The sequence below is a fragment of the Rhodococcus rhodochrous genome, from assembly GCF_014854695.1.
In the GTDB taxonomy this organism is placed as follows: Bacteria; Actinomycetota; Actinomycetes; order Mycobacteriales; family Mycobacteriaceae; genus Rhodococcus.
On sequence record NZ_CP027557.1, the window covers coordinates 4,926,068 to 5,041,410 of the forward strand.

The 115,343-nt window shown below is 66.5% G+C and carries 101 protein-coding genes and 1 pseudogene (1 of these 102 cut by a window edge); 33 read left to right on the plus strand and 69 right to left on the minus strand.

Annotated features, from left to right (window positions below):
* Positions 1-4: 4 nt before the first annotated feature.
* Complete coding sequence (locus C6Y44_RS22480) at positions 5-991, minus strand: GNAT family N-acetyltransferase (RefSeq protein WP_159419101.1); 987 nt, start codon at positions 989-991, stop codon at positions 5-7.
* Positions 992-1,152: 161 nt separating this feature from the next.
* Here C6Y44_RS22480 and C6Y44_RS22485 point away from each other — a divergent pair, with 161 nt between their 5' ends.
* Positions 1,153-2,322 (plus strand): aromatic ring-hydroxylating oxygenase subunit alpha, encoded by a 1,170-nt coding sequence (locus C6Y44_RS22485; protein ID WP_016694557.1) that lies wholly within the window; start codon positions 1,153-1,155, stop codon positions 2,320-2,322.
* Positions 2,323-2,375: 53 nt separating this feature from the next.
* Complete coding sequence (locus C6Y44_RS22490) at positions 2,376-3,527, plus strand: acyl-CoA dehydrogenase family protein (protein WP_159417377.1); 1,152 nt, start codon at positions 2,376-2,378, stop codon at positions 3,525-3,527.
* A gap of 59 nt (positions 3,528-3,586) precedes the next feature.
* Here the strand turns inward: C6Y44_RS22490 and C6Y44_RS22495 are convergent, their stop codons facing one another.
* From C6Y44_RS22495 to C6Y44_RS22550, 13 genes and pseudogenes are all read right to left on the minus strand, one after another.
* On the minus strand, positions 3,587-4,816 hold the full coding sequence (locus tag C6Y44_RS22495; protein ID WP_016694555.1) for a cytochrome P450: 1,230 nt from the start codon (positions 4,814-4,816) through the stop codon (positions 3,587-3,589).
* An 89-nt stretch (positions 4,817-4,905) separates the two neighbouring features.
* A complete protein-coding gene (locus C6Y44_RS22500) occupies positions 4,906-6,129 on the minus strand; it encodes a cytochrome P450 (RefSeq protein ID WP_026061648.1) in 1,224 nt (407 codons plus the stop codon).
* 37 nt (positions 6,130-6,166) lie between these two features.
* On the minus strand, positions 6,167-6,400 hold the full coding sequence (locus C6Y44_RS22505) for a ferredoxin (RefSeq protein WP_016694553.1): 234 nt from the start codon (positions 6,398-6,400) through the stop codon (positions 6,167-6,169).
* Positions 6,401-6,405: 5 nt separating this feature from the next.
* On the minus strand, positions 6,406-7,281 hold the full coding sequence (locus C6Y44_RS22510; RefSeq protein WP_016694552.1) for an SDR family NAD(P)-dependent oxidoreductase: 876 nt from the start codon (positions 7,279-7,281) through the stop codon (positions 6,406-6,408).
* 232 nt (positions 7,282-7,513) lie between these two features.
* Positions 7,514-7,732 (minus strand): DUF1059 domain-containing protein, encoded by a 219-nt coding sequence (locus tag C6Y44_RS28185; protein ID WP_404817777.1) that lies wholly within the window; start codon positions 7,730-7,732, stop codon positions 7,514-7,516.
* A 232-nt stretch (positions 7,733-7,964) separates the two neighbouring features.
* Positions 7,965-10,391 carry a CaiB/BaiF CoA transferase family protein gene (locus C6Y44_RS22515; RefSeq protein ID WP_159417376.1) on the minus strand — a complete coding sequence of 809 codons (2,427 nt, stop codon included), beginning with the start codon at positions 10,389-10,391 and terminating at the stop codon, positions 7,965-7,967.
* Positions 10,392-10,440: 49 nt separating this feature from the next.
* Positions 10,441-11,898, minus strand: coding sequence for an aldehyde dehydrogenase (locus tag C6Y44_RS22520; protein WP_159417375.1), 1,458 nt, complete (start codon positions 11,896-11,898; stop codon positions 10,441-10,443).
* Between the two features lie 18 nt (positions 11,899-11,916).
* Positions 11,917-13,110 (minus strand): thiolase C-terminal domain-containing protein, encoded by a 1,194-nt coding sequence (locus C6Y44_RS22525; RefSeq protein WP_159417374.1) that lies wholly within the window; start codon positions 13,108-13,110, stop codon positions 11,917-11,919.
* Entirely contained in the window at positions 13,107-13,562 is a 456-nt protein-coding gene (locus C6Y44_RS22530) for a Zn-ribbon domain-containing OB-fold protein (RefSeq protein WP_016692452.1), read from the minus strand. Before C6Y44_RS22530 ends, C6Y44_RS22525 begins: the two co-directional genes overlap by 4 nt.
* The gene (locus tag C6Y44_RS22535) at positions 13,559-13,876 is read right to left on the minus strand and encodes a hypothetical protein (RefSeq protein ID WP_016692451.1); all 318 of its coding nucleotides are present in this window, start codon (positions 13,874-13,876) and stop codon (positions 13,559-13,561) included. Before C6Y44_RS22535 ends, C6Y44_RS22530 begins: the two co-directional genes overlap by 4 nt.
* An 84-nt stretch (positions 13,877-13,960) precedes the next feature.
* A pseudogene (locus tag C6Y44_RS22540) lies at positions 13,961-15,442 on the minus strand (acetyl-CoA acetyltransferase).
* The gene (locus C6Y44_RS22545; RefSeq protein WP_159417373.1) at positions 15,439-16,476 is read right to left on the minus strand and encodes an LLM class F420-dependent oxidoreductase; all 1,038 of its coding nucleotides are present in this window, start codon (positions 16,474-16,476) and stop codon (positions 15,439-15,441) included. Before C6Y44_RS22545 ends, C6Y44_RS22540 begins: the two are co-directional and overlap by 4 nt.
* A gap of 40 nt (positions 16,477-16,516) precedes the next feature.
* Positions 16,517-17,332 carry an enoyl-CoA hydratase/isomerase family protein gene (locus tag C6Y44_RS22550; RefSeq protein ID WP_159417372.1) on the minus strand — a complete coding sequence of 272 codons (816 nt, stop codon included), beginning with the start codon at positions 17,330-17,332 and terminating at the stop codon, positions 16,517-16,519.
* Positions 17,333-17,424: 92 nt separating this feature from the next.
* Here C6Y44_RS22550 and C6Y44_RS22555 point away from each other — a divergent pair, with 92 nt between their 5' ends.
* From C6Y44_RS22555 to C6Y44_RS22565, 3 genes are all read left to right on the plus strand, one after another.
* Positions 17,425-18,267 carry a glucose 1-dehydrogenase gene (locus C6Y44_RS22555; protein ID WP_016692447.1) on the plus strand — a complete coding sequence of 281 codons (843 nt, stop codon included), beginning with the start codon at positions 17,425-17,427 and terminating at the stop codon, positions 18,265-18,267.
* Positions 18,268-18,271: 4 nt separating this feature from the next.
* Positions 18,272-20,410, plus strand: coding sequence for a molybdopterin-containing oxidoreductase family protein (locus tag C6Y44_RS22560; RefSeq protein ID WP_016692446.1), 2,139 nt, complete (start codon positions 18,272-18,274; stop codon positions 20,408-20,410).
* Positions 20,411-20,497: 87 nt separating this feature from the next.
* On the plus strand, positions 20,498-21,859 hold the full coding sequence (locus C6Y44_RS22565) for an MFS transporter (RefSeq protein ID WP_159417371.1): 1,362 nt from the start codon (positions 20,498-20,500) through the stop codon (positions 21,857-21,859).
* A 104-nt stretch (positions 21,860-21,963) separates the two neighbouring features.
* Here C6Y44_RS22565 and C6Y44_RS22570 read toward each other — a convergent pair whose 3' ends face one another.
* The 12 genes from C6Y44_RS22570 to C6Y44_RS22625 form a co-directional block, all read right to left on the minus strand.
* Positions 21,964-22,704, minus strand: a complete 741-nt coding sequence (locus C6Y44_RS22570) for an SDR family oxidoreductase (RefSeq protein ID WP_159417370.1) — start codon at positions 22,702-22,704, stop codon at positions 21,964-21,966.
* Positions 22,705-22,712: 8 nt separating this feature from the next.
* On the minus strand, positions 22,713-24,236 hold the full coding sequence (locus tag C6Y44_RS22575; RefSeq protein WP_159417369.1) for a class I adenylate-forming enzyme family protein: 1,524 nt from the start codon (positions 24,234-24,236) through the stop codon (positions 22,713-22,715).
* Positions 24,237-24,327: 91 nt separating this feature from the next.
* Complete coding sequence (locus tag C6Y44_RS22580; protein WP_159417368.1) at positions 24,328-25,962, minus strand: 4Fe-4S binding protein; 1,635 nt, start codon at positions 25,960-25,962, stop codon at positions 24,328-24,330.
* Positions 25,959-27,191, minus strand: a complete 1,233-nt coding sequence (locus C6Y44_RS22585) for a 3-hydroxyacyl-CoA dehydrogenase family protein (protein WP_159417367.1) — start codon at positions 27,189-27,191, stop codon at positions 25,959-25,961. The genes C6Y44_RS22580 and C6Y44_RS22585 overlap by 4 nt, the downstream gene beginning before the upstream one ends.
* Positions 27,188-29,425, minus strand: a complete 2,238-nt coding sequence (locus C6Y44_RS22590) for a molybdopterin-dependent oxidoreductase (RefSeq protein WP_159417366.1) — start codon at positions 29,423-29,425, stop codon at positions 27,188-27,190. The genes C6Y44_RS22585 and C6Y44_RS22590 overlap by 4 nt, the downstream gene beginning before the upstream one ends.
* Complete coding sequence (locus tag C6Y44_RS22595) at positions 29,415-31,535, minus strand: molybdopterin-containing oxidoreductase family protein (RefSeq protein ID WP_192378589.1); 2,121 nt, start codon at positions 31,533-31,535, stop codon at positions 29,415-29,417. The genes C6Y44_RS22590 and C6Y44_RS22595 overlap by 11 nt, the downstream gene beginning before the upstream one ends.
* A gap of 188 nt (positions 31,536-31,723) precedes the next feature.
* Positions 31,724-33,103 (minus strand): MFS transporter, encoded by a 1,380-nt coding sequence (locus C6Y44_RS22600; RefSeq protein ID WP_159417364.1) that lies wholly within the window; start codon positions 33,101-33,103, stop codon positions 31,724-31,726.
* 32 nt (positions 33,104-33,135) lie between these two features.
* A complete protein-coding gene (locus C6Y44_RS22605; RefSeq protein ID WP_026061177.1) occupies positions 33,136-34,698 on the minus strand; it encodes a class I adenylate-forming enzyme family protein in 1,563 nt (520 codons plus the stop codon).
* A gap of 318 nt (positions 34,699-35,016) precedes the next feature.
* Positions 35,017-36,192 (minus strand): CaiB/BaiF CoA transferase family protein, encoded by a 1,176-nt coding sequence (locus C6Y44_RS22610; protein WP_159417363.1) that lies wholly within the window; start codon positions 36,190-36,192, stop codon positions 35,017-35,019.
* On the minus strand, positions 36,189-36,851 hold the full coding sequence (locus C6Y44_RS22615; protein WP_159417362.1) for a PaaI family thioesterase: 663 nt from the start codon (positions 36,849-36,851) through the stop codon (positions 36,189-36,191). Before C6Y44_RS22615 ends, C6Y44_RS22610 begins: the two co-directional genes overlap by 4 nt.
* On the minus strand, positions 36,848-37,630 hold the full coding sequence (locus C6Y44_RS22620; RefSeq protein ID WP_016692434.1) for an enoyl-CoA hydratase/isomerase family protein: 783 nt from the start codon (positions 37,628-37,630) through the stop codon (positions 36,848-36,850). Before C6Y44_RS22620 ends, C6Y44_RS22615 begins: the two co-directional genes overlap by 4 nt.
* Positions 37,627-38,811 carry an aromatic ring-hydroxylating oxygenase subunit alpha gene (locus C6Y44_RS22625; RefSeq protein WP_016692433.1) on the minus strand — a complete coding sequence of 395 codons (1,185 nt, stop codon included), beginning with the start codon at positions 38,809-38,811 and terminating at the stop codon, positions 37,627-37,629. Before C6Y44_RS22625 ends, C6Y44_RS22620 begins: the two co-directional genes overlap by 4 nt.
* Positions 38,812-38,880: 69 nt before the next feature.
* On the opposite strand from C6Y44_RS22625, the gene C6Y44_RS22630 reads away from it, so the two are divergent.
* Both C6Y44_RS22630 and C6Y44_RS22635 read left to right on the plus strand, forming a co-directional pair.
* Positions 38,881-39,489 (plus strand): TetR/AcrR family transcriptional regulator, encoded by a 609-nt coding sequence (locus C6Y44_RS22630; RefSeq protein WP_016692432.1) that lies wholly within the window; start codon positions 38,881-38,883, stop codon positions 39,487-39,489.
* Positions 39,490-39,563: 74 nt separating this feature from the next.
* Entirely contained in the window at positions 39,564-40,364 is an 801-nt protein-coding gene (locus C6Y44_RS22635; protein WP_159417361.1) for a crotonase/enoyl-CoA hydratase family protein, read from the plus strand.
* A gap of 16 nt (positions 40,365-40,380) precedes the next feature.
* Here the strand turns inward: C6Y44_RS22635 and C6Y44_RS22640 are convergent, their stop codons facing one another.
* Positions 40,381-41,655, minus strand: a complete 1,275-nt coding sequence (locus C6Y44_RS22640) for an MFS transporter (RefSeq protein ID WP_159417360.1) — start codon at positions 41,653-41,655, stop codon at positions 40,381-40,383.
* A gap of 40 nt (positions 41,656-41,695) precedes the next feature.
* Positions 41,696-42,700: an aldo/keto reductase gene (locus C6Y44_RS22645; RefSeq protein WP_026061176.1), complete on the minus strand. Its 1,005-nt coding sequence runs from the start codon at positions 42,698-42,700 to the stop codon at positions 41,696-41,698.
* 114 nt (positions 42,701-42,814) lie between these two features.
* Between C6Y44_RS22645 and C6Y44_RS22650 the strand changes: the two genes are divergently transcribed.
* Both C6Y44_RS22650 and ilvD read left to right on the plus strand, forming a co-directional pair.
* Positions 42,815-43,381 (plus strand): TIGR03086 family metal-binding protein, encoded by a 567-nt coding sequence (locus tag C6Y44_RS22650; RefSeq protein ID WP_159417359.1) that lies wholly within the window; start codon positions 42,815-42,817, stop codon positions 43,379-43,381.
* Entirely contained in the window at positions 43,378-45,075 is a 1,698-nt protein-coding gene (gene ilvD, locus C6Y44_RS22655) for a dihydroxy-acid dehydratase (protein WP_159417358.1), read from the plus strand. The genes C6Y44_RS22650 and ilvD overlap by 4 nt, the downstream gene beginning before the upstream one ends.
* 34 nt (positions 45,076-45,109) lie before the next feature.
* Here the strand turns inward: ilvD and C6Y44_RS22660 are convergent, their stop codons facing one another.
* Positions 45,110-45,772, minus strand: coding sequence for a chymotrypsin family serine protease (locus tag C6Y44_RS22660; RefSeq protein WP_172414987.1), 663 nt, complete (start codon positions 45,770-45,772; stop codon positions 45,110-45,112).
* Between the two features lie 48 nt (positions 45,773-45,820).
* Positions 45,821-46,657, minus strand: a complete 837-nt coding sequence (locus C6Y44_RS22665; protein ID WP_174246977.1) for a DUF6319 family protein — start codon at positions 46,655-46,657, stop codon at positions 45,821-45,823.
* Positions 46,658-46,797: 140 nt separating this feature from the next.
* Between C6Y44_RS22665 and C6Y44_RS22670 the strand changes: the two genes are divergently transcribed.
* Positions 46,798-47,898: an adenylate/guanylate cyclase domain-containing protein gene (locus C6Y44_RS22670; RefSeq protein WP_120280575.1), complete on the plus strand. Its 1,101-nt coding sequence runs from the start codon at positions 46,798-46,800 to the stop codon at positions 47,896-47,898.
* On the opposite strand, the gene C6Y44_RS22675 is transcribed toward C6Y44_RS22670, so the two are convergent.
* Complete coding sequence (locus C6Y44_RS22675) at positions 47,895-48,569, minus strand: TetR family transcriptional regulator (RefSeq protein WP_436839529.1); 675 nt, start codon at positions 48,567-48,569, stop codon at positions 47,895-47,897. The genes C6Y44_RS22670 and C6Y44_RS22675 overlap by 4 nt on opposite strands.
* Before the next feature lie 150 nt (positions 48,570-48,719).
* Here C6Y44_RS22675 and C6Y44_RS22680 point away from each other — a divergent pair, with 150 nt between their 5' ends.
* Positions 48,720-50,198 carry an MFS transporter gene (locus C6Y44_RS22680; RefSeq protein WP_159419099.1) on the plus strand — a complete coding sequence of 493 codons (1,479 nt, stop codon included), beginning with the start codon at positions 48,720-48,722 and terminating at the stop codon, positions 50,196-50,198.
* 118 nt (positions 50,199-50,316) lie between these two features.
* Complete coding sequence (locus C6Y44_RS22685) at positions 50,317-51,249, plus strand: AurF N-oxygenase family protein (RefSeq protein WP_120280576.1); 933 nt, start codon at positions 50,317-50,319, stop codon at positions 51,247-51,249.
* Positions 51,250-51,355: 106 nt separating this feature from the next.
* Here the strand turns inward: C6Y44_RS22685 and C6Y44_RS22690 are convergent, their stop codons facing one another.
* Positions 51,356-52,195, minus strand: a complete 840-nt coding sequence (locus C6Y44_RS22690; protein WP_159417356.1) for an IclR family transcriptional regulator — start codon at positions 52,193-52,195, stop codon at positions 51,356-51,358.
* Between the two features lie 377 nt (positions 52,196-52,572).
* On the opposite strand from C6Y44_RS22690, the gene C6Y44_RS22695 reads away from it, so the two are divergent.
* Positions 52,573-53,883, plus strand: coding sequence for a bifunctional o-acetylhomoserine/o-acetylserine sulfhydrylase (locus C6Y44_RS22695; protein WP_085470129.1), 1,311 nt, complete (start codon positions 52,573-52,575; stop codon positions 53,881-53,883).
* Positions 53,884-53,958: 75 nt separating this feature from the next.
* Here the strand turns inward: C6Y44_RS22695 and C6Y44_RS22700 are convergent, their stop codons facing one another.
* The 6 genes from C6Y44_RS22700 to C6Y44_RS22725 all read right to left on the minus strand — a co-directional run bounded on the left by C6Y44_RS22700 (position 53,959) and on the right by C6Y44_RS22725 (position 60,604).
* A complete protein-coding gene (locus C6Y44_RS22700) occupies positions 53,959-54,324 on the minus strand; it encodes a hypothetical protein (RefSeq protein WP_159417355.1) in 366 nt (121 codons plus the stop codon).
* 4 nt (positions 54,325-54,328) lie between these two features.
* The gene (locus C6Y44_RS22705; RefSeq protein ID WP_192378590.1) at positions 54,329-55,393 is read right to left on the minus strand and encodes an IS630 family transposase; all 1,065 of its coding nucleotides are present in this window, start codon (positions 55,391-55,393) and stop codon (positions 54,329-54,331) included.
* Positions 55,365-56,138, minus strand: a complete 774-nt coding sequence (locus tag C6Y44_RS22710) for an ABC transporter ATP-binding protein (RefSeq protein ID WP_225623663.1) — start codon at positions 56,136-56,138, stop codon at positions 55,365-55,367. The genes C6Y44_RS22705 and C6Y44_RS22710 overlap by 29 nt, the downstream gene beginning before the upstream one ends.
* A complete protein-coding gene (locus C6Y44_RS22715) occupies positions 56,135-56,878 on the minus strand; it encodes an ABC transporter ATP-binding protein (RefSeq protein ID WP_016694190.1) in 744 nt (247 codons plus the stop codon). Before C6Y44_RS22715 ends, C6Y44_RS22710 begins: the two co-directional genes overlap by 4 nt.
* Positions 56,871-59,141 carry an ABC transporter permease gene (locus tag C6Y44_RS22720; protein WP_159417354.1) on the minus strand — a complete coding sequence of 757 codons (2,271 nt, stop codon included), beginning with the start codon at positions 59,139-59,141 and terminating at the stop codon, positions 56,871-56,873. Before C6Y44_RS22720 ends, C6Y44_RS22715 begins: the two co-directional genes overlap by 8 nt.
* A gap of 65 nt (positions 59,142-59,206) precedes the next feature.
* A complete protein-coding gene (locus C6Y44_RS22725; protein WP_174247105.1) occupies positions 59,207-60,604 on the minus strand; it encodes an ABC transporter substrate-binding protein in 1,398 nt (465 codons plus the stop codon).
* Positions 60,605-60,881: 277 nt separating this feature from the next.
* Between C6Y44_RS22725 and C6Y44_RS22730 the strand changes: the two genes are divergently transcribed.
* Positions 60,882-62,546, plus strand: coding sequence for a class I adenylate-forming enzyme family protein (locus tag C6Y44_RS22730; protein WP_026061188.1), 1,665 nt, complete (start codon positions 60,882-60,884; stop codon positions 62,544-62,546).
* A gap of 16 nt (positions 62,547-62,562) precedes the next feature.
* On the opposite strand, the gene C6Y44_RS22735 is transcribed toward C6Y44_RS22730, so the two are convergent.
* Complete coding sequence (locus C6Y44_RS22735; protein ID WP_159417352.1) at positions 62,563-63,441, minus strand: amidohydrolase family protein; 879 nt, start codon at positions 63,439-63,441, stop codon at positions 62,563-62,565.
* A 191-nt stretch (positions 63,442-63,632) separates the two neighbouring features.
* On the opposite strand from C6Y44_RS22735, the gene C6Y44_RS22740 reads away from it, so the two are divergent.
* From C6Y44_RS22740 to C6Y44_RS22755, 4 genes are all read left to right on the plus strand, one after another.
* A complete protein-coding gene (locus C6Y44_RS22740; RefSeq protein WP_159417351.1) occupies positions 63,633-64,616 on the plus strand; it encodes an ABC transporter substrate-binding protein in 984 nt (327 codons plus the stop codon).
* A gap of 100 nt (positions 64,617-64,716) precedes the next feature.
* Positions 64,717-65,685, plus strand: a complete 969-nt coding sequence (locus C6Y44_RS22745) for an ABC transporter permease (protein ID WP_159417350.1) — start codon at positions 64,717-64,719, stop codon at positions 65,683-65,685.
* On the plus strand, positions 65,672-66,682 hold the full coding sequence (locus tag C6Y44_RS22750) for an iron chelate uptake ABC transporter family permease subunit (RefSeq protein ID WP_225623664.1): 1,011 nt from the start codon (positions 65,672-65,674) through the stop codon (positions 66,680-66,682). The genes C6Y44_RS22745 and C6Y44_RS22750 overlap by 14 nt, the downstream gene beginning before the upstream one ends.
* Positions 66,679-67,437 carry an iron ABC transporter ATP-binding protein gene (locus C6Y44_RS22755; RefSeq protein ID WP_006551011.1) on the plus strand — a complete coding sequence of 253 codons (759 nt, stop codon included), beginning with the start codon at positions 66,679-66,681 and terminating at the stop codon, positions 67,435-67,437. The genes C6Y44_RS22750 and C6Y44_RS22755 overlap by 4 nt, the downstream gene beginning before the upstream one ends.
* Positions 67,438-67,449: 12 nt before the next feature.
* On the opposite strand, the gene C6Y44_RS22760 is transcribed toward C6Y44_RS22755, so the two are convergent.
* Positions 67,450-67,968: a ribonuclease H family protein gene (locus tag C6Y44_RS22760; protein WP_026061190.1), complete on the minus strand. Its 519-nt coding sequence runs from the start codon at positions 67,966-67,968 to the stop codon at positions 67,450-67,452.
* Positions 67,969-68,104: 136 nt separating this feature from the next.
* On the opposite strand from C6Y44_RS22760, the gene C6Y44_RS22765 reads away from it, so the two are divergent.
* From C6Y44_RS22765 to C6Y44_RS22775, 3 genes are all read left to right on the plus strand, one after another.
* Positions 68,105-69,028 (plus strand): DNA-3-methyladenine glycosylase family protein, encoded by a 924-nt coding sequence (locus C6Y44_RS22765; RefSeq protein ID WP_225623847.1) that lies wholly within the window; start codon positions 68,105-68,107, stop codon positions 69,026-69,028.
* Between the two features lie 43 nt (positions 69,029-69,071).
* Positions 69,072-69,551: a MarR family winged helix-turn-helix transcriptional regulator gene (locus C6Y44_RS22770; protein WP_159417348.1), complete on the plus strand. Its 480-nt coding sequence runs from the start codon at positions 69,072-69,074 to the stop codon at positions 69,549-69,551.
* A 63-nt stretch (positions 69,552-69,614) separates the two neighbouring features.
* The gene (locus C6Y44_RS22775) at positions 69,615-70,124 is read left to right on the plus strand and encodes an acyl-CoA thioesterase (protein ID WP_159417347.1); all 510 of its coding nucleotides are present in this window, start codon (positions 69,615-69,617) and stop codon (positions 70,122-70,124) included.
* A 70-nt stretch (positions 70,125-70,194) separates the two neighbouring features.
* Here C6Y44_RS22775 and C6Y44_RS22780 read toward each other — a convergent pair whose 3' ends face one another.
* Positions 70,195-70,509, minus strand: coding sequence for a hypothetical protein (locus C6Y44_RS22780; protein WP_192378591.1), 315 nt, complete (start codon positions 70,507-70,509; stop codon positions 70,195-70,197).
* A 287-nt stretch (positions 70,510-70,796) separates the two neighbouring features.
* Here C6Y44_RS22780 and C6Y44_RS22785 point away from each other — a divergent pair, with 287 nt between their 5' ends.
* Complete coding sequence (locus C6Y44_RS22785; RefSeq protein ID WP_225623665.1) at positions 70,797-71,522, plus strand: alpha/beta fold hydrolase; 726 nt, start codon at positions 70,797-70,799, stop codon at positions 71,520-71,522.
* Here the strand turns inward: C6Y44_RS22785 and C6Y44_RS22790 are convergent.
* Together C6Y44_RS22790 and C6Y44_RS22795 are read right to left on the minus strand one after the other, a co-directional pair.
* Positions 71,519-72,307, minus strand: coding sequence for an HpcH/HpaI aldolase/citrate lyase family protein (locus C6Y44_RS22790; protein ID WP_159417346.1), 789 nt, complete (start codon positions 72,305-72,307; stop codon positions 71,519-71,521). The genes C6Y44_RS22785 and C6Y44_RS22790 overlap by 4 nt on opposite strands.
* The gene (locus C6Y44_RS22795) at positions 72,307-73,587 is read right to left on the minus strand and encodes a CaiB/BaiF CoA transferase family protein (protein ID WP_159417345.1); all 1,281 of its coding nucleotides are present in this window, start codon (positions 73,585-73,587) and stop codon (positions 72,307-72,309) included. Before C6Y44_RS22795 ends, C6Y44_RS22790 begins: the two co-directional genes overlap by 1 nt.
* A gap of 167 nt (positions 73,588-73,754) precedes the next feature.
* Between C6Y44_RS22795 and C6Y44_RS22800 the strand changes: the two genes are divergently transcribed.
* On the plus strand, positions 73,755-74,672 hold the full coding sequence (locus tag C6Y44_RS22800; protein WP_159417344.1) for a LysR family transcriptional regulator: 918 nt from the start codon (positions 73,755-73,757) through the stop codon (positions 74,670-74,672).
* Between the two features lie 51 nt (positions 74,673-74,723).
* Here the strand turns inward: C6Y44_RS22800 and C6Y44_RS22805 are convergent, their stop codons facing one another.
* Complete coding sequence (locus tag C6Y44_RS22805) at positions 74,724-75,830, minus strand: PrpF domain-containing protein (RefSeq protein WP_174246976.1); 1,107 nt, start codon at positions 75,828-75,830, stop codon at positions 74,724-74,726.
* A 430-nt stretch (positions 75,831-76,260) separates the two neighbouring features.
* Here C6Y44_RS22805 and C6Y44_RS22810 point away from each other — a divergent pair, with 430 nt between their 5' ends.
* The gene (locus tag C6Y44_RS22810; protein ID WP_192378592.1) at positions 76,261-76,461 is read left to right on the plus strand and encodes a hypothetical protein; all 201 of its coding nucleotides are present in this window, start codon (positions 76,261-76,263) and stop codon (positions 76,459-76,461) included.
* Positions 76,462-76,471: 10 nt separating this feature from the next.
* The gene (locus C6Y44_RS22815) at positions 76,472-77,854 is read left to right on the plus strand and encodes an SLC13 family permease (protein WP_159417342.1); all 1,383 of its coding nucleotides are present in this window, start codon (positions 76,472-76,474) and stop codon (positions 77,852-77,854) included.
* Between the two features lie 74 nt (positions 77,855-77,928).
* On the opposite strand, the gene C6Y44_RS22820 is transcribed toward C6Y44_RS22815, so the two are convergent.
* The 14 genes from C6Y44_RS22820 to C6Y44_RS22885 form a co-directional block, all read right to left on the minus strand.
* Entirely contained in the window at positions 77,929-79,080 is a 1,152-nt protein-coding gene (locus C6Y44_RS22820) for an acyl-CoA dehydrogenase family protein (protein WP_159417341.1), read from the minus strand.
* 40 nt (positions 79,081-79,120) lie between these two features.
* Positions 79,121-80,638 carry an acyl-CoA synthetase gene (locus C6Y44_RS22825; RefSeq protein ID WP_159417340.1) on the minus strand — a complete coding sequence of 506 codons (1,518 nt, stop codon included), beginning with the start codon at positions 80,636-80,638 and terminating at the stop codon, positions 79,121-79,123.
* Positions 80,639-80,695: 57 nt separating this feature from the next.
* Positions 80,696-81,511: an enoyl-CoA hydratase gene (locus C6Y44_RS22830; RefSeq protein WP_159417339.1), complete on the minus strand. Its 816-nt coding sequence runs from the start codon at positions 81,509-81,511 to the stop codon at positions 80,696-80,698.
* Between the two features lie 26 nt (positions 81,512-81,537).
* Positions 81,538-82,386, minus strand: coding sequence for an NmrA family NAD(P)-binding protein (locus C6Y44_RS22835; protein ID WP_159417338.1), 849 nt, complete (start codon positions 82,384-82,386; stop codon positions 81,538-81,540).
* Entirely contained in the window at positions 82,386-84,338 is a 1,953-nt protein-coding gene (locus tag C6Y44_RS22840; RefSeq protein WP_159417337.1) for a hydantoinase B/oxoprolinase family protein, read from the minus strand. Before C6Y44_RS22840 ends, C6Y44_RS22835 begins: the two co-directional genes overlap by 1 nt.
* Complete coding sequence (locus C6Y44_RS22845; protein WP_159417336.1) at positions 84,335-86,437, minus strand: hydantoinase/oxoprolinase family protein; 2,103 nt, start codon at positions 86,435-86,437, stop codon at positions 84,335-84,337. The genes C6Y44_RS22840 and C6Y44_RS22845 overlap by 4 nt, the downstream gene beginning before the upstream one ends.
* 195 nt (positions 86,438-86,632) lie before the next feature.
* Positions 86,633-87,313: an SRPBCC family protein gene (locus tag C6Y44_RS22850; RefSeq protein WP_159417335.1), complete on the minus strand. Its 681-nt coding sequence runs from the start codon at positions 87,311-87,313 to the stop codon at positions 86,633-86,635.
* On the minus strand, positions 87,310-89,838 hold the full coding sequence (gene cutA / locus C6Y44_RS22855; protein ID WP_120280622.1) for an aerobic carbon-monoxide dehydrogenase large subunit: 2,529 nt from the start codon (positions 89,836-89,838) through the stop codon (positions 87,310-87,312). The genes C6Y44_RS22850 and cutA overlap by 4 nt, the downstream gene beginning before the upstream one ends.
* Positions 89,835-90,506, minus strand: a complete 672-nt coding sequence (locus tag C6Y44_RS22860; RefSeq protein WP_159417334.1) for a (2Fe-2S)-binding protein — start codon at positions 90,504-90,506, stop codon at positions 89,835-89,837. The genes cutA and C6Y44_RS22860 overlap by 4 nt, the downstream gene beginning before the upstream one ends.
* Positions 90,503-91,417 (minus strand): FAD binding domain-containing protein, encoded by a 915-nt coding sequence (locus tag C6Y44_RS22865; RefSeq protein WP_159417333.1) that lies wholly within the window; start codon positions 91,415-91,417, stop codon positions 90,503-90,505. Before C6Y44_RS22865 ends, C6Y44_RS22860 begins: the two co-directional genes overlap by 4 nt.
* A gap of 87 nt (positions 91,418-91,504) precedes the next feature.
* Entirely contained in the window at positions 91,505-92,953 is a 1,449-nt protein-coding gene (locus tag C6Y44_RS22870; protein WP_159417332.1) for a uracil-xanthine permease family protein, read from the minus strand.
* 177 nt (positions 92,954-93,130) lie between these two features.
* Positions 93,131-94,834, minus strand: coding sequence for a helix-turn-helix domain-containing protein (locus C6Y44_RS22875; protein ID WP_159417331.1), 1,704 nt, complete (start codon positions 94,832-94,834; stop codon positions 93,131-93,133).
* 54 nt (positions 94,835-94,888) lie between these two features.
* Positions 94,889-95,992, minus strand: a complete 1,104-nt coding sequence (locus C6Y44_RS22880) for an XdhC family protein (protein WP_159417330.1) — start codon at positions 95,990-95,992, stop codon at positions 94,889-94,891.
* A gap of 21 nt (positions 95,993-96,013) precedes the next feature.
* Entirely contained in the window at positions 96,014-97,411 is a 1,398-nt protein-coding gene (locus C6Y44_RS22885; protein ID WP_159417329.1) for an amidase, read from the minus strand.
* 141 nt (positions 97,412-97,552) lie between these two features.
* Here C6Y44_RS22885 and C6Y44_RS22890 point away from each other — a divergent pair, with 141 nt between their 5' ends.
* The gene (locus tag C6Y44_RS22890; protein WP_120280627.1) at positions 97,553-98,728 is read left to right on the plus strand and encodes an MFS transporter; all 1,176 of its coding nucleotides are present in this window, start codon (positions 97,553-97,555) and stop codon (positions 98,726-98,728) included.
* Here the strand turns inward: C6Y44_RS22890 and C6Y44_RS22895 are convergent.
* The gene (locus tag C6Y44_RS22895) at positions 98,698-99,690 is read right to left on the minus strand and encodes an alpha/beta fold hydrolase (protein ID WP_159417328.1); all 993 of its coding nucleotides are present in this window, start codon (positions 99,688-99,690) and stop codon (positions 98,698-98,700) included. The genes C6Y44_RS22890 and C6Y44_RS22895 overlap by 31 nt on opposite strands.
* A gap of 88 nt (positions 99,691-99,778) precedes the next feature.
* Positions 99,779-100,750: an LLM class F420-dependent oxidoreductase gene (locus C6Y44_RS22900; RefSeq protein WP_016692502.1), complete on the minus strand. Its 972-nt coding sequence runs from the start codon at positions 100,748-100,750 to the stop codon at positions 99,779-99,781.
* 107 nt (positions 100,751-100,857) lie between these two features.
* On the opposite strand from C6Y44_RS22900, the gene C6Y44_RS22905 reads away from it, so the two are divergent.
* A complete protein-coding gene (locus tag C6Y44_RS22905) occupies positions 100,858-101,586 on the plus strand; it encodes an MOSC domain-containing protein (RefSeq protein ID WP_120280628.1) in 729 nt (242 codons plus the stop codon).
* Positions 101,587-101,591: 5 nt separating this feature from the next.
* Here the strand turns inward: C6Y44_RS22905 and C6Y44_RS22910 are convergent, their stop codons facing one another.
* Entirely contained in the window at positions 101,592-103,025 is a 1,434-nt protein-coding gene (locus tag C6Y44_RS22910) for an acyl-CoA synthetase (RefSeq protein WP_120280629.1), read from the minus strand.
* Between the two features lie 102 nt (positions 103,026-103,127).
* On the opposite strand from C6Y44_RS22910, the gene C6Y44_RS22915 reads away from it, so the two are divergent.
* From C6Y44_RS22915 to C6Y44_RS22925, 3 genes are all read left to right on the plus strand, one after another.
* Positions 103,128-103,901 carry an IclR family transcriptional regulator gene (locus tag C6Y44_RS22915; protein WP_225623666.1) on the plus strand — a complete coding sequence of 258 codons (774 nt, stop codon included), beginning with the start codon at positions 103,128-103,130 and terminating at the stop codon, positions 103,899-103,901.
* 124 nt (positions 103,902-104,025) lie between these two features.
* Positions 104,026-104,700, plus strand: a complete 675-nt coding sequence (locus tag C6Y44_RS22920) for a hypothetical protein (protein WP_159417327.1) — start codon at positions 104,026-104,028, stop codon at positions 104,698-104,700.
* Entirely contained in the window at positions 104,700-104,918 is a 219-nt protein-coding gene (locus tag C6Y44_RS22925) for a helix-turn-helix domain-containing protein (RefSeq protein ID WP_064256486.1), read from the plus strand. The genes C6Y44_RS22920 and C6Y44_RS22925 overlap by 1 nt, the downstream gene beginning before the upstream one ends.
* A 100-nt stretch (positions 104,919-105,018) precedes the next feature.
* Here the strand turns inward: C6Y44_RS22925 and fahA are convergent, their stop codons facing one another.
* From fahA to C6Y44_RS22945, 4 genes are all read right to left on the minus strand, one after another.
* Positions 105,019-106,203 (minus strand): fumarylacetoacetase, encoded by a 1,185-nt coding sequence (gene fahA / locus C6Y44_RS22930; RefSeq protein ID WP_159417326.1) that lies wholly within the window; start codon positions 106,201-106,203, stop codon positions 105,019-105,021.
* On the minus strand, positions 106,200-107,081 hold the full coding sequence (locus C6Y44_RS22935) for a hypothetical protein (RefSeq protein ID WP_159417325.1): 882 nt from the start codon (positions 107,079-107,081) through the stop codon (positions 106,200-106,202). The genes fahA and C6Y44_RS22935 overlap by 4 nt, the downstream gene beginning before the upstream one ends.
* Positions 107,078-108,280, minus strand: a complete 1,203-nt coding sequence (locus C6Y44_RS22940; protein ID WP_159417324.1) for a homogentisate 1,2-dioxygenase — start codon at positions 108,278-108,280, stop codon at positions 107,078-107,080. Before C6Y44_RS22940 ends, C6Y44_RS22935 begins: the two co-directional genes overlap by 4 nt.
* A gap of 116 nt (positions 108,281-108,396) precedes the next feature.
* Positions 108,397-108,924 (minus strand): MarR family winged helix-turn-helix transcriptional regulator, encoded by a 528-nt coding sequence (locus C6Y44_RS22945; protein WP_016692512.1) that lies wholly within the window; start codon positions 108,922-108,924, stop codon positions 108,397-108,399.
* 157 nt (positions 108,925-109,081) lie between these two features.
* On the opposite strand from C6Y44_RS22945, the gene C6Y44_RS22950 reads away from it, so the two are divergent.
* The 3 genes from C6Y44_RS22950 to C6Y44_RS22960 are packed head-to-tail and all read left to right on the plus strand — an operon-like array spanning position 109,082 to position 111,495.
* Positions 109,082-109,732, plus strand: coding sequence for a DedA family protein (locus C6Y44_RS22950; protein ID WP_159417323.1), 651 nt, complete (start codon positions 109,082-109,084; stop codon positions 109,730-109,732).
* A 9-nt stretch (positions 109,733-109,741) separates the two neighbouring features.
* The gene (locus tag C6Y44_RS22955; RefSeq protein WP_159417322.1) at positions 109,742-110,833 is read left to right on the plus strand and encodes a sensor histidine kinase; all 1,092 of its coding nucleotides are present in this window, start codon (positions 109,742-109,744) and stop codon (positions 110,831-110,833) included.
* On the plus strand, positions 110,821-111,495 hold the full coding sequence (locus tag C6Y44_RS22960; protein WP_060652713.1) for a response regulator transcription factor: 675 nt from the start codon (positions 110,821-110,823) through the stop codon (positions 111,493-111,495). Before C6Y44_RS22955 ends, C6Y44_RS22960 begins: the two co-directional genes overlap by 13 nt.
* 13 nt (positions 111,496-111,508) lie before the next feature.
* Here the strand turns inward: C6Y44_RS22960 and C6Y44_RS22965 are convergent, their stop codons facing one another.
* The 4 genes from C6Y44_RS22965 to C6Y44_RS22980 all read right to left on the minus strand — a co-directional run.
* Positions 111,509-111,913, minus strand: coding sequence for a hypothetical protein (locus tag C6Y44_RS22965; protein ID WP_159417321.1), 405 nt, complete (start codon positions 111,911-111,913; stop codon positions 111,509-111,511).
* A gap of 133 nt (positions 111,914-112,046) precedes the next feature.
* Positions 112,047-113,378: an MFS transporter gene (locus C6Y44_RS22970; protein ID WP_159417320.1), complete on the minus strand. Its 1,332-nt coding sequence runs from the start codon at positions 113,376-113,378 to the stop codon at positions 112,047-112,049.
* A 35-nt stretch (positions 113,379-113,413) separates the two neighbouring features.
* Positions 113,414-114,874: an FAD-dependent oxidoreductase gene (locus tag C6Y44_RS22975; protein WP_159417319.1), complete on the minus strand. Its 1,461-nt coding sequence runs from the start codon at positions 114,872-114,874 to the stop codon at positions 113,414-113,416.
* Positions 114,871-115,343, minus strand: the 3' portion of a protein-coding gene (locus C6Y44_RS22980) for an SDR family NAD(P)-dependent oxidoreductase (RefSeq protein WP_159417318.1). The gene runs 325 nt beyond the window's last position; the window shows 473 of its 798 coding nt (coding positions 326-798); the start codon falls outside the window, past its right edge; it ends in the stop codon at positions 114,871-114,873. The genes C6Y44_RS22975 and C6Y44_RS22980 overlap by 4 nt, the downstream gene beginning before the upstream one ends.

The window sequence follows — 115,343 nt, forward strand, 5'->3', positions numbered from 1 at the left end:
CGCCTCAGAAGCTCGGTACGTCCGACCACTCACCGACCTGATAGCACGAATGCTCCTCTTCCTGCTCGAATCCCATCACGCGGCACATCCGGACGGCCCCGGCGTCACTCGGGTCGATGCGAAGGAGCGCGATCTGCGCCTTCGCCTCCCGAAGCGTCGCCAACGCGCCCGTCAGCAGCGCGGTCCCCAACCCCGCCTCCCGGGCCGACGCGGAGAGTACGAGTGCGCGAATCCATGCCGCCTTCAATTCGAGGTGCACGACCAGGGCCGGGTCGTACCACACGAATCCCACCGGTGAGCCCGAGGCGTCGGTCGCCACCAGCACCTCACCACTGCCCAACCGGACCTCGTCCACGAAACGTTCCCGCTGAGCCGGCACGAGCGAGGCCGATCCCAGCACCTGTTCGACGGCCTTCGACACCGCAGGATCGTCGAGCGGGCGCGCATCGGCGATCTCCGTTCCCACGGGCGGCTCGGCCCCGTCCAGCGGGCTCGGGAACGGGCCCGACAGGTGGCGGAAGAGGGTCCACTGCCGGCTCACGGCAGGAATCCCGAACCGGCGCGTGAGCCGCTCGGAGGCCGGGTGGGTGCTGAATGCCCAGCACCGCAGCGCGGTCGCCCCGGTGCCTCCCCAACCGCCTTCCGCAGTCGTCTCCAGTCCCATCTCCTCGACGAGCACCGTCGCGATCCCGCGGGAGCGATACTTCGGATGCACGACGAACTGGACCGTCCCCAAACCCTCGCGATCCACCTCGAGGTGCAGATACGCAACGACCACGAGCGGCGCATCGTCCCGCCCGCTCAGGTCGCGCCGCGCCTTGATCGGCAGATGGAGAACCCGCACGCCGTCGCGATCGACCGCGTCGACATCACCCGTACGAATCTTCGAGAACCCAGCCTCCTCGTCGTACTCCGCGGCGGCTTCGACGAGTGCGAGCACCTCGTCCCGATCGCCGGATTCCAATGTGGAACACCACTGATACGAGATCATTCTTCTGCTCCTAGTCTGCCGACGGCTTCCCGTAAATCTAATGCCCATCGGTATCGCGCCGCAATCGTCGATGCACCCTCGGAATCGACATCCGGGGTTTACACTTAAATCTACTTCAGTTAGATTTAATGCAATCGATCCGAGCCAACCCGGAGGCAGCCATGACAGAGGTCGGAATTCCCCGCGAGGAACGCATTCGCCGCGCCCTCGACCATCTGCGCAACGACACCACCGACGAGTACGAACACGTCACGTGGTTCGAACCGGCCGAGTTCACCGATCCCGAACTCGCCAAGATCGAACGCGACCGCATCTTCGGCCGTGTGCCGTCCATCGCGATCCACGGCTCCGAGATTCCCCGCGCAGGCGACTTCGTCACCCTCCAACTGCCGCGCAACAACGTCATCGTCGTCCGCCAGCGTGACGGAAACGTCAAGACCCTGGTCAACCACTGTCGTCACCGCGGTGCCATGGTCGAGAAGGAAGAGAAGGGCCGCAGCCGTCTCTTCTCCTGCCCGTACCACCGCTGGTCCTACGACACCGACGGCACCCTGCGCACCATCACTCGTGAGAACACCTTCGGCGACGCCGACTGCGCCGAACGCAACCTCGTCCAGCTCCCGACCGAGGAGCGCCACGGATTCGTGTGGATCGTCGACAATGCCGACGCCACGATCGACGTAGCCGACTGGCTCGGTCCCGAGATGGACGAGATCATGGGGTCCTACGGCCTCGACAAGATGGTCACCACGCGGATCAAGCGGTTCGACGAGCCCATCAACTGGAAGCTCATGCAGGATGCCTTCCTCGACGGCTACCACATCCAGTACGCGCACCCGAACACCGCGGCCAAGCACATCCACACCAACGTCATGGCGTTCGAGGACTTCGGCAATCACTGCCGATTCCTCAACCTCCGCAAGACCATCGACCGCTGGATCGAAGAGGATCCGGGCGACCGCAGCCTCGCCGAACACGTGACCGAGAGCCACCTCGTCGGCCCCAACAGCACCTTGCTCAAGCAGCCCGACCACTTCCAGCTGCTCACGTTCCGACCCGACCGGAACGACCCGCAGCGCTGCCACATGGAGATCCGCCTCGTCGCGCCCGTGCTCGAGGAGAGCGGTCTGACCGAGGAGCGCTACAACCGCATCTGGGACAAGAACGTGGAGATCCTGGTGGCGGTCCTGCACAACGAGGACTTCCCCATTCTGCGCAACTCCCAGCAGGCGATGGCCAGCGCGAACGCCGGAAACATGCTCCTGGGTCAGAACGAGGTCGCCAACCAGGTGTTCCGTCGCTCGATCCAGTCGCTCCTCGCCGAGAACTGACCCCTCGACACCGTCAGGCGGGCGCCCACCGGCGCCCGCCCAAGGAGGCTTACATGGAGAGCGATCTCTTCGAACCCGACCACGAACTCTTCCGCACATCGGTCCGCGGCTTCGTCGAGAAGCACGTCGTTCCGAACCTCGAGAAGTGGGACGTCGATCGGCTGATCGACCGCGAAACCTGGCTCGCAGCCGGAAAATTGGGCCTGCTCGGACTGAGCGTCCCGGAAGAGTTCGGGGGGCCCGGCGAATCCGACTACCGCTTCCGAGTCGCAATCCAGGCCGAGATCGCTCGTGTCGGCGCATCCGCGCTCCAGTCGGGGTTCTCCACGAACGACGACATCGTCCTCAACTACCTGCTCCGGCATGCCGACGACGACCAGAAGCGACGTTGGCTTCCGGGGTTCGTCACGGGTGAGACGATCGGGGCGATCGCGATGAGCGAGCCCGCCGCCGGCAGCGACCTGCGGGGTATCACGACCTCTGCTGTGCGCGACGGAAATCACTGGGTGCTCAACGGATCCAAGACCTTCATCACCAGCGGCATCCTCGCGGACCTCGTCATCGTCTTCGCCAGGACGGACCCCGACGCCGGCTCCCGCGGCTTCTCCCTGTTCGTCGTCGAAGATGGAATGCCGGGATTCTCCCGTGGCCGCAAACTCGACAAGGTCGGTCTCCATGCCCAGGACACCGCCGAACTCTTCTTCGAGAACGTCCGGGTCCCCGAGGAGAATCTGCTCGGTGAACTCGGAATGGGCTTCGGCTATCTGATGCAGAGCCTGCCCCTGGAGCGGCTCGGTATCGGCATCGCTGCGCAGATGTCGGCCGAAGCGGTCATGGACTGGACCCTCGACTACGTCAAGGAACGCACCGCATTCGGGAAGCGCATCGGAGAGTTCCAGGGTCTCGGATTCACGCTCGCCGAACTGCAGACCGCGGTGGAAGTTTCCCGCACCTACATCGACCGGTGTGTGCGGGAGTACAACAAGGGCACACTCACCGCAGTGGACGCGTCGAAGGCCAAGTTGTGGGCCACCGAACTCCAGGGGCGGGTGATCGACGCCGGCGTCCAGTTCCACGGAGGCTACGGCTACATGATGGAGTATCCCGTCGCGAAGGCGTTCATCGACGCTCGCATCCAGCGGATCTACGGGGGCACCAACGAGATCATGAAGGAAATCATCCATCGCGACCTGTTGAAGTCCTGATCGTGCGATACGGCGGAGGGGCCCGGGGAACCGGGACCCCTCCGCCGTTCTGCCTTACCTCACGACTCGGGTGTGAAGGTCAGCGGCAGTCGCACACAGCCCCGCACGGAGGTGCCGTGCATAAGCGGAGGATCGTTCTCGACCAGGGCATAATCGGGAATCCGCCGGTGAATTTCTTCCATGGCCGCTGTCAGTTCGATTCGTGCCAGATGCGATCCGAGGCACCGGTGCGGACCGGCACCGAAGGACAGGTGTCTGTTGGGCGCCCGATCGATCACGAACGCATCCGAGTTCTCGAACTCGGCCTCGTCGCGATTCGCGGAGCAGAGCAGCAACAACAATTGATCGTCCGCCTCGATGCGCACTCCACCGATCTCCACGTCCCGCGTCGCCCGCCGTCCCATACTCACCGCGGCTTCGATTCGCAGGATCTCCTCGACGGCGTCCGGGATCAGACCGGGGTCGTCGACGAGCGCCTGTCGTTGTGCCGGATTGTTCGCGAGATGCACCATCGCCCAGCCCAGAGATCCCTGTACGGTGTGCAATCCGGCGATCAGCAGCAGAAAGAACATGCGGCGAAGTTCGTCGTCGTCGAGGAGCCGCTCCACGCCGTCGACGTGGAGCGGTGTGTTCACGATCGTCGCTGTCACGCTGTCGGGGTCCTCACCACCGTTGCGCACACGATTCACGAAATCTCCGAAATACGCGAACACGTTGTTCGCCGCTTCGGCCCTCGCACGTGCCGATTCCTCTTCGCTTGCACCGGGAATACCTTGGAGGGCGATATCGGTCCATTCCGAGAACTGCTCTGCGTCCTCGAGCGGCCAGCCCATCAAGCTCAGGAACACACGGGTGGGTAGGGCATGCGCGAATTCGGCCACGAACTCGGCCTCGCCCTTTCCGGCGAATCCGTCGATGAGTTCGTTGACGATCGCACGGATCTTCGGCTCGAGGTCCTTCATCCGAGCCGGACCGAAAAGCGGTTGGAGGGCTTGGCGGTACTGGGTGTGCTCGGGCGGATCGATCTCGACCGGGATGAACTTGCCCTGTCCTGCGTCGACGAGATTGTTCGGGTAACTGGAGAACGTCTCGGCGTCACGAAGGATTCGGAAGATCTCGTCGTAGCGAGTGACGATCCAGTGGCCACCGTAGTGCGGGGACCAGACGATCGGACCGCGCGCCCGGAGCTCGGCCGCCTTCTCCTGGAAGACGTCGACCGGAAAGGCCAGTGTCGGATCGTAGACGTCGAAATCGACGACCAGATCGGCGGGGATGTTGCTGACTGTCATGGCGAATACCCTTCGAAAGCCGACCGGCGCGCCGAGATTCACCTGACGGTGGCTCGACGCGCCGGTCGGGAACCCGGAGGAAGGTCCGATCAGGAGGTCGGGGTGAACCTGATCGGCAGGCGGATACAGCCACGCACCTGAGTGGCGTGCAGAATCGGCGGGTCGGACTCGACCAGTTCGTAGTCGGGGATCCGTCGGTGCAGTTCTTCCAAGGCGATCGACAACTCGAGCCGGGCGAGATGGGACCCCAGGCACCGGTGCGGTCCGGCACCGAAGGACAGGTGGCGATTGGGGGTGCGCGCAAGATCCAGGGAGTTCGGATCGTCGAACTCTTCGGAATCCCGGTTTGCGGAGCACAGCATCGCGATGATCTGGTCGCCCTCCTTGATCCGGACTCCCCCGAGTTCGACGTCGCGCGTGGCGCGCCGGCCCATGATCACCGCTGCTTCGATGCGAAGGATCTCCTCCACTGCACTCGGCAGTAGTCCCTCGTCCTCGATGAGCGCTGCTCGCTGGTCGGGGCGATTGACCAGATGGATGATCGCCCACGCGAGTGACCCCTGCACCGTGTGCAAACCTGCGATGAGCAGGAGGAAGAACATGCGGGCGAGTTCTTCGTCGGTCAGCAGGCGCTTGCCGTCCGGAAGTTCGATCTCGGTGTGGATGAGCGTCGAGGTGACGTCGTCGCCGGGGTTCGCCCGTCGCTCTCCGATGATCTTGTGGAAGTACCCGAACATCTGCTGTGCGGCCTCGGCCCGCGCGTTCGCCGACTCTTCCTCGCTCGCACCGGGTTTGCCCATCAGCGCGATGTCGGTGGCCTCGGTGAACATCGGTGCGTCCTCGAGCGGCCAGTCCATCAGTGCCAGGAACACTCGCGTCGGCAACTCGTGCGCGAATTCCGAGACGAACTCGGCCTCGCCCTTCCCGGCGAATCCGTCGATGAGTTCGTTGACCACCGAGCGGATGCGTTCCGTGAGCGCCTTCATCCGATTCGGCGAGAAGAGCGGCTGAAGTGCCACGCGGTAGGCGGTGTGTTCCGGCGGATCGAGTTCGAGAGGCAGGAACTTGCCGTCTCCGGCATTGACGAGATTGTTCGGATAGCTCGAGAAGGTCTCCGGGTCACGGAGAACTTCATGGACTTCCTTGTAGCGGGTGACGATCCAGTGGCCGCCGTACGCGGTGGAGTAGACCACCGGTCCCTTCGCCGCCAACTCGGCGACCTTTTCCTGGACGGTGTCCACCGGATGGGTCAGTGAAGGGTCGTAGATGTCGAAGTCGACGACGGGAGCCGAATGCTCCTCGGTGATAGTCATGCCGTACACCCCGTTCGCAGAGGATTGTTTCGAAGGATCAAGCCGATTCGAGGGTCAGCGCGCGCTCGGGGCACACCGCGACGGCCTCCTCGGCCGCCGCGATGTGCTCATCGAGTTCGAGTAGTTCGTGCAGAAGGACCGGGTAACCGGAGTCGTCGCAATCCACCACCTGGGGTGAACGTCCGTAACACAGTCCATGCCCGGCGCACGCCGACCGGTCCACGACGAGGCGGCGGGTGCCGACCCGAGTCGTATTGTCGCGGTCGGTCACGACGGCTATCCCTCGCCGTGAGCCGAGGGGTCGTTGCCGTCCTCGGGGAACATCATCGCGACGCGGGAGAGCGTGCCACCGTCCGTGGTCGGCAAGGTGACGCCGTTGATGTAGGCGGAGTCGTCCGAAACCAGGAAGAGCGCAGCGCGTGCGTTGTCCTTCAGCGACGGCGGGCGATTCAGCTTGAGCGGAATCGGCGACACGCTCGGATCCCACGGTCCGGCGACCTCTTCGTAGGACTGCCCCACGACGGGAGTTCCGGCCGGTGCCAGGAAGTTCGGCGACATACCGTGCGTCGGAGCGATGGCATTGACCCGGATGCCGTACTTGCCCAGATCCAGGCTCAGGCCACGCACCATGCCGTTCACGCCGGCCTTCGTCGCCGAATATGCCGCAATGCTGTGGTACGCGACGAAGGATGCTGCCGACGAGGTTGCCAGGATGACCCCGCCACCATTGGCACGCAGGTGCGGAACGGCCGCCTTCGCTGTGTAGAAGACACCGGAGAGGTTCACCCCGACGACGTCCTGCCAGTCGGCATCGGTCAGGTCCTGGAACTCGACCTGCTCACCGCCGGCGACGGAAGGAACACCGCCTCGGGAGACGATACCCGCGTTGGCCCAGGCGATGTCGAGCTTCCCGAACGCGGAGACCGTTGCCTCGACGGCATCGATCACCTGCTTCTCCACCCGCACGTCCGCAGTGACCGCGATCGCGGTGCCGCCCTGCTTCTCGACCAGTTCGACCGTCCCCTTGGCGCGCTCCGCGTCGATATCGACGACGGCGACCTTGGCGCCCTCGGCCGCGAACAGTTGCGATGCTTCGCGGCCCAGACCGGAGCCGGCACCGGTGATCAGGGCGACTTTGCCTTCGAGTTTCATGGAAGTCTCCTCGGTTCAGAGATCTGAAGTGTGGTGGATGTCGTTTTCCGACAACATTTCTCGCCCCTGCCGGGCGAACAGCCGAATCGCTGGACGTTCCCGCTGCCGTTCAGCGGATGTGACACACACTACATACACGACACTTGATACGTCAATCGTTTTTTGTAAATCGCATAGCGGCGGCGATCCCGGGGATGCAGGTCGACGCCATCCGCCCCGCCCACCGCGAAGATCAGTACGAGATGAAGAGAATCTCGTCGCGCGAGTACTCCATACCAGGGTGCGATTCGCGCAGGTGCTCCTGAGCCCGGATCACGAGATCATCCTCGTCGACACCGGCGACGTGAGCACCACAGGGACAGTTCAATCGGGTCTTCGCTCTCATTGCGTCCAGCCCTTTCCAGGCGATCGAGGGACACCTACGGCGTCGCACGGGAGCGCGACGAGACATCCCCGAGGTGATATCGCCCGAACCGGGTGCGCACCGTGGTACACATCACACCGTAACTAATACACGTAGATTTACGCAAGACTCCGTTACACCGGAAACGCCCCTGGACCGCATCCGGTCCGATACGAGTTCGGCTTCCCGCCAGAGCAATTGCTGTAGCAAGGAAGTCGAATCGGTCCGTAGAGAGACGGAAGGCCCCCGAGGACGAACTCGGGGACCTTCCGGTGAAAGGTCAGACGCGGGCCGTGACCGACGACAGAGCGGGATCGTCCGCGGGCGGTTGCAACACGCCGTCGCTCACCAGAGCGTCGATCTCGGCGCCGTCCAACCCGAGCACGGTCTCGCAGATCTCACGTGTCTGCTGACCCGGTAGCGGTGCCGGTCGCAGCGGCCAATCCGGGATCGTGTCGAACCGTGCGACGCGCGTGGCCGTGGGCAGCGGATTCGGCAGCAACTCGTGTTCGAGTTCGGTATATGCCTCGCGAGCGACGAGCTGCGGGTTCGTGAGCAACTCGGGCAGACGAACCATCGCTCCCGCCGGAACACCCGCGGACTGCAAGGTTTCCATGGCCTCGGTCGGCGAGCGACGTGCAAGCCACTCCGCGAGAATCGCGTCCACCTCGGCGCGGTTCGCCAGACGTGCCGCAACCGAAGCGAATCGAGGGTCGCCGGCAAGATCGGAACGATCGAGCACCTCGCACAGACGCTGCCACTGCGTGTCGTCCTGAACGATGACGGCGCACCACTCGTCGTCTCCGGCGCAGGCGAACACACCGGAGGGCGCTGCGTACGGATCCGAGTTTCCCGGCGCCGAGATCGATCCCGGCTCGAGGTGTTCGGCGACCAGCTGGTTACCGAGTTGGACGATCGCGGTGTCGGCCTGGGCCACCTCGATTGCGGCGCCCTGCCCCGTCCGCAGACGATCGATCAGGACCGCCAGGACGGTGGTGGCCGTGACCTGCCCGGCGATGTGGTCCGGGTACACCGTCGAACCGTCACACAACCCGTCCGAAGTATCGGAGTACCGCCACAGAGCCGACACACCGCACGCGGCGCGGACCAGCGGCCCGTACCCGAGACGCGTGTTCCAGGGACCGACGCTGCCGAACGCGCTGCTCTCCGACACCACGATGCGCGGGTTGATCGCCCTCAGCTCTTCGTACGACAAGCCCATCGAGGCGAGGGTGCCGGGTTTGAAATTCGCCAGGACGACGTCGGCCTGTGCGGCGAGTTTCTTGAACACCGCAATGCCTTCGGCACTGCGGAGATTCAGCCCGAGACTGCGGCGGTTGCGGTGACCCCATGCCACCGATGCCGCGAGAGCGCCTTTTCGTCGCGACTGCCGTAGTCCGTCGGGAAAATCCGAATTCTCGATCTTGATGACGTCGGCACCGTTGTCGGCGAACTGGCGACCGAGTTCGGCACCGAACACCACGACGCCCAGATCGAGAACTCGCAAGCCCTCGAACGGACGCGACCCGATGGCACGCGACGGCGACGGCGGCTGCGGACGCGATCGGTCGGTGGCCGATCCGAACACCGCGTCGTCGTGCTCACCGAGCCGGGGGGCACGGAAGCGGAAACCGGCACGCTCACCGTTGATCTTGGCGTAGCCGGACGGGATCCGGGCCTCGAGCCCCGGCGCGATCTCCGTGTCGACGAAGGTCCCGGACGCTTCGAAATGATCGGTTCGCAGCACCTCCGAGACGGTGTTGAGCCCACCGATCGGGATGCCACGCGCAGCGCCCTCCGCCACGAGCTGGTCGCGGGTGTAGTCGGCGAACAGCGCGTCGATCAGCGGGTTGAGACGATCCGACGCCGCGAAGCGAGCGGGGATGGTGTCGTACTTCGGGTCCGCGAATTCTTCCGGCTCACCCAGCCATTCGAACATCGCCCGCCACTGGCGCCGGGCGAGCAGGCAGATGCGTACCTGACCGTCGGCGCACCGGTAGACCGGATAGAAGTTCGCCGCATCGGGTCGCCCGCGCGGGAAGTCCTCCGAGCGTCCGGCAGCCGCCGAACCCTGCACGCCGAATCCGGGGTCGAAACCGTGCACGATGACCTCGAACGCGGAGATGTCCACGGTCTGCCCCTGCCCGGTGTGCAGGCGGTCGTAGTAGGCGAGCAACGCCGACCACGCGGTGTGAACACCCACCGACTCGTCGACCAGACCGTTCGGCGGCAACAGCGGTGCCTCACCCGGCTCGCCGGAGCGGGACAACACCCCGCTGAGCGCGTACAGCACCTGCTCGGGTGCAGCCCAGTCCCGATACGGCCCGTCCTGACCGAACGGCGTGACCGAGACCGCGACGAGCTCGGGGTTGATCAGGCGCAGGTCGGTCGCGCCGACACCCCGCGACGCCAGATAACCGGGCGGCATGGATTCGATCAGGATGTCGGCCTGCCGCGCGAGCTCGCGCAGACGATCACGGCCCTCGTCGACCTCCAGGTCGGCGGTGACCCCCAGCTTGTTCGCGTTGCGCAGCGCGAACGGGATGCTCACTCCGCCGCGGATCGGCTCCGCCGATCGGGTCGGCGACCCGCCGGGAAGTTCGATGCGCACGACCTCGGCACCGAGATCGGCGAGAAATCGGGTCGCGGTGTCACCGAATCCGTTCGTCAGGTCCAGTACGCGGACATTCTGCAGAGGTAGTGCCATCGTGTACTCCAAACCTTGTGTGCTCGCGATGAGGCCGAGCCGAAACCGATCAGCGGGTTCCGAAGTAGACGGACTTCGTGGCGAAGTACGGAGTCAGTCCCTCCGGGCCGAGTTCCCGGCCCAGACCCGAGGACTTGACGCCTCCGAACGGCGCGTCGAGGTCCAGCGCGTAGTAGTTCACTCCGACGGTTCCGCTGTGGATGCGTGCGGCGAGCTCGAGACCGTGCTGTTCGTCCGTGGTCCATACCGTGCCGCCGAGTCCGTACTCGGAGTCGTTTGCGATCGCGACCGCTTCGTCCTCCCCGTCGTACGGCGTGACGGTGAGCACCGGGCCGAAGATCTCCTCCTGCGCGATACGTGCCGAGTTGTCGACATCGGCGAACACGGTCGGTTCGACGAACCACCCGAGCGCCTGGGAAGCCGGTGTGCCTCCCCCGGTGGTGATCCGGTAGCCGTCGGCACGACCGGATTCGATGTAGCCCAGTACCCGGTCGCGCTGCGCGGCCGACACCAGCGGACCGACATGGGTGTTCTTGTCGAGTGGATCGCCGACGGTCAACGCCCGTACCGTCTCGGTGACCGCCTCGACCACCTCGTCGTAGCGCGAGCGCGGTGCGAGGATGCGGGTGCTCGCGTGGCATGTCTGGCCGTTGTTCACGAGCGACACCTCGAGGAGGTTTTTCGCGAACACGTCGAGGTCGGCCTGTTCGGTGACGAGGGCCGCGGACTTACCGCCGAGTTCCAGGGTCACCGGACGAAGCAAGCGTCCGCACACCTCACCGATCGCGCGACCCGCAGCGGTGGATCCCGTGAATGCGACCTTGTCGACGCCCGGGTGCTCCACGAGATATGCGCTGGTCTCCCGGCCTGCGGGCACAACATTGACGACCCCGGCCGGCAGTCCTGCTTCCAGAGCGGCCTCGGCGAACGCGAACGCGTCGAGGGCGGTCTCGGGTGCGGGCTTGAGCACCACGGTGCATCCCGCGGCCAGTGCGGGCGCCAACTTCATCGCAGCGAGCGGCTGCGGGTAGTTCCACGGCGTGATGGCCGCGACGACACCGACCGGTTCGCGGCGCACGACGGTGCGACCACCGAAAGCGCTCGGGCGCACGTCCTCCGGGGTGGTGTCTCGGATCAGGCCTGCATAGTAGGAGAGCATTGCCGCAGGACCGAAGCCGTTCACTCCGTTCGACAGTGCGATCGGCATGCCGTTCTCACGGCTGACGAGCTGCGCGGTCTCGCGACCACGAGACTTCAGGGCCTTGGCGAAGGCGTCGAGGAGATCGGCGCGTTCGGTGTTCGTCAGCGCCCTCCAGGGGCCGGAAAGTGCACTGCGCGCAGCAGCCACCGCCGCGTCGATGTCCGGCTCCGACGCCAGCGCCGCGGTACCGATCACCTTTTCGGTTGCTGCCTCGACGACGTCCGTCGTGGCACCGGATTGCGGAGCCACCCATCGGCCACCGATGAAGAGCTCGTTACGGTTCAGGTCGTTCGTGTTGTTGTCCATGCCGTGCCTTCCGCGGGTCTACAGGGTGTCTTCGTGCCCGAACAGCACCGAGCTGACCAGTGGTGCCATGGGCCCGCCGATGAACAGCGAGGTCTTTGCGCCGACCACGGGGTTGGTCGAGGTTCCGCGAATCTGCCGAACCGCCTCGACAGCGAGGTTCAGACCGTTGATGAACGAGTCGGCGAGGTTGCCGCCACTGGTGTTGATCGGCAGTTTCCCGCTCGGCGCCGTGAGGTTGTCGACGGTCATGAACGTGCCCGCGGCCTCACCGGGAGGGCAGAGTCCGTGGTCGATCAACGCAGCGACGGCCGGTCCGCTGAAGTTCTCGTAGACCTGGACGACGTCGACGTCGTCCGGCCCGAGACCGGCTGCCGACCAAAGCCTTTCGGCGACTCCTGGTTTGCCGTTGTTGGCCGGACCGAACCCGGCGCTCATGTACTGCTCGTCGAGATCGTTGTCGATCAGCTCGGAGTATCCGCCCGGGGCTCCTTGCGCCCCGGCCAGCAGATAGGCCGGATCGGGACGCAGCGACTTGGCCCGTTCCGCCGAGACGAGCACGAGCGCCACGGCGCCGTCGCTCTCACGCGAGCAGTCGAACAGGTGGAAGGGCTCCGCGATCAGGCGCGAGTTCTCGTACGTCTCCTCGTCGAGGGGTCGTCCGTATCCTTGCGCGGTCGGGTTGTTCTGCGCATGCCGGTACGACGCGAGGACGAGTGACCGCATCGCCGAGCGCGGCACACCGCCGTGTTCGAGCATCCGCTGCGTCCGCATCGCGCAGATCTGTGCGGGTGACCCGATTCCGTGCGCGAGGAAGTGACTGCCGTAGTGGTACTTCGCGTAACCCAGCCGGCCTGTGTCCTCCTGCGACATCGCCCGGTACACCACGACGCATTCGGCCTGTCCGGTGGCGATCGCCACGGCCGCGTTGGTGATGGCGGCTGCGACGCTGCCGCCTCCCCCACCCCACATCATGTTCGACCAGCGCAGTTCGTCGATCAACAGGGCACCGCCGATGATGGCGCCGTCGTTGGGGCCACCCGCATAGGAGACGAAGCCGTCGATCTCACGAGGATCGATGCCCGCATCCGCACAGGCCTCGAGGATCACTTCCAAGGTCATGCGCTTCTCGCTGTGCGGGGCCTCGCCGCGGCGGTAGTGCTGTTCGGCGACTCCGACGACGGCGGCTGCCCCGCGCATGATGTCGGCCCTCATCGGTCTTCTCCTTCGGAAATCGCGCCGGCGCGACGCCAGCGCAGGAGCGGCCAGGCAGAACCGTCGACGCGCTCGAAGCTGCCGACCACACGGTCGCCGATCGCGGGATCGGCTTCGATGTCGTCGTTGAGGATTCCCAGAACCCGGCGGCCACCGGCGTGCGGCAGTTCGACGAGCACGGTCACGTAGGGGAGGTTGTTCGCGTACTCCTCCATGTACGGGTACCAACTGCGATTCCAGCTGTAGACGGTGCCGGCCGGTTCGACGGTCTCCCATCCGATGTCGAAGCTGTGGCAGTGCCCGCAGATCGCCTGCGGGCCCCAGATCCACGTGCGGCAGGATGTGCACCGTTGCAGTCGCAACTCGCCGGCGACGAGGCCGTCCCAGTACTGCTGGTCGAGTCCGTCGGGGGCGGGGCCCCACGGGGCCGACACGGGTTCGGTCGCGGTCATCGCTGTGCCCCCTCTTCGGGCGAGAAGTTCTCCAACCTCGCTGCCAGCCAACGGCCGTCGTGCAGCTCCCAGATGGAACGCAGCCCGATCGAACGGTCGCTCATGTCGTAGACGGTTTCGCCGATCATGAGGTCGCCGTCCGCGCGAACATTCTTGATCGCGTAGCTCTTCGGTGCTTCACGCGGAGTGTCCACGCCTTCGAAGACCTGCGGAAGGTTCTCTCGGACCATGTCGGCGAGTGCCGCCTTCATGTCTCCGCTCGCCACATGACCGACGTGTTGCTCGTACAGGGCACGGAAGTCCTCGACCGTCATTGCATACTCCTCGTTCGCCGGACGCCGCTCGCGCGCCCCATCACTTGCACTTAACCTTATTGCGTTAGATTACTGCCGTCAACGTCACACGAGACGGAACTGACCGTCGGACGTAATTTCGACGCGTTGACCTGCGATGTCGTCGTCCACGAGCCGTGTCAGATCGTCGCCGGCAACAGTCGTGGCGAGCGTGCGTTCTCCGGTCCCAGTGCGGGCGGCGAGGAAGCCGCGCTCCGGTTCACCGTCGCGGTTGTAGACGACCGTCCACGACTCCGCCGTGGCCGGCCCGTCGTACGAAACCAGTGCCGTCGTACGCGGCTCTGAGTCGACCTCGGCCTGCACGTCCATCCGCCGGAAGCCATCGGCCGGAGGCTCGGTGGAGTACACCCCCATCGCATGCTTCGTGAGATAACCGCTGTTCGCGGTGACCAGCCCGAACGAGCCGGGGGTGTCGCGCAGTCGCGTCATCATCGTCGCGATCGAATGCCCGACATAGTTGTTCCACGGGCCACCACCGAAGGTCAGACCACCGGTGACGGTGAGCGGTCGCGCCGGATCGTCGAGCGCGAGCCCGAGTTCGTTCGCCGCGACCTGCACTGCCGACGGAAAACAGGAGTAGACGTCGACATACTCGACCCGGTCGAGTCCGATGCCTGCGAGTTCGAGTGCCCTCGCGCCCGCGATGCGGATCGCCGGCGAGCGGTCGAGCGCGGCCCGTTCGGCGATCGCAAAGGTATCGTGCGACTCGGTGCCGGAATGCGGAAATACCCAGCGTTCCCGCGGAATTCCCAAACGGGTCGCCGTTTCCACCGAGCACATCAGAAGAGCCGAACCCTGATCGACCATGTTGTTCGAGTTCAGCAACTTCGTATAGGGCGTCGAGATCATCCGGTTGTCGGGTGACGGCGTCGCGATCTCCTCGGCCGTGTACTCGCGTTGCACCCACGCGTTCGGATTCTTCGCCGCGACCGCACTGAAGCGCGCCCACAGTCCACCGATGAAGTCCTGGTGCTCCGCGAGCGAACGTCCCGCCGACACACGCAGCGCCTGCTCGAAGAGAGGGTAGACGTACGAAGGGCGGTCGAGGCCGATGCGGCGTTCGCTCTCCGCCGCCATGGGCACATCGGTGACCATGATCTCTGCGGTGGGAACCGACTCGTCCTGAACCGTCCAGTCCGGACGCAACTTCCGAGCCCGCATCTTCGTCCGGGTCCGTCAGGCTTCTGCGCCACCGATGAGCACCACATCGGCCCGACCTGCCGCGATGTCCTCGGCCGCACCGTTGACGAAGACCTGCGGGGTGCTGCCACCGTTGCCGGAATATCCGGTGTGCCGGACGGTTGCGCCGATGCGCTCACCGACGAGGGCACCCGGGTCGCGGTAGCGCCACGACAACAGGCCGACCACACGCACCGAATTGACGAGTTCGAGCAGTTTCGCCGCCCCGGCGTCGTCTGCCGCGACACGGGCTGCCCGCACGATCAGATCGACCGGTTCCACGCCTCCGTCACGCTCGTCGACCTGGCCACACCCGACCAGAATGGGCATTCTCGGGTCCAGGTTCACGATTGCACCGCCTCCAGAATCCGTTCCCTGTTCTCGGGCTTCGGCCATCCACCCAGGATGAGGGTGGTGAGACAGGTGGGCTTCCACTTGGTTTCGATTTCCTCGATGATCTTGTCGGCGGGGCCGACGAGGGCTACGTCCTCGACCATCTCGGTCGGCACGGCCTGCGCTGCGAGGTCGGGCCGTCCACTCAGATAGAGCTCCTGGATCTCGGCGCAGGCGTCACCCCAGCCCATCCGCACGAACACATCGTTGTGGAAGTTGGCGCCCTTCGCGCCCATACCGCCCGCGTACAGCGCGACCGTCGGTTTCAGCCGCGCGGCGGCCTTCTCCACGTCGTCGTTCTCGACCAGCCAGCACACGTTCGCGATCTCGAAATCGTCCTGGGTGCGCCGCGCGCCTTCTCGCGCGAATCCGTCCGCGAGAGCGGCACGGTAGAACTCGTCGCTTTTGGGCGAGAACCACAGCGGGGTCCAGCCGTCGGCGATCTCCGCCGCCAGCGCCACGTTCTTCGGACCCTCGGCTCCCATGTAGATCGGAATGTCGCTGCGGAGCGGGTGGACGATCGACTTGAGCGGCTTCCCCAGACCCGTGCCGCCCTGGACGGGCAGCTGGTAATGCCGTCCCGAATAGGTGACCGGCTCTTCACGAGCCCACACCTTGCGCATGATCTCGATGTACTCGCGCGTTCGTTCGAGAGGTCGCGGATAGGGCTGCCCGTACCAACCCTCGACGACCTGCGGGCCGGACGCCCCGATTCCGAGAATCACGCGTCCCCCGCTCAGATGATCGAGGGTGAGGGCCGCCATCGCCAATGTGGTGGGCGGCCGCGCGGAGATCTGGCATACCGATGTCCCGAGCTTGATGTTCGATGTGCGGGCGCCCCACCAGGCCAGCGGAGTGAGCGCATCGGACCCGTACGTTTCTGCGGTCCAGAAGCTGTCGACTCCGAGTTCTTCTGCCTCGGTGAGGATTCGCTCGACGTGCCGGGGCGGGCCGGAGCCCCAGTAGCCGGCAGCAACTCCTACTTTCATACGAACCTCATCGTTTCCTGCGGTGTCCTCGGGTGGGCGGTCAGTGGTTCCGGAATTCGGGGGGCCGCTTCTCGAGGAACGAGACGACGGCCTCCTTGTGGTCGCGCGTGAGCGAGCTCAGGATCTGGGTGCGGTTCTCGAGATCGATCGCTGCTCGCATACTGGGTGTTTCGAGGTTCGACCACATGACCTCCTTGGTCATCCAGACCCCGAACGGGCTGTTCTGCGCGATCGCCTCGGCGGTGTCCAATGCGGTATCGAGCAGGGTGTCGGCGGGCTCCACGGACGAGACGAGCCCGATGCGTTCGGCCTCGGCTGCGTCGATGGACCGGCCGGTGAGCATGATCTGAGCTGCGCGGGAGAAGCCGATCATCCGGGGCAGCAGCCAACTCATTCCGATGTCGCAGTTGGACAGGCCCCGCCGAATGAATGCGGCGTGGAAGACCGCTTTTTCCGAGGCGATGCGGATATCCGCCATGAGCGCCAGCGACATACCGCCGCCGGCTGCCGCGCCGTCGACCGCCGCGATGATCGGGGCGCGGGTACTACGGAATGCGTCGACCAGCCCGGCGATGTGCTTCTGCACTCTCAAGCCGAGTTGGGCGCGACCTTCCCCTTCTGTCGTCCCTTCGGGTGTTCCGTATCCGCGCAGGTCCAGCCCTGCGCAGAAGGCCCGACCCTCGCCGGTGAGGACGATCGCGCGGGTTGTGGAGTCGTCTCGAACCTCGTCGAGGACCCCGTGCAGTGCCTCGATGAGGTCGACGTTCATCGCGTTGAGCTCGTTCGGGCGGTTGAGCCGGATCAAGAGAATTCCCGGCCGCGGACGTTCGGTCAGGATCGGTGTTTCATCGGCCATGTGACTCTCCCGGATGTGACGGACTCGACACACGCAGGCTAATGACTTTAGATTAAAAGCTCAAGGATCCACCACGACCGAAGGAGTCGACGATGACCGATCTCGAAGGCAAGGTTGCGGTGGTGACAGGAGCCGCCAGCGGTATCGGCGCGGCTACGGCGCGTGTCTTCGCTCAGCGCGGAGCCCACGTCGTCGTCGCGGACATCGACGAGAAACGGGGCCGGAACGTAGCCGCCGAACTCGGCCGGCGAGGCGTCTACCTGCATACCGACGTCCGCGAGGAGTCCGATGTGGCCGCAGCCGTCGCACTTGCCGTAGAGCAGTTCGGGCGACTGGACTGCATGATCAACAATGCGGGCCGCGTGGGCGCCTGGACTTTCCTCGAGGACACATCGCTCGAGGAATGGGAGGACGGCTTTGCGGTACTTTCACGCAGCGCATTTCTCGGAACGAAGCACGCCGCTCGCGTCATGCGCGACCAGGGCTCGGGCAGCATCGTCAACGTGTCGAGCGTTGCCGGTATCCGGACCGGTTTCGGCCCCCACCCCTACAGCGCAGCAAAGGCTGCCGTTCTCCAGCTCACGCGTACCGCGGCGGTGGAGCTCGCCGAGTTCCGCATACGCGTCAACGCGCTGATCCCCGGTGGTGTCGCCACACGGATCGTCGGCCACGGCGCCGGACTCGAGGACGAAGCGCTCGACCGCAGTGTCGACGCCGTTCGACGGAGCCTCACGAAGTTCCAGCCCATTCCGAGGGCCGGGGAACCCGACGACCTCGCCCATGCCGCAGCTTTCCTCGCCTCCGACGATTCCGAATTCGTCACCGGCCAGACGCTCGGAGTGGACGGGGGCCTCGCCCTGGGCAAGAAGTGGCCCTCGAACTACCGGGCGGAAGCACAGGCCGCTTCGACCCGTGTCATGGTCGAGGACAGTTGACCCGATGACCGAGCATCGGGTCCACACGTTCTGCCGTCTCTGCGAACCGGCGTGTGGACTCGTCGCCACGGTCCGGAACGGCGCGGTCGGCAACCTGCAAACCGACCCGGATCATCCGATACACAAGGGATTCTCGTGCCACAAGGGCGTGCATTTCCTCGAGATCCATCGCGACCCGGACCGGCTCGACCGCCCGCTCAGGCGCGTCAACCCGCGGAGCGAGGAGGTCGGTGAATTCGTCGCCGTCGACTGGGACGACGCCGTACGGGACATCGCAGACCGCCTGCGCGATATCCGGCAGCGTCACGGGCGCAATGCACTCGCCGTCTATCAGGGAAACCCCTCCGCGTTCAACGGCACCTACTACGCCAATGCAGCAGCGCTGGCGCGTGGCTTCGACACGAGGATGCGGTTCAGCGCGGGGACCCAGGACACATCCGCCAAGTACGCGGCCAGCGAGGCGATCTACGGAGCGTCGATGGCGCATCCGATCCCCGATCTGCTGCACACCGATTACTTCCTCTGCCTCGGTAGCAATCCTCTCGTCTCGCACATGACCCTGATGCACATCTCGAACCCCATGGCCAAGATCAGGGCGATCAAGAAGCGCGGAGGGAAGACTCTGTTCGTCAATCCCCGGCGCATCGAGTCGTCCGGGCCGGATACGGGCGAGGTGTTGCTCATCAAACCCGATTCCGATTTCTACTTTCTCGCCGCGATCCTCCACGAGATCGTCTTCCGCATCGGATACGACCGCGCCGAAGTCGAGAAACACGCACGGAACATCGACGATCTGGTGGAGTTCGTCGGCAGATATTCCGCCGAACACGTGAGTGCGGCCACCGGGATAGCGGCCGACGACATCAGGCAGGTCGCCGACGACTTCTGCGCTGCACCTACCGCCGGCATCTACATGGCGACCGGAGTCAATCAGGGACGTCAGGGCGCCCTCGCGTACTGGATGCTCAACATGATCAGCCTGTTCTCCGGCAATCTCGGGAGGCGCGGAGGAAACATCTACTCGCGCGGTATGAGCGACGTCGTACAGAACTCGAAGCGCAAACGGGAGGATCCCTTCTTCGAGGGCAGCCTGGGCGAGGTTCGCACCGTCAGCGGCGACCTTCCCGCGGCCAGACTCGCCGAGTACATCGAGAACGAGAAGGATCCGATCCGGGCCCTGATCGTGATCTCCGGCAATCCACTGCTGTCGGTGAGCGGGGAAGAACGTATGCGGGCCGCGATGGCCGGCATGGAGTTGATCGTGACGATCGACCTGTATCGCACGGTGACCGGGGAGATCTCGGACTACGTACTTCCTGCCACGGATTGGCTCGAGCACGAGGATGTCAATTTCCTCAACACCATGGGCGTGGCCATGGAACCGTACGTCCAGTACACCCCGGCCGTCGTACCGCCCAAGGGCGACCGCCGCGACGACTGGTGGATTCTCGCCCGCATCCAGCAGGAAATGGGAGTCCGGACGTTGCTCGACGATCCGGAACCGGCGCCGCTCGCCAACGCGGACGCCGCGATGCGCGAGGCCGGCCTCAGCATCGAACGGTTGAAGCAACTACCGTGCCAGACGGCGGTCCTGCCCGAGGCCGTCCCGTCACACGTCTTCACCATCGCCGTGCAACACGACGACGGCCTGATCGATTGCTGCCCTCCGGTGTTCCGGCGTGCGTACCGCACCGCAGAAGACATCCTGGACGAATTGTCCGGCGAGAGCGCCGATCAACTCAAGTTGATCACGCGTCGCACCCATTACATGCTCAACAGCTGGCTCCACAATTCTTCCGTCCTGAAACAGTCTTTGCATCAGGACAATCCACTGTGGATGCATCCCGACGATGCAACCCGGCGCGATCTGGCCGAGGGCGACGAAGTAAGGGTCTCGAATCGCTACGGTTCCGTGGACGCGACACTGGCATTCGACGAGGGCCTCAAGCCCGGAGTGGTCGCGATGACCCATGGATGGGGTCAGAAGACCGCACGCAGTCTTCGGACGGCAAGTCGACATCCGGGCACGAACGTGAACAGACTTTCCCCGGTGGGCGAGGCCGGGTACGACATCCTCAGCAACCAATCACACCTCACGGGGATCAACGTGGAAGTCACCCGTAGGGCACATCCCTTCACGTAGACAAACCTAACGTCTATAGCTTAATGTGGTGTACCTCACCGAATATCCGGGCATTCGCCCACCTCCTCCCCACACATGAGGTTCAGCATGACCGAACGTACGAACACGGCTGCAAGCCTTCCACCGAATGCTTCCGCCGGACGATCCCCCGCAGAATCACGACGAGCAGGTCGAGCAGCCTTCATCGGAACCCTGCTCGAGTACTACGATTTCAGCCTCTATGCGTCCGCTGCATCAGTGGTTTTCGCAAGCGTGTTCTTCTCGGGCTCGAGCGCCTTCCTCGGAACACTCCAAGCGGTAGCGACCTTCGCCGTCGGCTTCCTCGTCCGCCCGATCGGTGGAGTCATCCTCGGAAGTCTCGGAGATCGCATCGGGCGTAAGAAGATCCTGGTCTTCACGATGCTGCTGATGGGCGGCGCAACCCTCCTGGTCGGACTTCTGCCCAGCTACGCCCAGATCGGCTGGGTCGCACCGCTTCTCCTCGTGCTTCTGCGTGTTCTGCAAGGCATCGGCGCCAGTGGCGAATACGGCGGCGCAGCACTGGTCGCGGTCGAATTCGCCCCCTCCAAGAAGCGCGGCCTGCTCGGCTCGCTGCCCGGCATGGGCGCGGCGCTCGGTGGCGTGCTCGGCTCGCTGTCCCTGCTCCTGGTCTCCGCGGTGATGTCGCAAGAGAGCTTCCTCAGCTGGGGCTGGCGTATCCCGTTCCTGTTCAGCGTCGTCATCCTCGCCTACGGCCTCTGGCTGCGCCGGACGCTGCCGGAAACCCCGGCGTTCGAGAAGGCCCAGAAGACGGAAACACTGACGAAGACGCCGATCCGCGACGTTATCCGGCAGCAGCCGGGCGCCCTGATCGCCGTACTCGTGATGACCATCGGCCAGACCGGTATCGGCTACTTCTACATCGTCTTCATGGGTACCTTCGGCACCAACCAACTCGGCTTCGGAGGCACGGAAGTGCTCGTCGGCCTGATCGCCGCCCAGCTCACCAACGCCGTCCTCATCCCGCTCTTCGGCTCGCTGTCGGACCGTGTCGGACGACAGCCGGTGATCATCTTCGGCTTCCTCTACAGCGCCGTCTTCGCGTGGGCCGGCATGGCCATGCTCTCGGGCATGGATACGCCACCGCTGATGTTCTGGCTGGTCATGGCGATGGGCAACGGTATCGGCGTTGCGGCGATCTTCGGTCCCATGGGCGCATACGTCATCGAACTGTTCCGCACCCAGCACGCCTACACCGGACTCGGCCTGGGCCGTGAGGGTGGAAACGCCATCGGCGCGGCGGTCGTCCCCGTCATTGCCGTGGCGCTGGCGTTCGACGACACCACCGTGTGGCTCAGCCTCCTGATCTGCGTGGTCTCGCTGCTCGGCTTCGCGGGCACCGTTCTGGCCGGCCGCCGAACGGCATCCGACACCGAGGCAACCGAGGCCAAGACACCGGTCTCCGCATAGCACTCGGGATCCACACGCATCGAGACCGGGGTTGTTTGCGAAAGTTCCCTACTTTTCGCAAACAACCCCGGTCTCGTTCGTGCGGAACGCCTTACGAACTGGGATCAGACCCCGACGGGGCCGCCACGCCAGACGCCGATCTCCTCACCGGAGACGTCGGCCGCGTAATCGGAGACGAGGAAGGACACCGTCGACGCGATGGACTCGGGAGGGATCGAAGGCCAGTGCTTGGTCAGCGCCTCGACCCCCGCTTCCCCACCGCTGGAGACGATGTCGGTCGCTACGAATCCCGGCATCACACAGTTGACGGTGATTCCGCGCCGTGCGACCTCGAGTGCCATCGACTTCGTCATGCCGACCAGCCCGGCCTTGGCGGCGGCGTAAGCGCTCATGCCCGGGGCCGGACGGCGACCACCGGAGGGGCTGTTGACGAACACCACCCGACCCCAGCCTGCTTCGTACATTGCGGGTAGGGCGAAGTGCGTGCAGTAGAACGCGCCGTTGAGGTTGACGGCGATGACTTCGTCGAAGTCCGCCGGAGACTGCTTCCTGGCCGCGCCGGCCTTGTTCATACCGGCGTTGTTCACGAGAACCGTCGGCGCCCCGAGCCGGGCGGTGGTGTCGGCTATGAGACGCTCGGCGTCCTCGACGACCGAGACGTCCGCCTGGATCGCAACTGCCTGCCCACCGTCGGCGACGATCTTCGCCGCGACCTCCTCGGCATCGCGGGCACTGCGTGAATAGTTCACTGCGACAGCAAATCCGTCTGCCGCGAGCTGATGCGAGACGGCCGCGCCGATACCTCGGCCGCCTCCCGTAACCACAGCCACCTTGTTCGACGTCATCGTCGGTGTCACCTGACCTTCTCGTAGTTGTCCGGCACATTCGCGAAGGCGTCACGCAGTTGACGCTTCGCGATCTTGCCACTGGGCATGCGGGGCAGCGGCTCGTCCATGAACACGACGTAGCGCGGCACCTTGTAGTCGGCGAGTTGCTCGTTGCAGAAATCCACGATCTCGGATTCCTTCATCTCGGTCGTCGCTCGTACCAGAGCCGCCGGCGTCTCGCCGAACTTGGCGTCGGGCACGCTGATCACCGCGACCTCCTCGACGCCCGGTATCCGGTTGATGACCGTTTCGATTTCGGCCGGGGAGATGTTCAGGCCGCCCGAGATGATCATGTCCTTGAGCCTGTCGACGTAGGTGAGGTACCCGTTCTCGTCGAGCTTGCCGAGGTCGCCCGTGTAGAGCCAGCCGTCGCGGAGCGCCTCCTTCGTCGCAGCTTCGTTGCGCCAGTATCCGGGCATCATGCCGGGTCCGCGCAGCAGGATCTGGCCGGTTTCGTTGGGCGGGAGATTGTTTCCGTCCGGGTCCACGACCCGGATCTTGGTGAAGATGCCGCCGTATCCGCACTTGTCGGGGTGTTCTGCGGCTTCGTCACGCGGCATGGCGGTTGCCGAGCCGCCGATCTCGGTCTGGCCGTAGATCTGCCGCAGAGCCACCCCCTGGGCCTGCCACTTTCGGAGGAGGTCGACGGGGACCCGGGCTCCGCCGACATGAGCGGTGACCATGTGGCTCAGATCGGATTCGGTGAAACCGGGTGCCTTGGCGATCTGCTCGAACAGAATCGGGGGGCCGGTCAGAGTGTTGGCCTTGTCCTCGTTCAGAACACGCAGAGCTTCGACGGGGTCGAATCCGGGCTGGAGGAACAGTGTTCCGCCGTGCAGGACGACCCGCGAGATGCCCCAGATGATCCCTGCCGCGGAGAACAACGGCAGTACGAGCAACGGCCGGAGTCCGTTCGGCTGGATGGGCTCCATGAGGTGCCACTCGTGCATCTCACCGGCGATCGTCGCGTGCGTGAAGATCACGCCCTTGGGGTTGCCGGTGGTGCCGCTCGTGAACACGATGGCGGTGGGATCGCCCATCTCCACGATCGGGGTGGGGAATCGTGTGTGAGCACCTTCCCGGAGCGGACGGACGTCTTTCTCGAACACCGCGATCGCGAAGGTGTTTCGCTCCTGCTGAACTTCTTCGAGGCGGGACAGCAGCGCTTCGTCGCAGACGACGACGGTCGGCTCGCAATCGTCCACGAGGGTGACGAGTTCACGGGCGAGCATGCGCTGGTTGAGACCGACGGCGATGGCCCCGACCTTCATGGCGGCGAGCGCAGCCACGGCCCATTCGAGACTGTTGACGCCGAGGAGGGCGACTCGGTCGCCTCGCGTCACGCCCCGCGACGCGAGGTCGTGGGCCACGCCGTCGGCCCAGGTGGACAGTTCGGCGTAGGTCACGACATCACCGGCGAAGTCGATCGCGGGGAGGTCGGGCTTCGACCTGGCCCAGTAGGTCAGCGCGTCTACAACGGTGCCGCTCATGATGCCTCCATGGATATAGGTGATCGAGTGCGGACCTCCACACCGGTGAGGCGCAGGTCACATCCGCGCTGTTAAATCTAAAGCCTGTTGTTTATCGAGGCAAGCCCGAAATGTCGCCGGCGTCCCGCGCGACCGCCAGCATCGCGTCGATCTCCACCAACTTGTGCCGCGCGCGGCCCTGACGACGCCCCTCGAGTCGTTCGTGCCTGTCGATCCGCTTCCACCCGTCGAAGTCGATCACCTCCGGGCAGCGCGACCTCACGACCTCCGCCAACTCGTCCGCGGTGCCGGCCGGGTCGCGAAGCCGGTTCTGCGCAAAATCCGCGACGATGGTCTCGACGGTCTCCGCGGCGCAGTATCGGTTGGTGCCGATCACGCCGGTCGGCCCCCGTTTGATCCACCCCGCGACATACGCGCCCTGCACGGGACGGCCCTCGGCAGGATCGATCACGCGCCCCTCCACGTTCGGGACCGTGCCGCGTTCGTCGTCGAACGGCAGGCCGGGCACAGGTCTCCCCCGGTAGCCCACCGAACGCAGGACCATCGCCGCGTCGAGATCCTCCGCGGGCCCGTCTCCGGCGAAAGGCGCGATTCTCAGGCCCTCGACTCGGCCGTCCCCGAGAATCTCGACCGGCGAGCCGTGGAAGCGCAGGACGATTCGCCGGTGACCGGGCCGCGGCGGGCGCTGTGCGTACTCGGCCAGCGTCCGTAACTTGATCGGCGCATCGGCGGGAGTCTCGTACCCACCGTGCACGGTCACGTCGACCTCCGGCAGTGAGCCCAGCGCGAGAAGTTCCGGGGTCGTGAAAGCGGCGTGCTCGGGGCCGCGCCGGCCGAGCACGACCACCTCCTCGACGGCACTCTTGCGCAACGCGTTCAGCGCGTGCTCGGCAAGATCTCCGGGTACGAGATGGTCGGGGTCCCGCGCGAGGATGCGTGCCACGTCCAGAGCGACATTGCCGTTGCCGACGACCACCACCCGTCGACCGGACAGGTCGAACGTGCGGTCGGCGAATTCCGGATGCCCGTTATACCAGGCGACGAATTCGCGGGCCGCGACGCTACCTGGCAGATCCTCCCCGGGAATTCCGAGTTTCCGGTCGTCGGATGCTCCGCTCGCGTGGACGACCGCATGGTGGTGAGTGAGCAGTTCCTCGATACCGATGTCCCGTCCGATCTCCACCCCGAAGAACGCCCGGAAACCTTCCCGGCCACCGGTGCGGGAGAACAGGCGGTCGACTGCCTTGGTGGTCTGATGGTCCGGGGCCACCCCGAAGCGGACGAGCCCACCGGCGACCGGCAACCGTTCGAACATCGACACCTCGACGTCCACGTCGCGTCTCTTCAGCAACTCCTCCGCGGCATAGAACGCCGACGGGCCGGAACCGACGATCGCCACCCGCAGGGTCCCGGAGCGTTCGACGACCCGGGTGGGCTCCGGGGCCACCTCGGTGGGGCCGGACACGGACGGATTACCGAGGAAGTACGCCGCGTTCAGATCCCTGTAGATCTCCGTTTCCGGAGTGAGATCGCTGTCGGGAACGATCGCGTCCACCGGGCACACGTCGGCGCAGGCTCCACAGTCGATGCACGTGTCGGGATCGATATAGAGCATCTCGGTGCGCGCGTACTGCGCTTCGTCGGGTGTCGGGTGGATACAGTTCACCGGGCACACGGCGACACACGTGGCGTCGTTGCAGCAGGCCTGAGTGACTACGTACGTCATGAGTTCTCCGATCGATCGCGAAGCGCTGGATCCTGGTTCGGGAGACGGAAGCGGTCGCCGTAGCGGTCGGCGAGTCGGCCCGCGCGATCCGCGAAACTTCGGGCTCCACCCGAATACGAATGCCGGAACGACGCGACCCCACCCGTATGGGCGGGAAACCCGATGCCCAGAACGGATCCGGTGTCTGCGTCGGCGTCGGAGGTGACGACGCCTTCGTCGAGGCACCGGCATGCCTCGACGACCTGAGCGAACAGCAGACGGTCGCGCATGTCGTCGACCGGGATGTCCTTCACCGGTCCGAATGCCTCGCGCAACCCGCTCCACAGCCCGAGCCGTGTGCCGTCGTCGTCGTAGTCGTAGAAACCGCGGCCCGCGGCTCGTCCGCCGCGGTCGTGAGCATCGATCATGTGGTCGCGCACCCTGTCCGCCTCGTGGGCCCGCCACGTGCCGCCGGACGATTCGACGGCGGCACGCTGCTCCCGTTGCACCGAACGGTTGAGGGTCAGCGAGATCTCGTCGAGAAGTTGCAGCGGGGGAACCGGATATCCCGCATCCTTCGCCGCATCTTCGACGAGGCCCGGGTCGATTCCGGCACCGACGGCGATCAGCGCTTCGTCGAGATATCGCTCCATGACGCGGCTCGTGAAGAACCCCCGGCTGTCGCGCACGACGATGGGTGTCTTTCCGAGCAGCCGCGCATACTCCAGAGCGGACGACAAGGTCTTTTCGGATGTGCGCGTACCGACGATCGTCTCCACCAGCCGCATCCGGTCGACCGGCGAGAAGAAGTGCATGCCGACGAACGTCTCCGGGCGCGACAACGTGGACGCGAGGGTCGTGATCGGCAGCGTCGACGTCGTCGATGCGAGCACGGTGCCGGGCTCGGTGACCGCTTCGATCGTCTGCAGAACCTGCTGTTTGACGGCGACGTTCTCGGCCACGGCTTCGACCACCAACGCGGAGGGGCCGAGGTCCGAGAGGCGTTCGGTGATCTCGATGCGATCGAGCAAAGCTCGTGACGAGGCAACGTCGGTGGTTCCCGAGTCGAGTGCACGCGCCTCACGTCGTTCTGCGTAGTGCCGGCCCCGTCGTGCGCCTTGCAGGGTGCGTGCGACGAGCACGACTTCCGCCCCCGCCCGCGCACACGTGTAGGCGATGGCCGACCCCATCATTCCGGCTCCGACCACCCCGACCGTCGTGCCCTTCAAGGTGTCACTGCGCGCGTTCACCGGGGGCCTGCTTCCGCTCGCTCGACATCGACGGGTATGCCGTTGAAGATCGGGGCGCCGGTGAGGGGTTCGACCACCGAATCATCTACCAGTGCATTGACATTGGAACCCGGGGCGGACGCGGCCCTCGTGATTCCCAGCCCGTCCCCCTGGTGGCCCCAGCCGTGTGGCAGGCTCACGACCCCCGGGCGTACTTCCGCGGTGATACGCACTTCGCCGAGAATCGATCCCGTCTTCGACGTGATGCGTACTGTGTCGCCGTCCACCAGGCCACGTTCACGAGCGTCGGCGTCGTTGACGAACAATGCGCACTGTCCGCTGTCCGGTTGGGGCAGCGCGTTGTGGAGCCAGGAGTTCATGCCGCGACGTTGTCGCCGGTTGATCAGCAACAGTTCGGGCACCGGCTGTTCCAGGGCCGCGCGCACGCGGGGGATATCGACGGTCAGCCGGTCCGGCACGAGGTCGATCCGGCCGTTCGGTGTGCGCAGAACCTCCGGGATCCGCGGTTGCATCGGCCCGTAGTCGATACCTTCCGGGTGCCGTTCGAGCAGCTCGAGCGTGAGTCCGTCGGGCACGGCACCGAACCGATCGCCGTAGGGGCCGCTGCGTAACCGGAGATCGAGGAGTCGCTCGGGGCCGGTACGTGCCGATACCGAAGCGGCCACGTGTTCGGGTTCGCACGCAGCCAGTTTCGCTGCCCGGCGGATCGCGGTGGCGGCCACCTCGTCGTCGAGTTCGGAGATGGGGCGTCCCGGTTCGCCACGGACGATCGCGGTGAGCCTGAGCAGGATCTGCCATTCCGGCATCTCCCCGGGGCCGGGTTCGAGCAGCGGCGCCGAATACCGGGCCACGTTGCGGACCTGGAAGTGGGTCAGCGCGAGGTCGTGGTGTCCGCGCGTGGTCAGCGGAGGAGGAGGGAGAACGACGTCGGCGTAGCGGGTGGTCTCGTTGAGGTACCCGTCGATGCAGACCATGAACTCGAGGTCGGCCAGCGCCGTCTCGACGGCACGGCTGTTGGGCACCGACCGGGCCGGATTACCGGAGATGGTGATCAGTGCCCGGACCTGGCCGGGCCCCGGGGTGAGGATCTCCTCGGCGAAGCACACAGCGGGGATCTCCCCCATCGCCTCCGGCATATCGCGTACACGTGAGCGCCAGCGGTCGAACACGAGGGGCGCCTTCGGATTTGCCGGCCACGTGGTGGGTCCACCTGCCGGCGGGGTCGGGAACATCGCCCCACCGGGCCGGTCGAGATTCCCCGTGACGATGTTGAGAACCTCGACCATCCAGTTCGCCACCGAACCGAATTCCTGGGTGCACGAACCCATCCGGGAATGCGCCACCGCCGCCGGAGCGGCGGCGAAATCACGTGCGACCTGCCGGATCAGCCCGGCGTCCAGACCGCACGTGTCGGCCACCGCTTCGGGCGTGAACGGCGCTGCGAGCCGAAGCACGTCCTCCACGCCGTCCACGTGATCGGCCAACCGTCCGAGTGCTGCAAGGTTTTCCTCCGCGATCACGGAGACGAGCGCGAGCAGGAACAGAGCGTCGGTACCCGGACGGATCGGCAGGTGCAGGTCGGCGACCTCGGCGGTGCGGGTTCGCGCCGGGTCCACCACGACCAGCGTGCCGCCACGCTCGCGCAGCGCCTCCAGGCGCTTGCCGATTCCCGGCGCCGTGATGGTACTGCCGTTGGACACGAGCGGGTTGGATCCCAGAATCAGCAGGTACGACGTCCGGTCGATGTCCGGAATCGCCATCCCCAGCCCAGTGCCGTAGAGCAGCGTGTTGACGAAGTTCTTCGGGAGCGTGTCGATGCTCGCCGGTGAGTACACGTTCCGTGTTCCGATGGCCGCGATCAACGGCAGGGTGTACAGGGACGGGTCGAGGTGATGTGCGGCCGGATTCCCGGAATACACTGCGCAACTGGTCGGATCACGCGCGACGATCGGCGGTAGCCGTCTTTCGATCTCCGCGAACGCCTCGTCCCAGGAGGCCGTGCGGAAGCCGTCTCCGTCCCGTATCAGCGGAGTGCGTACGACGTCCGGATCGTTCTCCAGCGCAGCAAGACCCACTCCCTTGGCGCAGCTGTGTCCCGCGCTGAACACGTCGTCGGGATTCGCGCGCACCGATGTCACGGTGCGTCCGTCCAGTTCGAAGAGCAGCCCGCACGTCGCCTCGCAGAGCGGGCAGATGCGTGGTTTCACCGTACGGGCCGAGGTCTCAGTGGGCACCGGCCACCTCCCGCTCGAGTGCTACCGGCACGGCGGTCATCGTCGGCATCACGTTGATGTGCTGCACGTCGTCGTAGCCGGTGAGATCGTTGACATTGCTGCCGTCCAGTCGTGGATCCGCGTCGGAGTCGGAACCGCCCCAGCAGTGGGTCATCGAGACGGTGCCGGGCGCCACGGTGCGATCGGCGTGCACGACCGCCCGTATCTGCCCTCGGCGCGAACGAACGCGCACGATGTCGCCGTGGGCCACGCCGAACCTTTCCAGATCCCGCGGATGGACGTGGGCAGGGTTGTAGCCGTAGCGCGCAAGACCAGGGATGTCTCGTCCGAGCGAGTTCATGAGCTCGCGGGCGCGGCGGACCGTCAGCGCGAGCGGAAATGCGGCGACGGAATTCCTTTCCTGCAGTGCCGCATCGATTTCCGCGGCCACGTCGTCGGGGCACAGAGCGAGACGATGGTGCGCTCCACCCTCGTTCGGTGGTTCGACGATCTTCTCCACCCGTGGCGCACGTACTCCGCGACGTGCCGAGGTCAGCTCGTCGAACGGGATCCGGCCGCGCTCGGCGAACATCTCGAGTAGTTCCTCGGAGGTCGGGGGCACCGCCGGATCCAGGACCCGCCCCGCGAACTTGGGCCGCTGCCCCGATGCGACGGTCAGCCGGTAGAAGAATTCCCAGTCCTCGACGACACCCGGGGGTGGCTCGACCAACCGCGGGGTGTACTGCGCGAACGGCTCGGAGAAGAAGAACTCCATGAGCAGCGTGTGGTCGGGGCGCTCGTACACCATGGTGGGGGCGATGACGTAGTCGGCGAGTCGCGCGGTGTTGGACATTCTCGTGTCGATACACACCAGCAGGTCGAGTTCCCGCAGGGCACGCTCGGCCTTCTCGCGGTCCGGGAGGGCCCGGGCCGGGTTACCCCCCGACACCACGAGCGCCCGGATCCGGTCGGGGCCCGGCTCGAGGATCTCGTCGGCCAGAATTCCGGACGGCAGTTCGCCGTTCATCGTGCCGACTCCGCCGATCCGACTGCGGAAACCCGATTCCCAGCTGCGATAGGGAGGACGAACTTCGGCCTTCAGCGGCACACTCCGTGCGAGCACGTTGCGCTCGGGCACGGTCTCACCTTCTCGAAGGTAACGTCCGCACACGACGTTCAGGCAGGCGACGAGGTGCTCCGCGACGTTCGAGTGCGGTCCCATGCACACGCCGGTTCCGGTCGTCGCCATTCCGCGGGGCCCTTCCGCGAACATCCGCGCCGCGCGGATCACGTCGGCGGCAGGAACACCGGTCGACGCCGCCGTCCGTTCCGGCGTCGCAGGTGCCACCCTCGCCGCGAGTACGTCGAGCTGTTCGACGAATCGGTCGCAGAACTCCCGGTCGTGAAGTCCTTCGGAGAGGATCACATTCAGCATTCCTGCGAACAGGGCGGCGTCGGTTCCGGGCCGGGGACGTAAGTGGAGATCGGCTCGCGCGGCGGTTTCCGTGAGACGCGGGTCGACGACGATCAGTTTCAGTCCGCGTTCCCGGGCACGCCGGATCGTCACGGAGGGATTTCCGGTGATCGCTCCGTCGCCGTCTCCACCGTTGAGGGAGACCATCGGGTTGGTGCCGGCCAGCAACCACACGTCGGCGGTATCGAAGGTTTGCCGTCCGCCGAGGTACTGGCCCATGCGCGCTTGGACGATCCACTTCGCCGACTGGTCGATCGTCATCGTGGAGAAGAGTTTGTGCGATCCGGTGGTGCGGAACCAGGCGCGGGCCATCGGCCCGGTCAGCGCCGCGAAGTTCTGCTGGGTGCCCATGAAGAGTCCGAGAGCGTCGGCGCCGTGTTCGCCGGTGATCGCTGTGAGTTTCTCGGCGATCTCGGTGACGGCGTCGTCGATCGAGATCGGTTCGTAGTCGCCCGAGGGGGTGCGGCGCATGGATGTGGTGAGCCGGTCGGCGCCGTGAAGGAAGTCGCCGCCGCGGCGCCCTTTCGGGCACGTGTAGCCACCCGAGAGCGGGTGCAATCCGTCGCCGGTGATTCCGAGGATCCGATTCTCCTCGACCTCCACGCGCACGCCGCAGGAGGCGGGGCACAGGCGGCAGTAGGACAACTTCACCGGCACTCGTCTTCTCCATCCACTATTCGGCGAAGGGGGCGAACCTGGGGGTGTGACCCGCGACACCGACTGACCCCTAATCTAATAGCAGTAGTTAAAAGTCGCAAGACGAGCCGCGCAGGCTCGGCCGAACGCAGCACAGGGCCGCTTGTCACCGACGACTTCGGCGACGAACAGCCCTGTGCTGCACAAAACTACCGGATCGACGCGCCGACTCGGGAAGAGACCGAACTCGCGTGACCGGAGGCAGCCGATGCGCGACGCTGCCGGATCGCCATAATGCCGAGCGTCACGACAGCCAGTAGCGTCGGCACGATCGTCAGAAGGAAAATGCTCCGTGCACCGAGTCCCGCCGCGATGAGCAGCGCACCGACTGCAGGACCGGCAATCGAACCGATGCGTCCGATACCCATAGCCCAGCCGACACCGGTCGCGCGGACCGAGACGGGGTACACCGTGGCTGCGATCGCGATGATGCCCGCGGAACTGCCCGACATGCCGAATCCTACGAAGAACACCGTTACCAGAAGCAACCACCCGCTGCCCAAAAGCATCGCGACCAGGCCTGTGCACACTGCTCCGAGCGTGTAACCGGCCATCACCACCACGAAACCGTTACCGATCCGGTCGGTGATTCGTCCGAAGGTCAGCGCACCGGTCATCCCGCCGAGATTGAACAGGGAAGCGGCGAGCAAGGCGGTCGAGGCACTCTGCCCACCTTCACCGAACAGCGTCGGCATCCAACTGAGCAGGAAGTAGATGACCAGGAAGTTGATGACGAACACGCCCCACAACAGAACCGTGTCGACGCCGCGGCCCCCTTGGAACAGCGCACCGACGGACGACTTCGACGCGGTGGCCGGTTCCTGCGCGAACCGGGCCGTTGCCGGAACCTTCTCGTCGGGCGCAATCTGCCCCATGATGTCCGCCGCCTTCCCCGTCTGCCCTCGGGCGACGAGGAACTTGACAGATTCCGGCAACCATCGAATCGACACAGCGACGAGAACCAACGGCAACAGACCGCCGAGAAGGAACAGCGACTGCCATCCGAACCTCGGAATGAGAAATGCTGCGCAAAAGCCGCCGACGAATCCGCCGAGAGACATGCCGGCAACTGTCACGGTCACCATCGTGGCCCGGGTACGGGCCGGACTGTATTCACTGACCATCGCAACAAGGTTGGGTGTCACTCCGCCGAGCCCGAGACCTGCGATCACCCGCAGGACGATCAACGCTCCCATCGACGTCACGAATGCAGTGGCCAAGGTGAACACCGAGAAGACGACGGTGCATACGATGATGATCCTGCGGCGGCCGTAACGGTCCGCGAGAGACCCGAAGACCAGGCTGCCCACGACCATTGCGCCGGTACTCAGGGCCAGTGCGAGCCCGAACGACGCCGGTTCGATCCTCCAGTCCTCGGACATCGCAGGGATCACGAATCCGATGAGCTGTGCGTCGACACCGTCGAGGATCGCAAGACCGAGACACAGGGCCAGTACACGCTTCTGAAGAGACGACAGAGCAGATCTATCGATGAGTTCGACGATGTCCACATCACGAATGTTGTTCACGTTGCAGGCCCTCTCGGAGCGGGGAAACCGACTCAGGAAGCGAAGTGCTCGTCGGCAGTCTTCATATCCCGGGGCACCGGGATCGCATCTGCCGGCGGCGCCTGGAACCGCTCACGCAGAACCGTCTTCGCGAGCTTGCCCGAGAACGTCCGGGGCAGGGGTTCGTCCAGCGCGACCGCGTGCATCGGCCGTTTGAACTTGGCGAGATTCTCACTCGCGACCGCGGTGATGTCGTGCACGATCTCGTGCGCGGGCCGGGAACTGTGGAAGACGACCATCGGCACCTCCCCCCAGCGGTCGTCCTCGACTCCGATCACCGCGAGGTCGACCAGGCCGTCGATACCGTGCAGGGCCTTCTCGATCTCGGCGGGATATACGTTCAGCCCACCGGAGATGAGCATGTCCTTGCTGCGGTCGACGACCTTGAGGTACCCGCCCCCGTCCTGCAGACCGAGGTCTCCCGTGCGCAGCCATCCGTCGACGAGGGTCTCGGCCGTAGCCTCGGGCTTGTTCCAGTACTCCCGCATGACGTGCTCGCCGCGTACCAGGATCTCGCCGACCTCGTCGGGCCCGGCGAAGCCGCCGTCGGTCCCGGCAATCCGCAGCTCGGTTCCCGCAAGCGCGAGACCGGCGAAGCCCGGACGGATCCGCGCGTCCTCGTAGTTCAGGGTCGACGCCATGCCCGACGCTTCCGTCAGCCCGTAGGCCTGGGTCATCGGCACCCCCCGGCTGTTGTAGAAGTCGAGGAGATCGAGACTGATGGGCGCGCCGCCCGCACCGGCGAAGGTGAACTGTGCCAGCTTGCGCCTACCGAAGTCGGGTAGCTGCGTCATGCGCTCCCAGATCACGGGGACAGTGGTGGTCGCGGTGATCTGCTCGCGCTCGAAGGTGTCGAGCGCGATCTCCGGGTCGAACTCGCGGAGCAGCACCATCGTCGAACCGGGCAGTACCACGAGCTGCATGAAGATCGAGAGAACGGAACCGGTGTAGACCAGCGGTGCGGAGCACATGACGCGGTCCTTGCCGGAGATACCGTGACCGAGGACCTGAGCGATGCCGGGAGCGAGGGCATTACGGTGGGTGATCAACGCACCCTTCTGCACGCCCGTGGTGCCGGAGGTGTAACAGATGAACGCCGGGTCGGCGGGTGCGACATCGACGGACGGGGCCGCCCCCGGGTCGATCAGCTCCTCGTACCGGCGGTGGTCCGTTCCGCCGATCGCGAAGACCTCGAACTCCGTTTGCGTGGCGCCAACTTCGAGGAGCGGGGCAAGCTCGCTCTCCACCACGACCACCCGCGGGGCGGAGTCGACGAGCATCGGAGCGAGTTCCTTACCGACCAGACGGAAGTTCAGCGGGACGCTGATCGCGCCGAGCTTGAGGGTGGCAAGAATGACGTGCGCCAGTTCGGGTCGATTGAGCATCATGACGCCGACGCGATCGCCCTTGCGCACACCTCGTGCCGCGAGCCCTCGCGCCAATGCATCTGTGATCGCATCGACTTCGGTCCATGTCTGCGAGGTGTCGCCGAAGACGATCGCTTGCTGAGCGGGGCGGGTCTTGCCCCAGTACCGAACCAGATCGGGCAGATTCATCGTGATCTCCTCGTGCCGGCCGTGGCGGCGCACCCAGCTCTCACTCACGACCACGGAAAAGGCGCGGCCCGCTCCGGACCTGTCCGCCTGCCGAGGCGCCCGATCCGACGGAACGCCCCGTATTGCTGTACGACCACCGCGGGTGCGTCACACCCCACAAGGTGTGTGATCCCCACCACCGCAGGTGCCTTGAATCTAACATTCATAGGTAAATGGCACAACTGCATTTTCGGAACAATCCGGTCGTGCGACGACGGAAACCCCTCCCGGCGGTCGGTGCGCAGGGAGAGGCCGTCGAACGTTCGAAGTTGTTACAGTTCATATGTTTTCGAGGAAACTCTCGGTGTCGGAGCCGAGAACGGGCGGCAGATCCGGCGCGAACTTCTCGCCGTCCACACGCACCGGGCTCGCTACGAATTCGAGTTCACCGACACCCGGATATTCGACCCGGTAGGTGCCGGCACGCGCGAGGAAATGCGGGTCCGAGAGAAGGTCGGCGACCGAGTTGACGGGGCCGCCGGCGATATCGTGCTCGAGGAACAACGATACCCATTCGTCGCGGGTCCGTTGTAGGAAGATCTCCCGCAGTTCCCGGTACACGCGATCGGCGCGTGCGGAGGCTTCCGGGTCGGTGCTCGTGAGGTCGATATCCAGCAGGTCCGCTCGGTCGACCGCGACACAGAAGTTGCGCCAGAACTTCTCGACGTGCGCACCGAACAGCATCGCTTCGCCGTCCTTCGTCCGGTACGCCTCGAGACGAGGCCAATCCGGCAGGCGACCGTCCGGCAACCACGTCGGACGCGGAAGGGATCGGTCCTTGTTGAGTTCGGCATCGACGAGGTCGGGCATCCACGCAGCGGCGATGTCGATTCCGGCCACTTCCAGCCGGCAGCCCTGGCCGGTGCGACCCGCACGGTGTACTGCCGAAAGCAATCCCATTGCACCGTACGCACCGAGGGCATACATCGCGATCGGTGGAGTCGTGCCGCCCGCGATGCCGTCGACCGGCGGGTCCACGGGTGTGCGGACCTCACGCAGGCCTGCAAAGGCATCGAAGGTCGGCCCCCCGGTCCCGAGTGTGCTGTACGGACCTTCCGAACCCATTCCCGAAACGGTGCAGAAGACGATCCTGGGGTTGACCTCCCGCAGCTGCTCGTATCCCACTCCGAGCCAGTCCAGGTATCCCCCGCGCATCCCTTCGATCACTGCATCGCAGGTACGAGCGAGTTCGAGGAAGGCCCGCTTGCCCTCCTCCGTTCGCAGATCGAGTTCGACACTCTTCTTTCCGCGATTCCACCGCAGGTGCATGAACGAGGGTCCGTTCTCGTCACCGACGGCCCGGCTCCCGCCGATCCGCACCGGGTCGCCGAGCGGACCCGCCTCGATCTTGACGACCTCCGCGCCGAGATCCGCGAGATGCCCGCCCACCGACGACGGTGCCAGCTGTGCGACTTCGAGGACACGCAGCCCTTCCAGCAACGAGTAACCACTCATACCGTTCCTCTTTCGGAAATATTCAGCGTCTGTTCGGGTTTGAGCTCCACCCACAATCCGTCCGCGTCCGCGACAAGCACGTCTTCGTGATACATCCATCCGCGCATGAATCGCTTGCGGCCCTCCTGACGCTCGAACTCCGCTTCGACCCGCAGTTCGACGTGTAGGGGCGCCGGGGCACGAAAATTCACGTTCAGATAGGCCGTGCGGGCCCATAGCCGACCCGCGTCGTTCGCCAGACGAGCCATGATCTCGTCGAAGATCAACGGTGTGACGCCGCCGTTCATCGCATATCGCCCCGAGTAGAAACGCCCGACCGTGACCCGTCCGCGAGCGGCGGTCTCCGTCACCTCGTCGATGTGCAGGGGCGGAGCCAAGGCTTGACCCCGTCCCGCCAGATCCCACCGATGACCCGGGATCTGCTCGTCCTCCCCCACTTCGAGGAACTGCAATTCCTTTGCTACAGAACGCAACTGCTGCGTGATACGGGCGGCGGACACAGTATCCGGACGAGACCTGGTGAACGCTTCCTGGACCGACCGCAGCGCATCGACCAGTTCGGCGAACTCGTCGTCGGCCTCCGCTGTCGGATCGAACGGATCGTTCCAGTCCGGCTTCCAGATGTCGATCGAGGTACTCGAATGCGATGAACCGCTCATGATCTCTCTTTTCGCTCGGCCCCGGGCAGGTTCGAAAAGAACCCCGCGAACGTGTCGCCGATGGACCGGGGGCGCAGCGCAGTGCGCGCTACGGTATTCTCCCGATCGTATCGACTACGCAGATCGCTTCCCTGCCCTGCGAGCAGCAGCGTCTTGATCTCACGGATCGCCTCGGGTGACTGCGCCGCGATCTGTCTCGCTGCCACCATCGCTTCGTCGAGCACGCGGCCACTGTCCGCATAACGAGTGAGCAATCCGATGCGGTACGCCTCGTCGCCCGCAACGGCACGCGAGGTCATGAGTAGGTCGCGTGTCTGGCCGGCGCCGATCACCGTGTCGAGGATCCACGTCAGGTTTGCGCCCCCGTACTTCGCCGCAGTCACGGTGAAGGACGTCGACGGTCCTCCGACACGAAGGTCCGAACACGCGGCGAGAAGTGTTCCCGCACCGTACGACGCACCCTGGACGGCCGCGAGCGTGGGCTTCGGGAAGCGAAGATAACGCCACAACAACTCCTCGCGTTCGAGCATCGCTTCGAGCTGCTCTTCGGACGACATCCCACGGAGTTCGTCCAGGTCGTAGCCCGACGAGAAGGCCCGATCACCGGCACCGGTGATCACCACCGCCCGCACGTCGTCGTCGCGCGCCGCTTCGTCGAGGCGCTCGTCGAGGCGGCGCTGCAACGGCAACGAGATCGCGTTGAGCGTCGCCGGCCGGTCGAAAGTCAGGAGCAGAACACCCGGCTCGGGGGACGACTCGTGCAATTCCGCTGCGGTCATGTCGACGTGCCAACCTTCTTCCGCCGTTCCTCGGCGATCGCGGCGGCATCCCGGGTGATCATCCTGTGGAAGAGCTGTCCCGGCAGTTCGTTACGGCCGTAGACGAGTTCGTCCACCTTTCCGTGGGCGACGTTGTCGGTGATCGTCTTCGTGACGAACCAATCCTCCTCGTGGAGTGTCTCCATGAGCAGTTCCCAGTTCTTCTCGAGGACCCGTACTTCGCGCGGAGTGGTGGGCTCTGCGGGAGACAGCAGCCGGATGGTGCAGTACGAGACGTTGGGGTCGTCGACGTCGGGAACGATCGTCCAGACCTCGAAGTGGTTCGGCTCGGTCACCAGCATGGTGCCGGGGTAGATCGTGTAGTTCGCGAGGGAATAGTCGCGCACGTCGAAGGAATCCGGGTCGGCGTCGCGAACCTCGGTGATCGACTTGCGCGCCACAACGAGTCGCCACGAGCGGTCGACGACGTCGAGAGCGGTGATGTTGCCCTCCAGGAAGTTGCAGACCGTCTTGGTGTGCAACTGGCACAGATGGTACGAGTCCTGGACACCGTCGACGGCGATCTTCCAGTTCATGTCGAGCTTCCAGGTTTCCTTGCGGACCTGGTAGGAGGTGCCCATGCCGGTATCGGTGACCTCGGCATCGTGTTTCTCCCCGAGCGTCTCGGCGATGTCGAGCTCAGCTCCGACGGTCGGTACGACCCAGACGAGCCCGTGGCGAACCTCGCAGGGGAATTCGACGAGTCCGTACCGGGAACGGTCGAGACCGTCGAAGCCGTCCGCATGCGGCATCCCGCGTAACGCACCGTCGCGCCCGTAGGCCCAATTGTGGTAGGGGCAGCTGAAGATTCGCTTGCAGCCGGACTCCTCGAACTCGACCTTCGCTCCGCGATGGCGGCACACGTTCGAGAATGCCTTCACACTGCCGTCGGGCTGCCTGACCACGAGCAACGGCGTGCCGATCAGCTCGGTCGTGATGAAGTCGCCGGCGTTCTTCACCTCGTCGACGTGCGCGACGATGTGCGGGAAGCGGCGGACGGCCTCGCGTTCGAGATCCGCCAGCTCGGGATCGTTGAACACCGAAAACGGCACTCGGAGAATCTCGTCCGCGTAGTCGGTGGTGTTGTTGTCGACGTGCGCGATGAGTCGACGAGTGAGTTCGATCTTGTCTTCACGCTGCATGCCATCAATATGGCACATGAGACATTTAGAGTCTAGTGTCGCATGACGCCCGCACAGTAAGGTGCTGACGTGGCAACGAACAGGGACACCGAGACCAGCGACGCGAGTACAGCGATCCTCGAAGCAGCCGAGTCCTGCTTCGAGCAGTTCGGCATCGCGAAGACCACGATGGCCGACGTCGCCCGCGTTGCCGGCATGTCGCGAGCGACGGTCTACCGGTACTTCTCCGATCGGAATTCCTTGATCATGGAATCGATCGTTCGCCGCGCCCGGATCGGCATGGCCCCCTCCCGCGAGAAGATCCGCTCGTATCCGACCTTCGGCGAACGCATCGTCGAAGGCATCTGCCGAAACGTCCGGCGCGGCCTGCGAGACCCGATGATCCACCGGCTGGTGTCCCCGGCGGAGGCCACCCTGGCCACCAGTCTGCTCTCCACATCCGGGCGCGCGGTCGAACTCACCCGCGAACTGTGGGAACCGATCCTGCTCGAAGCTCAGGAATCCGGCGAGATGCGAGCCGATGTCGACCTGACACTTCTGTGCGAGTGGATTTCGGAATTGGAGATGAACTACATCAGTTCGATCGGCGCCGGCGTGGGCTCGCTCGAGCAGTTGCGGGCAAAACTGGAGACGTTCTTCGTCCCGTCACTCCTCCCCGCACCCGCGGTTATCGATTGACCGGCCGTCAACACCATGATAGGCCTTTAGCGATCGATAAGTAGCTGCTGCCCGCAGCCATCCGAAAGGCCCCCATGTCCGATCAGACCACCCCATCCGAACCCGCGGCCCTGTACGAGAAGCGCGGCAACGTCGCACTCATCACCCTCAACCGCCCGCGCGCCCTCAACGCCGTGAACGGTGCATTGGCCACCGCAGTCGGCAACCACCTGGAAGCAGCCAACAACGACGACGATGTGCGAGTCGTCGTGATCACCGGAGCCGGTCGCGCCTTCTGCGCCGGTGCCGACCTCAAGGCCCTTGCAGCGGGCGAGGATACGTCGGCCGAAGGCCACCCCGAATGGGGCTTCGCCGGATACGTGCAGCACTGGAGCGCCAAGCCCACCATCGCGGCGGTCAACGGGTTCGCCCTCGGTGGCGGAACCGAACTCGTCCTTGCAAGCGATCTCGCCGTCGTCGACGAGGAGGCGAAGTTGGGCCTGCCCGAAGTCAGGCGCGGACTGTTCGCGGCCGCCGGCGGTGTGATCCGGATGCAGCAGCAGATCCCCCGCAAGGTCGCTCTCGAACTCGCACTGACCGGTGAACCCATCACCGCCGCGCAGGGCAAGGAGCTGGGCCTGGTGAACCGGGTTGCCCCTGTCGGCACCGCTTTGGAGGTCGCACTCGAACTGGCCGAGATCATTGCAACGAATGCCCCTGTGGCCGTCCGCGAATCGAAGGCGATGATCCACCGGACCGCCAACAGTCCCGACTGGGGAGACGCAGCGTGGGACGCCAACCGCAACGCGTTGAAGGTCGTGTTCACGAGCGAGGACGCGATGGAAGGACCGCGCGCATTCGCCGAGAAACGTCAGCCGGTCTGGAAGGGTCGCTGACGACCTCGGCCGAGGGTCAGCGCTTGCCGCGACCGAGCCGATCGATCACGACGGCCCGCAGCGAACGCGCTTCGATGCCGGCCTCGCGGCGGGCGCGCCCTCGGGTCACGAGCACCCCGATGAGCGCGATCACCCAGATCGGGTACTGCGCGAACCACGCGACGCGGAAGGCGTCGAAGGTGTAGCCGCCGAGCCGGTCGAGCACGATGCCCATCGTCTGCACGACCAGCAGTGTCGCGAGAAAGCCGCCGATGTTGACGATGCCGTTGGCCGTGCCGAGGGCGGTCCCGGGATTGAAGGTACGGGCATAGTCGAAGCCGATCATCGATCCCGGGCCGCCCACCGAGATGACGACGACGAGCACGACGAGCAGCCATACCGGTGCGGGTCCGGGGAGGGCGAGCACCGCCGACCACGTCACCGCGCTGGCCAGGATGATCATGAGCACGAGCCACGAGCGTCTGGTCGGGAAGCGTCCCGACAGCACGCCGAGTATCGGCCCGGCGGAGATGGCGGTGACCACCGAGACGGTCAGCATCGAACCGGCCGCTGCGGGTGACAGTCCCTGCGCGGAGACCAGATACGGCACGCCCCACATGAGCGCGAAGGTCGTCACCGAGAACTGCGTGCCCATGTGGGTGAAGAAGCCGAGTTTGGTGCCGGGGCGCCGCCATACCGTGCCGAGCCCGCCGATCACCTCGCGCAGCCCCGACGCGGTGGCCTCCCGCGCCTCACCGGGCGGGGTGTCGCGCACGATCGCGAACACCAGCACGCATGCGAACAGGCCGAGCGCCGCAGCACTGCCGTAGGCGGCCGTCCATCCGGTGCCGGTGAGCAGCAGGACGAACGGCACCGCCGACAGCACCTGACCGAGCTGGCCGAAGATGCCCGTCAGCTGCGAGACGACGGGCACCCGGCGCGGCGCGAACCACACCGGCACGAGCCGCAGCACCGAGATGAACGTCAGGGCGTCACCGACCCCGACCAGCACTCGGGCCAGATACGCGACCGGTAGCGACTCCGTGACGGCGAGGATTGCCTGACCGACGGCGAGGATCACGGCGCCGGTCGCGATCATCCGTCGCGAGCCGAATCTGTCGAGCAGCACACCGGCCGGGATCTGCATCCCCGCGTAGACGATGAGCTGCAGGACGACGAAGCCGGACAGCACCGACGGCGAGATCTCGAAGCGTTCGGTGGCGGCGAGTCCGGAGACACCGAACGCCGTCCGATGGAGGACGGCGACGATGTAGGCGAAGACTCCGATACCCCAGACCAGCCATGCCCTCATGTCACAAGGACGATACGCGCCGGTCTGTTAACGGTGCTAATTACTCACGTCCGAGCGACACCCACGTCGGGTCGGCCGCACGCGGACCGGCGACCTTGTCGGCGAGCCGATCCAGCCGCGCGACCTGCTCGTCGGTGAGCGTCACGTCGAGTGCACCGGCGTTCTCGGTCACGCGACTCGCGTAGCGGGTGCCGGGGATCGACACCGACGGCAACCCGAACTCGCGACCCTTCGCATCCAGCCATGCCAGGGCGATCTGCGCGATCGTCGCGTCCGTTTCCTTCGCGACTGCCCGCACTTCCTCGCGCACCGCGAGGTTGGTCGGCAGGGCGTCGGCGTCGAAGCGCGGAAAGCGCTTGCGCAGGTCGTTCTCGGCGACCTGATCGGGCTCGAAGGCATCGGTGAGCAGTCCGCGGCTCACCGGCGAGTACGGCACGAAGCCGATGCCGAGTTCGGCGGCGGTGGGCACCACGTGCCGTTCGACGTCGCGCGAGACGATGCTCCACTCCGACTGGATCGCCGCGATCGGATGGACCGCGTGCGCGCGACGCAGCTCGTCGCCGGTGGCCTCCGACAAACCGATGTGCCGCACCTTGCCGGCCTGCACGAGTTCGGCGAGGGCACCGACCGTCTCCTCGACCGGCACCTCCGGATCGACACGGTGCAGGTAGTACAGGTCGACATGGTCGACGCCGAGACGCCCGAGCGATTCGTCGATGGCCTGCTTCGCGTACTCGGGGCGGCCGTTGATGCGACGGTTGGCGGTGCCCTTACCGCCGACCGCACCGACGAGACCGAACTTCGTCGCCAGCTGCACTTCGTCCCGCCGCTCGGCGAGCAGCGTGCCGACCACCTTCTCGCTGGTGCCGTCGCCGTAGACGTTGGCGGTATCGATGAAGGTGATGCCCAGATCCACGGCGTGGTGCAGGGTCGCGAGCGCCTCGTCGAGATTCACTTCGCCGTAGACGGGGGCGACGGACATCGCGCCGTAACCCTGGGCGCTGACGACGAGACCGGGCGCGAGCTGGACGGTGGGGACAGGCATGTACTTCTCCTCGACGACGACACGGTGCGACTCCCGATCGTCCCGCATCCCGCGCATGATCGCAGGAGTTGAAATCGCCGTGATCCGAGCAGCCCGCGCCCTAGGCTGAGATCCATGGCGACCGACTGGCTCTCCCTGCAACGAACCGCACGTCGCGAGTTCGACGACCGTGTCGCGCAGATCCGCGACTGGCACGCACCCACCCCGGACACCGAGTGGGACGTCACCGACCTGGTGTGGCACATGGTCGACGAACAGCGCTGGATCCAGCCGCTGCTCTCCGGCCGTTCCCTCGACGACGCGAAGGCCGCACTCGAACCGATCGGGGACGATCTCGCCGCCGAATGGGCACGCTTCGCCGATCAGGCGACCGCCGCCTGGGCGATGGCGTCACCGGCTCAGGAGGTCCACCTGTCCTACGGCACCGTCCCGTGTCTCGACTACATGAAGCAGCAGATCGCGGACATCACCGTGCACACCTGGGATCTCGCCCGGGCCATCGGTGCCGACGAGACTCTCGACGCCGAACTCGTCGACGCCGTGCTCGCCGACGTCGAACCGCAGAAGGACATGCTCGCCTCGAGCGGTCTGTTCGCCGATCCCGTCGCGGTTCCCGACGACGCGTCCCCCCAGGACCGACTCATCGCCCTCACCGGCCGCGACCCCAGGAAGACGTCATGACGGACCGACCCGATATCAAGCCCCGCAGCCGCGACGTCACCGACGGCATGGAGAAGGCCGCCTCGCGCGGCATGCTCCGCGCGGTGGGTATGGGCGACGACGACTGGGGCAAGCCGCAGATCGGCGTGGCATCGTCGTGGAACGAGATCACGCCCTGCAACCTCCCGCTCGAACGCCTCGCGCGGTCGGTGAAGGAGGGCGTACACGCCGCGGGCGGTTATCCGCTCGAGTTCGGCACCATCTCCGTGTCCGACGGGATCTCGATGGGACACGAGGGCATGCACTTCTCGCTGGTGTCGCGGGAGGTCATCGCCGACAGCGTCGAGACGGTGATGCAGGCCGAGCGACTCGACGGCTCCGTGCTGCTCGCGGGGTGCGACAAGTCCCTGCCCGGGATGCTCATGGCCGCGGCCCGCCTCGATCTCGCCGCCGTCTTCCTGTATGCCGGGTCGATCCTGCCGGGCATCGCGAAACTGTCCGACGGCACCGAACGCGACGTGACGATCATCGACGCCTTCGAGGCGGTCGGTGCGTGCGCGCGCGGCCTGATGTCCGAGACCGACCTCGACGCGATCGAACGCGCCATCTGCCCCGGCGAGGGTGCCTGCGGCGGCATGTACACCGCCAACACGATGGCCGCCTCGGCCGAAGCGCTCGGCATGTCGCTGCCGGGGAGCGCGTCACCACCCGCGACGGATCGTCGCCGCGACGGTTTCGCGCGGCGCAGCGGGCAGGCGGTGGTCGAAATGCTGAAGCGCGGCATCACCGCGTCCGACATCCTCACCAAGGAAGCATTCGAGAACGCCATCTCGGTGGTCATGGCCTTCGGTGGGTCCACGAACGCCGTGCTCCACCTGCTCGCGATCGCGCACGAGGCGCAGGTGGATCTGAGCCTCGACGACTTCGTCCGGGTGGGCGCGCGGGTGCCGCACCTCGCCGACGTCAAACCGTTCGGCCGGCACGTGATGAAGGACGTCGACCACATCGGCGGCGTCCCGGTCATCATGAAGGCACTGCTCGACGCGGGTCTGCTGCACGGCGACTGCCTCACCGTCACGGGGAAGACCGTCGCGGAGAACCTCTCCGGCATCGCTCCTCCGGACCCCGACGGCAAGGTGCTGCGCGCCCTGAGCGACCCCATCCATCCCACCGGCGGCATCACGATCCTCCGCGGCAGCCTCGCTCCCGGTGGAGCGGTCGTGAAGTCCGCGGGCTTCGACGAGTCGGTCTTCGAGGGAACGGCGCGGGTCTTCGAACGCGAACGGGCCGCGATGGATGCGCTCGAGGACGGCACCATCACCGCCGGCGACGTGGTGGTCATCCGCTACGAGGGTCCCAAGGGCGGTCCGGGCATGCGCGAGATGCTCGCGATCACGGGCGCGATCAAGGGCGCCGGTCTCGGCAAGGACGTCCTGCTGCTCACCGACGGACGGTTCTCCGGTGGCACCACCGGGTTGTGTGTCGGGCACGTCGCCCCGGAGGCCGTCGACGGCGGTCCCATCGCGTTCGTCCGCGACGGCGACCGCATCCGTCTCGACGTCTCGAACGGCCTGCTCGACGTGCTGGTCGACGAGAAGGACATGGAAACGCGGCGACAGGGCTGGGAGCCACTGGCGCCGCGCTACACCCGAGGTGTACTGGCGAAGTACACGAAGCTGGTCGGTTCCGCATCGAACGGTGCGGTGTGCGGATGAGGGTCGGGTGAACCCTCGCGCTCCGGGGGTGCTGCTAGATCGGACGGAAACCTGCGCCCGGCCCGCCCCGACCGTTGATGTCGGCCATGATCACGTCGATGTTCGTTCCGACCTCGGGACCGACGCACGGCGCGAGCAGGTAGGCGTTGACCATCGCGACGAGCGTCGTGCCCACCACGAGCGGTGCGCCCGAGTCGCCTTCGATGACGCACACCTGGGTCCACGTCTCCTGCGAGCCGAACACGTCGCCCCAGACGATGCCGCAGGTGTTGCCCGTGGTGCGACCTTCCTTGCAGGCGATGTTCGGGAAGCCCGCGGGGGCGCCGAGGCCCGTGATCGTCACGTCGCCGACGCGGTTGACGGGAACCACCTTGCCCCGGTCGAACTCGATGACGGCGTAGTCGAGCCGCTCGTTGGTCGACACGATGCGACCCACCGAACCGGCAGCGAGGTCGTATTCGGCCTTCACCGTCATGCCCGGAGAGCCGCAGTGCGCGGCGGTGAGACCCACCAGGCGACCGGCGGCGTCGTTGCCGATCGTGGTGAGTGTGCAGTCGAAGATGTCCTGCCCGTTGTCTCCGAGCGTGATTCCCGAACCGCCGCCGAGGGTGACCGGAGGCGCCGCGACAGCCACCCCGGAACCTGCTCCGACCAGCGCGACAGCGCTCGCGATTGCAACAACCAGTTTTCTGAACATGGGGGCCCTCCTGCGCTGCGCCGTCCGGCAGCCGTCGGGCTGAGCGTACTAGAGGTTTCCGCCGGATTTCCGGGTTGCGCCCAAGCTTTCCAGAGCTTGACGGGCCTCCTCGAGTTCGCGGCTGAGCTGCGCGACCCGTTCCTCGGCCGCGCGACGCGCCTCCTCGATCACCGACTGGACGGCCTCGGTGGCCGTGGGGTCACCGAGTTCCTTCACCGCCCGTTCGACGGCGTCGGGGGCGACCGGCGCTGGCTTGCCGACCTTGCGGGTGCCGTGCGCGACCCCCACCGTCCACTCGTTCTCCGGGTCGATCGTGACGGTGATCGTGATCGACGGCGCCTTCTTCGCCTTGCGGGCGGGGGCCTTCGGCTTCGCCGGTGCCGGCGGCCGGGAGGCGGGAGCGTCGGACGAAGCGGAGGTCGTCTGGGTCACGGGCTTCTTCTCCTGGGCGCGGGGAACCGCAGCGGCCGCTGGGCTCTCGGACTTCGGGGTAGCAGGCTTCGGGGTAGCAGGCTTGGATGCGGTAGCCCGCGGGGTCGCGGGTTGCACAGGTGCAGCCTTCGCAGGTGCAGCCTTCGCCGGAGCGGGCTTCGCACTACCGGACGTGCGCGCGGCCTTCGCCGGTGCGCGCTTGGTTCCGGCCGGCTCCCGGGTGGCGCGCAGTTCGTCGGTCTCGAACGGCAACTCGTCGTCGACGCCCTTCGGCCGCACCATCACGGTGCTGCCGCTGATCGACACCACCCGCGCCGACGTCCCCGGGTCGATGCCGAGACTCGGGATGCCCTCGACGAGGTAGACGGTCGCGCGGCGCCCCTCGGCGAGAGCAGCACCGAGCTCTCCGAGTTGTTCCTCCGTCAGGTGGTCCGCGCGTCTGCGGGGCGACATGCGACGTCCTTTCTCGGTTCGCCGACGGGTCGGCAGGGCTTCGATGACGGTCACTGTCGCACATCCGTACGACACGCCTGCACACCTGTTCGACATGGCCTGCCGCGCACACGGGCCCCGCGCACGGTAAGGATGGATGCGTGACCCCGTCCGATCCGGCACCCGCATCAGGAACCGACGTGCTGTCCGTGATCCAGTCACAGCTGGAGAACGCGCTGCTCGGTGGTCCTCTTCGCTACACCCTGAACGAGGTGGCGGAGTTGTGCGGGCTCGCACCTGCGCGCGTGCGACGGCTGTGGCAGGCGCTCGGTCTGACCGTCGATCCCGATCCCGACGTCGTGATGTTCACCGACGGCGACGTCGAGGCCCTGCGCGCGACGGCCGCCATCATCGCGAGCGGCGCGGTCGACGAACGCCTCGAGGTGCCCGCGGCCCGGTCGATCGGGCAGTCGATGTCACGGCTGACCGAATGGCAGCTGAATCTGCTCAACACCCACGTCTTCACGCAACTGGCCTCCGCCTACGAGGAAGCGGAGACTCCCCCGCAGGAAGAGGAGATCCGCGCGCTGGTCGACCACATCGTCGATCGCACGACCGAGCTCGCGGTGAGCCTGCAGAGCCACATGTGGCGTCGGCACCTGGTGGCCACGACCGCCCGGGCCGCCGCGCGCCCGCAGGATTCCGGGGAGCTGCACGAGCTGGTCGTCGGCTTCGCCGACATGGTCGGCTACACCCGGCTGACCCGGCAGATCGACGCGGCCGCGCTGAGCGAGCTGCTCGACTACTTCGAATCGGAGGTCTCCGACGTCATTGCCCGGCACAACGGCTGGGTGATCAAGACCGTCGGCGACGAGGTGATGTTCGCGGCCGAACGTCCGGTCGACGCCGCGCGCATCGCCCTCGAACTGCAGGATTCGTTCGGGTCCCAGAAGGACTATCCGGACCTGCGGATCGGACTGGCGTGGGGTCAGGCGTTGCCGCGCTTCGGCGACCTGTTCGGTTCGGTCGTCAACATCGCGGCCCGCCTCACCGGTGCGGCGCGGCCGGGCACGATCCTCGTCGACGAGAATCTCGCCGACGCGCTCACCGACTGCGAAGAGTTCCGCTTCCAGACCGTGCGCACGCTGCGGCTGCGGGACTTCCAGCATTCGCGGCTGTACGTCCTGCGTCGCCCGCGGGAGGAGAAGAACAAGACCGCCGTGGGCGCGGACGGTCTGGGCGACGAGGACATGGGGCTCTAAAGGTCCGTCCGGCGGGCCCTGCGCGCGGCGATGAAGTCGTCGACGATGTGCTCGCACGCGCGCCGGTCGATGGGCGCGAGCGTCGCGAGGCGGTTGAAGACGATCGGCCCGAGCAACTGGACCAGAGCCAGGTCGTAGTCGAAGTCGCCGAGTTCGCGGCGGGCCTCGGAGGTGGCGAGCACACGGTCGAACGACGACCGGTAGCGGTCGACGAGGATCTCGCGCAGCGACTGCAGTTCGGGCCGCTCGCTGCGACCCGGTTCCTTCGTGAGTTCGCCGAGGCCCGGGCCGAGTCCCATCCAGCACATCGCCGTCAACGGGATGGGCGCCTCCTCGATGATGCGTGCCTGGGCGGCGAGCAGTTCGACGAGGCGGCTGCGGAGATCGCCGTCCTCCGGGACCGGCGGCGCCGGTGGGAGGAGCCGCGCGAAGGCCGCGGCGACCAGCTCGGTTCCATTCGCGAAGTGCCGATAGAGGGTGGCCCGCGCGACGCCGGCAGAGGCGGTGACCGCATCGATCGTCACGGCGTCGGCACCGCCGGTCGCGAGGAGGGTGGTGGCGGCGTCGAGCAGTCGGGCGCGCGAACGCACGCGGCGCGGATCCTCGTCGCGCGGTGAGGCGGGCCGGGTCTCGACGTCGCGGCGGGGTTCTGCTTCGGGTTCGACGCTCACGCTTCCAGTTGTAGTCGCTGAGAGCGAAGCATGTGTGAGACCGGTGGTTCAGTTACGATACCGACAGTCTCGTTTCTGGTCCCGGCATTCCCCTCCCTCCGGAAGGCTCCCGTGTCAGACAGCACCGCGACCACCACCGCACCTCCTCGCATGACGCGAGCCCAGATCCGGCTGCTCGCCGTCGCGTGCTCGGCCGTCGCCGTGGTCATCGCGGCGATGGCCTCGCTCAACACGGCCCTGCCCGACATCGCGGTCGACACCGGCGCGACGCAGTCCCAGCTGACGTGGATCGTCGACGGCTACACCCTCGCACTGGCGGCACTGCTCCTCCCGGCCGGCGCGCTGGGCGATCGGCTCGGTCGCCGCGGCGTCATGATCGTCGGCCTGATCGTCTTCGCCGCCGGTTCGCTGTTGCCGCTGGTCGCCGATGCACCGTTGTGGATCATCGGGGCGCGCGCAGTTGCAGGTGTCGGCGCAGCGTTGGTCATGCCGTCGACGTTGTCGCTGATCACTGCAGGTTTCGCCGAGGCTCATCGGGCACGTGTCATCGGCATCTGGGCCGGTGTGGCCGGATCGGGTGCCGTGCTCGGCATGATTCTGTCGGGACTGGTGCTCGAATACGCGTCGTGGCGGGTGATCTTCGCGGGTTCCGCCGCCATCGCGATCCTGCTGGTCGCCCTGTCGTTCACCATCGACTCGTCGCGCTCGACGCAGCCGTTGCCGTTCGACTTCGGGGGCGGCACCCTCGTCGTCCTCGCCGTGGGCCTGTTCGTCCTCGGGGTGATGGAAGGTCCGCATCGTGGATGGACGGACGCGCTGACGCTCGGATCGATGATCGCGGGCCTCGCGGCGGCAGTCGGATTCGTCCTTGTCGAACTCCGGTCGAAGGCGCCGCTCCTGGACGTGCGGTTGTTCCGCCAGCGGGCGTTCGGTGTGGGCGCGGCCGGGTTGTCGTTCCAGTATCTCGCGGGTTTCGGTCTGTTCTTCCTCATCGTGCAGTACCTGCAGCTCGTGCTGGGCTACTCGCCGCTGCGGGCCTCCCTGGCACTGACGCCGATCTTCCTCGTCGTCATGGGCCTGTCGCTCGCCGTGCCCGCGCTGCTGACGCGGGTGGGCATCCGCATCCTGCTCAGCGCCGGCTTGGCGCTGATCGGCGTCGCACTGATCCTCATGGGCCTGCTCGACGCCGACTCCACCTACGTCGAGGTGGCGTTCGCGCTGAGCATCGCGGGTGTCGGCGTCGGTATCTGTACGGCTCCCGCGACCCACGCGATCGTCACCAACACTCCCGAGGACCAGTTGGGCGTGGCGTCGGCGGTCAACGACGCGACCCGCGAGATCGGTGCGGCGATCGGTGTCGCGATCACGGGCAGCGTCCTGGCCGCGGCCTACGGGCACGGCATCGATCCGGTGGCGCCGATGATCCCCGAACCGGCCCGGTCCGCCGTACAGGATTCGCTCGCCGCCGCGATACAGGTCGCCGAGCAGGCGGGTCCACAAGGCGAGCAACTCGCCGAACTCGCACAGAACGCCTTCCTCGATGGCTTGCAGCAGGCATCGTGGGCAGTCGCCGCGATCCTGCTGGTCGGAGCGGTGATTTCCGTCTTCTGGGCACCCCGGCGCTCGTAGCCCGCCCCTCTCTTTTCTTTCTCGATGCCCGCGACGCAGGTCGCGGGCATTGTGCTGTGCGCGTGATCACGCTAACCTGGATAACAGTTACCAGTCGTCACACTAAAAAGGTGGAGACATGACCGCATCGCTCACCCGCGAGACCAGCAAGGGCTTCATCCCCGGCGTCGCACTGTCCGATCGCGAAGAAACCGCCGGACGACTGCTCGCCTCGTCCGCACGCAAGTCGTACGACCCGGTCGTCGAGGTGGACTGGGAAGCCCCCGTCCCCGACGACAAGTTCGGTATGACCCCCGAATGGAGCACGCTCTACGGCACCGCGCTGTGGGACGAGCTCACCGACGAACAGCGCATCGAGCTGACCAAGCACGAGGCCGCGAGCGTTTCGAGCGTCGGCCTGTGGTTCGAGATCCTGCTCATGCAGATGCTTCTGCGCGACGTCTACGACCGCGACAAGCATTCGCGTCACGTCCAGTTCGCCCTCACCGAGGTCGCCGACGAGTGCCGCCACTCGGTGATGTTCGCGCGCGCCGGCGAACGGCTGAACATGCCGGGCTACGGTCCGGCCCGCTACATCCACCAGCTCGGTCGCCTGTGGGGCCATTTCTTCAAGGGCGCCAACGCCTATGCATCGGTCATGGCTGCCGAGGAGATCCTCGACATGATGCAGCGCGACTTCATGCGCGACGAGCGGGTCCAGCCTGTCACCCGCGCGGTGTCGAAGATCCACGTCCTCGAGGAGGCGCGCCACATCCGCTTCGCCCGCGAGGAGGTCGCACGCCGACTCGCCGGTGCGAGCCGCGCACGACTGGCGATAGAGCGCTTCAACACCGCGCTCGTGGTCTTCTTCGTCGTCAAGAGCATGATCCACCCCGACGTCTACGCCAATGCAGGCCTCGACCGCGAGCGCGCTCTGCGAGAGGCGAAGGGCAACAAGCACTATCACGATCGCGTGCGCAAGTCCGGCGCGAAGCTGATGACCTTCCTCGACAACGTCGGCCTCATCGGCGGACCGTCGAAGATCCTCTACAAGAAGGTCCACCTGCTCTGACACGGCCTACGGGCCCATAACGAACTGTGCGCAGTTCTCGTCGATCTCCCCGAAGGGATCCGAACGAGAACTGCGCACAGCCGTTCGTGGCGAAAACCGAAGGGCGTCAGCCCACCTTCTCGGCGGCCTGCAGGCTGTCGTCGCGCTCCTGCTCGGGGAACAGCGTGCGCGTGATCTTCCGAGCGGTATCGGCGACGATCGGCGCCACCCACTCCAGGCGGGTCGAACGGGCGTCCGCTGCCAGCGACAGGGCGGCAACCGGGCCGTCGACGCCGCGGAGCGCGACACCCACGCATCCGATGCCCCGCGCGGCCTCCTCACGTTCGAATGCGACGCCACGACGCTTGCGGATGCGGTTGAGCTCCTGGTGCAGTGCGACGTGATCGCGGATGGTGCGCTCGGTGCACGGCACGAGCGCCTTGCCGTACAGCGCGTCGATGCGTTCGGGTTCGAGCCACGCGAGGATGGACTTGCCGGCCGCGGTGGCGTAGGCGGGGAACCGCCCGCCTACCCGCGAGGGCACGCTCGACGCGAGCTGCCCACCGACCTTGTCGAGGTAGAGCACCTCGTTGCCCTCGAGGACTGTCAGGTGGACGACGGCACCGGTCTGCATCGCCAGGTCGTGGAGATGCGGCGCAGCGGCCTCCCGGATACGGCGGTGACCGGTGTCGCTGCCACCGAGGCCGAGGGCACGCGGGCCGAGGCAGTAACCGAAGGATGCGTGCTCGATCCAGTCGCGACGCACGAGGTGGTCGAGGATGCGGTGCACGGTCGAACGGGGCAACCCTGAGCGACAGGTGACCTCTTCGAGAGTGAGGGCGCCGCGGCTGTCGAAGGCCTCCAGGATGAGAGTCATCCGATCGACCATCGATGGTGGAAGTTCTCGCTTCGACGAGGTTCCGACGGGCTCGAGCGCGGAGTCGACGGCGGTCAACTGCACCTCCATAAGTCCTGGCCACGACCCTGCGCGCCTCACGAAACTGGAATCTGTTCCAGAACGTTAGCAGTAACAGCGGTCACACCGGAAGGGGTACACACAGACTGTAGGTACTCAGGAGTCAGTTTCCCGGGGAGAGTGAATCCCTATGAGTCTGGTCGGAATCGTGCGGACAGGTTATTGTCGGGACCGTGAGCAAGACGTACGAGCGCGCGAGCCGGTCGCCGCACCGTCGTGCCCACATTTCGTGTATCCGCGGGTGCCGGGCCCGCTGACCGCCGCACCCATTCCTGCCCCCTCCACACCGTCGTACGGTGATGTCGTGTGTGGGGCCCGAAGGTCAGCACGTCGACGATCAGAACACATCCCGAATCCGGAGCAGAGCCATGAGCGACACCCCTGAAGCAACCGATCCCAGCGCAAACTGGAGCTTCGAGACCAAGCAGATCCACGTGGGCCAGCCCGCCGGCGGCGACACGAAGGCCCGGGCACTGCCCATCTACCAGACCACCAGCTACACCTTCGACAGCACCGATCACGCCGCGGCGCTGTTCGGTCTCGCCGAGCCGGGCAACATCTACACCCGCATCATGAACCCGACGCAGGACGCGGTCGAGCAGCGCATCGCCGCCCTCGAAGGTGGCGTCGCCGCCCTCCTGCTCGCGTCCGGACAGGCCGCCGAGACCTTCGCGATCCTCAACCTGGCGCAGGCCGGCGACCACATCGTGTCGAGCCCGTATCTCTACGGCGGCACGTACAACCTGTTCCACTACACACTGCCCAAGCTCGGCATCGAGGTCACCTTCGTCCAGGATCCCGACGACCTCGACCAGTGGCGCGAGGCCGTCCGCGACAACACCCGCGCGTTCTTCGGCGAGACGATCGCCAACCCGAAGAACCACATCCTCGACCTGCCCGGCATCTCGGGTGTCGCCCACGAGAACGGGCTGCCGCTGATCGTCGACAACACGGTCGCCACCCCCTACCTGCTCCGCCCGCTCGAGCACGGTGCCGACATCGTCGTGCACTCGGCCACCAAGTACCTCGGCGGCCACGGCACGGCCATCGCCGGTGTCATCGTCGACGGCGGCACGTTCGACTGGACGCAGGGTCGCCACGCCGGTTTCACGACCCCCGACCCGAGCTACCACGGTGTCGTCTTCGCCGACCTCGGAGCTCCGGCCTACGCACTCAAGGCACGCGTGCAGCTGCTGCGCGACATGGGCGCAGCGGTCTCCCCGTTCAACGCCTTCCTCATCTCGCAGGGTCTCGAGACTCTGAGTCTGCGCATCGAGCGGCACGTGGAGAACGCACAGAAGGTCGCCGAGTTCCTCGAGGGACGCCCGGAGGTCACCTCCGTCGCCTACGCCGGCCTGAAGTCCTCGCCGTGGTACGACCGCGCCCAGCAGCTCACCCCGCGCGGCGCCGGTGCGATCGTGGTGTTCGAGCTCTCCGGCGGCATCGACGCCGGCAAGCGCTTCGTCAACGCGCTGACCCTGCACAGCCACGTCGCGAACATCGGCGACGTCCGTTCGCTGGTCATCCACCCCGCGTCGACGACCCACTCGCAGCTCACCGGCGAGGAGCAGATCGCCGCGGGTGTCACCCCGGGTCTCGTGCGACTCGCCGTGGGCATCGAGAACATCGACGACATCCTCGCCGACATCACCACCGGCCTCGAGGCTGCGGGCAGCTGACCCCTGAGGATTCGAAAGACGCGACGGCCCATCCCCTTTCAGGATGGGCCGTCGCCGCGTTCGGCGTATGTGCGATCAGTCGTTGCGTGCGAGCGCCTGCGCGATCCGCTCGGCCTGCGTGCTGCTCTCGAGCAACTGCCTGACCAGCCACAGACGCAGGACACGAGTGACCGCGGCGGCGAGATAGACCGCCACACCGATCAGAGTGACAGCCACGAAGCCAAGAGCGAGCAACTGGTAGGACAGCAGGTCACGGGTATCGGAGAGGGTCAGCGACGCAATGTAGACGACGAAGACCGCGACGGCGCCGATCACCATCAGGGCCAGGCCGACGATGCGGGCCTTTCCTCCCGAATCCGGACGGGGGACGTCGAGACCCAGCGCTGCAACGTCCTTCTTGAACTGTTCACGTCGCTCGTCGGCGAGTGCGGTCATGGTCATCCTCCTAGTGGTCCGTGGTTGAAGTGTCTTGCCGATCAGCCTTGGCCAGGATCTGGTCGGCTGTCTTGGTCCACACGAACGGAGCGCATCGGGTGTTCCAGCCAGTGATGAACGCACGGATCTTGGCGTTCAGTTCCTTGACACTGCCGAAGGTGCCGCGATGAATAGCTTGCCGTTCGATGATGCCGAACCACACCTCGACCAGGTTCATCCACGACGCGGAGGTCGGGGTGAAATGCACATGGAATCGAGGATGTTCGGCCAGCCAGGCTCGGATTTCGGCCTTCTTGTGGGTGGCGTAGTTGTCCATCACCAAATGCAGATCTTGTTCCGGATATGCCCGGTCGAGATGCCGAAGAAAGGTGAGGAACTCTTGATGACGATGCCGGGGTCGACACAGTCCGGTGACCTTGCCGGTAGCGATGTCGAGAGCTGCGAACAACGTCGACGTGCCGTGCCGAACGTAGTCGTGGGTGCGTTTCTCGACCGAACCGATCCGCATCGGCAGCATCGGCGCGGTCCGGTCCAGCGCCTGGATCTGCGACTTCTCATCCACACACAACACAATCGCGTTCTCCGGCGGGGCGAGATACAAACCGACGACGTCGGTGACCTTGGCGACCAGTTCCGGGTCGGTAGAGAACTTGAATGTTTCACTGCGCCAAGGCTTGACACCGTACTCACGCCACGCCGCGGCCACCGTGGTGTTGTCGATACCGAGATGCTTCCCGAGCAATCGACTGCTCCAATGCGTGACCCCGTACTTCTTCGGCGGCGGCGCGAGCGTCGCGGCGACGACCTTCGCGTGATCAACACTGCGGGGCCGACCCGAGCGGTGCACGTCGACCAGGCCAGCGATCCCCGCCTGCTCGTACCGACTGCGCCACAGAGTCACCGTCGGCCGCGACACCCCGACCGTGTGCGCGATCTGCGTGTTGGACTCGCCGTCGGCCGCAAGCAGCATCATCCGTGCTCGCCGTGCCACGTCCGCACGGACGGCCTTGGAGCGGACCAACGCAGCCAGCTCGTCTCGATCCCCGTCATGCAACACCAAAGGAGCAACTCGCATGCCGCAGTATCTCAAACCTGACCGCAAAACTACTTTTCCCACGCCGCACTAGATAGGTGGTGGAAAGTTCTTCTTCGATCTCGGCCGGATCGCCGGTGCGCACCACCCGGCCCTGCAACATCAGCGCGGCACTGGTGGCGATCGGGAGCACCGCTCGCGCGAACTGTTCGGCTACGAGAATCGACACGCCCTCGGCGGCGAGTTCGCCGACGATCTCGTAGATCTGGGAGACGATGCGCGGTGCCAGGCCCATCGACAGTTCGTCGAGCAACAGCACCGTGGGATGGGTACCGAGCGCCCGCGACAGCGCAAGCATCTGCTGTTCGCCGCCGGACATCGAACCGGCCAGCTGCGATCGACGCTCACCGAGAACGGGGAATCGCGTGTACGCCACCTCTTCGAGGTCGGCGAGAGGAACACCGGTGCCGGTTCCGATCCACAGGTTCTCGCGGACGGTGAGGTTGGGGAAGATGCCGCGCCCCTCGGGAATCGAGCACACCCCCAGACGTGCGAGTTCCGCTGCGGACACACCGTTGACGACCCGGCCGGCCAGCCGGAACTCACCCGACGAGACCGGATGGATCCCCGAGCACACGCGCAGGGTCGTCGTCTTACCTCCGCCGTTGGGCCCGAGCAGGGCGACCACCGCGCCCGGTTCGAGTACGAGGTCCACGCTGTGCAGCACCTCGATCGCGCCGTATCCGGCCCGGACACCCGATAGTTCGAGCAACGGTTCGACGCTCATACCGCTTCCTCCTCGGTGCCGATGTAGGCGTTGATCACTGCCGGATCGTTCTTGATCTCGTCCGGAACACCACTTGCCAGCACCGCTCCGTAGTCGAGCACGTGGATCCGCGAACAGATCTTCATCACCAGCGGGATGTCGTGCTCGACGAGGCATATCGCGAGGCCGTCCTTCGCCAGGTCACCGAGCAGCGTGGCGAAGGCCTCGGTCTCCTGCTCGGTCTGCCCGGACGCGGGCTCGTCGAGCAGCAGCACGCGCGGAGACGTCATCAACGCGCGGGCGACCTCCACGACGCGGGCACGTCCGGTGGGTACGTCCGAGACGTCGGTGCTCGCGATATCGGCCAGGCCGGTCAGTTCGAGGAGCCGGTCGACTTCTTCGTCCACGTCGATCTTGTTGCGTCCGTTGGCATTGTGGATGTCTCCGGCCACTCGGAGGTTGTCGCGCACGGACAGCGACACGAACAACTCGAGACGCTGGAACGTGCGCGCCATACCCATGCGGGCCCGCTTGTAGGGCGGTAGCGACGTGATGTCACGACCATCGAGGAAGACCTTGCCTGCCGTCGGCCGTTGCAGGCCGGTGATCGTGTTGAACAGGGTCGTCTTCCCGGCCCCGTTGGGTCCGATCAGGCCCGTCACCGTTCCCGGTTCGATTCCGAGACTCACGTCCTTGACCGCGACGTGTCCGCCGAATCGGACTGTGATTCCGCGTGTTTCCAGAATGGGTGCCTCAGCCATGAGGAATCAGTTCCTTCTCCGATCCGGCGGCACGTGCGGCCAGAAGTTCGTCGATTCCGAGTTCACGGTCGATCTCGTCCCGTGCTTGCTCGTTGTAGGGCTCGTCGATTCCGACCCGCTCGGGAACCAGCGGCGCGCGACGTTGTGCTTCCTCCGCGCCGAGCACCGCCTCGGGCATCAGCCACTGCCCCATGACCGGGAGCATGAACACCGTCGCGATGGTGATCGATGCGAACCACCAGTTGTCGAGCACGCCGACGAGCGCGAGCAGGTACGACACGAGGACCACCGCGGCTCCCCCGACCAGCACGGGCTTCGCGTTCTTCAGGTGACGGTAGCCCTCCACCATCTGGTGGACGGTCCCGCTCGGGTTGGCCGCGACGCCGATACCGATGAGCGCGGGGCTCACTGCGGCGACGTGACCGAGGAAGGTCCACATTCCGGCCAGTTCCGGCTGTCCCGCAGCGAGGTCGGAGAACGAAACCATGATGACGGCGAAGCCGATACCCGACATCAGACCACCGAACAGCGCACCGGAGACGTAACCGATACCGGCCACGACGGTGAGCATCAGCAGCGACAGGCTCACCATGATCGAGAAGCTCTCGTTCGACACCGAGCCCATCGCACTCGACATGAACAGCCCGCCCAGGCCGGCGATGCCCGCCGACAGGGTGAAGACCCCGAGCTTGAGCCGCACCAGGCTCTGGCCGAGCATCGACGCCGCTGCGGGACTGTCCTTCATCGCGGCGAGCCGGCGCCCGTAGCCGCTGTTGCGCAGGGCGATGATGCCCACGCCGAGAACAGCGAAGATCACCGTCACCGTCATGAGGAAGGTCGTCTCGTTCCGCAGGTCCAGCGGCCCGATCTTCAACGGCGGGATCGCGATGTTGCCGTCGGTGAACAGCGAGAATCTGATACCGAACAGTTCGTGCTGGGTGGTGTCGCGCAGCACCATGTTCGACAGGAACACACCGAACGCCATCGTGGCCAGGGCGAGATAGAGGCCGCGCAACCGCAGGGCCGGCAGCGCGATGAGTCCACCGATCACGGCCGTGACGGCGACACCGAGCGCCACGCCCCACAGGTTCAGGTGGGCGGCCAGTCCGCTCCCGGAGATACCGAAGTGGAAGGCCACGATCGTCGTGATGGCACCGAAAGATACCGGCGCGAGGTTCATCTCGCCCGCGTATCCGGTCAGCAGGGTCAGCGACAACGCGATGATCGCGAAGGTCATGCCGATCGTGAGGGTCGTGACCGCCGAAGTCACCATGAGCAGGCGGATGGCATAGACGATGACGACGAGCGCGACCGCCCAGGCGATCGCCTTGCGCACCGACGGCACGTGGTAGCGCTCCCGGGTACGGGTGACGGCACCGCGCAACCGATCCTGCGGTAGTACGACGAGAACCACGAACAGCGCGATCATCGGCAGGGACACCCGCAGATTCGACGTCCACGTCCACGCGGTCGGGAAGTAGGCGAGCACGTATGTGGCTGCCAGGCCGAGGAACAGGGCACCGGCGAAGGTACGCGGAATGCTGCGCAGCCGGCCGAACATCGCCGCCGCGAACGCGTCGATGACGAGCAGGGTCAGCATGTTCGCTTCGAGGGTGCCACCGTTGATCGGTGTCACGAGGACACCTGCCAGCACCGCGAGGGTCGAACCCATCATCCAGGACAGCGCGGCGAGCCGGTCGGGGTCGTGCCCGTTCAGGCGCAGCAGATCGGGGTCGTCGACCACACCTCGCATCGCCACTCCGACGCGGGTGCGCACGAACATGATTCGCAATCCCGCGGCGATGAGCACTGCGGCGGCGAGACAGATCAATTCGTGGTAGCGGATGGTGACGCCGAAGAGGTCGATTCTCGCCTGGTCGCCGAAGAACATCGTCATGGTGCGTGCGGTCTCGGGATGCCAGAACCAGTGCGACACCGAGACCATGCCGAGCAGGATCGACACGGTGACGACGATCTTGGTGACCTCGGCGGTGTCACGCATCCCGCGCATGATCACGACGTAGAGCAGCAGGCCCGTCATCGGGCCGAGGACGCCGAGGACGAGAAGCAACGCGACGGGTGTGGGCAGCCCCCAGCCGTAGCGCAGTTGCCAGTAGGCGAACGCCCCGAGCATCGCCTGTGCACCGTGCGCGAAGTTGAAGATGCCGGACGTGTTGTAGGTGAGAACGAGGCCCGATGCAGCGATCGCGTAAACCGATCCGAGCACCAACCCCACGATCGTGAAGGTCAGAAAGGTGTCCATGCGAGTACCTCTGGTCGGGGTGCCGGCGAGTGCGTGTCACGCCTCGCCGGCACCGGGCCCTCGGATCAGACGGTCGGTCTGATGATGTTCGGGTTCAGGTATTTCGTCGCGATGCGGTCGGGTCCGAGTTCGGTGCCCCACGTGCTCGGATCGGTTGCGACGCGGTAGCGGTCGTCGCACTCGAAGGTGCCGGCCTGCGCGGGAAACGCCTGGGTGTATTCGGCGCCGGTGAGCTTCACGACGAGCCCGCAGGTCGCCGGCATGTTGTTCCCGGGATCTGTGACGGCGTGCAGTCCGCCTCCGTCCCACTCGTTGATTCGGGACAGTTCATCGATGACGCACTGACGGGACAGGTCCGATCCGCAGGCGTCCGCAGCGGTCGCCCACAGTAGGAACGAAGAGGTGGCCTGCATGCCGAGCAGCGCGGTCTTGCCGCCCTGCTCGGTGACGAGCTCGACGTACTTCTTCACGGCCGGTACGGCATCGGCGTTCTCGATCATCTGGAAGGTCATGCCGGCGTGGAGGTTGTCGAGCAGACCGCTTTCCCCGTTCCATGCCTGGGCGGCGTTGCCGTACCACGTGGCCTCACCGAGCAGGATCGGGTCGATGCCGGCCTGGTCGAGTGCCTTCACGAAGTTGAATTCGGCCGGCACCGGAGAGCGAGAAGTCCACAGGCCCTTGACGCCGCACTGCTTGAACTTCTCGGCGAAGGGCGCGTAGCTCGACTCGCCCTCGTAGTTGAGCGTGACACCGCAGTTCTTCAGGGTGAAGCCGGCGGCCTCGGCGATGGACCGGATCTTGGTGCTCGCCGAGATGATCGTGGGCATCGTGCTGTCGATGACGTCGAACTCGCCGACCAGGTCCGGGTACATCTCGGCGATCTGGAACCACTGGGAGCCGTTCGCGTAGTCGACCGGGAACGGGACGCCCTGGTAGGTCATCGGGCCGTTGGCCGCGTCGGGGGACACGGTGAAGGCGGGGACAGCGGCGAGATTGCACGCGACCCGGGTCTGCTCGGAGGTCTGGTCCATGGCGAAGCCGTGACCGACCATCATGAACTCGCTCGCACACGCGTTCTGCATCACGGCGTTGGCCTGCGTCATCGCAGCGTCGTAGTGGGTACCGACGATGGTGCGGCCGTTGATGCCACCCTGGGCGTTGCACCAGTCGATCATCGCGGAGACGGCGTCACCGATCTCCTTGTTGAGTCCGGGACTCTTCGAGTAGCCCCGGTCGTCGCCGTATCCGATGCGGATCTCGGTATCCGAGACCCCCTGGTCGGTGCTTCCTGCCGCATCACCCGGCCCGCACGGAGATGCGAGGGTTCCGAACGATTCCTCGGCCGTGGGAGCCGCCGCAGCTGCGGCGGCTGCCGCCGGAGCGAGGGCGCCCGCCGACGGGTCGGCGCCACGGTCCGACGCACAAGCGGACGTCGCCACTACGACGGCGAACAGACCCGCCATCGATTTCGAGGCAGCACTGAGTTTCACGACGATGGACTCCTTGGTCTCGGTCTGGGCCGAAGCGCAATTCCGGGGCGCCGGACGGTAGGCCGGGTGTCGCGAAGGTAGCCACCCCGCAGAGTGAGACCTGGACCACTCTCACTCACCGGGACAAATCTGTGACAGTGGACACAGCGCCTAGGATTCGATGCACCAGGTCACCCGAAACAGTTCTTCGATCCCCCTGTTTACGCCCTGCTGCGCGACGAAACCGTGCGGGACCGAGAAAGGCGAATCCTTGACAGCACAAGCAGATCTGCAGCAGATGTTGCAGCAGGTCGTTTCCCAGCTCACCGGCCCCGGTGGCCGATTCGAAATCGTCGAAGAGGACGTGCGCGGCAACCGGATGCAGGTCATGCGCAACCGCGACCGCCGCATCGGCGACCTCGTCGCCGCGTCCCGGAAATGGGGCGACCGCGACTACCTCGTGACTGCCGATCGCCGCCTCTCGTTCAGCGCGCACGCCGATGCCGTGGCCGCCCTGGCGACCGTCCTGCGCGACGAGCACGGCGTGAAGAAGGGCGACCGCGTCGCGCTTCTCGCGGCCAATTCCCCCGAATGGATCATCACCTTCTGGGCCGCTCAGTGTCTGGGCGCAATCGCAGTGGGCCTCAACTCCTGGTGGACGCCGCCCGAAATCGCCTACGGCGTGAACCTGGTTCGGCCCAAGGTGATCGTCGCCGACGCCAAGCGCGCCGAGTTGCTGGCGAGAGCAGAGGTCTCCGGGTTCGATCTGCTCACCACCGAGCAGGACGTGCCTCGGATCGTGGCCGCCGCGTCCGGCGCCGAACTGCCGTCGGCCGACGTGGAGGAGGACGATCCCGCGGTCATCCTGTTCACGAGCGGTACCAGTGGGCGTCCCAAGGGGGCACTGCACTCCCACCGCAACGTGCTCGCCGTCGTCGACTATCACCGATACTCCGACGCGCTGGTTGCCGCGATGCAGCAGCGCCCCTATGACGACTCGGTGCCCAGCGACAACCGGTACCTCCTGACCTCACCGTTGTTCCACATCGCGAGCCTGCACAACCTTGCGGTGCCGCGACTCGCAACGGGAAGCGCCGCTGTCATGACGGAAGGCGGGTTCGACGTCGACAAGGTCTTCACGCTCATCGAGCGCGAGAGGGTGACCAACTGGGGTGCGGTGCCGACGATGGCTTCGCGCATGCTCGAGCACGAGAACACCGACAGGTACGACCTCGGCTCGCTCACTGCGTTCGCGCTGGCTTCTGCTCCGTCCTCCCCCGCGTTCAAGCAACGCCTGCAGGCGAAGTTCCCCTTCGCGCGACAGGCTCTGGTGGACAGCTACGGTCTGACCGAGTGCAGCACCGCGATCGCCATGGCGACGGCCCCGGAAATCGAGGCTTTCCCCGGAACCCTCGGCTCCCCCATCATCACGGTGAGCATGGAGATCCGCGATCCGTTCGGCGAACGGGTGCCCGACGGCACCGAGGGCGAGATCTGCGTCCGCAGTCCCTACGTAATGCTCGGCTACTGGGAGGATCCGGCCGCAACGGACGCGGCCATCACCCCGGAGGGATGGTTGCGTACCGGCGACTACGGCACGATCGAGAACGGACGCCTGCGGCTCACGGGCCGGCGGTCCGATCTCATCCTGCGCGGTGGCGAGAACGTCTATCCCACGGAGATCGAACAGCGCCTCGACGAGCACCCCGACGTCGTCGAGAGCGCCGTGATCGGCGTGGACCACGAGGATCTGGGACAGGAGGTCGCCGCCGTCGTCGTGCTGCGACCCGGCAGCACGATCACCGAGGACGAGTTGCGAGCCTTCTGCGCCGAGCGACTGGCCTACTACAAGGTCCCCACCGTCTGGCGGATCACGCAGGATCTGCTCCCCCGCAACGCGACCGGCAAGATCATCCGACGCTCGATCACCGCCTGATCGGCGAGCACACCGGTCACTCGCCGAGCCCGAACAGCGAGGCGGCGTTGTCGCGGCACACCGCGCGGATCCACTCGCTGTCGGGCGCGACGCGTTCGAGCACCTCGAGCTGGTGGAGATAGCCGTACGGGATGTTCGGAAAATCCGTGCCGAGCAGGATCTTCCGGCGCAGCGTGTCGAGGCGCGGCAACTGATCCTTCGGGAAGGGTGTGTCCTCCTCGACGAAATCGGTGAACGCCATCGTCGTGTCGAGATGCACCCGCTCGTAGTGCTCCGCGAGGTCGAGGAACTCGCGGTACTCGGGCAGACCCATGTGCGCGACGATCACCGTCAGCTGCGGGTACCGGCGCATGAGCTCCCGCATCGGGGCGGGACCGGTGTACGTGCCGGGCGCCGGGCCCGATCCGCAGTGCACGACGATGGGCACGCCCGAGTCCTCGAGCAGGCCCCACACGTCGTCGAGGAGCGGGTCGAGCGGCGAGTAGTCGCCGACCTGGATGTGGGATTTGAACACGCGCGCGCCCGCCTCGATCGCCGACGCGACGTACTCCTTCGCGTCGGCCTCCGGGTAGAAGGTGGCGGTGTGGAGGCAGTCGGGGGTCCGGGCCGCGAAGTCGGCCGCCCACGAGTTGAGCCACGCCGCCATCTCCGGCTTGTGCGGGTACAGCATGGCGGTGAACCGGTGCACCCCGAAGTCGCGGAGGCGCGCGACGCGTTCCTCCTCGTCGTGCCGGTAGGTGATCGGCCACGGCCGGCCGACGAGCGGACCCGCGGAGTCGAAGTACGCCCAGACCTTGTCCATGACGCTGCGAGGCATGAAGTGCGTGTGGACGTCGATCAGGTGATCGAGGCCGTGGGTGCTCCGGAACCGTGCGACCGACTCGACTTCGTTCATGCCGCGACCCTATCCGGCGACCCTCGGCAGGGGTGACGTGAGTAGTTGATATTCGCTCCGGGAGATCGTTGTCACATACCCCCAGCAGGACAAAGGTTTGCCTTACCAATACTATATGAAACTTGAATTACCGATCCGCGAGCGTCTTGGCACATGTCAGCACGCCGTCCGACCCTTCCTCGGAGTCACCCGTGAAACTGAATCTCAAGCGCCTGCTCCTCGCACCGGCCCTCGCCGGGGCGCTCGTCCTGACCGCCTGCGGTGACAGCGGTACCGACAGCGCCGACGCCGAGAACGGCGCGACCGTCACCATCGAGACCAACAACGGTGAGATGGAAGTTCCGGCGGACCCCGAGCGTGTGGTGGCCCTCGACAACAAGTCGTTCGAGATGCTGCGCGATTGGGGCATCACGCCCGTCGCCCTGCCGAAGACCCTCCTCCCCAACACGGGCTTCGAGGAGTGGCGTGAGGACGACTCCATCCTCGATGTCGGCACGCACCGCGAGCCGAAGCTCGAACTGGTCAGCGAGGCCGAGCCGGATCTGATCATCGGCGGTTCGCGCTTCACCGAGTTCACCGGAGAACTGTCGAAGATCGCGCCGGTCGTCGACGTCTCCGCGCTGGACGATTCCGAGGGCGGCTACATCCAGGGACTGAAGGATCAGACCCTCGCGCTCGGGCAGATCTTCGAGAAGGAAGCCGAGGCCGAGGCGATCGTTGCCGAGCTCGAGGCTGCAACCGAGGCTGCCCAGGACGCCACGAACGGTGAGAGCGTCTTTCTCGCGGTCGTCGCGGGCGGCAAGATCGACAACGGTGCAGGCCGTATCGGCCGCCTCCTCGAGGGCGCGAACCTGAAGGACGTCTTCGCCGGCGACGCCGGTGATGTCCACGGCGATTCCGGTCTCGCTCCCGAGACCATCGCGCAGGCGAACCCCGACTGGATGATCGTCCTGGACCGCGACTCCGCCACCGCCGTGCCGGGCGAGGAAGCCCCGCAGCCGGCCGCCGCGGTGATCGACGCGCAGGAGGCGTTCGCCAACACCACCTTCGCCACGAAGGACCAGATCATCTACCTGGACGGTGACTTCTACAAGCGTGAGGGCATCGAGTCCTACACCGAAGCGTTCCAGCAGATCGCCGACGCGTTCGAAGCTGCGAACCAGTCGGCACAGTAAGTCCCTGTTGTTCGACGCTCCACAGCAGCCTGCCCCGACCCGGATCACGGGCCGGGGCAGGCTGCGTGTGTGAGCGCACCTTCTCCGGATCCGAGCCCCCATGACGAAGAACAAAGTGCTGCTGCCGGTGATCTCGGTGGTCGTTCTGGCACTGACCGTGGCGTCCCTGATGGTCGGCGGCTACGACATCACCCTCGAGTCGCTGATCCACGACCCTGCGGCCCGCGAGATGTTCTTCATCTCCCGCGTGCCGCGAACCCTCGCCCTGATCTTCGCGGCCGTCGCGATGAGCATCTCGGGCGTGATCATGCAATTGATCACCCAGAACAAGTTCGTCGAACCGACCACCGCGGGCACCGCACAGTGGGCCGGTCTCGGCCTGCTGGCCACATTGATCGTCGTTCCCGACGCGTCGCCGATGGTCAAGATGGTGATCTCGGTGATCTTCGCGTTCGCGGGAACGATGGTCTTCATCGTCGTCCTGCGCCGGATCGCGCTGAAGTCATCGATCATCGTGCCGCTCGTCGGCATCATGCTCGGTGCCGTGGTCGGCTCGATCACCACTTTCCTCGCCGGCAACTTCGACCTGCTGCAGTCGATGTCGGCGTGGCGTTCGGGTGGCTTCAGCAGTGTGGTGCGCGGCTTCTACGAACCGCTGTGGGCGGTGCTCGCCGTCGCCGTCCTCGCCTATCTCCTCGCCGACCGGTTCACCATCGCCGGTCTCGGTAAGGACCTCGCCACCAACGTGGGGTTGAAGTACGAGCAGGTCGTCTTCCTCGGCGTCATGCTCGTCGCGATCGCCACCGGCGTCACCACCGTGGTGGTGGGCTTCATCCCGTTCCTCGGCCTGATCGTCCCGAATCTCGTGTCGATGATGCTCGGCGACGACATGCACAAGAACCTGCCCTGGGTCGCCGTCATCGGCGCCGGACTACTTCTCGCGTGCGACCTCGTCGGCCGCACGATCGTCGCCCCCATGGAGATTCCCGCGTCCGTCGTCCTCGGCGTCGTCGGCGCGGTCGTCTTCATCACTCTCGTTCTGAGGCAGCGTCGTCATGTCAGTGCTTGATTCCGTACGCGCCCGGGCCGTCCCGGCCGGCAAGGGTGAGCGCCGTCGCCTGTCGCCGGGAGTGCGTCTGGCCATCGTCGCCGTGATCGCCGCCGTAGCGGTCGCCTGCTATCTGTTCCTGTTCATCCGCGGCTCGTTCGACTTCACCTTCCCGCGCCGGCTCACCGTCCTGGGAGCCATGCTGGTCGCGGCGTTCGCGCACGGCATGGGGACCGTCGTGTTCCACACGGTCACCGACAACCGCATCCTCACGCCGTCCATCATCGGGTTCGATTCCCTGTACACGCTGATGCAGACGCTGACGGTCTTCTTCTTCGGAGCCACCGCGATCGCGACATCCGAAGGCATCCCGAAGCTCGTCCTCCAGACCGCGCTCATGGTGGCGCTGGCGACCCTGCTCTACCGCTGGTTGTTCTCCGGTCGTTTCGGCAGCCTGTTCCTGATGCTGCTCGTCGGCGTCGTGCTCGGAATGGCGTTCGACAGTCTCTCGACGTTCATCCAGAGAGTGCTCTCCCCCACCGAGTACGACATGCTCTCGGTCGAGCTGATGGGCCGCCTGTCGTCCGTACCCGGCGACTATCTGCCCCTCGCGTTCGGCATCTGCATCGTCGTCGGGGTGATCCTGTGGCGCCGTCGCCACCGTCTCGATGCGCTACTGCTCGGCCGTGACACCGCGACCAACATCGGTGTCGCCTACAAGCGCGAGTTGACGCTGATGCTCGTCCTCATCGCGCTGCTCGTGGCGTTCGCGACCGCACTCGCCGGACCTATGACCTTCTTCGGCTTCCTCGTCGCCACCCTCGCCTATCAGATCGCCGGTTCGTACAAGCACCAGTACGTCATGCCCATGGCGTTCCTGCTCGGCGTGATCACCCTCGCCTTCGGCCAGTTCTTCATGCAGCACATCTTCTACGCGGGCGGATTCCTGACTGTGATCATCGAATTCGTCGGCGGCATCCTGTTCCTGTTCATGCTCCTGAGAAAGGGAACGCTGTGATCGAGTTCCACGACGTCTCGATGTCGTACCAGGACAAGCGGGTCCTCGGACCCGTCTCCGGCACGATCCGCGAGGGCGGCATCACCTCCCTGATCGGACCGAACGGTGCCGGCAAGTCGACGCTCATGACGATCATCGGCCGACTGCTGCAACCCACCGGCGGCACCGTCACCGTCGGCGGACTCGACGTTCGGTCCACGAAGACACAGGAACTGGCCAAGCACCTGTCGATCCTGCGGCAGGAGAACCACATCACCGCACGCCTGACGGTCCGCGAACTGGTCGGCTTCGGTCGATTCCCGCACTGTCAGGGCAGACTCACCGCGGAAGACGTGCGGCACGTCGACGAGGCGATGGAATTCCTCAACCTCACCGACCTCGCAGACCGCTTCCTCGATCAGCTCTCCGGCGGCCAGCGGCAGCGCACCTTCGTGGCGATGGTGCTGGCACAGGACACCAAGTACGTGCTGCTCGACGAGCCGCTCAACAACCTCGACATGAAGCACGCCGTGCTGATGATGCGTCAACTGCGGCGGGCGGCGGACGAACTGGGCAAGACGATCGTGCTCGTCATCCACGACGTGAACATCGCCGCCGCGTACTCCGATCACATCATCGCGTTGCGCGACGGCCTGATCGTCACCAGCGGAACGTCCGACGAGATCATGCGGGACGAGATCCTCACCGACGTGTTCGATACCCCCGTGACCGTCCACGCGATCAACGGGCAACCTACCGCGGTCTACGCGCGCTGAGCGGAACTCCGCTCAGAACAAGGTCAATTCGGCGTCGTCGGCGCGCTTCGGCGGCTTGTGCGCGACCACAGGCGTACTGGGCACCTCGATCGGTCCGGGCTTCGCCGCGATCTCGCGGGCGGCCTGGCCGGCGAGCGTGTCGGCCATCTCGTTGAAGTGGTTGCCGACGTGGCCGCGCACCCAGCGGAACCGCACCGGCCCGGTGCGGTCGGTGAGCTCGCGGTCGATGGCGCGCACGAGTTCGAGGTTCTTCACCGGCGCGCCGGTGGCCGTCTTCCAGCCCTTGCGCTTCCATCCGGGCAGCCACTCGGAGGCGCACTTGATCGCGTACTGCGAATCGGATTCGATGATCATCGGCTCGGCGCCGGGATGCGCCCGCAGTGCCTCGAGCACCGCCCGGAGCTCAGCGATCTGGTTCGTGCCCGAACGCTCACCGCCCGACGCGCTGGGCCCCTCGTGATTGACCCACGCCCACCCGATGGCGCCACCGGGATTGCGAAGGCAGGATCCGTCGGTGCTCACGATGATCATGCGCCCGACCATAGCCGCACCCTCCGACACCACGAAAGTCGGCTCCAGCGCACGGAGTCGCGAAAGTCGGCTCCAGCGCACAGAGTACGGTAGAGCGGTGACCGTGTCCGACGAGCGAGGCCGTCGCATCGCGAGCGTGGCGGACGAAGCACCCCTCGACATCCGCGGGCGCGTGCCGTGGCCCGTCGACGTGGTGCGCACCCTGCGCCCGCTGCAGCGCGGGCCGTGGGATCCGTGCCACCGCGTCGTCGCAGGCGCCGTCTGGCGCACCTCCCGGATGGACACCGGTGCCGTGACGTATCGGCTCACCCAGGACGGTCCGCACGGCGCGCGGTGCCTGGCGTGGGGTCCGGGTGCATCCGAGCTGGTCGAGCGGCTGCCGGCTCTGCTCGGCGCCGACGACGACCCGTCCGGCTTTCTTCCCGAGCATCCCCTGCTCGTCGAGGCGCATCGACGCATGCCCGCCCTGCGCATCACCCGCACCGGCCGGGTGCTCGAATCCCTGGTGCCGGCCGTCCTCGAACAGCGGGTGCACGGGGTGGCGGCGTTCGCGTCCTGGCGTCGTCTCGTCACGTGGTTCGGCGATCCGGCACCCGGTCCGGCCCCGGAGGGCATGCGCGTGCCGCCGTCCGCAGCGACCTGGCGGACCGTACCGTCCTGGGAGTTCCATCGAGCGAACGTCGACCCCGGCCGGGCACGCACCGTGGTGCGGTGCGCGCAGGTCGCCGACTCGCTCGAACGGCTCGTCCACGAACCACCCGCCGACGCCCGACGGAAACTACGGGTCGTTCCGGGAGTGGGCGTGTGGACGGCCGCGGAGGTCGCCCAGCGCGCGTTCGGCGACACCGATGCGCTCTCCGTCGGCGACTACCACCTCGCGAAGGTGGTCGGATGGGCACTGCTCGGCCGCCCCCTCGACGATCCCGGCATGATCGAGTATCTCGAACCCGTACGCCCGCAGCGTTATCGGGCAGTGCGACTGATCGTGGAGTCCGGTGGGTACGCGCGGGTTCCGAAGCGCGGGCCTCGCACCCCGATCACCGACCATCGTCGGCGGTGACGGGGTCTCGATCCGGCGCGCCCGTCCTCGTAGACTCGGTCACATGTCCGCCACCCACGACGCGGCCGGCCCCGGTCGGCTCGGACACCTCCCGAGTTATCTGATGACCCAGGCGGCGCGACACGTGCATCGCGTCGTGTTCGACCGCCTCGATTCCGCCGATGCCCGAGGCCACCACTACCGGATCCTGGCCGCCCTCGAGGAATACGGACCGTCCAGTCAGATCGACCTCGCCCGTCGCTGCGGGCTCGATCGCAGCGACGTCGCCTCCTCCGTCGACGCACTCGTCGACCGGCGTTTCGTCGAGCGAGCACCCGACCCGACCGATCGGCGACGCAACATCATCACCCTCCCCCAGCGCGGGCGCCGGCGACTGTTCGATCTCGACCGGATGCTCACCGCGGCGCAGGACGAGGCGTTCGCTCCCCTCGACGCGGCCGAACGAGCACAGCTCACTGCCATGCTGACGAGGATTGTCGAGTATCACACCAGGCCTGCGCCGATGTCCGCGCAGCAGCCGTAGGCTTGTAGAGGTGCATCCGGCGGAGATCCCGCCGCGAGCACGATCTACGAAAGGACCTTCGGCGTGCAGGCCAAACCTTGCCGAGAATCACGAGTCGTCAAGACCAGCAGGGTGTTTCCCAACGACGTCAACGACCACAACACGTTGTTCGGCGGGAAGTTGATGAGCGACATCGACATGACCGCGTCGATCTCGGCGACCCGTCACAGTCGGGCCTCGGTTGTGACGGCGTCGACCGACTCCGTGGCCTTCCTCGAGCCCGTCCGCCCGTCCGATTCGGTGTGCCTCGAATCGTTCGTGACCTGGACCGGATGCAGCTCCATGGAGGTCTTCGTCAAGGTCACCGCCGAGGATCTGCGCAGCGGTGAGCGACGCATCGCCGCGACCGCCTTCCTCACCTTCGTCGCGGTCGACGACGGTGGTCGACCCATGCAGGTCCCGCCGGTGCTGCCCGAGTCCGACGAGGAGCGCAAGCTCAACGAGTCCGGTGACGAGCGGGCGGAACACCGCCGCATGCACCGCGCGCAGAGCCAGGAGATGGCGAAGTACCTCACCACGAGTCGCCCGTGGTGAAGTAGGTCCGCACGCACCCGCCGTCGAGTCGTGATCAACCGGCAGTGCGCGAAAAGCGCTCTGCAGGACATCATTCGGATTGACTGCTGCCGAAGGACGGCGATTGCTGTACGGGTACGGCGGGTGTCTCAGCGGGAACTGTGATGACTGTGGCTCCCTGCTCGATCGCGAAGGACGTGAGCGGGAACAGCGCGAGGATTTCTTCGATACCGGGATAGTCCGAGGCCCACATCGCGGTGGAATCGGCGTTGCCGCACGATGCCAACGCGACGTACGAGCCCGCGGGTACGTCCGCAATGACCTGCGTGCTGGTTCCCGGCGCTACCGGCCCCTGCTCGTAGAGGGACTGTCCAGCTCCGACGACCTCCCAGACCGGAGGCAGCACCCCTCCGCTGCTCCTGCTATTCCTGGGATCACTACAGCCGCAGGGACAACAACGGTGGTGATCACTGCAACACGGGCGCGATGTCGCATCGGATGTCCTTACTGTCGCCAGATAACGGAAGTCATGTGATCTTGACGCACCCCCGGTTTCTGCGGGCGGATTTCACCGAAAGCGATCCCCGCTGAAGAAGTTCTATTCGACGAATACGTCTGCCGGATGCGTGAAATGTCGGCGAGCGATGCGGAGTTGTGGAAATATCTCGACCACTCGACGCGAAGGGGGATCGCGTGTTCGACATCGAGCTTTCGGCAGGAACGATCGAGTACGAGGACACCGGCAGCGACGGACCGGTTCTCGTGTTCATCCACGGTCTACTGATGGACGGAACCGGGTGGCGGCACGTCGTCGAACAACTCCGCGGCACCTACCGCTGCATCCTGCCGACCTGGCCTCTCGGCTCGCACCGCATACCGATGCGTCCGGAGGCAGACCTCACCCTCGTCGGCATGGGACATCTCATCGGCGAGTTCCTCGACGCCCTCGGCCTGCGTGACGTCACGTTGATCCAGAACGATTGGGGCGGCGCCCAGGTCTTCCTCGCCGTGTCGAATCCCGAACGGGTCTCGCGACTGGTGCTCACCGCGTGCGAGGCATTCGACAACTACCCGCCCGGCCCGGTGAAACTGCTCCTGCCACTGGTCAAGATTCCCGGCGGGGTGCGCCTGCTCATGGCGGTGCTCGCCACGAAATTCGGGCGACGAGGACCCGGCACCTGGGGATGGATGAGCAAACGTCCGGTACCCGGACCTGTCATGGATGCCTGGTTCCGCCCGGCCACCGTCGACCGGAACATCCGGCGTGATCTGGCAAAGTACGCACTCTCGGCTCCGCCCAAGCAACAACTGCTCGAGATTGCTGCGAAGGCGGCGCAGTTCTCCGGACCGGTGCTGGTCGTATGGGCCACCGAGGATCGCATGATGCCCCGCGATCACGGACGAAGTCCATCGGGCTAGCGACACATACGCAGGATCCCTCTCGCTCGTTCGGCGACAGGAAGATCGACGAACTCGCCTCCCGGCAACCTCACCGCAGCACCACCGGACTCATCGAATGCATCAAGCACCATTCTCGCCCATTCGATTTCATGATGGCGAGGGGCGAAGGCGGCGTGAATTGCTGTCAATTGCGTGGGGTGTACCGCCGATTTCCCGAAGAATCCGAGTTCTCGACTCCTGCCGGCTTCGCGAGTGAGGCCGTCGATATTGTCGATGTGGGGGTAGACGCTATCGATGGGCGGGGCGATACCAGCGGCTCGGGCGGCTACGACGAGGTGCGACCGTACATACTGCAACGGAATGTCCCCGGATCCGGTTCCGAGATCCTTTCGCAGGTCGATGCCTCCGAGCGCAAGGTGTGTGACGGCGGGATGATCGGCGATCGCGAAGGCGTTGACGACTCCTCGGGCGCTTTCGATGGCACAGATCAGCGGCTTTTCCGGCGCCCGGGTCGCCACCCAGTCGATCTCGTCTGTCGACTCGACTTTGGGTATGCGGATGCCGTACGCGACCTCGGCGACGGCTTCGAGGTCGGCGATCGCGAGATCCGTTCCGGCGGGATTGATGCGCACCCACGCCGCGTGATGAGGGAGGGCAGCGGCGACCTGTTTGCGCGCCAGTGCTTTTGCGGTAGGAGGGACGGCATCTTCGAGATCGAGGATGACGGCATCTGCACCGGCGCGGAACACCTTCTGCAGGAGCTTCTCATTGTGGCCGGGAGCGAACAGATAACTGCGGTCCATCAGATGACCCCTTTCTCGGTCAGGGCGGCCAGTCGGTCGGGAGTGAGACCGAGGGCCGCTCGGTAGAACTGCTCGTTGTCCTGGCCGAGACGCCGGCCGGTGAACCTGATCCGGCCGGGCGTCCCGAGCATGCGCAGCATGAGGTTCTGCATCTTGATGGGACCGAGGTCTTCGTCCTCGACAGTGGTGATGGACTCACGGGTGATCACGTGTGGGTCGTTCATCAGTTGAGCGACATCGTAGATGGGTGCGATAGCGGCGCCGACGCGCTCGAATTCGGCTACAACTTCCTCGAACGGGCGCGCAGCAATCCATTTCGCGACTGCGTCGTCGAGAAGATCTCCGTGGCGGCTGCGTTCACCGGCGGAGGTGAACCAGGCTTCCTCCACGATGTCGGCGCGTCCCACCAGGCGCATGACTCGTTCTGCCACCGAGGTCGCGCTGGCAGAGATCGCGACCCATCGGTTGTCCAGGGTGAGGTACGTGTTGCGGGGCGCGTTGTTGGGAGATCTGTTGCCGTTGCGGCCGGCAATGGTTCCCAGTTGGTCGTAGGCGGTGGGACCGGGTCCGAGGATCCCGAGTAGAGGCTCGAGAAGCGAGAGGTCGATGACCTGTCCTTTTCCCTCAGCGCCCTGTGCGCGTCGATGCCACAGGGCCGTGACCACGCCGAACGCGCCGGAGAGGCCCGCAACGCCGTCGGCGAGCCCGAACGGCGGCAGTGTCGGGGGGCCGTCCTCCGGTCCGGTCTGGTGGGCGAATCCACTCATCGCTTCGGCGAGGGTACCGAACGCGCGACGTTCGGAATACGGACCGCACTGTCCGAAGCCTGTGACTCGCAGCATGATCAAACTCGGGTTGATCGTGTGCAGGCGTTCGGGACCCAAACCCCACTTCTCGAGAACACCGGGACGGAAGTTCTCCACCAGAACGTCTGCGTCGACTACGAGGTCACGAAAGATCTCTTGTCCCTCGCTCGTGCCGAGATTCAACGTGAGGCAGGTCTTGTTGCGTGAGATGACCTTCCACCACAAGCCGTGCCCGTTCTTCTGGGCGCCGTGGGTGCGGGCCGGATCACCCGTGGGGTGTTCGATCTTGATGACTTCCGCGCCGTAGTCGCCGAGGAGCATGGCAGCGATCGGAGCGGCATAGACGGTGCTGATGTCGAGTACCCGGATACCGTCCAACGGACCACGCGACGGGTTCGGCGCAGGGTCGGGTTCGGCAGGAGGGAGACTCGGAGGAAGCTCGTCCGGTTCACGAGCAGCTGGATCAATGTTCATGGGTTGTCCTCGACATCGGGTCCGTGCAGGAAGGAACTGCGGCAGGAGTGCCAGGCGGATTGCGACGGAAGCAGTGGATGTTGTCCTCAATCTGTCACCGTCGAGATTGAAGTACAATCTCAATCATCTGGATGCCCCTTCAATTTCTCTAAAGGATGTGTTGCGGCGTGCTCGATGCGGCCAGGATGTTCACGTTGTGCGAGGTCGCCCGGCGCGGTTCCATCACCGCTGCAGCAACAGCTCTGGGATACACCACATCTGCGGTATCGCAACAGATCGCGAAACTGGAGAAGGAGGCCGGGCAACCGCTACTCGAGCGACACGCACGGGGCATCGCACTCACCGATGCCGGACGGTCCGTGGTCAAGCACGCCGAGCGGATCCTGGTCGAACTCGAAGCAGCGGACGCCGAACTTGCAGAGATCCGAGGGTTGCGAGCGGGAAGGTTGGCCATCGGAACATTTCCGACGGCCGGATCGTCTCTGCTCCCTCTTGTGGTCAAGGAGTTCAAGACCCAGCACCCCGGTATCGACCTGCGGGTGCTGAGTGGCAGGTTCACGCAATTGGTCGAGGCTTTACGGCGACGTGAGATCGAACTGTCCCTGCTGTGGGACTACGAATGGAACCGGATCGACGATCCGCTGCTGACCTACCACCATCTGATGAACGACCCGACCGTACTGCTCGTGTCGGAGAAGCACCGGCTCGCCGACCGTGAGTCGATCCGGATCACCGAATTGAAGGACGAGTCATGGGTGGTTCGTGCCGATGACCATCCGGTGGCGCACACCCTGGAGCGATTGTGTCGGGAAGGGGGGTTCGCGCCGCGGACGAGTTTCTTCGCGCACGACTACGGGGAGGTGCAGGCAATGGTGGGAGTGGAATTGGGCGTCGCCATCGCGCCGCGACTCGCCGTACTCAATCCACATCCCGATGTTCGTTCCATTCCGCTCACCACCAGGTCCCCGCAGCGTCGAATCCTGTTGGCGCACTTGACGGAGCGTCGGCTCAGTCCGGTGGCACAGGAAGCGATCACGCTGTGCACGGCAGCGGCGCGGCGCCTCGAACAGGAGATGGGTGTGTAGGGACGATCGTGCAACGGAAGGACCAACTGTCCAGATGCCCGGACGAGTCGGTCAGCGGACGGATCCGCTCAGCGCAGCGACAGGCAAGGTAACGAACAGTTCCGCGGCGGCAATCCGCCGGGCAGCCCGGTGCAGTGAGACCGCCTCGACTCGTCCATCGGCGGATCGGATGATGTCGACGTCCACAACGCCCGCTGCGGTGCCCAACCGCAGGGATCCCGGCCGTCGAGCCCGGGCGTTGTCGGCAACCACGCCACCGTCGACGGTTGCAGCGGCAGCCACTGCGACGGCCGAAGTCAGCCCGATGGCCGGATGCGGGGCCATCATGGAGACCATCCGAACCGAGATGTCGTAGTCCTCGGCAGCGACGTATTCCCCGGTGCCGGTGCAATAGTCCTGCGGGGGACCGACGACACCGACTTTCGGGATCGCATGCGAAACAGGCTCATCGGTCGTGCACAACCCCATTCGCAGCGCCGACTCACGTCGTAATGCGACGAGAAGGGGCAGATGATCGCCGACCGTCGCGTTCTGCTCGGCCCCCGCGAGGCCCAGGTCTGCGGCGGCGAACAACGCGGCCGGTGCGCCGGCATCGACCATGGTGGCTCGATACCGTTGCCCGCCGAGAACGATCGTGTCGAGCGCTGAGCCGGTCGGCAGGAGAGGCGTGGTAGCAAGATCGGTGAACGTCAACGCCACCGGCACCCCGAGCGCACTGGTTCCCGGCACGGAGGCATTTCCCTCCGCTGGGACCTTCCCGCCGGGTGTCACGATCTCCGCAGTCAGAACGGCCCCGGTGTTCCGATTCCGCATCCGAACCGTAGTCCGTGCAGCGTCGACTGCAACGAGTCCGGTCTGCAGCGCGTACAACCCGATCGCGGTAGCGCAGTTGCCGCAGTTGCTTCCCCACTCGACTCTTCGGTCACCGATTGCGACCTGCGCGAACAGATACTCGATATCGATGCCGGGTTCGCTGGAGCGACGGACGATCGCGGCCTTCGAAGTGGTCGAGCTTCCGCCACCGACGCCGTCGAGCTGACGGGGATCGCCGGACCCGAACGCGGAAGTGAGGATGGGATCGAGTCCACCCGCCTGTTCGATGAGGGGGTCTACGTCGACCGCATCGAAGAGCCAGCACTTGCTGGTTCCTCCTCGCATCCAGGTACCGCGGAGTGTGAACACCGTCGGGCCGCCTTTCGCTCGTTCCGAAATGGGAAACACCCGCTGAAGGCGCTGATCGAGCAGGCGAGCAACCCTTCAGTGGAGTCATCTCCAACACTCCGCCGCTCACAGGTGGAGCACAATTACGAATAAATCGAGATGCATTAAGCAGCACTTAAATCTGGGCCCCGACAATCGCAAACCGAAAAGTCGGTAGCGAAATCGAATTCTCGTCGAAAAGCCAGCAGGAGAGCGCCGGTAGCGATCTTGGAATGCCCTTTCCGGTGTCCCAGCGCTCGAACTGCCGGAGTGACATCCGCCAACCCAGGTATAAGAAAAACTTAAGGCAGGTCGTATTTTTCGACATTGTTCTGAAGATCACACCGACCTAGCGTGTGATGGGTCACGATCGATGAGAGGAAGTGATATGACAACGACCCGCCTACTCGTGTACGAGGACATGTCCGGCTCCGGAGGTCGGGTCGGTGAAGTGACTACCGAACCGGTCGACTCCCGCACACCGCTCTCCACCCCCGCCTCCTCAATCCCTGGCCGCAGCACCGCCACCCATTGCGCGCAGCCGGAACCGCCGACGAGCCGGCAGGCGATCCTGCCGCACCGCAAGTGAAAGAACGGCCATGACCTCTATCGAGATACTTCCCCTGATCGCCTTGGTCGCGATGTTCGTGATCGCTTCGATCTTCCCCATCAACATCGGCATCCTCGGTTTCATCGGGGCGTTCCTCGTCGGTGCCTTCGCTCTCGGGTACGACGACAAGGAAATCCTGGCCGCATTCCCGAGTTCGATCGTCCTGACGATCATCGGTGTCACCTACTTCTTCGGCATGGCCAAGAGGAACGGCACCATCGACCTCCTGGTCAATGCCTGCATTCGGGCAGTCGGGGGCCGCACGGCCATCGTGCCGTGGGTATTCTTCTTCTCCGCTTCGGTGCTGACCGCGCTGGGCACCTTCAGCCCCGCAGCCGTCGCCCTGATCTCCCCCGCCTCCATGTCGTTCGCCGCCCGGACTCGAATGAGTCCGCTGGTAATGGGCATCATGACGATCAACGGCGCACACGCCGGCGCGTTCTCCCCGATATCGGTCTCCGGAGTCCTCGTCACCGACATCGTCGAATCCAGCGGCCTGCACATCGCCCCCTGGACGCTCTTCTTCTCCAGCTACGGCATCAACGTCCTGCTCTCGGTACTCACCGTGGTCGGATACTCCGTCCTCGCCCGTGTCCGCGGTCTCGAGTACACCGCCACCGGAACCGACGACAGCAGTGGTCCTACTCTCCGTCGGGCCGACAGCATCAGTGCAGGACCGGATGTGGCACCTGCAGGTGGTTCGGGGACTCGCGCCGGGACCCAGCTGCTCACGCGTGAAGTAGCACCGGCTGTCGCGCCGGTCACCGCACCGATCACCATGGTCCAGAAACTCACGCTCGGGTTGATCGCGACGGTCCTGATCCTCGTGCTGGTCTTCCATCTCCCGATCAGCTTCGTTGCTATTGCGGCAGGAGCGATCCTGGCGTTCACCGATCTGTCGAAGCAGAACGAAGCGATTGCCGGTATCAGCTGGACCACCGTCCTGCTCGTAGCCGGAATGATCACCTACATCTCGATTCTCGAGGAAATGGGCACCATCGACCACCTCGCCGAAATGGCGATCACCCTCGGTGCCCCGCTGTTGGTCGCGGCCGTCCTCTGCTACGTCATCGGCGTCACCTCTGCGTTCGCCTCGTCCACCGCGCTGCTGGCCGCGGTGATCCCTCTCGCGCTGCCCCTACTGCAGATGGGTGCACTGCCCGTAGTAGGAGTGGTCGCAGCCCTGGCCATCTCGGCCACGGTCGTGGATGTGTCCCCGTTCTCGACGAACGGCGCACTCGTCCTTGCGAACTCCCAGAAGATCGACCGCTCCAAGTTCTACCGCCAGCTGCTGATCAACGCCGGCATCGTGGTCGCCGTAGCACCCCTCCTGTGCTGGATCATCCTGGTGCTGGTCCCCACTCTCGTATAGGCACCGAATCCGCGACCGGCCGTCACCCGTTTGGGTGACGGCCGGTCGACATGTCCCACTCCGGAGACGACCAGTCACAGCGCTCGCGCGATGATCTGCTTCATGACCTCGTTGGCACCGGCGTAGATCCGCTGGACGCGGGCATCCTCGTACATCCGCGCGATGAGGTATTCGCGCATGTAGCCGTAGCCGCCGTGCAGCTGCACGCACCGGTCGATGACCTCGCACTGCTTGTCGGTCAGCCAGTACTTGACCATCGCAGCGTCGGACGGGTCGAGTTGGCCCTTCAGGTGCTGCTCGATGCAGTGGTCGAGGAAGATGCGGCAGGTGCGGGCGATGGTCTGGCACTCGGCGAGTTCGAAAGCCGTGTTCTGGAACTCGAACAGGCTGTGCCCGAAGGCCTGTCGCGCCTTGGTGTAGCGAACAGTCTCCTCGACGGCACGGTCCATCGCGCCGGCGGCCTGCGCACCGATGATCAGTCGCTCCTGCACGAGCTGCGCCATGAGCTGACCGAAGCCGAGGCCTTCGGATTCGCCGAGCAGGTTCGTCACGGGCACACGCACGTCGACGAACGACAGTTCGGATGTGTCGGCGGCGTGCTGACCGACCTTGTCGAGGACGCGTCCCACCGAGAAGCCCGGGGTGTCACGGAGATCCACGATGAGCAGCGACACGCCCTTGGCGCCGGCCTTCGGGTCGGTCTTGACGGCGAGGACGATGACGTCGGCCGAGGAACCGTTGGTGATGAAGGTCTTCGAGCCGTTGACGACGTAGTGGTCGCCGTCGCGCACCGCGGTGGTCTTGATCGCTTTGAGATCCGAGCCCGCGCCGGGTTCGGTCATGCCGATGGCGCCGAGGATCTCGCCGGTGGCCATGCCCGGCAGCCACGCCTTCTTCTGCTCCTCGTTGCCGTACTCGAGGATGTAGTGCGCGACGATGCCGCTGTGCACGGAGTTGCCGAACGCGAGATCGCCGGAATAGCCCTGCGCGTCGAACACCGCGAGGTCGTGCGCGAAGGTGCCACCGCCCCCGCCGTACTCCTCGGGGATCGAGCAGCACAGCAGACCGAGCTTGCCGGCCTCGAGCCACACCTCACGATCGATACGACGCTGCGAATCCCACTTCTCGGCCTTGCCCATGACCTCGCGATCGAAGAACTCGCGCGCGAGATCGTAGACGGCAGAGACCTCGTCGTCGTACCAGGAGGCGACGTGCTTCTTCGGCATCGGGTTCGGATTCCTTTTCGCAGTGTTCGGTTCGGAGTGGTCAGGATCCGCGCAGTTCGCGCTTGAGGAGCTTGCCGCTCTGGTTACGCGGCAGGACATCGACGAAGCGAACGGCCTTGGGCACCTTGAACGGCGCAAGGCGCTGCTTGACGTGGTCGATCAAGGTGGGCTCGTCGAGTTCGTGACCGTCCTTGAGGACGACCACCGCGGTCACCGCTTCGATCCACTTCTCGTCCGGAGTGCCGATCACCGCGACCTCGGCGACGGCGGGGTGCGTGTAGATCGCGTCCTCGACCTCACGCGAGGCGACGAGGATGCCGCCGGTGTTGATGACGTCCTTGATGCGGTCGACGACGGTGATGAAGCCTTCGGCGTCGCGGGTGACGAGGTCGCCGGAGTGGAACCAGCCGTCGCGGAAGGCCTCCTCGGTCGCGGTGGGGTTCTCCCAGTAGCCGAGGCACAGTTGCGGTGAGCGGTACAGGATCTCGCCGGGTTCGCCGTCGGGGACGTCGTTGCCGTCGGCGTCGACGACGCGGGTCTCGACGAACAGTACCGCCCGGCCACACGAGGCGGGACGCGCGTCGTGCTCCTCGGGACGGAGGACGGTGGCGAGCGGACCGATCTCGGACTGCCCGAAGCAGTTGTAGAAGCCGAGCTCGGGGTAGCGTCCGCGGAGTCGCTCGAGGACGGTGACCGGCATGATCGACGCCCCGTACTGCGCCTTGCGCAGCGACGACAGGTCGCGCGTGTCGAGGTCGGGGTGGTTGGTCAGCGGCACCCACACGGTCGGGGCGAGGAACAGCGATCCGATGCGCTCCTCCTCCACCAGCCGGAGGATCTCGGCGACGTCGGGTGCCGGCAGCAGCCGCACGGTCGCGCCGACCGCGAAGTACGGGATGAGGAAGACGTGCATCGCGGCGGAGTGATAGAGCGGCATGCACACGAGCGGGTCGTCACCGGCCGACAGGTCGAGCGCCTCGATCGACGACATGTATTCGAAGGTGAGCGCCCGGTGGGTCATCATGGCGCCCTTGGGTTTCGACGTCGTGCCCGAGGTGTAGAGGAGCTGGACGAGGTCGGTGTCGGCCACCGCGACGTCGAGCGTCGGCACGTCGCCGGTCTGCGCAACCGCCACCAGGGAGTCGTCGGCGTCGCGGAGCGGGACGACGGTCTCGGCCGGCACGTCGGCCAGGACGGCGTCGAGGTTGTCCCGCAGCGCCGGGTCGACGAGCACGGCCTTCGCCCCCGACTGGCCGAGCAGGTACGACAATTCCTCACCACGCAGCGCGTAGTTGATCGGCACGTGCACCAGCCCGGCGCGGGCAGCGGCGAGATATCCGATCGCGTAACCGTCGGAGTTGGTGCCGTAGGCGGCCACGCGGTCGCCCTGGGACAGGCCCAACGAGAGCAGATGCGCGGCGGCGCGGGTGACGGCGTCGTCGAGTTCCCGGTAGGTGAACTGCCGGTCGCCGAAGCGGAGCGCGACGCGGACGGGATAGCGCGCGGCGGTGCGGTGGAGGATGCCGTCGACGGTGCTCTGACGCGGATCGGGGGTCATGCAGCGAACTTTATAGGACGTCCAATCAACTAGTCCAGACTTAGCGATCGCTCGGGATCAGCGGCCCTTCCAGACCGGTGCGCGCTTCTCGAGGAAGGCCGTCATCCCCTCCTGCGCGTCGTCGATCATCGCGTTCGACGCCATCGTCTCCGCCATCGCGGCATAGGCCGTCTCCTGCGGCAGATCGATCTGCCGGTAGAACGCCTCCTTGCCGATCCGCATCGTCGCGGGGGACGACGTGGCGATCTTCAGGGCGAGCTCGGTGGTCGCGGTCTCGAGCGTCTCCGGTTCGACGACGTAGTTCACCAGCCCCCAGTCGGCGGCGGTCTGCGCGTCGATGGTGTCGCCGGTCAGCAGCATCTGCAGCGCCCGCTTGCGTCCGATCGCGCGGCTGACCGCGACCATCGGCGTCGAGCAGAACAACCCGATTCGCACACCCGGAGTGCCGAAGCGGGCGTCCGCAGCGGCGACGGCCAGATCGCACGACGCGACGAGCTGGCATCCCGCCGCGAGCGCCGTGCCCTGCACCGATGCGATCACCGGTTGAGGGATCGACTGCACCGTCCGCATCATCTCGTTGCACGTCTCGAAGATCGCGCGTTCCTCGTCGAGCGTGCGTCCGATCATCTGCCGCAGGTCGTGCCCGGCCGAGAACACCGGGCCTTCCGCGCGGACCACGATCACCTTCGAGTCGGCCGCGAGCGCCGTCAGACCGGCGATGACCTCGCGCATCGTCTCTACCGACAGCGGGTTGCGCTGCTTCGGACGGTCGAGGGTGAGTACCCCGATACCGCTGGCCTCGTCGACAGCGATGAGCACGGGCGGGGGCAGGGTGTCGACGGCGTCGGGGCCGTCCGCAGAGCGATCCGTCACGTTCCCTTTCCTACACCACCCGCGAGTTACCGGCGCGGCATCGACGAGACGAGATCCGCGACGCGGGCAGGCTCCCGACCGAGCAGCGCCGCCGTGACGGCACTCCCTGCGACGAAGCCGTGATCGTCGTAGAAGTCGAACATCGCCGCCAGACGCTCCCGGGTATCCGCGGGCAGGTCGCGGCCGTGGCGCCCCATCCACACCGGGGCGGACACCTGCTCGATCTTCACCGACCGCCCGGCGACCGCACACAGCTGACGCACACTCACCGCGTCCGGTCCCCCGAGCTCGTAGGTGGCGCCGTGGTGGACGTCCGCACCCTCGACGAGGACACGTGCCGCTACCGCCGCGACGTCCGACAGAGCGACGAACGAGAACGGCGCGTCGGGGTCGTAGGGGACGTCGAGTGCGTCGACCGATCCGTCGAGCACGGACGCGAAGTTCTCCGTGTACGCGCAGGGCTGCAGAACGGTCCACCGCATCCCGGAAGCATGCAGGATGTCCTCGCAGCGTGCCTTGTCGAGGTGATGCGGCATCGCCGGCGTGTACGGCCAAGCCACGGAGTGGTAGACGACGTGATCCACCCCGGCCTCGGCCACCGCCCCGAGGAACCGCTCGAACAGTGCCGGTTCGTCGGGGTGCATGTTCGGGGCGATGAAGTAGACGCCACGGCAGCCCGACAGCGCGTCGACGAGCCCGGCACCCGTCTCGAGGTCGACAGCACGATCCCCCGCCCGTCGAGCGGTGTGTACCACTCGGCGGACGGGGGTCGTGTCTGCTGTGTCCAGCGCCGCGACGACAGCCGTTCCGGTCTTCCCCGCGGCACCGATCACTGCGAGATCGGTGCCGCGGGAGAGATGGGCCGTCGTCGACATCAGTTGCCGATGAAGTCGTACTCGGCGAACTCGGCGCCACCTGACAGGCGGGCGTAACCGGGACCGCGGTCGAAGAAGGGCTCCTCCTCGCCGCGCTCGGCGCGCATCTGCGCACGCAGTGCCTCGGTGGCCTCGACGTCGGCGGCGGGCTCGTCGGCCGAGGTGTCCTTCAGGATCACGCCGTAGTCGTCGCGGGCGCCCTCGACGGACACCTTGCGCCACAGCACGTCCCGGACCACCTCGTCGATCGGACGATCGAGCGGGTCGCCCCAGCCACCGCCGCCGGTGGTGCGGATGCGCACGACCTCGCCGGCCTTGATCGGCTCGGCATCGGTGAGAGCGTCGAACTCGCGCTCGTTCGGGCCGCCGGGATCGAGGGTGACCGAGAACGGCTTGCCGGCCTTGCCACCCTTGACGCCCCAGCACGCGAGGATCGAACGGTCTGCGATGGACATGAAGTTCGCGTCCTTGAGCATGCGGATGTGCTTCTCGTAGCCGAGACCACCGCGGTAGCGACCGGCTCCACCGGAATCGATTGCCAGACCCAGCTTCTCGACGATGAACGGGAAACGACTCTCGGTGAACTCGGTGGGCAGGTTCCGCGAGTCGGGCACCACGTGGATGGTGTCCTCACCGTCGGCGTAGTGCCGGCCGCCGGAGCCGCCGCCGAGCACCTCACGCATGAGGTACGAGTGGCCGTCGAAATCCTCACCGTACACACCGGTGTAGCGGATGGTCTCCTGGTCGGCGGGCATGTTGCCGTCGACCGCCTTGGCGACCACACCGGAGAGCACACCGAGCAGACGCAGGATCACGAACGTGCGAGCGTTGGTGGGAGCGGGGAAGATCGGAGTGATGAGCGTGCCCGGCTCCGGGAACTTCATCTCGATCAGCGGCACGACGCCCTCGTTGACGTCCAGCTCCGCCATGCGGTCCGGGGTGTCGGCCAGGTTGCGGAGGATCGGCGCCAGCCACTTGATGAGGAAGTTGCCGTCGGCGTAGTCACCGCAGTGGTTGATCGGGCCCTTCGCCTGCGGACCGGTGCCGTTGAAGTCCAGGATCAGACGCTCACCGCCCTCGTCCTCCGGGGAGGTCTTGGTGAGCGTGATGCGCTGCACGTGCAGCATGGGCTCGTCCACACCGTCGTGCTCGGCGTAGTCCTCCCAGGTGTACGTGCCCACCGGAATCTTGCTGAGGATCTCGCGGCGGTACGTCTCCGTGGTCGCGTCGAGGATCGCGTCGAAGCAGGCCTCGACGGTCTCGACGCCGTAGCGCTCGAACAGCTCCGACAACCGGCGCGCACCCATGAGGCACGCCGAGCACTCGGCGTCGAGGTCGGCGGCGAGCGAGTCGGGCATGCGGGAGTTGCGGGTCATGATCCGCAGCGCCGCCTCGTTCGGAACGCCCTGGTCCCACAGCTTGATCGGCGGGACCATCAGTCCCTCCTCGTACACCGTGGTCGCACCCGAGGGCATGGAACCGGGGCAGCAACCGCCGATGTCGTCGTGGTGGCCGAAGGCCTGCACGAACGCGACCACCGAGGGCTCGGTGTCGCCGGGGCGGGTCGCGAAGACCGGGACGGTGACGCACAGGTCGGGGAGGTGTCCGATGCCGCCTTCGGAGAGGTAGACGTCGTTGTGGAAGAAGACGTCCCCGGGCTTCATCGTCTCGAGCGGGAAGTCCCGTGCCACCGGATGCACGAGCGCCGAGTACGACCGACCGGTGAGCTTGCGCAGGTTGCGGTCGTGGATGCCGGCGCGGAAGTCGTGGGCGTCGCGGATCATCGGCGAGCGCGAGGTCCGGGAGATGGAGGTCTCCACCTCCATCTCGACGCTGGCGAGGTAACCGGCGACGATCTCGACGAGCACCGGATCGGGAGCGGTGCCCGAAGCGTCGGTCAGCCGGAAGGGCTTGCGCGTCGTGGCCGCGGCGGGTTCGAGAGTCGCAGTCATCGGGTGGCTCCGTTCGAGTCGGATGTCTTGGTGAGGCGGATGTTGCCGAAAGAGTCGATGCGAGCGCGGAATCCGGGGTGGACCGGGATGGTCGAGCTGAATTCCTCGATCACGGCGGGACCTTCGAGTTCGTCGCCGGCGCCGAGGCGGGCGCGGTCGTACACGCGGGTGGTGACCCACTCGTCGAAGTACGCCTCGCGGGTGCCGGTGAGGGCGGCGTCCGCACCCGTGCCCGGGGCGATCTCGGCGAGTTCCGGTCGCTTGATGGGTCCGATGCCGCTGACGCGGAGGTTGACCCATTCCACGTGCTGGTGGGGATCGTTGCGGAAGTCGTAGCCGTAGAGCTCGCGGTGGGCCTGGTGGAAGCGTTCGGCCGCCTCGTCCATCAGTTCCTGGGTGATGGGGCCGTCGCCGACCGGCACGCGCACCTCGAATGCCTGGCCGAAGTAGCGCAGGTCCGCCGAGCGGGCGTACTGCCGCTGGTCGGGACCGAATCCCTCGTCCTCCAGGGCACGTTCGGCCTCGGCCGCGAGGGCGTCGAGTCCGGCCTGCAGCTCCTCGATCTCCAGCCGATCGTGGCGGCTGACGTGCGTCTGCACGTAGTCGTTGCGGACGTCGACGGTGAGCAGCCCGAAGGCCGAGACGTTGCCCGGGTTCAGCGGCACGAGGACGTCCTTGAGACCGAGGATGTCGACGAGGCGGCAGGCCAACAGCGAACCGGAGCCGCCGAAGGTCACCAGGGTGAAGTCGCGGACGTCGAGACCGCGCTTGACGGTGATCTGGCGCAGCGCGTTGGCCTGGTTCCAGGCCGACACCTCGAGGATGCCCGTGGCGCACGCCTCGAACTCGAGGCCGAGACGGTGTGCGAGTTCCTCGACGCCCTTGCGGGCGAGTTCGGTGTCGAGCGGGATCTCACCACCGAGCAGGTGGGGAGGGATGCGGCCGAGCAGGACGTGGGCGTCGGTGATGGTCGGCTCGTTGCCGCCCTTGCCGTAGCACAGGGGCCCGGGATCGGCGCCCGTCGATTGCGGGCCGACGCGCAGGGTGCCCTCGGGGGTCATCCAGGCGATGGAGCCGCCACCGGCGCCGACGGTCACCACGTCGATCATCGGGATCTTCGACGGGTAGACACCCACGCGACCTTCCGTGGTGAGGGCCGGCTCGCCGCCGACGACCACGGTGACGTCCGTGGAAGTACCACCACCGTCGCAGGTCAGCACCTGGTCGACACCCGCGACACCTGCGATCAGGGCCGCACCCAGGGCACCGGCCGCGGGTCCGGAGAGCACGGTGGTGATCGGCTGGTGCACGACCTCCTTGGCCGAGAGCACGCCGCCGTTGGACTTCATCACGTAGAACGGGATGTCGCGCTGCTCGCCCTCGGCGGAGGAGAACTCGCGCAGACGGTTCGCGATGTTGCTGACGTAGTTGCGGATGTTGGGCTTGACCGCGGCGTCGACGAGGGTCGTGATGGACCGCTCGTACTCGCGGTACTCGCGCAGCACCTCGCTGGAGATGCTCACGGTCGCCTCCGGGTACTCCTCCATGAGGATGTCGCGGACGCGGCGCTCGTGTTCGGGGTTGGCGTAGGAGTGCATGAGGCACACGCCGACGGTGAGGATCTCGCGGTCCTTGAAGAAGCGGGCGGCGGCGCGGACGTCGTCCTCGTTCAGGGGACGGATCTCGCTGCCGTCGTAGGCGAGACGGCCCCGGATGGTGCGGACGCGGTCGGCCGGCACGATGCGGTCGGGCTTGACCCAGAAGTAGGAGTTGCCGTAGCCGTCGGGGACCGACTGGCGGGCGATCTCGAGGACGTGTTCGTAGCCCTCGGTGGTGATGAATCCGAGGGTGCCGACCTTGCCTTCGAGGAGCTTGTTCGTCGCGACGGTGGTGCCGTGGCTGACGGCGTCGATCGCGTCGCCGGTCTCGCCGAGCTGCGCGAGGACCTTCTCGATGCCGGCGAGGAAACCGATGGCCGGATCCTGCGGTGTCGACGGGGTCTTCGTGGTGACGATGGCGCCGGACTCGTCGTCCACCGCGACCACGTCCGTGAATGTTCCGCCGGTATCGATGCCGACCCGAATCTTCCTGGATCCCATGTTTCCTCCTGGGTTCGTCTCGCCGGTGTCCCACCTGACGTCTGATGACATTCCACCCCCTGAGCGGCGGTGTTTCTTTGTCACATCTCGCCGAACTCGTCGCCTGGAGTTCGGAGTTCGGGCACCTGCCACCTGCAGACGACGGCACCCCCGGGCCGTGATGGCCCGGGGGTGCCGTGGAGATTCGACGAAAGGTCAGCGTCGGGCGAGGATCGCTCCCAGGGCGACGCCCGCCAGCGCGATACCGGCGCCCACTCCTGCCGACAGCAGAACCGTTGCTGCCGAGGGCGTTCCGGCCGGTTCCGGTGCAGCTGCTGCGGCGGCAGCCACGGGCAGCGCGGTGGTCCTCACGCCCGCACCCTCGGCGACCTCGGCCACCTCGGCTCCGTTCACGCCCGCGACGGCTGCGGCTTCGGGCGCACTCGGTGCCACCGGCAGACCGTTGGCGATCACACCGTCGATGCCGTTGAAGAACACGCCGGCCATCTTCTTCGCAACACCGGTGATCATCCGCTGCCCGACGCCCCCGACCATGCCGCCGACGACCGCGTCCGCGTCGTAGGTGAGCACGGTGCCACCGTCACGTTCTTCGAGACGCACCGCCACGTCCGCCTTGACCGTTCCCGGAGCACCGGAGCCCGACGCCGTCATGACGAACGATTCGGGACGATTCTGCTGCGACAGCACCACTTCCCCGTCGTAGGTGCCCTTGATGGAGGCCACCCCGGCGGTGATGGACAGCTTGTAGTGGTTGTCGCTGATCTGCTCGAGCGACTGCACGCCCGGGATCGTCGCCGCGAGAACACGGCCGTCCTGCAGGCTGTCGTACACCACGTCGGGGGGTGCCTGCAGTTGCGCGGTACCGGCGATTCTCATTCGTTCTCCTTGTTTCGGGACGCCGCGTGGGTCAGACGCAGCTCGAACAACTCCGAGGGGGAAATCGGCATGCTGGTGATCGGGATGCCCTCCGCGTCCTCGACGGCCGCGGCGATCACCGCCGAGGTGGGGATGACACCGGCCTCGCCGGCGCCCTTCATTCCGAGAGGATTGAGCGTGGACGGGGTGACGGTGTGGTCCATCTCGAGGGAGTCGGGCATCTCCGTCACGAAAGGCATGAGGAAGTCCATGTACGACGCGTTGAGCATCTGCCCGTGCTCGTCGTAGACGATCTTCTCGTAGAGCGCGCCGCCGATGCCCTGCGCGACCGCGCCTTGCACCTGGCCCTCGACGATGCGCGGATTGATGACGTTGCCGCAGTCGTGCACCACCGCGTACCGAAGCACCCGGATCTCGGCGGTGACAGGATCGGTCTCGACGATCGCCGCGTGGATTCCCGATGCGAACGTCGACGTGGGCGGCGAATAGTAGCCGGTCGCCTCGAGGCCGGGCTGCTCACCCTCGAGGACGGGCGGCACCGACATGTCGGTCTCGGCGTTCGCAAATCCCGTTGCGCGGCGGGACGCATCGTCGAAGGCGTAGCGGAGCGGGTTCGACAGCACGGCCACGACACCGAGCGGGATCGAGGTTCCCTCGGCGCCGGGTTCGGTGCCCACCACGCACACGTGCCCCTCGCGCAGTTCGAGATCGGCGACGTCGGCGTGGAGATGGTCCGCGGCGATCTTCTTCGCCTTCTCCGCCACCATCTGCGCGGCGACATGGAAGGCGGAACCGGACATCACGGCACCGCGCGAGGCGAACGTGCCGACCGCGTAACCGAATCGACGGGTGTCGCCGGTGACGATCTCGACGTCGGAGACCGGCACACCGAGATCGTCCGCGACGATCTGCGCGAAGGAGGTCTGGTGCCCCTGGCCCTGAGTCGTCAGGCCTGTGGCGGCCTTGACCTTGCCCGAGGTCTCGATGAGCACGTGTGCGCCCTCGTACGGGCCCGGTCCCGTGCCCTCGACGTACGCTCCCACACCGATGCCGACGCGACGGCCCTCGGCGCGGGCGCGTTCCTTGTACTCCGCGAACTCGTCCCAGCCGATGAGCTTCCTGAGCTTGTCCATCCCGGCCTGGTAGTCACCGCTGTCGTAGATGAGCGGGCGACCGTCCTGGAAGATCAGATGGAAGTCGTAGGGCATCTCCTCGGGGCGGATGAAGTTGGTCTCGCGGACCTCGAGGACATCCTTGCCGAGATGCTTGGCGATGGCGTCCATCGCCCGTTCCATCGCGAACACGCCCTGGGGCCGTCCCGCGCCGCGATAGGGCGTGACGATGACCGTGTTGGTGTACAGCGAGTAGGCGTCCACCCGGAAGGCGCGCGGCTTGTAGGGGCCGAGCACCTGCGTGGAGGTGTTGAGCAGCACGATGATTCCGTACGGCAGGTACGCGCCGTTGTCGTGCCAGATCGAGAAGTCGAAGGCCAGCAACCGGCCGTCGTCGTCGAACCCGACGGTGACCTCGTGGATCTGCCCGCGCTCGTGGGCGCTGGAGACGAAATGTTCGCGCCGGTCCTCGACCCACTTGACCTCGTTGGAGATCCCGGCCTGCCCCAGCTTGCGCGCGGCCCAGGTGACCATGACCTCCTCGGGCCACGGGTGGACGATCTTCACACCGAAACCGCCGCCGACGTCGGGGGCGATGCAGTGGACCTTGTTGTGCGCCATGCCCAATCGCGCTGCGATCGCGGCACGGGCAGAGGTCGAGGTCTGGGTGGACGTCCAGAAGGTCAACGCCTTCTCGTCGTCGTCCCAGCGGGCGTAGACGCCCTTGCCCTCCATCGGCATCGACGCCGAACGTTCGATCTCGAGGTCGAGGGTCAGCGTGTGCGGTGCCGCGGCGAGTTCCGCCTCGATGTCGCCGAAACCGTGCTGGAGATGCGCCGCGACGTTGTCGGGCACATCCGGGTGGACGACGTGCTCGGCGTTGCGTGCGGTGTCGACACCGACCACCGCCGGAAGGGCCTCGTAGGTGATGTCGATCAGCGCGCAGGCGTCCTCGGCGATGTACCGGTTGTCGGCGACGACCATCACGATCGCCTCACCGACATGGTTCACCTCGTCCTTCGCGAGCGGATATCCGTTGCGCGGAGCGGTGATCGCGGGGTGCGGGATGAGCAGCGGGAGGTTCTCGGCCATCTCGGGCGAGTCGGCCTCGAGATCGTCGTAGGTGTAGATGGCGTGCACGCCCGGCAGTTCGAGCGCCGCGTCGACGGCGATGTCGAGGATGCGAGCGTGGGCGTGCGGCGACCGCACGAAGGCCGCAGCGAGAGCGCCGTGCCCGAGATCGTCGAGATAGCGACCGTTGCCGCTGACGAGCCGGTTGTCCTCGACGCGTGGGATGGGCTTGCCGAACGACTTGCCCGACTCGGTGGCACCGCCGATGTCGGCGGGAGCGAGGTCGGTCGTCGTGCTCGTCGAGGTGGAGTTGGAGACGGGCGAATCGGAGACACTGGTCATGCTCGTCCTGCCTTTCCTCCGACCGGAGCGGTGGTGCCGCGAACCTTGGCGTCGAGCGAGGCACGGGCCGCCTCGCTGTCGGGGCCGAGCGGTGAGCCTCCGGACCGTTCACGTTTGATCTCGGCGGCGCGCAACACGGCCGCCCGGATGTTCTGATAGCCCGTGCACCGGCACAGATTGCCCGCGATCGCCTCGGTCGCCTCCTCGTGGGTGGGCGACGGGTTCTCCTCGAGGAAGGCGGCGATCGTGGTGACGAATCCCGGTGTGCAGAAACCGCATTGCAGACCGTGACAGTCGACGAACGCCTCCTGTACGGGATGCAGGGTGCCGTCCGGTTCGACGAGCCCTTCGACCGTCGTCACCGATCGGCCCTCGAGGCTCGCGGCGAGCACGAGGCACGACCGCACCGGCTTGCCGTCGAGCAGCACCGTGCACGCGCCGCACACACCGTGCTCGCATCCCACGTGGGTGCCGGTCTGGCGGAGGTGATGACGGATCGCGTCCGATGCCAGCGTGCGCGAGGGCAGCACGACCGTCTGCGTCACGCCGTTGAGGGCGAAGGTCACGGCGACGTGGTGCTCGCCGGTCTCCGCCTGCATCTCGTCGACCTGTTCGGCGACGGTCCGCCGCGAGGCGTCGCGACCACCCTTGTGGATCGAACTCGTCATCGACTTCCTCCCGTGTGCATCGGTACCCGTGTGTCGTCACGGATCGCGTCCTGCGCGGCCGCGAAGCCGACACGGCCGGTCAGTGCCGCCACCAGCTGCGACCGGTAGCGGTCGGTGGCGTGGATGTCCGCCTCCGTCTCGACGGTCTCGCGTGCCTTCTCCGCGACCTGCTGCCAGAGCGGGTCGCGCTCGTCGTGCGCCGAGGCGCCGCGCAGGATGTCGGTGTAGTCGACGACCTGCCCGAGCTCTCCTGCGGAGACGTAGGTCATCCGGGCGGACGTCACCGCGCCGTCCTCGACCTCCACCTGCGCGACCACGCCGACGAGGGCGTAGTCGCCGTGGCGTCGTGCGATCTCGTCGATGGCGGTGCCGGTGCCCGGACGCGCCGCCGGCACCGTCACGCTGGTCGCGATCTCGTCGGCTTCGAGGGTCGATTCGAGCGGGCCGGCGAACAGCTCCGAGGCGGAGATCTGCCGGACTCCGCGCACCGAGCGGACGGTGAGCGTTCCGCCGAGCAGCGACAGCACGGCCGGCATCTCCGCGGACGGATCGGCGTGGACGATCGATCCGACGGTCGTTCCGCGATTACGGATGGTCGGGTGTGCGACCAGGCGGAGCGCGCGGCCCAGCAGGGGCTGGACCTGCGCGACCGTCGGATCGGATTCGAGCGCTGCGTGGGTGGTGAGCGCGTCGAAGGTGACGCCGAGTTCCGGCGAAGCGGAGATCGCATCGAGGCGCGGAATGGAGCCGATGTCGACGAGGTGAGCCGGTGCCGCCAGGCGCATCGACAGCAGCGGAATCAGTGACTGGCCGCCGGCGAGCACTTTGCCCTCGTGCGCGACCCCAGCGAGGATCTCGCAGGCTTCATCGATCGACCGCGGTCGGTGATAGGTGAGTGGCGACGGTTTCATTGAACAGATCCTGCCCGCATAGTGCGATCGACGTTTCGTGGAGAAGTGACAAAGCTCACCGGTCGACAATGTCAGATGTAATAGAGGTCACGCGAACTCCTTCACCCTTCCCGCGCCGCTCTCGCCGTCGGGATCGGGCTCCGTCCGGACCGGTTCTCCCTGTTCGGATGGGGTATCGGGGTCTTCGGGTGCGATGTCCTCGGGAGCGATGACCCGGCAGAGGTGATAGAGACCGATCACGACGATGGTGCCCAGCGCGATACCGCTCAGCGAGAACGTATCGGTGAACTCGAGGCTGGTGTCGCCGATCGCGATGATCAGGCCGGCCGCGACGGGCATGAGGTTGCGCGGGTCGCCGAAGTCGACACCGTTCTCCTTCCAGATCTTGGCGCCGAGCAGGCCGATGATGCCGTAGAGGACCACGGTGATACCGCCGAGGACGCCGCCCGGGGTCGCGGAGATGACCGCGCCGAACTTCGGGGAGAAGCCGAGGAGCATGGCGATGACGCCGGCTGCCGCGTAGGCCGCCGTCGAGTACACGCGGGTCGCGGCCATGACGCCGATGTTCTCCGCGTAGGTCGTCGTCGGGGAACCGCCGACACCGGTGGCGAGGGCCGTGGCGAGACCGTCACCGGCCAGTGCGCGTCCCATCATGGGGTCGAGGTCGGTCTTGGTGATCTCGGCGACCGCCTTGACGTGTCCGGCGTTCTCGGCGATCAGGGCGATGACGCCGGGCAGGACGAGCACGATGAAGGTGAGGCTGAACGACGGGGCGTGGATGCCGACGACACCGGCGGCTTCGTCCGTGAACGGCGGCAGACCGAACCACGGAGCGGACGCAACGCCTTCCCAGTTCACGCGGAAGTGTTCGGTGACGGCGTCGGCGCCGGCGTCGTAGGAGGTGATCGGTCCGCTGATGCGGTCGAGAACCCAGGACAGTGCGTAGCCGAACAGCAGTGCCAGGAAGATGGCGACGCGACCGAGGAATCCGCGCAGCACGACGCTACCCACGATCAGCGCGATCATCACCGTCAGTGCGACCCATTGGTCCTGTGGCCAGTAGGTGCCGGCCACGACCGGCGCCAGGTTGAAGCCGATGAGCATGACCACCGCGCCGGTGACGACCGGCGGCAGGATCTTGAAGACCAGCGAGCCGCCGAGGAAGTGGATCACCACACCGATCGCGGCGAGCACGAGCCCGGAGACCATGATCGCGCCGGTGACCTCCGACGGCGAGCCGCCCTGGGCGTAGATCGCGGCGATGCCGCCGACGAAGGCCGCGGAGGTTCCCAGATAGCTGGGGATCCGGCCCTTCACGACGGCGAGGAAGAAGAGGGTGCAGAAGCCCGAGAGCATCACTGCGAGTTGCGGGTTGAGACCCATGATGATCGGGAAGACGAACGTGGCGCCGAACATCGACACCACGTGCTGGCCGCCCAGACCGATCGTGCGGCCCCAACTCAGGCGCTCCATCGGCGCCACGACCTGACCCGGTTCTATGTTCTTGCCGTCTCCGTGCACTGTCCAGATGGGCATATCGGACCTTTCAGCAGAGTGTGGGTGCCGATAGAGTTCACGTGGATTGTTACGCCTGTGTTGCCGATCACACGTGTACTTCGGTAGCCGCAAACGCTAACGGAGCAGCTCCGGCCCGGCGTGGGAGGAATCTGCCATGAGCGACCCTCCGAAATTGGCAAGATCGGTGGTTGATCGTCAGGAATCGATTCCGCGCATCGCGATGATCTTGAGCGCGAGCGAAAGGTCCAACCGCAGTTCGGGCTGTTCAGTGAAGGGACCGAGGATCTTTTCCAGTTTCGCCACACGATAGCGCAGAGTGTTGTAATGAAAATGTAACTGGCGCGCGGCTTCTGCGATGTTGATGTTGGTGGCGAGGAGCACCTCGAGGGTACGGCACATGTCCTGCGCCTCGGCCGTGCCGTCGGTCAGTTCCTTGAGCGTCTCGCGCGCGAACGACTCGAGTTCCTCGGTGTCCTCGACGAGGCTCAGCAACCGGTACACACCCAGATCGTCGAAATGGGTCACCGCCCACGGACCGGAGATCTTGCGTCCCACTTCGAGTGCCGTGCGCGCCTGCGCGTAGAGCGCCGGCAGGTCGTCGGTGGACGACGACGCACGCGAAACCCCCACACCGAACGGCCGACGCCCTCCCCCGCCGGCTCCGCGCACCAGGGCGACGAGTTCGTGCACGAGGGTCATCGTGTCGCTGCCCTCACCCATGAGTACGACGGTCTCGGTCGCCAGAGCTGTGACGGACGCTCCGGAATCGCGCCCGGCCAGCGCACCCGCGAACGCGCGGGCCTGCCGTTCCACGACGGGCAGTCGCGCCGGTGCCGCCGAGGAATCGTCGTCCACGCGATCGGGTTCGACGGCGACCACCACCACCGGGCGGTCGAGATTCCAGCCGAACATCTGCGCGTGCACGATCACCTGTTCGGGTTCACCGGCGCGGCCGCGCAACAGGTCCCGGACGAAGTTGGCCCGGTGCTTCTCCTCGACCGCGGACACCGCGAGCTCACGACTGACGACGAGCGCACACACCGTCGCCGCCTGCTCCACGAGATACAGATCCGGGGCGGAGAGATCACGTGCAGGACAGAAGAATACGAGCCGACCGTGGTCGATGCCGTTGGCGGAGATCGCGGCGATCGCCACGTACTCGTCGCCGAAGCGGTGCAGACCGAGACCGCCCTCGATCGAATCGGTGCGCACCCGGCCAGTCGGGTCGACGGCCGCCGTCGAGGACAGCCACGCGAAGTCGGATTCCCTCCCGGCCCGGTAGGTCTGGCGTCCGTCCGGGGTGGTGATGAGGACCGCCCCGCCGAGCCGGCGCGAGATGCCTTCGGCGAGCGCCCTGTGCCCACCGCCCGCCATGACGATCTCGAGGAGGCCGCGACGGAGGTGATCCGCCTCGAAGACCGCTTCCACCTGAGCGACGGCCATGTCGCGGAGACCCCGCGCGAGCCGATGATCCGCGACGACCTCCTCCGGCGTCGTCAGCACCGGGAGGGGAACGTCGTCCGTGAGGCCCTGTGGCAGGGGATGTCCGGTGTCGAGCCGGACCACGAGTGCCGAGACCTCGCTCCGGTCCAGCCGCGCCAGGAAGTCGGTGATCGGCACGGCGAGTCGCGCGAGCACGGTGGTGGAGGTGACGAGCAGCAGCCCCGGACGCAGCCAGGGACCGATCTCGGGGAGCATCATCACCGCGACCCCGGTGACAGGTCGCGCCGTGGAGACGTCACCGGCAAGCACCGTCGGTGCGACGAGGAGACCCGAGGAGACGACGTCTGCGAGCGGGCACGGTTCGAATACGACCGCTGCGCTGTCCTCCGGATCGGCTGCGCTGCGTCCCGGTTCGGATGCGCTGGGCCCCGGTTTCTCAGCCTTGCGCACCGTCACAGCACTACCCGTCCACCTGCCAGTCGTTCACCCCCGCATGGGAGACACGTGACATTAGAGGGCTGCCGCAACACCGTCAATCGCAGGCGGACAATCCGCAGGTCGGGCAGCGCGTCCCGCCGGCACCCGGTGGATGGGTCCGCGCAGTGTCGCAAGGCTGCGCCCGGTGGCACCGCGCGTGCTCACGAGGATCTCGGCAAGGATCGACACGGCCGTCTCCTCCGGGGTACGCGCCCCGAGGTCGAGTCCGATCGGCGAGTGCAGTCGTCCCAGTTCGTCGGCCGACAGACCGGCCTCGCGCAACAGGGCGACGCGGCGCTCGTGCGTGGAGCGACTGCCCATCGCCCCGATGTATCCGGCCTCGCAGCGGAGGGCGCGTTCGAGCAGCGGGATGTCGAACTTCTCGTCGTGGGTGAGGACCGCGACGACCGTGGTGGGGTCGATCGGCGCCGACTCGAGGAAGATGTGCGGCCACGCCACCACGATCTCGTCGGCGTCGGGGAACCGGGCGGGCGTCGCGAAGACGGGCCGGGCGTCGATCACCGTCACGCGATAACCGGCGAACTTCCCCAGCGTGCACAGGGCGGACGCGAAGTCGATGGCGCCGAAGACGTACATCCGCGGTCGCGGCGCGAAGATCTCCACGATCTGCCCGCACACCTCGTCGACGTAGACCTCCGAATCGCCGTAGGACAGGCGCAGGCGCACCTCGGCTTCGGGATCGGTGCCGTCGTCCCCGTCGAGGGTGACCACACGATGGCCGGCGGACTCGCGGTCGGTGACGACGGCGACCGGCTCTCCCGCCCCGATCCGCCGTGCCACCTCGGTGAACTCGGGATAGGTTGCGGCATCCACCCGCTGCACGAACACCTCGATGGTGCCGCCGCAGGTGAGGCCCACGCCGAAGGCGTCGTCGTCGGTGACGCGGAAGACCTCGGTCCGTGCGCGCCCGTCGGCGAGCACGTCACCCGCGATGTCGTACAGGGCGCCTTCGATGCACCCTCCCGAGACACTGCCCACCACTTCACCCGACTGCGAGACGGCCATCGCGGCGCCGGGTTCGCGCGGCGACGACTTCCACGTGCGAACGACGGTCGCGAGCGCGAAGGTCTCACCGTCGTCGAACCATCGCGACAGCTCGTCGAGAATGTCCCGCACAGCGGCCTCCTTACCGGTGTGTCACAGACGCGCGGCGACGGCCAGCGCGACGTGGTCGTGGAAGGGGCGCGCGACGATCTGCACGCCGATGGGCATGCCGTCGCTCGTCCGCCCGACAGGGACGACGACGGACGGGAAGCCGGTGACGCTGATCGTGCGGCAGCTCGCCAGCGCCTCCTGCCAGGTGAGCAGCCGGTCGCCGACAGCGAAACGATCGTCGCCGAGCGGAGGCGCCCCGATGGACGCGACCGGCAGCACCAGCACGTCGCCCATCTCGGCGAGCAGACGATGGATCAGCGCGGTGCGCCACGCCCAGAGGCCTTCCACCTCCCGGTGCTCGGCGCGACCGACCGTGGACAGCAGGTCGCGGATGACGGCGCCGAACCGGTCGGGACTCGCCAGCGCGTCGATGTCGGTGTGGGTCTGGGTGGCCCGCAATCGCCCGAACAGCTCGTTCCCCTCGACCAGCGCCGACCCGCAGTACGGATGCGCACCGAGGCGCCGCGCGCTCTCCCGGACGACGTCCACGATCTCGTCGACGACGGGGACGGTGCCGTCCCCGTCCGCCCAGGTGATCGTCAGAGCGTCGACGTCGACGGTCGCCGGATCGGTCCACGCGACGTGCGGTTCGGAGATCACGCGCAGGGCGAGGACGAGGTCGTCGAGGTTCCGCGCCATGGGTCCGACGGTCTGCAGCGCGCCGTGCACCGTCGTGGGATTGGCCCGCACGTGATCGCCGACGAGCACCCCCGGGTACTGACCGTCCGCGGACACCCGGCCGACGGTGGGGCGGATGGAGCACAGGCCGGTGCAGTGTGCGGGCCAGCGCACGGACCCGCCGAAGTCGGTGCCCAGCCCGAGGACGCTCATGCCCGACGCGATGGACGCGGCTTCGCCGCCGCTGGATCCGCCGGGTGAGCGCGGCGACTCGAGGCTGCCGAGTGGGTTCACGGCCGGTCCGAACATCTCGCTGTCGGTGAGCCCGGAGGTTCCGAATTCGGGTGTGTTGGTCTTGCCGACGAGGATCGCGCCGGCCGCCTTCATCGCGGCGACGGCCGGTGCGTCGACGACGGGGACGTTGTCGGCCAGCGCCCTCGAGGCGGCCGTCGTGCGCACGCCGGCGGTGGCGATGAGGTCCTTGACGGTGAACGGCACCCCGGCGAGCGGTCCGGCCACCTCGCCGCGGTCGAGGCGCTGGTCGAGAGCGTCGGCCTCGGCGAGGGCACTCTCCGCCGCGACGGTGACGATCGCGTTGAGGCGCGTGTTCTGCTCGGCGATCAGTGCGAGGTGGTCCTCGACGACCCGGCGGGCGGTGACCTCGCGATTGCGGACCACGGCGGCGATCGACCGCGCATCGGCGCCGGTCCACGTGCCGGTGCGCTCGGTGTCGAGCGTCGGGGATCGACCGTCTACCGCCACTGGCCCTCCTTGGTCTGCGTTCGACGAGAACGCTATGGCCGGCTCCGGTCCCCTCCTACGTCCACACTCCACAGGAAGCCGGTCGCCGCGGTGTGAAGAGTTGATACTTTCCCGCCGGAACTGGCCTGAGAGGATCGGGGAATGATTCCGTCCTGGGCTCGTCTCGCGTTCGCCGTGTTCGCGGTGAGCTGGGGCGCCAATCAGTTCGCCCCGATGCAGCTCGTCTACCGCGACCACCTGGGACTCGGCAGCGACTCGTTCACCGCCATGCTCGGCTCCTACATCCTCGGGTTGATTCCCGCCCTGCTCTACTTCGGGCGCGTGGCCGACCGGATCGGGCGTCGTCCGGTGATCCGGGCGATGATCCCGGTGAGCATCGTGTCGTCGATCGTCCTGCTTCTCGGCGCCGACATCCCCGCGCTGCTGTATCTCGGCCGGGTCCTCGCCGGATTGGCATCCGGGATGGCGTTCGGAGCCGGCACCGCGTGGATGAAGGAACTGAGTGAGGGTCCGGGTGTGGGAGCGCGCCGGGCCGCCGTCTCACTGTCGGCGGGATTCGGCAGCGGTGCCCTGTTCGCCGGTCTCATCGCGCAGTGGCTCCCCACTCCCGACCGCCTGCCCTATCTCGTGCACATCGCTCTGATGGTGGTCGCGGTGGTGCTGGTGTGGGCCGTCCCCGACGCGCACCGGCCCCGCACCGTGCAGGGCTCGTGGCGCCTGTCCACCCTGTCGTCCCCGCGTTTCCGGTGGGGTGTCGTGCCGTGGGCTCCGTGGGTCTTCGGATGCGCGACCGTCTCGTTCGCGACGATGCCGCCGATCGTCTCGGATCGGGTGGACAGCGTGGCCGTCGCGTTCACCGGTGTGGTCGCCGCCCTGACCCTGCTCACCGGTGCGTTGATCCAGCCCGTGGCCCGACGCATCACCCGGCACGGTGAGGATCGCGGCGTGTGGACCGGGGTGGGCCTGGGGGTGCTCGGCTTCGTGACCGCCGGCGTCGCGGTGCTCGGCGACGGCCCGGTATCGGTGCTCGCCGTCCTCGTCACCGCCGTCCTCCTCGGCGGGGGGTACGGCATGCTGCTCGTCTCCGGTCTCGTCACCGTCGAGCACATCGCTCCGCCGGACGAGCTGGCACAGACCGTCGCCGTCTTCTACTGCCTGATCTATCTGGGCTTCGCGGTGCCCTTCGTCATCTCGCTCGCCGCACCTCACATCGGGTTCGTCGCATGCTTTGCGGTCGCCGTGGCGCTGCTCGTGCTCGCGCTCGTCCCCCGGAAACTGCTCGCCGATCAGGAAGCGACCCTCGTCGGCTCACGCTGAGCGAGGCCGACGGGGTCCAGGCCGACGGGTTCCAGGCCGACAGGTTCCAGGCCGACAGGTTCCAGGGCGCGGACCTGCCCGAGCAGATCCGACAGCGCGCGAGCGACCTCCTCGGGACGGTCGGCGAGAACCCGGTGACCGGCACCGACGAACCGCACGAGGTTCGCGTGCGGCAGTCGCGCCGCCATCGCCTCCGACAACGACAAGGGCACGAAGACGTCCTCCGTGCCCGCCGCGACGACCACCGGCACTCTCGCGAGCACATCGAGGGCGGCGGACTCGTCGAGCACCGCGAAGTCGGCCAGCAGCCGCGACCAGGTGACGACCGACGTCTCGTTCGACAGCGCCGACCCGACCACCCGCAACCACGATTCCTCCGTGCGCCTGCGGGCGGCGACCGTGCACACGCGGCCTCCGGCGCGCTTCGACAGTTCCATCACGCGAGGTACGCGCGACACCGCCCGGTGCACGATGGAGGCGGCGGGATGGCGTAGATAGCGTCCGATACCGCCGTCCGCGAGTCCCGATGCGGCGGTGGCGATCAGACCCGCACCCACGATGCGGCCGCCGACTGCATCGGGGTGACGGCGGGCGTAGGACAGCGCGACCATGCCGCCCATCGAATATCCCACCAGCACCACCGGTCCGTCCGGCGCGAGGGTCCGGAGCACCGCATCGAGATCGTCCGACATCCCGGAGACCGTGCACGCGGTGGCGTCGCCGGTCCCGGAACGACCGTGTCCTCGCTGGTCGTAGCGGACGATGCGCAGACCCGGCATGTCCACCGATTCGCAGACGGCATCCCAGCTCGCGGCGTCCTGGCAGTGCCCGTGCAGGCACACGAGGGTCAGATCCGCATCCCGTGGTCCGGTCATCGTGGCGGCCAACGGCACTCCGTCGTCGGCGACGACGGTCACACGAGTGATCGTGTTCGGGTCCGGACTCGATGTCGGCTCGGCCATCTCGCCTCCTGCACAGCGCATCTGCAGGAGTTGTCGCGTCACCCTCGGGTGCCGTTAACCGCCGACATCGAATCGTGACGTCCGGTCGTCAGCGCGGAGCGAGCGCCCGGATCATCGGCGCGGGATCGCCCGAGGGCACCAGGGCGATGGCCGGGGTGGTCACGCCCGCCTCGACGTAGCGCTCCACGTGCTCGCGGCATGCCTCGGGTTCGCCGTGGATCACGAGGGCGTCCACCACGTGGTCCGGGATCGCTTCGAGGGCGGCCTTGCGGTCGCCTTCCGCCCATGCCTTCCACATGCCGGCGAAATCGTCCGAACGGCCGAGGAATTCGTGGAAGGCCCGGTAGACGGGGACGTTCATGTAGGCGGCGATCATGCGTCGGCCGATGGCGCGGGCGGTCTCGGTGTCGAAGCCGGGGAGCACGAAGATCCGCGCGACGATCTCCTTGTTCTCGCCGCCCTCGTGGACGTAGGGCGCCACGGTGCGGACGTCGTCGGCGGACAGCCAGTTGATGATGGCCCCGTCGGCCTCACGTCCGGCCAGACGCAGCATGCCCGGCCGTAGCGCCGCCAGCAGCACCGGCGGCGTCGGGTCGGGTACGACGCCGGCCCGGAAGCCGTCGACCGCGAAGGTGTCGTACTTCTCGGAGACCTTCTCCCCCGACAGGGCCGCACGCAGGAACCGCAGGGTGTCGCGGGCGCGCTTGAACGGTTCTTCGAAGGGGATGCCGTTCCACTTCTCCACGATGACGTCGGAGGAGGTGCCCACCCCGAGCACGAAGCGGCCGGGTGCGGCCGCGGCGAGACTCGCGGCGGACATGGCCAGCGTCGCGGGACCGCGGGTGTAGACGGGGACGATCGCGGTACCCAGGCGCAGGCTGGGAGCCCACACGCTCGCCAGGGTGAGCGGGGTGAACGCATCGGCGGCGCCGGCCTCGGACGACCACACGTCCGTGTATCCGAGGTCTGGGAGCTCCTCGATGATGCGTCGCTGGTCGGGCAGGGGGATGCCGTCGAGCGGGACGGTCAGGCCCCATCGTCGTGTCGTGTTCTCCGTCATGACCGTCACCCTAGCCACACTGTGGTTCAGGTCATACCCGGGCGTGTTTCGGACCGACGGATCGGGCCCGCCCCGCGGCCGCTCCGGTCCCCGTATGCTCGCGAGTCGTGCGTATCGATCAGTTGTGGCGTTATCCGGTGAAGTCGTTCGGGGGCGAACGGATCGACGCCGCAGCGATCGAAGCGGACGGCCTGCGCGGTGATCACCTGTGGGCGCTGGTCGACGCCGAATCCGGAAACATCGCGAGTGCGAAACGTTTCCGCCGCTACGGGCTGCTGCTGACCTGCTCGGCGCGACTTCTGAGCGACGACGACCCCCGCGATCCGGCGGCACTCGAACTGACGCTGGCCGACGGCACGGTGGTGCGCGGCGACGATCCCGAGGTCGACGACCTGCTGTCGAAGCTGGTCGGTCACGACGTGCGGCTCGAACCGCGCGACCGCACCTACGACGAGGCGCCGCTGCATCTCGTCTCCCGATCCGCGGTGGAGGCGCTCGGCACCGGCGACCCCACCGATGTGGCGTTGCGCCGGTTCCGGCCGCAGCTGGTCGTCGACACTCCGGACACGACCGGTTTCGTGGAGGACGAATGGATCGGCCGACGGGTGTCGGTGGGCTCGGTGGTCCTCGAACCGCACAAGCGCACCGCGCGGTGCGTCATGGTGACGCTCCCCCATCAGGAGGTTCCCGCGCGGCGCGACATGCTGCGTGAGGTGACGCACGCGCATCAGGTGCCCAATGTGCCGGAGGGCAAGCCGATGCCGTGCATCGGTGTCTACGCGACCGTCCTGACTCCCGGCGACATCACCGTCGGCGACGAAGTCGGGATCGGGTAAACCGGTCACTTCCCGGCGAGGTAATCCTCGACGAGGATCTTCTTCTGCACCTTGCCCATGGCGTTGCGCGGAAGAGCGTCGACGGTACGGATCTCGCGGGGACGCTTGTGGATCGAGAGGGTCTGCGCAACGAAGTCCGAGAGCTCGCTCGGATCACGGAGATCCCCGACGACGTAGGCCACGATCCGCTGTCCGAGATCGTCGTCCGGCACACCCACCACCGCGGCCTCCTGCACGCCCGGATGGTTCAGCAGCGCATGCTCCACCTCGCCGGCGCCGATCCGGTAGCCGCCGGACTTGATCATGTCGACCGATTCGCGGCCGACGATGCGGTGGAAGCCCTGGTCGTCGATCACGGCGATGTCGCCGGTCCTGAACCAGCCGTCCTCGGTCATCGACTCCGCGGTCTTCTCGGGATTGTTCAGGTAGCCGTCGAACAGCGTCGCACCGGAAACCTCCAGCCGGCCGAGGGTTTCGCCGTCGTGCGCCACGAGGTTGCCGGCCTGGTCACGCAGGCGCGTGGAGACCCCGGCGATCGGCAGACCCACCCAGCCGGGCCGGCGCTCACCGTCGTGGCGGGTGCTGATCGTGATGATCGTTTCGCTCATCCCGTACCGCTCGATCGGCGCGGAGCCGGTGAGGGCGAGCATGCGCTCGAAGACAGGCACGGGCAGGGGTGCACTGCCCGACACCAGGAGTCGCGCGGACGACAGTGCGCGAGCGGACGATTCATCGGCGACGACCCGCGACCACACGGTGGGAACACCGAAGTACAGCGAACCACCGGCTGCCGCATAGGCTTCGGGCTTGGGTCGCACGGTGTGCACGAGTGGCGAGCCCTGCCGGAGCGCGCCGACGACACCGAGGATGAGTCCGTGGACGTGGAACAGCGGAAGTCCGTGGACGAGTGTGTCGTCGGACGTCCAGTTCCACGCCTCGGCGAGACCGTCGAGACCGGCCGCCACGGCGGACCGCGAGAGCACGACTCCCTTGGGGGCACCGGTGGTTCCCGAGGTGTACATGATCATCGCAGCGCTACCCGGATCGGCCTCGGCGTGCGAGGACGACGAACGCGCGCTCGCGTCGACCGGGATCGCAGGCAGGATGACGTCGTCGGGGGCAGTGCCGAGCCATACCTGCGCACCCGAGTCCTTCAGGATGTGCGCGCGCTCGGCCGGGCCGGAATCCGGCGGCACGGGCACCGCGGCCACACCGGCCATGAGGCATCCGGTCGTGGCGATCACCGTCTCGATGCTCGCGGTGGCGTCGATGGCGACCCGTGAGGAACCGGCGACCTCGTCGGCCACCGCGGCGGCGGCCGCGATCAGTTCGGATCGGGTGAGCGAGACGTCTCCGACGCGGACGGCGTTGCGGTCGTCGCCACCTGCTCCGGACTCGGTGAGCGAGGTCAGCAACGGCACGGGCGTGGTGGTGGTCATCGGTGGGTCCCTTCTCGACGTCCTGCCGGACGGTGTCGCGCAGCGTTTGGTCCACATTGCGGACCGCCGTGCTACGATGCGGTCCGGCTCAACCTATAACCCGTGACGCCTGCCGTCAACGACGCGCGAAAGGTTCCGATGAACAGCGTTCTCACCGCACTCCGCGTGTTCGAGGAGGTCGCGACCACGCAACCGGTCGGGCTCTCGGAGTTGAGCAAGCGCCTCGACGTCCCCAAGAGCACCGTGCAGCGGTGCCTCAGGACCCTCGCCGAAGCCGGCTGGCTGCGGCCCTCGACGGCGAACGCCGGGCAGTGGGTCATCACCGGCCGCGCGTTCAGCCTGGGCAGTGCGATGTCGTCCGGCGACGACCTGCGCGAGGTCGCACTGCCCGAACTGAACCGCCTGCAGGCGGAGACGGGTGAGACGATCCATCTCGCCGTGCCGGACGGGAACGAACTGGTCCTGATCGAGCGGCTCGACAGCGCCCATCAACTCCGCGCCTTCCTGGCGCTCGGTACGCGCCTGCCCCTGCACGCCGCGTCCACCGGCAAGGCCTATCTCGCGTCGCTGCCCGACGCGCGGATCGAGGACTTCCTCGCCACCGAGCTTCCCTCGCTGACCGAGCACACCGTCACCGACCCGGCGGCGCTGCGCGAGGAGATCGCCGAGATCCGCGCCCGCGGGTACGCCGTGACCGAACAGGGTCTGCACGACGGCATCGCCGCCGTCGCCGTCGCGCTGCGTGGGCGCGGTGGCGCCGTGCGCGGTTGCTTCAGCATCTCGGGCCCGGCCTCGCGACTGACGCCCGACCTCTTCCCCGACTACGGCGCGAAGGCACTGGCAGCGCGGGACGCGATCGAGCGTCGCCTGCCCTGATCCGCTCCGACCAGGACCGGCGGGAGCCCGTCGCCTCTGGACATATCGTTTGTCGATATGTATAACGATTATCGATGGTATCGACAATCGATAACCCCGCCGTCCTGCGAGTTCGGAGACGACCATGAATTCCACCCACGACACCGACCGCCCCCAGGGCCCGGGCGCCGAACCCGACACGCTCTCCCCCACCGAGACGTCGAAGAAGGACCGCACCGATCTGTGGGCGTCCCTCACGGTCTTCGCGCTGACCTCGTTGATCGTGCTCTTCACCTACGTCCGCGACCTCGTGCGCTCGCTCGGCGACGGCATCGTGACCGCGCGGGTCACGTTCGACGACGCGGCAGCGGCGCCGGTGCTGTCCAGCCCGACCGACGTCGACCTGCAGACCGCCTCGACAACGGTGATCGACGTTCCGACCGATGCCCTCTCGCCCGTCAGTGTCGGCTTCCTCCGCGCCGGAGAGGCGTTGCAGACCCTCGGCTATCTCGCAGCCCTGGCCCTGCTGAGCGGGATCGTCGTGCGATTCGCTCGGGGCCGGTTGTTCGACCGGGGTGTCATCCGGCTCGTGTGGATCACCTCGATCGTGGCGATCGCGACCATCTTCGTCCCCACGATCCCCCGCACCCTGGGTACCAACATGCTGATCCGGGACGTGGACATGAACGAGGTCCTCTCGAACGCGCCCCTCGGGCCGGAGTTCTGGTACGCCTACGTCTTCTGCATGGTGATCTCGGCCGTGGGTGTGGTGCTGCGGATCGGGAACCGCATGGCGCGCGACAACGAAGGACTCGTCTGATGCCTCCGGAAACCGAGCATGCCGTCCGGTGTCATCTCGACGAGCTGCTGGCCGATCGGGGCATGACCCTCACCGAATTGGCCGACAAGGTCGGCGTCAGCGTGGTGAACCTGTCTGTACTCAAGAACGGACGCGCCCGCGCGATCCGCTTCTCGACCCTCACCGCCCTGTGCCGTGTACTGGATTGCTCTGTGGGCGACATTCTTTCGGTCGACTGACCGACCCCGGAAAACGGCGATGCCCGGAACCTCGTGGGTTCCGGACATCGCCGATCGGTCCGGCCGGTGGCGCTCCGGCTGACGCACGGACCTGCTTCCTCTATTCCCCGATCGCGGGAAGAATGCGGGTGCGGACCTCACCGAAGCCGATGCGGGTCCCGTTCGGGCCGGGCGCGGTGGCCGTGATGGCGATCTCGTCGCCGTCCTCGATGAAAGTGCGGGTCTCGTCGCCGACCTGTACGGGTTCTGCTCCGCCCCAGGTGAGTTCGATGAAGGCACCGCGCTGGTCCTTCTCCGGGCCCGAGATGGTGCCGGAGCCGAACAGATCACCGGTGCGGGTCGCGGCGCCATTGACGGAGGTGTGGGCGAGCATCTGCGCCGGCGACCAGTACATCTGCGCGTACGGCGGGCGCGACACGACGTGCCCGTTCCACTCGACCTCGAGATCGATGTCCAGGCCCCACTTCTCGGTGCCCTTCAGGTACGGCAGTGGTTCCGGGTCCTGCACCGGGGTGTCGATGCGGGCCGCCTCGAGCGCGGCGAGCGGAACGACCCACGGCGAGATCGACGTCGCGAAGGACTTGCCGAGGTTCGGGCCCAGCGGCACGTACTCCCATGCCTGGATGTCGCGGGCCGACCAGTCGTTGAGGATGACGGCACCGAAGCAGTGGTCGGCGAACTCGTCGGGGGTGATCTGCGAACCCATCGGGGAGCCGACACCGACGATGAAGCCCATCTCGGCCTCGATGTCGAGGCGGATCGACGGACCGAAGACCGGCGCAGGATCGTTGGGGCCCTTGCGCTGCCCGCACGGCCGCACGATGTCGACGCCCGAGGTCACGACGGTGCTCGACCGGCCGTGGTAGCCGACGGGCAGGTGCTTCCAGTTCGGCATCAGCGGGTCGGGGTTCTGCGGGCGGAACAACCGGCCGAGGTTCGACGCGTGGTTCTCCGACGCATAGAAGTCGACGTAGTCGGCCACCTCGATCGGCAGGTGCATCGTCACGTCGGTGACGGCGAAGACGGCCTCGTCGGCGACATCACCGGCGACGAGTTCCTTGATCGCAGCGCGGACTTCGTCCCACCGGGCGCGGCCCTGGGCCATGAACGCGTTGAGTGACGGCTCGGCGAAGACGACGTCGTCCTCGAAGACACGGCTCAGGTCGAGGACCGAATCTCCGACGCGGACACCGACGCGGGGTTCGCTGTCGGCCGTGGAGAAGATGCCGTACGGCAGGTTGTCGAGACCGAAGAGCGAACCCTCCGGAATGGCGATGGTGGTCATGCGTTCGTTCCTTCGGTGATCGGGGAAACGGTCGAGGGCACCAGACCGAGGCCGAGCAGATCCTCGAGCGGTTCGGCGATGCTGCAGGTGCCGTACGACAGGAAACGGCGCCGGACCTCTGCGGCCCGGTCGTCGGAGAGGGCGCCGAGGCGGGCGGAGAGCACTGCCCCGTCGCGTTCGGCGAGCACGGAGGCGACCTCGTCGGTGTCGGCTCCGGACAGCACCGCGTCCACTGCGGCCAGCAGGTTCACGAACCCGTGCTGCTCGAAGCCCGTCTTCGGGTCGGTGTTGCGCACCGCGTGGTGCAGACCGGCGGTCGCTTTGAACGGCACACCCGTGGTGACGACCGTGCCGACAGCTGCGGCGAGTTCGGCTTCGTCGGGATACGCCTCCGCGACGACGCCACCGGTGCGGAACTTGGCCGCGTAGGGCGTGCCGACCATACGGGCGAGGATCTCGGCGCGACGCTCGTCGCGCGGAACCTCCACGAAGACATCGACATCCGGGCGGCCCACGGAGATCTCGGCGAGTGCCGCGAACAGTTCGTCGACGGATTGTTCTGCGGGGACCGCGATCTCGAGCGCCACCACGGACACCGAGTCCATCGCGTCGACCTGCTCGAGTGCAGGTCGGACGGCGGCGGTGCCGGTCGGTGCGGTCAGGCTCAGGGCCAGCTCGCCGGGATACGGGTGCTGCGTGAGGTGATCCGCGAGTTCACCGAGGCGACCGGCCGGGAAGACGAACGCTCCGACGAGGGGTGCGTGCGCGGACGAGCGGTGTCCGGCGTGGGCGGGGACGGCGACGGGCAGCGGGGCGTTGCCCGGAGGGAACAGCGCCGCGTCGTCGCACAGTCCGGTCAGGAGAGGTCCGAAAGTCATTTCGTCGCTCCTGCATTGCGGTTCCAGCTGCCGGCGTAGGCGGCGTCCTCGCACGCGAGCGCACCCTCACCGAGTTCGAGGGGGCGGAAGGTATCGACCATGACGGCGAGTTCGTCGAAGAACTCCACACCGATGCTGCGCTCGTAGGCACCCGGCTGCGGGCCGTGCGCGTGACCACCGGGGTGCACCGAGATCGAACCCTGGCCGATACCCGATCCCTTACGGGCCTCGTAGTCGCCACCGCAGTAGAACATGACCTCGTCGGAGTCGACATTCGAGTGGTAGTACGGCACCGGCACGGCCAGCGGGTGGTAGTCCACCTTGCGGGGCACGAAGTTGCAGATGACGAAGTTGTTGCCCTCGAACGCCTGGTGCGCCGGCGGCGGCTGGTGGACACGGCCGGTGATCGGCTCGTAGTCGTGGATCGAGAAGGTGTAGGGGTACAGGCAGCCGTCCCAGCCGACCACGTCGAAGGGGTGGTGCGGCATCAGGTAGCGGGTGCCGACGACGCCGTGCGAGGTGCGGTGCTTGACGAGCACCTCGACGTTCTCCTCCTCGACCTGCATCAGTTCGGTCGGGCCGTGCAGGTCGCGCTCGCAGAACGGCGCGTGCTCGAGGAACTGCCCGAACTTCGACAGGTAACGCTTCGGCGGGACGATGTGACTGTTGGCCTCGATGGTGTAGGCGCGCAGCGGTGCGTCGCCCTTGGGCACCCAGCGGTGGGTGGTGGCCATCGGCAGCAGCACGTAGTCGCCGGCCTTTGCCGCGAGCGAGCCGAAGACCGTCTCGACGGTGGCCTCACCGGACTCGACGTAGACCATCTCGTCGCCGACGACGTTGCGGTACAGCGGCGAGGGCTTGGACGACACGACGTACGAGATACGGACGTCGGCGTTGCCCAGGACCAGGCGACGACCGGTCACGACGTCCGTCTCGGCCCAGATCGTCTCGGGGAACAGATCGTGCAGCTTCAGGTGCCGCGGCTTGAGCGGGTGATTCGGCGTGGTGGTCTGATCGGGCAGCTTCCACTCGGTGGCGTCGACGATCGCCGAGGGGATGTACCGGTGGTAGAGCAGCGCCGAGTCGGACGAGAAGCCCTCCTCGCCCATGAGCTCTTCGTAGTAGAGGTTGCCGTTCTCGTCACGGTGCTGGGTGTGACGCTTCGGCGGGATGACGCCGAGCTGTCGGTAGAACGCCATGATCTGACTCCTCGCGGATCTCGGGCGTGCGAGGGAAGGTCGCTCGCCTGGAAGTAGTAAATACGTTAACTAAACGAAGGGCGTGAGCGCAACCACAGAGAGGTCACGAGGCTGCGTCAGTTGCGTCCGCGCACGTCGAACTGGCTGCGGTTGGTGATCAGCTTGTTCAGGAGCATCACGAGAATCTGCTGCTCGGTGGGGGTGAGCACCTCCACCCAGGCCTCCTCGCGCTCGTTCTGCGCGCGGAAGCTGTCGCGGATCTCCTTCTCCCCCGCTTCGGTGAGCGACAGCTGCACCGAACGCGCGTCGTGGCTGACCGGCGTCTTCTCCAAGATTCCCGCTTCGACCAGCGGTTTCGCGAGGTTCGACACCGCGGCGCGGCTCATTCCGGTGAGCCGCGCGGCAACGTTCGGCTCGATCGGACCCGCGAGCCAGATGACGAACATGAGCCGATAGGCCGACCACGACCGACCGCGCGGACGGTGAACGGCGGCTTCGAGGTCGTAGGTGACGATGTCCGAGGCCCGGTTGAGCGTGAGCAGGACTTCGGTCGCGCTGCGGTGATGTTCGCCGAACTTGCTGTTCAGACGCTCCTGCGCGAGTTCGACGAAGGACCAGTAGTCGAGGTCGCGGGGTCCGGACATGCGGTCACAGTACCGCAGATCCGGGATAATTCATCCATTTACTATCCGGTGGATCACCCGGAGATCGGCGGGACTGCGGGAAACCGCACCCCGAATGCCGTGAAGTCGGCGGAAAACCGCAGCGAACTGCGCGTTCGTTGTTCCTAGCGTTCCGGGCATGAACTTCGCACAGACCCTCCCGCAGTCACCCACCGATGAACTCGACGGCCTCGCAGGCCTCTCGTTGCAGCTGATGGAGATGCTCGGAGCACCCGGCGCCGGTCTCGCGGTCGCCGCGGAGAACCTCTTCCCGCCGATCCCGAGCGAGGTAATCCTTCCCCTCGCCGGCTTCGCGGCCTCCCGCGGGGAGATCTCCCTCGTCTCGGCCGTCGTGTGGACCACCCTCGGCTCCCTCGTCGGCGCACTGCTGCTCTACCTCGCCGGGCGCGCCTTCGGCCGTCGGCGGATGTATGCCGTGGTCGAGCGACTCCCACTGGTGAACACCTCCGATCTGCGGCGCGGCGAAGAATGGTTCACCCGGCACGGTGAGAAGTCGGTGCTCCTCGGCCGGATGGTGCCGCTCGTGCGGAGCGTGATCTCGGTCCCCGCAGGGGTGGAGGCCATGCCCGTCGGCCGCTTCGTCGTCCTGACCGCCCTCGGTAGCGCCCTGTGGAACTCGATCTTCGTACTTGCCGGATACCTCCTCGGTGAGAACTGGGGAGTCGTCGAACCGTATGCCGATGTGCTGCAGAAACTCGTGATCGTCGCGGTGGTCGCAGCAGTGGCGGTGTTCGTCGTCCGCCGTGTCCGATCGATTCGCACCCGTTAGGGTCGGTCCGTGATCGATCACCTTCGGCGCTCACTCGGGACCTCGGTCCGCGCCGTCGTCGGGCTCCTGCTCGGGATCGTCACCGCGGTGATCGGTGCGGCGGCATCGACCCGCCGTACCACCGACGGACCGGGTCGCGCGGCCGAACGCGACCGCACTCGTCTCGTGCGATGGTTCGACGCCGAGGCGGTCCGTGATCTCCCGGATCGCGAGCCGACCGGATACTTCCTCGTCCGACTGGCCTACGGTCCGCTCGTCGGCCTCGTCGTCCTGCTCGTCCTGCTCATTGCGACCGGCTACGGGGGCTGGGCAGTCGTCCTGCTGGCCGGCGGTCGCATCTCCGTCGCCGACGGTCTCGTCTCACTCCTCGTCGCCGCCGTGATGATCTATCTCTCCGTCCGGATGGCGATGATCGTGGGCCAATGGGACGTCCGCACAGCCCTGCGGCTGCTCGGCGACGATGCCACGCAGCATCGCCTCCGCGACCTGCAGCGCACCCGCGCCGACGTCGTCACCGCCATCGACGACGAACGCCGGCGGATCGAACGCGCCCTGCACGACGACGTCCAGCAGCGGGCCGTCGCGCTCGCACTCGACGTCGGTCGCGCGCGTCGCACCGCCGAACGCGGCGGCGGAAATCTCGTCGCCGACCTCGACAACGCCGTCGCCCAGGCACAGGCATTGCTCACCGAACTGCGCGACGTGGCGTGGCGGATCTACCCGGCCGCGCTCGACGAACACGGACTCGCCGCGGCACTGGAAGGGTTGTCCGCGCACACCTTCCTCCCCGTCGACCTGGATCAGTCGATCGATCCGGAACCACCGCACGATGTCGCGGCAGCCGCGTACTACGTTGCCGCGGAAGGGGTCACGAACGCGACGAAGCACTCCGGCGCCGACAGCGTGTCGGTGACCGTCGCGGCGGACGATCGCGTCGTCACGGTCACGGTCGTCGACGACGGATGCGGCGGGGCCGAGATGACGGGCTCCGGGCTGACGGGTCTCGCGCGTCGCGTCGCCGCGCTGGACGGGCAGTTCTCCGTACACAGCCCCCGCGGAGGGCCGACCGTCGTGGAAGCGAGGATCCCGTGCGCATCGTAATAGCCGAGGACTCGACGCTTCTTCGCGAGGGCCTGTCGCGGTTGCTCGCGGACGAAGGCCACGAGGTGGTTGCCGGTGTGGGCAACGCCGTCGAGTTGCACCACGTCGTCGAGCGCGAGGTGCCCGACCTCGTGTTGCTCGACGTGCGTATGCCCCCGACCTACTCGACGGAGGGCATCGACGCGGCGCGGCGCATCAAGGAGGAGCACCCGCAGGTCGCTGTGCTCGTGCTGTCGCAGTACGTCGAGCACCGGAACGCGACCGGCCTGCTCACGAACGGCTGGGGTGGCGTGGGCTATCTGCTCAAGGATCGCGTGTCGGACGTGGGGGCGTTCCTCACCGATCTGGAACGTGTGGCCGCGGGCGGGACGGCCTTCGATCCCGAGGTGGTGCGGCAACTGTTCGCGAACACCCGCCGCACCGACCCCATCGCCGCCCTCACCGAACGCGAGCGCGAGGTGCTCGAGGCCCTCGCGCAGGGTTTGACGAACACCGGCATCGCCGATCGTCTGACCATGTCGGTCAGCGCCGTCGAGAAGCACGTCAATTCGATCTTCGTGAAGCTCGATCTGCCGCGCGAGGCCGACCGTAGTCGGCGGGTACGGGCGGTGCTCCTCTATCTCGAGAGCACGGGCGCGCCGAGCTCGCGGGACGACCGCTGACGCCCCGTGCGGATCAGAAGAGCGGATACACGAAGTGCCCGACGCCTCCGCCGGGTGCACTCGACCCCGTCACGTTGGGCAGGTTCGCGGGCAGACGCTGAAGCTTGTGTGGACGGCCTTCGAGGTCGGCCTGCCAGCAATCGGTCGTCACGCCGTGGAAGCCCTGGCACACGATGCGGGTGTTCGTGCCGAAGGGCGAGGTGAGCCGCGGCTCGTTCACCAGCGGGTTCCAGTAGGCGAGTTCGTCCGGCGTGAGCCAGTTGGCGGGGTCCACATCCGACACGGAGATCGGGCTGTTCGGTTGCTGGACCGGCCACTCGTCCTGCGCCGCCGCGATGCCGGCGCCGCTGAGGACGATCCCTCCTGTCACTGCGGCGACCGCTCCGGCTCGCAGTACCCGTCGAAATCCGTTCGCCATCGTTCCCCTCCACCCCGTGTCTCGAGGACCCGTGCCTCCCGGACATCGAAACACGGACCACGCGGTCCGGATATGGGAATGCCGGAATTGTCGGCCCCCGACGGGTTCCGACAATTCCGGCTGCACCACAGGACTAGTCGGTGCGGAGTTCGATGCCCTTCGTCTCCTCGATGAAGAAGACCGCACCGAGGGTGAGCAGCGCACAGAACACGAAGTACCCCGCCGGTGCCAGCGAGTTCCCGGTGATGTCGATCAGCCACGTCGCGATGAACGGTGCGGTGCCACCGAGGCACATGTTCGTCACGTTGTTCCCGAGAGCGATACCGCTGTATCGCACGGACGCCTTGAGCATCTCGACATAGGTGACGAAGGAGGCACCGTTGACCACCGACACGCAGATGAACAGCACGGACTGGCCGACGACGGCCTGCCAGACGGTGCCGCCGGACATCAGCATGAACATCGGAACACCGACGATCGCGGATGCAGCACTACCGGCGAACAGCACCGGCTTGCGCCCGTACTTGTCGGCGAGATAACCGGCGATGGGCAGCGTGATCACACCGAGTACGAGAGCGAGGCAGGTCGACAGGAACGCGACGGAGGACGACAGCCCACCCGTGGTCTGGAGGTAGGTCGCGGCATACACGGAGGCGATGTAGTAGCCACCGATGATGAGCGCACCGAGCAGGATGATCTTGACGACGCTTCCGCCCGACGTCTTCAGCAGCTCCGCGATGGGCAGCTTCTTCGTCTCACCCTTTTCCTCGAGTTCCTCGAACTGCGGGGTGTCCTCGAGATGGTTACGGATCCAGATGCCGACGACACCGATGACCACGCTGAGCAGGAACGGGATGCGCCATGCCCATTCGAGGATCTGCTCCTCCGAGAAGGTGGACGTGATGCCGAGCGCAACGAGAGACGCCACCAACGACCCCAGGTAGGTACCCGAGTTGACCATGGACGTCTGCGTCGCGCGCCAGCGTGCCGGTGCGGATTCGGAGACGAATGCGTTTGCGCCGCCGAGTTCACCGCCGGCCGCGAAGCCCTGCAGGCAGCGGGCGAGCACGAGCAGAACCGTCGCCCACACGCCCAGAGTGGCGTAGGTGGGCATCAGTCCCATGGCCGCGGTCGCCACGACCATGAGCAGGATCGTCCACGACAGTGCGTTCTTCCGGCCGTACTTGTCACCGATGTGCCCGAAGAAGATGCCGCCGGGCACCCGGAGGAAGAACGCCACGGCAAAGGCCGCAAACGTTCCCAGCAGAGCAGCTGTCTCGTCTTCGGAGACGAAAAACAGGGTGGCGACCATCGTCGCCATGTAGCCGTAGATACCGAAGTCGTAGTACTCGACAATGGTGCCCACGACGGCAGCACGAATGACCTTCGTCGTCGACTGCTTCGGCTGCGGAGTGCCGACCTGGGGTGGACTCACTGCGGGGGATACCGCGTCCGATCCGAGCATGTTCGTGTCCTTTTCGAATGTGAGTGGAGGAGGCGCTACCCGCCGGCAACGCCGAGTGCGGTGCGTGGAGCGGCGCCGGATGCAGCCGACCGGGCCGCGTTGAGGCCTGCGATGCGGCCCATGGTCAATGCGTTGGCGACGGCGTTGCCGCCGCCCACATAGCGGAGGCCGAGAATGCCGGCGCCTGCTTCTCCGGCCGCGTACAGGCCGGGTACGACGTTCCCGATGGTGTCGAGAACTTCCGCATTCGGGTTGATCTCGAGCCCGGCGTGGGTGCAGACCAGTTCGGCGGGCAGCATACGTGCCGCGTAGAACGGTCCCTCCGCGATGGGGTCGGGGTTCGAGGTCGATCCCTTGTTGGCGAGGGTGCGGTGCCGCAGGAAGTCGGGATCGATCCCGTTGGGCAGCTGGGTGTTCCAACGATCGATCGTGGTGACCAACGCATCGACCGGTACGCCGATGAGGTCGGCGAGTTCGGGGAGGCTGTCGGCACGCAGGGTACGACCGGCGTCGGCTCCCTCTGCGATCCGGTCGGCGTCCCAGTCGGTGTAACCGGCGGGCAGCCCGGTGCGTGCCTTCTCGTCGAAGATCGCCCACACCGGCCCGTCCTGACGATCCATGAGACCACCGGAGACCGCGTACGAGGCGTCCTCGTCCATGAACCGCCGACCGGACTTGTTCACATAGACCCGCGACTTGGGCGGGAAGCCTGCCTGCCAGTGGTGGTAACGCTGGAAGTGGGCGGTGGGCATGGTCAGCCCCCAGCCCTTGCCGGCGATGGCCGAGTCGACCTGTTCGCCGAAGCGGAAGTGGTCGCCACGGCTCCCCGGGGCGGCAACGACGAAGAGCGACTCGCCTGCTCCGAGCGGATACGGGTAGTACTGCTCGAGCAGGTCGCGGTTCTGCGCGAAGCCACCGGACGCGACCACTACGGCATGGGCACGGACCTCGATGTCATCGGCGACGACACCGACCACACGTCCGTCCTCGACGAGCAGTCGCTGGACCCGGGTGCCGAGCACGGCTTCCACACCGTGTACGCGACGTGCACGGTCGAGGGTCTGCACGAGTCCGTAGCCCTGGTCCTTCGGCACGTGCCCGCGCCACACGTCTTCGACGCCGGCCTGGCACAGACCGGGCATGTGCGCGTTCGACGATTCCCGGGCGGGGATCTCCACACCGAGACCGATCAGCCACTCGAGGGTGGGACCCGCATTCTCGCAGAATGCACGGACCAACCCGGGTGTGAGTACCCAGTGGTTCAGATCCATGTAGTGCTGGAAGAACTTCTCGGCGGAGTCCTCGATACCGAGTCCGCGCTGCACACTGGTGCCTGCCGCGGTGAACAGTCCCGCGGAGAGTTGCGTCGACCCACCCAGTTCGGTTTCGGATTCGAACAGCAGGACGCTCGCGCCGGATTCGGCAGCGGACACTGCGGCCGCGAGACCGGCACCGCCACCACCGATCACCACGACGTCGATGATGTCGTCGTTCATGAGAGTTGATCTCCCGTCTCCGCGATGATGCGGTGATAGAGGCCGTTGGACGTCATGCCGCCGTCGACGGTCACTTCGCTGCCGGTCATGTAGCTCGAACGATCCGACAGCAGGAAGAGCACAGCGTCGGTGATCTCGTCGACGGTGGCCATCCGGCCGGCCGGAACGCTGTTCAATGCGGCACCGACGAATGCGTCGGCGCCACCGAGCAGGGCCGTGCCCACGAGGCCGGGGTGAACCGAATTGACGCGGATACCCCAGCGCGCGAAGTTCCCTGCCGCCGACTTGGACAGGCCCCGCAGGCCCCACTTGCTCGACGAATAGGCCGGAGAGAAGTAGCCGATCTGCCCCGAGATCGATGAGATGTTGACGATCGAGCCGCCACCGCTGTCGCGCATGAGCGGAGCCACCGCCTTCATCCCGTAGAACGGGCCGAACAGGTTGATCCGCATGGTCTTCTCCCAGACGT

Excerpts from the sequence above, each read along its gene's own strand:
- C6Y44_RS22840 (WP_159417337.1), bottom strand. The coding sequence starts at position 84,338 with ATGACTGCGACTCTCGAACCCGCCGCGGCCACGACGCGCAAGCCCTTC.
- C6Y44_RS22560 (WP_016692446.1), top strand. The coding sequence starts at position 18,272 with ATGACCGAGCATCGGGTCCACACGTTCTGCCGTCTCTGCGAACCGGCG.
- C6Y44_RS22520 (WP_159417375.1), bottom strand. The coding sequence starts at position 11,898 with ATGGACAACAACACGAACGACCTGAACCGTAACGAGCTCTTCATCGGT.
- C6Y44_RS22910 (WP_120280629.1), bottom strand. The coding sequence starts at position 103,025 with ATGACCACCACCACGCCCGTGCCGTTGCTGACCTCGCTCACCGAGTCC.
- C6Y44_RS22545 (WP_159417373.1), bottom strand. The coding sequence starts at position 16,476 with ATGAAAGTAGGAGTTGCTGCCGGCTACTGGGGCTCCGGCCCGCCCCGG.
- C6Y44_RS22485 (WP_016694557.1), top strand. The coding sequence starts at position 1,153 with ATGACAGAGGTCGGAATTCCCCGCGAGGAACGCATTCGCCGCGCCCTC.
- C6Y44_RS22935 (WP_159417325.1), bottom strand. The coding sequence starts at position 107,081 with ATGACTTTCGGACCTCTCCTGACCGGACTGTGCGACGACGCGGCGCTG.
- C6Y44_RS22950 (WP_159417323.1), top strand. The coding sequence starts at position 109,082 with ATGAACTTCGCACAGACCCTCCCGCAGTCACCCACCGATGAACTCGAC.
- C6Y44_RS22490 (WP_159417377.1), top strand. The coding sequence starts at position 2,376 with ATGGAGAGCGATCTCTTCGAACCCGACCACGAACTCTTCCGCACATCG.
- C6Y44_RS22535 (WP_016692451.1), bottom strand. The coding sequence starts at position 13,876 with ATGACGGTCGAGGACTTCCGTGCCCTGTACGAGCAACACGTCGGTCAT.
- C6Y44_RS22860 (WP_159417334.1), bottom strand. The coding sequence starts at position 90,506 with ATGACGAGTTCGATCCACAAGGGTGGTCGCGACGCCTCGCGGCGGACC.
- C6Y44_RS22620 (WP_016692434.1), bottom strand. The coding sequence starts at position 37,630 with ATGACCGCAGCGGAATTGCACGAGTCGTCCCCCGAGCCGGGTGTTCTG.
- C6Y44_RS22680 (WP_159419099.1), top strand. The coding sequence starts at position 48,720 with ATGACGCGAGCCCAGATCCGGCTGCTCGCCGTCGCGTGCTCGGCCGTC.
- C6Y44_RS22815 (WP_159417342.1), top strand. The coding sequence starts at position 76,472 with ATGACCTCTATCGAGATACTTCCCCTGATCGCCTTGGTCGCGATGTTC.
- C6Y44_RS22900 (WP_016692502.1), bottom strand. The coding sequence starts at position 100,750 with ATGACGGAGAACACGACACGACGATGGGGCCTGACCGTCCCGCTCGAC.
- C6Y44_RS22665 (WP_174246977.1), bottom strand. The coding sequence starts at position 46,657 with ATGTCGCCCCGCAGACGCGCGGACCACCTGACGGAGGAACAACTCGGA.
- C6Y44_RS22550 (WP_159417372.1), bottom strand. The coding sequence starts at position 17,332 with ATGGCCGATGAAACACCGATCCTGACCGAACGTCCGCGGCCGGGAATT.
- C6Y44_RS22720 (WP_159417354.1), bottom strand. The coding sequence starts at position 59,141 with ATGGACACCTTTCTGACCTTCACGATCGTGGGGTTGGTGCTCGGATCG.
- C6Y44_RS22575 (WP_159417369.1), bottom strand. The coding sequence starts at position 24,236 with ATGAGCGGCACCGTTGTAGACGCGCTGACCTACTGGGCCAGGTCGAAG.
- C6Y44_RS22565 (WP_159417371.1), top strand. The coding sequence starts at position 20,498 with ATGACCGAACGTACGAACACGGCTGCAAGCCTTCCACCGAATGCTTCC.
- C6Y44_RS22810 (WP_192378592.1), top strand. The coding sequence starts at position 76,261 with ATGACAACGACCCGCCTACTCGTGTACGAGGACATGTCCGGCTCCGGA.
- C6Y44_RS22760 (WP_026061190.1), bottom strand. The coding sequence starts at position 67,968 with ATGATCATCGTGAGCACCGACGGATCCTGCCTTCGCAATCCCGGTGGC.
- C6Y44_RS22820 (WP_159417341.1), bottom strand. The coding sequence starts at position 79,080 with ATGCCGAAGAAGCACGTCGCCTCCTGGTACGACGACGAGGTCTCTGCC.
- C6Y44_RS22825 (WP_159417340.1), bottom strand. The coding sequence starts at position 80,638 with ATGACCCCCGATCCGCGTCAGAGCACCGTCGACGGCATCCTCCACCGC.
- C6Y44_RS22975 (WP_159417319.1), bottom strand. The coding sequence starts at position 114,874 with ATGAACGACGACATCATCGACGTCGTGGTGATCGGTGGTGGCGGTGCC.
- C6Y44_RS22645 (WP_026061176.1), bottom strand. The coding sequence starts at position 42,700 with ATGCCTGTCCCCACCGTCCAGCTCGCGCCCGGTCTCGTCGTCAGCGCC.
- C6Y44_RS22725 (WP_174247105.1), bottom strand. The coding sequence starts at position 60,604 with ATGGCGGGTCTGTTCGCCGTCGTAGTGGCGACGTCCGCTTGTGCGTCG.
- C6Y44_RS22640 (WP_159417360.1), bottom strand. The coding sequence starts at position 41,655 with ATGAGGGCATGGCTGGTCTGGGGTATCGGAGTCTTCGCCTACATCGTC.
- C6Y44_RS22695 (WP_085470129.1), top strand. The coding sequence starts at position 52,573 with ATGAGCGACACCCCTGAAGCAACCGATCCCAGCGCAAACTGGAGCTTC.
- fahA (WP_159417326.1), bottom strand. The coding sequence starts at position 106,203 with ATGACCACCATCGCCATTCCGGAGGGTTCGCTCTTCGGTCTCGACAAC.
- C6Y44_RS22715 (WP_016694190.1), bottom strand. The coding sequence starts at position 56,878 with ATGGCTGAGGCACCCATTCTGGAAACACGCGGAATCACAGTCCGATTC.
- C6Y44_RS22635 (WP_159417361.1), top strand. The coding sequence starts at position 39,564 with ATGTCCGATCAGACCACCCCATCCGAACCCGCGGCCCTGTACGAGAAG.
- C6Y44_RS22625 (WP_016692433.1), bottom strand. The coding sequence starts at position 38,811 with ATGCAGCGTGAAGACAAGATCGAACTCACTCGTCGACTCATCGCGCAC.
- C6Y44_RS22865 (WP_159417333.1), bottom strand. The coding sequence starts at position 91,417 with ATGAAACCGTCGCCACTCACCTATCACCGACCGCGGTCGATCGATGAA.
- C6Y44_RS22790 (WP_159417346.1), bottom strand. The coding sequence starts at position 72,307 with ATGGACCGCAGTTATCTGTTCGCTCCCGGCCACAATGAGAAGCTCCTG.
- C6Y44_RS22500 (WP_026061648.1), bottom strand. The coding sequence starts at position 6,129 with ATGACTATCACCGAGGAGCATTCGGCTCCCGTCGTCGACTTCGACATC.
- C6Y44_RS22925 (WP_064256486.1), top strand. The coding sequence starts at position 104,700 with ATGCCTCCGGAAACCGAGCATGCCGTCCGGTGTCATCTCGACGAGCTG.
- C6Y44_RS22610 (WP_159417363.1), bottom strand. The coding sequence starts at position 36,192 with ATGAGTGGTTACTCGTTGCTGGAAGGGCTGCGTGTCCTCGAAGTCGCA.
- C6Y44_RS22515 (WP_159417376.1), bottom strand. The coding sequence starts at position 10,391 with ATGGCACTACCTCTGCAGAATGTCCGCGTACTGGACCTGACGAACGGA.
- C6Y44_RS22530 (WP_016692452.1), bottom strand. The coding sequence starts at position 13,562 with ATGACCGCGACCGAACCCGTGTCGGCCCCGTGGGGCCCCGCCCCCGAC.
- C6Y44_RS22895 (WP_159417328.1), bottom strand. The coding sequence starts at position 99,690 with ATGGCCGAGCCGACATCGAGTCCGGACCCGAACACGATCACTCGTGTG.
- C6Y44_RS28185 (WP_404817777.1), bottom strand. The coding sequence starts at position 7,732 with ATGTCTCGTCGCGCTCCCGTGCGACGCCGTAGGTGTCCCTCGATCGCC.
- C6Y44_RS22480 (WP_159419101.1), bottom strand. The coding sequence starts at position 991 with ATGATCTCGTATCAGTGGTGTTCCACATTGGAATCCGGCGATCGGGAC.
- C6Y44_RS22555 (WP_016692447.1), top strand. The coding sequence starts at position 17,425 with ATGACCGATCTCGAAGGCAAGGTTGCGGTGGTGACAGGAGCCGCCAGC.
- cutA (WP_120280622.1), bottom strand. The coding sequence starts at position 89,838 with ATGACCAGTGTCTCCGATTCGCCCGTCTCCAACTCCACCTCGACGAGC.
- C6Y44_RS22870 (WP_159417332.1), bottom strand. The coding sequence starts at position 92,953 with ATGCCCATCTGGACAGTGCACGGAGACGGCAAGAACATAGAACCGGGT.
- C6Y44_RS22685 (WP_120280576.1), top strand. The coding sequence starts at position 50,317 with ATGACCGCATCGCTCACCCGCGAGACCAGCAAGGGCTTCATCCCCGGC.
- C6Y44_RS22850 (WP_159417335.1), bottom strand. The coding sequence starts at position 87,313 with ATGAGAATCGCCGGTACCGCGCAACTGCAGGCACCCCCCGACGTGGTG.
- C6Y44_RS22890 (WP_120280627.1), top strand. The coding sequence starts at position 97,553 with ATGATTCCGTCCTGGGCTCGTCTCGCGTTCGCCGTGTTCGCGGTGAGC.
- C6Y44_RS22735 (WP_159417352.1), bottom strand. The coding sequence starts at position 63,441 with ATGAACGAAGTCGAGTCGGTCGCACGGTTCCGGAGCACCCACGGCCTC.
- C6Y44_RS22660 (WP_172414987.1), bottom strand. The coding sequence starts at position 45,772 with ATGTTCAGAAAACTGGTTGTTGCAATCGCGAGCGCTGTCGCGCTGGTC.
- C6Y44_RS22945 (WP_016692512.1), bottom strand. The coding sequence starts at position 108,924 with ATGTCCGGACCCCGCGACCTCGACTACTGGTCCTTCGTCGAACTCGCG.
- C6Y44_RS22920 (WP_159417327.1), top strand. The coding sequence starts at position 104,026 with ATGAATTCCACCCACGACACCGACCGCCCCCAGGGCCCGGGCGCCGAA.
- C6Y44_RS22615 (WP_159417362.1), bottom strand. The coding sequence starts at position 36,851 with ATGAGCGGTTCATCGCATTCGAGTACCTCGATCGACATCTGGAAGCCG.
- C6Y44_RS22605 (WP_026061177.1), bottom strand. The coding sequence starts at position 34,698 with ATGAATCTGCCCGATCTGGTTCGGTACTGGGGCAAGACCCGCCCCGCT.
- C6Y44_RS22690 (WP_159417356.1), bottom strand. The coding sequence starts at position 52,195 with ATGGAGGTGCAGTTGACCGCCGTCGACTCCGCGCTCGAGCCCGTCGGA.
- C6Y44_RS22710 (WP_225623663.1), bottom strand. The coding sequence starts at position 56,138 with ATGAGCGTCGAACCGTTGCTCGAACTATCGGGTGTCCGGGCCGGATAC.
- C6Y44_RS22770 (WP_159417348.1), top strand. The coding sequence starts at position 69,072 with ATGTCCGCCACCCACGACGCGGCCGGCCCCGGTCGGCTCGGACACCTC.
- C6Y44_RS22650 (WP_159417359.1), top strand. The coding sequence starts at position 42,815 with ATGGCGACCGACTGGCTCTCCCTGCAACGAACCGCACGTCGCGAGTTC.
- C6Y44_RS22965 (WP_159417321.1), bottom strand. The coding sequence starts at position 111,913 with ATGGCGAACGGATTTCGACGGGTACTGCGAGCCGGAGCGGTCGCCGCA.
- C6Y44_RS22570 (WP_159417370.1), bottom strand. The coding sequence starts at position 22,704 with ATGACGTCGAACAAGGTGGCTGTGGTTACGGGAGGCGGCCGAGGTATC.
- C6Y44_RS22970 (WP_159417320.1), bottom strand. The coding sequence starts at position 113,378 with ATGCTCGGATCGGACGCGGTATCCCCCGCAGTGAGTCCACCCCAGGTC.
- C6Y44_RS22795 (WP_159417345.1), bottom strand. The coding sequence starts at position 73,587 with ATGAACATTGATCCAGCTGCTCGTGAACCGGACGAGCTTCCTCCGAGT.
- C6Y44_RS22940 (WP_159417324.1), bottom strand. The coding sequence starts at position 108,280 with ATGGCGTTCTACCGACAGCTCGGCGTCATCCCGCCGAAGCGTCACACC.
- C6Y44_RS22750 (WP_225623664.1), top strand. The coding sequence starts at position 65,672 with ATGTCAGTGCTTGATTCCGTACGCGCCCGGGCCGTCCCGGCCGGCAAG.
- C6Y44_RS22805 (WP_174246976.1), bottom strand. The coding sequence starts at position 75,830 with ATGCGAGGAGGAACCAGCAAGTGCTGGCTCTTCGATGCGGTCGACGTA.
- C6Y44_RS22510 (WP_016694552.1), bottom strand. The coding sequence starts at position 7,281 with ATGAAACTCGAAGGCAAAGTCGCCCTGATCACCGGTGCCGGCTCCGGT.
- C6Y44_RS22705 (WP_192378590.1), bottom strand. The coding sequence starts at position 55,393 with ATGCGAGTTGCTCCTTTGGTGTTGCATGACGGGGATCGAGACGAGCTG.
- C6Y44_RS22745 (WP_159417350.1), top strand. The coding sequence starts at position 64,717 with ATGACGAAGAACAAAGTGCTGCTGCCGGTGATCTCGGTGGTCGTTCTG.
- C6Y44_RS22835 (WP_159417338.1), bottom strand. The coding sequence starts at position 82,386 with ATGTCGACGACGGCCCATCTCTCCCGCGGCACCGATCTCGCAGTGATC.
- C6Y44_RS22845 (WP_159417336.1), bottom strand. The coding sequence starts at position 86,437 with ATGGGATCCAGGAAGATTCGGGTCGGCATCGATACCGGCGGAACATTC.
- ilvD (WP_159417358.1), top strand. The coding sequence starts at position 43,378 with ATGACGGACCGACCCGATATCAAGCCCCGCAGCCGCGACGTCACCGAC.
- C6Y44_RS22495 (WP_016694555.1), bottom strand. The coding sequence starts at position 4,816 with ATGACAGTCAGCAACATCCCCGCCGATCTGGTCGTCGATTTCGACGTC.
- C6Y44_RS22525 (WP_159417374.1), bottom strand. The coding sequence starts at position 13,110 with ATGAGGGCCGACATCATGCGCGGGGCAGCCGCCGTCGTCGGAGTCGCC.
- C6Y44_RS22580 (WP_159417368.1), bottom strand. The coding sequence starts at position 25,962 with ATGACGTACGTAGTCACTCAGGCCTGCTGCAACGACGCCACGTGTGTC.
- C6Y44_RS22700 (WP_159417355.1), bottom strand. The coding sequence starts at position 54,324 with ATGACCATGACCGCACTCGCCGACGAGCGACGTGAACAGTTCAAGAAG.